We start from the raw sequence: 113,239 nt of genomic DNA, 5'->3' as shown, positions 1-113,239 counted from the left end.
CATCCGGTGTGCGTTGCGCCTGGGCCTGAAGGGCGGCATAGGTGCTGGCGGGCACTGGCTGTCGGTCCAGCGCGGTGTGTTCGATGGCCAGGATATCGGCGAGGGAGGCGACCGCCATCAGGCTTCCCCCACCACGTGGTTGCGCTGCACGCCGAGGTCGATCACGCCGTCGCTGCTGCGGATACTGGCCTCCACGACATCGCCCACCCTGAGGTACTGGCTGCGGGCTGCCTGGGCCTTTAAGAAGATTTTCCATTTCAGCGCTTCCGGCAATAGCGCGCCGATGCGCTGTTTACCCGGCGAAGGCACCGCCAGCGCGCAGCCGGCCGGCGTACCGGTGGCGATCAGGTCGCCCGCGGCGAAGTCCTGCACGCCGGACAGTTCGCTCAAGGTTTCGGCCGGTCCATGCACAAGGTTGGCGGTGCTATCGCTCTGGCGCACCTGGCCATTGACCGTCAGGCGCAGGTGCAGGTCCTTGAGGTAGCGGGTTTCGTCCGGTGCCAGCAGACACAGGTACGGCCCGACCGGGCCGAAGGTGCGAAAGCTCTTGCCCTTGTAGAATTGCATTTGTGGAATCTGGATATCGCGGGCCGAATAATCGTTGACGATGACCACGCCGGCCACGAACTCGTGCAGGTTGGCCTCGTTGACGGTAACCCTGGTCGTGATCTCACGCTTGAGCACCAGCCCCAATTCGACCTCGTAATCGAGAAAGCGCACCGTGCGCGGCTTGATCAGATCGCTGTCGGCGGCAACGATGCAACTGGTCGCCTTGGTGAATATCATATTGAAATGCTTGGCGTCCGGGTTCATGCCGGATTCGATCATATGCTGGCGGTAATTGGCGCCCTGGCATACGAACTGTTGATCGCGAGTGACCGGGCTGAGCAGCCTGACCTGTTCCAGTCGCAGGGGGTCGCCCTGGACGGCCGCGAGCATGGCCAGGCTCTGCGTGCGCACGAAATCGCCCGTACTGGCGAACGTGCCGGGAACCGGGGTGATCGACTGCCCACGCAGCACGCCCCACTGAATGGTGTTCTGGTAAGCAAAACGCACGACATGCACGGCCATGTGAGGCTCCTGGGCAACGAGGTAAAGGATGGGGTCAGTTCAACGCTCAGCCGAACAGCCTTGCCAGGGTGATCAGCTTGCGCACCGTCAGATCCGGGCTGCGGCGCAGGTGATGGAACATGGCGCGGATGACCGCCAGACGCATCCTGGGGCGGGTAAAGCTCCTGGGCATGCGCTGGCCCCATTGCGCCATGGCCTGCGCGCTGATCCTGTGTAACCCGGTGGGGTGATCGGCGGTAAACAGGTCGCCATCGCAATAGTGCTCATGTTTGTCGCCCCACGGATCCTGCCAGTAATCGAAAATCTGACTGCCCAGAATGTGCCGGCCAATGCCCCAGGCGTGGACCCAGCCGCGCTCGCGCAATACCCGCTGGCCCATGCCCACGGCATCTGCATCCACCACCTCGTAGGCGCTGTGGCTGTAGGCCGGCATCATGCCCTGGGCCAGGGCCAGGGTATGGTGGTCGGCCGGCCTGTCGCCCAGGTCCAGGCGCAGAAAAGCCACCGCCGGCGAGCCATCGGCAAATACCTGCACATCGCTGGGAATCAGACCGAAATGCCCGGTGTACCAGGCGCACGTCGCCTGATAGTCAGCGACTTCAAGTACCACATGGCCCAGGCGAATCACTTCAGGTGGTGCAGCGGGGGGCCGCTGGGTGTTGTTGATCCGGGGCGTATTGTCCGGTTGATTGACGACCAGGGCAGGGCGGTGTGGCCATTGATCGGCGGGGGTCTGGCCGTAAACGGCTTCCACGCAAAACCCTGAAGGATCGATCAGGCGCACGCGTTGGCCGGCGCCGGGGCCCTGGGCGGGTTCGATGCCGCTGGCGCCGGGCAGGCGCGCGAGCTTGTGCAGGTCGTCAAGGCTGTTCAGGGTCAGCCCGAAGCCGACGAAGCGCTGTTTTGCGGCCCGGTGGACGCGGTAGCAATAAGGGGCCGCGCCTGGGCCGCGCAGGTAGAGGGTGTCGCCATCGCACTGGCTGGTGTGCAGGCCGAAATCCTCCAGGTATCGCGCGGCTTTTTTCAGGTCCGGCCGTTCGAAAATCAAATAGGCCAGGCTGCTGGCTTTTACTGTCGGTGAAGGATGACGCGCGGGCTGTTCCGTGAGCAGGCGCGGCGCGATAGTGGTCTCTGGGCGCATCTGTTGGTACTCCTTCCCGTCGATTCGCCGGGTTGATGGGCAGCCTGTGCGTGTCCGGCCGTCAGGACTGGACAGGATGCGGCAGGGGGCTGCCGGCCAGTTTTTTGGCTTTGGCCGGGGTCGCCCCCAGGGCCTTCAACACCATTTCGGCGACCTTCACGTCATGCTCATCGACCGCGCGACCTTCGACCGCGCTGCGCATGCCGCCCAGGGCGCAGGAAAGCACCACATCCAATGCCACGCCTTCGTCTGTGAATTTCAGCGTGCCTTGCGCCGCACCGACGCGAATGTCTTGCAACACATACATCGCCAGTTTCGATTGCAGGCCCTGGTCGAAGTGCACGATGCGCACCAGGGCCCTGGCCCAGTCCGGGTCGGTCATGGCGCGCAGAATGAACATGCGCACCCCGATGGCAATCCGCTGGGCGCCGTTATCGATGCCCTGGCTCAAGCGCGTGATGATCTCGGAGAACTCGCAGGCCAAGGCAATGCCGACGGCTTCGATCACGTCCTCGCGGGTACGGAAATAGTTGTAGATGGTGCCGGTGGAGACTTCGGCCTCTTCGGCCAGGTCGCCCAGGCCGGTTTCGAATACATCCTTGCGTGCATACACGCGCAGCGCGGCTTTGAGCAGCCCCTGCCGGGTGCGTTCGCGTTTTTTATGACCCCGCGTCAGCGGTGCGTCTGCGTCAATAGGGGAAGCGGCGGTGGGTTTGATCATGGTTTCTGGCACTGCGTCGTGGAAAGTGACAGGCCTCTCAATCAGGCCTGCGTCAATTTTAAATGTTCTTTCAATCTTGCATCAGCGCCATGCAGGCATTCAGCAGCCCTGCCGCCTGAGTGGCGGGCGCGCTGTGCATAATGACGCGGTCCGGGCGCACCGCCAGCAATGATTGCGCCGGCATGCGCTTGAGCAGCTCGCCACTCAAGTCCTCGACCCACGGCGTCTGCGCGCTGCCGTGCTGGCCGCGCTGGACTATCTGCAAGAAATTACCGCCGTGGGCTTGCCAGCGCTCACGGCTGGTCGCGTCAAGGTGCTGGAGAGGGTCACAGCCAAAGCCGATCAGGGTCAGTTGAACACCGAGCGCATCATCACTGAGCACGATGTTGCGGGCGGGATCACGCACCAGGCTTTGGGGCAACAGGCTTCCGCCGGCCAGTACGCCGCGCGGGGCTTTCTGCATAAAGAGGCCCTGCTTGAACTGGTTGCCGGGTTTGATTTCCAGCTCCTCGAACAGGCGCCGTGCCGGTGGGAACAGGGTCATGGTCTTCAGCACACCGTGGATTAAAACGGCCAGCAGTGCATTGCGCGGCATCACGGCACGCCCCATCAGTTTGGCCAGGTTGATCATCTGTTTGGCGTGGGGCCTGCGCTCCTGATCGTAACTGTCGAGGATCGCGGGCGCGGCCCGGTGGTTGAGCACCCAGGCAAGCTTCCAACCCAGGTTGCACACATCGCGCAGGCCGGCCACCAGGCCTTGGCCGACGAAGGGCGGAGTGATGTGCGCCGCGTCGCCCACCAGAAATATCCGACCGTTCTGAAAACGCGTGCAGCAACGCGCATGAAAGCGGTAAACCGCCGTGCGCTCGATGCTCAGCTCGTCGGCCTTCACCCATGGGGCCAGGAGTTCGGCGATGCGCTGCGGGTGTTCCATGGTCTCGCGAGTTTCGCCGGGCATCAGCATGAACTCCCACCGTTCCCGCCCGCCGGGCGCCGGCATGTGCGGGGTAGGGCGGCGGTGATCGCAGAGGAATTCCACATGATCGATGGCCAGGTTTTCACGGCGATTGGCGTCAATGATCAACCAGTCTTCGGCAAAGGTCTTTCCCGTAAACGCCTGGCCAATCAGGGTGCGAACCCGTGAGCCGGCACCGTCGGCTCCCACCAGGTAACGGGCCTCTACGGTGAGTGGCTGCCCTTGCTCATCGGCGAGAAACGCCTGCACATGGTCGGCATGTTGCCGCACATCCAGCAATTGATAGCCCGTGCGGACGGTCACGCTGGGGTGTTCGCACAAGCGCGTGCGCAAGGCATTTTCCAGATCCGGTTGATAGAACGTCACCAATTTGGGATGACCGTCGAGACTGCCGCTGGTATTGGCGCGACTGAACTGACCCAGCACGGGGCAGTGCATTTTCACCTCGGGAATCACCACTTTGTCGAAGGCATCTTCGGCCAGGCCGATCAGTTGCAACAGGCGCAATGCTTCGTTATCCAGCGCGATGGCGCGCGGCATGCGCAGGATGTCATGGCGCATATCGATCACCAGCGCATTGACATGATAACGACCGAGCAAGGTCGCCAGGGCTGCGCCCACCGGGCCGAACCCGACGATCAGCACGTCGACCCTGGCGGGCATCTCGGTCCTGTTCTTGTTGTGCATGGCGACCCCGATTGATAGGTGTTGTTTGCCGCGGCTGGACGGCACCTTGATCGAATGCGGTGGAGAACATTCAATATTGTGAAATTATTCAATATTGGATAAGTTGTCAAAAAAAATCGCCATCGATAGCAAACCGTATGGCAGTGAGCGCCCGTGATCCGGCGCCAAGGAGCTAGCATGAGCTTCCCCGTGTTCCCCGCCCGCGTGCTGACCGATGAAGAAATTCGTCAATTCCAAGATGACGGCGTGATCATGATCAAAAACGCCATCGCGCCCAACTGGATGGCTTTGATCGAAAGCGGCCTGGAGGAGGCGCGTCAGGATAGTTCGTTGCTGGGCAAGTTCATGTCGCGCAAGGTAAAGGGCTACCAGATGGATATCTTCCTCTGGAAACGGGTGGATGCCTTGCGCGACCTGGTTTATTACGGGCCTTTTGCGCGCTGGGCCCAACAACTGATGCAAAGCGAGCAAGTACGTTTTTTCTACGATCAGATGTTCATCAAGGAGCCCGGTACGGATGCTCCAACGCCATGGCATCAGGACCTGAGTTTCTGGCCTGTTCGCGGAGAACAGCTCTGCTCTTTCTGGATTCCCTGTGACCCGGTCAATCGCGCCAACAGCGGCCTGCTCTACGTCAAGGGTTCGCATAAGTGGCCGCAACGCTTCAAAGCCATTTCACCGGATTACGTGGCAGCAATCATCGACGAAGCGATGGACGACGTCCCTGACATCAATGCCAACCTCGACCAATACGAATTGCTTGAATGGGATATGCAGCCAGGCGATATGCTCGTCTTTCATCCATTGACTCTGCATGGCTCCTACGGCAACTCATCGCGCACCCTGCGCCGCCGCGCGCTGGCGTTGCGCTGGATGGGCGACGATGTGCGCTATCACCCCTCGAGCAAACGCATGCCGGTGCATTACGCGCACACCTCCAAACCCGGTGGCCCGCTGGAAGGCGCGGCCTTTCCAATAATCCTGCCCAGCATGGACCCTGCCGAGCGCAGCGTGCGACGTCAGCCTGAACGACCGGCGCTGGGAAAATTACTCGCGTCCCTGGCCACCAATGTACGCGCGGCTGCGCGCTTGCAACTCAAGAGCAACAAAGGCAAACCAAAAGTCCAGACCTGGAAAAGATAACGCAGACGTTCGGGAGAAATGTGATGCACGCAAACGCGCGTTGGCACAAGCGAGTTGTTTTAATCACCGGCGGGACCGCCGGCATAGGCCTGGCGCTGGCCGAGGCGTTCCTGCGGGAAGGCGCGCAGGTGGCGGTTTGCGGCAGGTCCTCAGAGGCCCTGGAGGCATTTACTCGTCTGCATCCCGCCGCCCTTGCGGTCAAAGCCGACGTGACGGTCGTGGCTGAACAGGCAATGCTCTTGGACGCTGTCACGCAGCGGTTTGGCAAGCTCGACATCCTCGTCAGTAATGCGGGCCTGCTCATCGAGCGGGATTTTACCGCGGGCCTGTCCGACATGACCGATCTCTCCGATGAGATCACCCTCAACCTGACTGCGCCGATCCAATTGACCGCAGCCACGCTGGCGCGCTGGCCGGCCCTGGAGGCGCTTGTCATCGTGAGTTCCGGCTTCGCCCTGGTGTCGCCTGCGCGAGCTCCGACCTACGGCGCCGCCAAGGCGGGCCTGCATGGATTTGCCGAGGGCCTGCGCCGGCAGCTCGAGGGAAGGGGAACGCACGTATTGGAGGTTTTGCCTCCCAGTGTTGACACTCGTGCAACAAAAGATAAGCAAGGCAAGAAGATTTCGCCCTCAGAGGTCGCCAAGCAAACCCAAAAAGCACTGGCAAGCAAACGTTCAATGGTGTTGCCAGGTCAGGCGAGATTTTTACCTGTGTTATTGCGCCTCGTACCTGTAATGGCCGGTCGTATAATAGGAAGAGGTTAGTGCCCTTTGATGCCATCAGTTTAATGAACGCTTGTCCGGCTGGATACGAAAGAAGCTCAATCGCTTGGTTTGGGACCCTCCTATTGCCTTTTGATATGCGGTGAAAACAAGTCCAGAATTAAGTTCATTTCTATTTTTTTAATCACAGAAACCCCTTGGATTTCAATGGGCGGACGCCAGATGCGAATCTCGTTTCCCGCTCCAAGACTCATAAAAAAGCCACTCAGACGAGTGGCTTTTTTTGCCTAAGTGTCTGTACTCATGTTGGCGAGCTACTTTCGGCTGATTGTATTGAAAAAGTCGGTTTTCCCAAGACGCTCAAATATTAATGGATGAAAACACCTCTGTTGCACGCTGCTACGTGAAATCCGAGTCCGAACCTTCTGCCAAAAATTCAGATTTCAATCTCAGGCGCGTACTTTTCGGGCGTGGACTTCGCAGCCGACTTTTTCAACAGCATTGGCTAAAAGCTGACGCTGGATAGCGCAGGCAGAATGTCTCCGATATCGCAGTCTCCACCCGTGGCAATCAATAGCATTTTCCCCGAGTACGAAAAGCCGAAAGCTCTTACATCGCTCTCGATTGCCAGCTTGTAAAAAGTCGAGGGCTTATTGTAATCCGCGCCTTACAGCCATGAGTCGGGCTCAACGAGCAATAGAGGGTGTTCGGGCCACTCACGGTCTTTGCCACCCATCGTGGGTGATTGAAGGAAGCCCGCCGCCGTAGATATGAAGACACGAGCAAAAGTTCGGATTCACGATAAAAAACCACATCAAAAAGATTGGCCACTGTGAACTCGCCGGCAATCTCTCAAGTGGGGGAGGACCGCGCTGTCAAATTAGTGTATCGCTGGAGCGCCGACACCATCACGAAGCCATCACTCACGCCGAGCGAGCCGGAAAGCCTGCCCGCTACAATGCCAGAAACGGTGAGCGCCTATTCGCGCGGTACAGTCTGGTTAAATTTTCCGCGATTTGCGTCCAATAGACGAAGAGGTGGTTTGGATGTAACGAGTGTCTTCGACTTCGTAGATGGAGGCAGCGGTCGTTGAAATGCTCGAAACGCAACATACGTCGGCACGAAGGCAAGCATGTCACAGCGAGCAGTACCGTAGTCTGGAATAAACGAGGTATCGCCGACGCGCGCGTACCGCCACCTGTATTGAACGGCGTGCCGAACACCTCATGCACCGTCTAAATCTGACTGCTGATCCCTATCTCTTCGCCATACAAATGAAAGCCCCTGAAATCGATGGTTTCAGGGGCTTTTTGTTTTTTGGTTGTACGTAGAGTTTGTACGTAAAAAAACCGCAGATTCCCCTCCCGTTGTACCAAAAATCACGTACCTGACGGCATGTCCTGTTGCCGCTGACCGAAAACTGACCCAGGTGTTCAACTGCTTCTGCTCACTTTTTGAGCAGGAGAACACAAGGTGATCAGCATGGAAATGTTGGGGAAAATCCGCCGGATGTACTTCCGCGACAAGCTCTCGCTGCATCAGATAGCCAAGTGTACCGGGCTTTCTAGAAACACCATCCGAAAATGGGTCAGAGCGCCCGAAGCCACTCAGCCGGCGTACCAACGGTGCGCAACCTTCAACAAACTCAGCCCTTTCCACGAGACGCTGGAACAGGCGCTCAAGGCCGATTCGTTCCGGCCAAAACACAACCGCAGGAGCCTCAAAGCGCTTTTCGAGCAGATCAAGGCCGAGGTTATGACGGCGGCTACAGCCAGCTCACGGCGTTTGTGCGCTCTTGGCGAGGTGAGCAAGGCAAGTCTTTACGCGCTTTTGTACCGCTGACGTTTGCGCTCGGCGAGGCGTTTCAATTTGACTGGAGCGAAGAGAGTCTGCTGATCGGTGGCCTGTTTCGACGCATCCAGGTCTCCCACATGAAGCTGTGCGCCATTCGCGCATTCTGGTTGGTTGCGTACCCCAGCCAAGGCCACGAGATGCTGTTTGATGCCCATACCCGTTCGTTTGGAGCGTTGGGTGGCGTGCCACGTCGCGACATCTACGACAACATGAAAATGGCTGTCGACAAGGTCAACAAAGGCAAAGGCCGCACGGTCAACGCCCGGTTTTCCGTGATGTGCGCACACTGTCTGTTCGATCCGGACTTCTGCAACGTGGCCTCTGGCTGGGAGAAAGGCATCGTCGAAAAGAACGTGCAGGACAGCCGGAGACGAATCTGGCTCGATGCTCAAAACTGCATGTTCCATACCTTCGAGGAGCTGAACGTCTGGCTCGGCCAATGCTGTCGTACACTCTATGCCGAACTTGTACATCCGCAGTACAGCGGTTTGACGGTGGCAGAAGTCCTGGAGCTGGAGCCGGCTGAAATGATGCCGATGCCGACGGGCTTTGATGGCTACGTGGAACGCACTGTCCGCGTCTCTAGTACCTGCCTGATCAGCGTGGCGCGCAATCGTTATTCGGTGCCTTGCGAGCGTGATGGTCAGGGGGTCAGCAGCCGTTTGTACCCTTCGCGGATCGTGGTCATTGCCGACGAAACGGTGATCGCCAGCCATGAGCGCATCTTTGATCGAGATCAGGTCAGTTTTGACTGGCAGCACTACATCCCGCTCATCGAACGCAAGCCTGGTGCACTGCGCAATGGCGCGCCATTTGCTGATCTGCCAAAACCGTTACGGCTTCTCAAACGGGGACTGAGGCGCCACACCAACGGTGATCGAATCATGATGCAGGTACTGGCTGCTGTGCCAATTGCGGGTCTCGAACCTGTGCTGGTGGCGGTGGAACTGGTACTTGAATCGGGAAGTCTGAGCGCCGATCACATCCTCAATGTCCTTGCCCGCCTGACCTCCACCGCACCACCTCCCTGTGTAGAAACCAGCCAGCAACTCAAGGTCGCGCCTGTTGCCAATACGGCGCGCTACGACCGGCTCCGTACGACCGATGAGGAGAATCGCAATGCGTGACTTGATGACTGAACTCAAAGAACTGCGCCTGCACGGCATGGCCAGTGCTTGGGAAGAACTGGTATCTCAAGGAACAGCGTCGACGGCTTCATCGAAATGGCTGCTGGAACATCTGCTTCAGCAGGAACATGCGGATCGCACGGTGCGCTCGGTGAATCATCAGATGAACATGGCAAAACTCCTCATGCACCGTGACTTAGCTGGCTTTGACTTCAGCGCTTCCAGCGCTGATGCCCGGCTGGTCAGCGATCTATCCAGCTTAGCGTTCACTGAAACCGCGCAGAATGTCGTGTTCATCGGCGGCCCTAGAACCGGGAAAACACACCTGGCCAGTGCCTTGGCTGTATCCGGCATTACGGCCCACAACAAACGCGTGCTCTTTTTCTCCACGGTGGATCTGGTCAATCTGCTGGAGCGTGAAAAGTACGATGGTAAGGCAGGCCGAATCGCCCAGGTACTGCTACGAACAGACCTGGTGATACTCGATGAGCTGGGGTATTTGCCCTTCAGTCAAAGCGGTGGCGCCCTGTTATTTCACCTGCTGTCCAAACTGTACGAACACACCAGCGTGGTTATCACCACCAACCTGAGCTTCTCGGAATGGTCGAGTGTGTTTGGCGACGCCAAAATTACTACGGCTCTGCTGGATCGGCTGACACACCACTGCCATATCGTTGAAACAGGCAACGAGTTTTACCGCCTTCAACACAGCACCTTGGCCGCCCAGACAAAGATCAAGTCACGGGAACGAAAGCGCAAGGACGGAGATGATATCGAGGACGATGAGCCATTTTGATCCGCACCATAAATGCCCTGCTGCATGCGGTGGGGCTTGATGCGTCTTTAATCGGAACACTGCTGCTAAGCTTATCCACAATTGCTGGGACAGAAATCAGCAATCCGTCCTGGGTCAATTTTCATTCGGCAGGGTGGGTCAGTTTTCAATCAGCGCCAACATTTAGAAGAGAGAGGGTTTCGGAAAGTGGATCCATAAGGTGTGCAGGACGATCTCGACAGATAATTGGACTTTGTTGCATTCACAGTCCCAAGTCTAGTCTAGACAATGGTGGCCATGGGTTTTGCCCCTATTCCATGTCAGATTCACAAGGACACGCCATGACCAGCAAACAGTCTCCTCCACTCGGGTTGCGGAGCGGTAACCACCGCAGCAGAGGTACTTGAAGGGTGCGATCTATCCAACACCACCGCCATTGTCACCGGGGGGCATCCGGCCTGGGCCTGGAGACGACAAGAGCACTGGCCAATGCGGGCGCGCGTGTCGTTGTTGCAGCACGTGATGTTGAAGCTGCTCGCGCAAAGACTAACAGAATCCTCAATGTGGAAATCGAGCGACTTGATCTTTCCGACCTGGCCAGCGTGCATGACTTCGCACTGCGTTTCTTGGCAAGCGACCGACACGTCGACATCCTGATCGCCAGCGCGGGAATCATGGCTTGCCCGGAAATCCGTGTAGGGGCGGGTTGGGAGGCACAGTTCGCCACCAATCATCTGGGGCACTACGCCCTCGTGAATTTGCTATGGCCTGCGCTCAAGGGTCGAGCAAGGGTGGTAGTAGTGTCATCGGCGGGGCATCACCAATCGGGTATCCGCTGGAACGATGTGCAATTTACGCAGGGCTACGACAAGTGGTTGGCATATGGGCAGTCGAAGACTGCCAATGCATTGTTTGCTGTCCACCTTGATCGGCTTGGTCAACACGAGGGTTTCCGGGCTTTCTCCCTTCACCCCGGCAAGATTCTCACCCCGCTCCAGCGTCATCTGGCGCAGGATGAAATGATTGCCGCCGGCTGGCTAGACGTCAACGGCCACCTTGCCGATCCGACTTTCAAGACGACGCAGCAAGGTGCGGCAACCCAAGTTTGGGCCGCAACAGCTCCACAGTTGAATGGCATGGGAGGCTTATATTGTGAGGACTGTGAGATCGCTTCGCTGGATGCAAGCGAACCACCATCCTTTGTCGGTGTTCGGCCTTATGCCGCCGACCCTGACCAAGCCGAACGCCTATGAGCACTATCCGCTCAACTTACAGGGATTGACGCTTTTGAAAGGAAATGAGTGATCGGTACAGAACGTCCATACCTATGTTGCTCTCTGTCCGAGGCTGAAGAACTTCTTTGGCTGCGCAACCGAGAAACTGCCCATCGAGTCGCCGCCGCCGTCGCGCACGACGGAAAAACTGGGCAAAGACCCTGGGCGAACAGTTGTTCATCCGCACTGGCCGGGATAGGGAAGGCGACTTCGCTGGATGGTTACTTTCGAAGCGCGTAATGATACGGCGATTTTCCTTCAGTCAAGGGCCGAAACGCTCCGGCATGTCACGCCAGTCTGCGCCCGAGCAAAGCACCCAAAGGACACCGTTGAGCATCAGGCGATCATCCGCTCGCGGGCTTCCGCTGCAGCGGGTTTCAGTGAAGATATCGGCGGCTGCATCAGGGAGTTTATACCGCTTTGCCATCGTGGCCTCCTGGCGTTTATGGCGGCTGATTTTATCGGAGTCGATATTTCAAAGGATTTCATACAGAGCCCAAGTCCAAGGCAGGATAGGGGCGACCAGGCAGCGTAATTACCTGGCCGAAGGATGGCATCAATAGGCGATTTTACCGAATGGGCGCGCTGTAGAACCGAGATAAAATGACAGGATCGCCAATATTTGTGCAGCCGCTGCGGCGGTCACAAGGGCGATGATTGCATCGCCCGGATCTGAAAAGTTTGAGCGTATGAGGCCGAAGGACGCCGGAGCAAACGCATAGGTGGCTTGACTGATCGCCACCATTAACGCGATTACCTTGGCGGTTTGTTCGCGGCTGAACTCGGTCTGTGCGATCAGCGGTGGCAAGGAGGTGGCATTTCCGATGCCTGAACCGATCAGCAGCACCGCCATCCACGCCACTGCCGGGTGACTGTCCAGGCCAAGCAGCATAAGCGTCCCGAGCGTCTGGATGGCGTAGCCCAGGCAAGCCAGTTGACGACGGTCGATGCCCTGGGTCATCAGCCGTACGGCGAGGTAACGACCGCCCATTGCGCTGGCGGTGGCAAGGCCCATGGCGAATGAGGCGTTATGGGCGCCCATGCGTCCCACCAGGATCGAATACAGGTGCGCGATCAAGCCGATCTGCGCGAACAGCCCCAACGACATACCGGCGGCCAGGGTACGGAACTTCGCTGACTTGAGGGTCTGTGCGGCAGTCCAGGGCGCCACGCTGGCGCTGGTTGCGATGGGTTCGGGCAGTGCTGCGTTGTCGGGATGCTGGCCCAGGCTTTGCGGGCTTTTGTTGAAGACCAGAAAGGCAAAGCTGCCCATCAGTGCCACTGCGGTGATAGTGATCACCAGCGCCGCCGTGCCAAAGCCAAAACGCTCAATCAAAAACACCCACAAGGGCGAGAAGATTACCCCGCCCAGGCTGGCACCGTTGTATGCCTTGCCCAGGGCCTTGGGCCGCTCTTTGACATACCAAGGGGCGATCAATGTATTGACGGCGGCGGCACCCAGCGTGACCCAGCCGATGCCCGAGCAGATGGCGCCGGCATACAACACCCATAGCTGGTTGGCCTGGGCCCAGATATTCACCCCGACTCCCAATACGATGCTGCCGAGCAACGTAATGGCAGGCACGCCGAAGCGGGCATAAATCCGCGGCAGGTTGGCAATGACCAGTGTGCCGCTGAGAAAGTGCAGGGTGACGGCTGCCGATACCTGGGCGATCGGCCAGCCAGTACGCTCCATGACGGCCTGCATGTAAATGGGCGGCCCATAAAAACCTACGCCCCAGCCGACCACTGCCAGGATGAACGTGCAGGTCAGTACGGTTTGTCCAAAAAAACGGGTGTTCTTCATCGCCATCTCCTCCATGTTGGCTCATAGGTTATGCTTGCGATGACGGTTTCACTTCGAGGAGCATCGAACAATGGATGTTGAGCAATCGGAATTGCGCCTGGCCAATGTCGCTTCGGCGATTGCCGATCCTGCCAGGGCGCGCATGTTGTGCTGCTTGCTGGATGGCCGGGCTCGTACGGCCACCGAGTTGGCTGTGGTCGCGCAGAAGAGTCCTTCCACGGCGTCCAGCCATTTTAAGAAACTGCTGGACCAAGGGCTGGTGACGTTGGTTTCCCAAGGGAAGCATCGCTACTTCCAGCTCGCAAGTGCCGATGTCGCCAAGGCACTGGAAGGGCTGTTGTCCATTACCTCATTTGAGGTGCCGGCGTTCAAGCCTTCCACGCCTTGCCATCTGCGCCATGCCCGCACCTGCTACGACCATCTGGCCGGGGAAGTGGGTGTCATGCTGCACGATGCCTTGCTGGTGGGCGAGTGGATGTGCCAAGAGCAGGGCGACTATGAACTGACCCCCAAGGGCATTGAGCACCTGACCCGAATCGGCATGGACCTCACTTCCGACACCCGGGCGCGGCGCCGGTTTGCCTTCCCCTGTCTGGACTGGAGCCAGCGCTGCGCCCATGTAGGTGGCACCCTAGGCGCGGCGTTGCTGGGCCATATAGTGCGGGACAAGTGGCTCGTACATACCCTGGATTCGCGTGCATTGATAGTCACTGGCAAAGGCCGCAAGCGTCTGGCGAGCGAGTTTGATATCCAGTTGGTGGTGTGACTAGGTTTAGTTTTTGTCACTCGTAGGTTTAACTCAAATCGATTTGGTAGGTGACTTTGCCGGACGGTTAGTGCGCCAGTTAAAGCTGGCGGAGGATAGTCGATGAAAGTTCGATACTGGTAAGAAATGGCAAATCAACCAGACCCCGAGTCATGCATGTTGCACCGTGAGGTGCAGCGTGAAGCGTTGACAGGGGAAACCGATGGGCCAGCCATTGAGCCGCGTAATCAGGAATTCGGGATGCCGATGCTGTTAAGCGAAGCAGAAGGCAATACGGAGCATGGCGTTATACGCCAGTCATGCTCTGATCCCGCGCGGTCGGAGACCCTGTGCACGTCGGGAAGTCCTTCGCACAGAAACAGGGAGATCTCAGCACTGCCCGGTGCGCAAGCACCGGGCGGAGCAGGAAAGGCCAAAAACCGTAGCCCTGCTGTCCACGGCGCTGAGAAGTCGGATACGTCCGTAGTACCTGAGAAGCCATTGAACAAAGGGCTAAGCCCTGCGGAGATAGTGGAGGAAAGGGACGTAGCCAAGGGAAACATCAACGGGCCTCCCGCGCCCCGGACACTGAGCCGGATCAGTTGCGCGTCGATGGGACTTGAAGGTGTACGTGAAGCAGCCCGAAGGAACAAGGGCACGCAGTTCACGGCATTGCTGCACCACGTCACACCGCAGTTACTGGCGCAGAGCTTTTATGCCCTGCGCCGCGATGCCGAAGTGGGCGTGGACGGCATGTCGTGGCGAGAATATGAGGAAGGTCTTCTCCAGCGGGTGAGCGATTTGCACACAAGGCTTCACAGTGGAGCCTATCGGGCAACGCCGTCGCGGCGGGTCTATATCCCCAAAGCCGACGGCAGGCAGCGTCCGCTGGGCATTGCCTCTCTGGAGGATAAGATCGTACAGCAGGCGGTCGTTACCGTTATGAATGCGATTATGAAGAAGACTTTCTAGGATTCTCGTATGGGTTTCGGTCGGGACGTAGCCAGCACGATGCGCTGGATGCGTTGACGGTCGCGCTCAAGGGCCAGAAGGTGAACTGGATATTGGATGCGGATATCACTTCGTTCTTTGATGAGATCGACCATGAATGGATGCTGATGTTTCTAGGGCACCGGATTGCAGACCGGCGCCTGCTCGGGCTTATCTGCAAATGGCTTCAGCCGGGTGTTATGGAAGATGGCCGTAGGGTGGCTGCGACCAAGGGGACGCCCCAAGGCGCAGTGATATCGCCATTGCTGGCGAATATCTATCTTCACTACGTGCTGGATTTATGGGCAAGGCAGTGGCGCGAGCGACATGCCCGTGGTGATGTGATCGTTGTGCGCTACGCGGACGACAGCGTCGTGGGGTTCAGGACGCAATGGCAGGCTCAACAGTTCTGATGCAGTTGCAGGAACGCTTGGCCAGGTTCGGTTTATCCCTAAACGCCTCGAAGACAGGGGTGATTGAGTTTGCTCGTTTTGCTGCGAGAAATCGTAGGAAGCGAGGGTTAGGTAAACCGGAGACGTTTGACTTCCTGGGCTTCACGCACTGTTGCAGTACCAACAGAAGCGGTGGTTTTCAAATACTGCGACTGAAGGTCAAGAAGCGAATGCGTGCGACGCTGCTGGCTATTCGGGATGAGCTGAAGCGCCGACGTCATGAGCCCATCCGGGCTCAAGGGCAATGGCTTACTCGGGTGGTGAGTGGTTACTTCAACTACCACGCGGTGCCGGGAAATCTGATACGTCTGGGTGGTTTTCGTCTGGCGGTATGCCGTCTATGGCGGCAAGCCCTCAAACGTCGCAGCCAGCGTAATCGGCTTCAATGGTTACGCTACGGACGCCTTGCTGACCTCTACATACCTAGGCCCAGAAATGCACATCCTTACCCTGAGCATCGCTTCGCGTCACACACCCGAAGCAGGAGCCGTATGCGGTAGTTCCGCACGTACGGATCTGTGCGGGGGGTGGTAGGTAACTGCCATCCCTACCGCGACCCGATGGACTTGCGTAGATTGCCAATGCCGGTTGTACCAAACCTGCTTGAAAAGCCGGTGTTCGGCCTTCAATAGTTCGGATAGTTTGCGCGGCTCCTGATTGAATTCGCGCTCAAACTTCACCTTTTCCAATAGGTCTTCGACGAACTCACCTAACAACGGCCCAAGGTTCGTCGCGTATCGGGAATTGCTGGTGTTGAATACTTTGGTCAAGTCCGGATGCGACAAGCGTGTATAACCCCACGATCACTGAAATCGTGAGTATTGTGGGTCACAAAGCCGTACACGGCGTCGGCGCTGGAATTGGCGGCAAGCACATCAATGTATGTCTCAATGATGATCGCGTCGTCTAGCATCGGCACCTTCACCGCAGAGAAAGGCGGCTTCACCGGCCAGTTCCGCACCCTGACTTTGAACGTCAAGGCCAAACTGATTCCCAACGACAAGGGCGACACCGAGAACGTCCCCGACTTCCGCCTTCAGGCGGCCGGCCACGACATCGGCGCGGCGAGGAAGAAGATCAGCGAAGCCGAGCGGCCCTACGTGTCCGTATCCCTCGACGATCCTTCGTTCCCGGCGATGGTCTATGATCGACTGATCGAGAACGGCACGCACGACCTGATCTGGTCGCGCAACAAGCCCAAGGCGGCCTGACGGCCGTCCACCGCGCCCCGCACATTGCGGCGGAGCGCCGTGCCTACAGCGTGACGCGCTCCTTTAACACCACCTCAAGCTCCTGACGCAGCTGCGCCAGAAGCTGCTCGGCCTTGCGCGAGTCGCCGGCATAGGCCAGCGTCAGCAACGTGAGCGGATGCACGTCCATGACCTCCCACAGCTCGGTCAGATTGTGCATAGTCGGGCTTTTCAGGTCGCGCTCCAGCGAACTCATGTAGGTATGGTTGGACACGTCGGAGAACGCTTCCTGGCTCAAACCGCGCGCTTTTCTGGCCGTCCGTACTGCAGTCGCCAATGAGTGTTTCGCTGTCACCAACTTGGTTTCCCGGAGAAACCAAGATGACAGCCCAATGCACCCAATAGGGCTACAATCTAAAGTGTTCACTCCTGCTTGGCCGAACCGCTTCCGTGCTTTTACGGAAATCCGCATGGGCGGATTCTGACAGAATGGGGGAACCGCATCCGTGTCTTGCCTGGCCTGCGTAAATCCGCTTCGCTGGTTCCGCGCTCGGTGCAAACGTATCCGTGCATCCTCGAATGCGTGGGAATTCGGGCTAGGACCCAGCCGCTCGTCACCGCTGAACAGCAGGCGCAACTGCTTGCCGGCGGTGCGACTATTCACCCCGGCGCGTACGCAACCTGACTGCTGGCCGCGCTCTACCCGGCCGATGGCGAGACGGCATGGGGGCTGATCGACCTGGAAATAGGCATGCCCAGCCTGGAGCCATGTGAAGCTGTCCGATCTGGCGTCCATCGTCGGGCCGCGCAATCAGCCGGTGATGCGCGATCGCTACTTCCAGCCCGTGCGGCTGCTGTCGGAGTACCAACGATTGGCCGAGGAAAACGGCTCGATCCTGGCTGAGCAGTCCCAGCCAACAACGGCGCATTCTGACTATTTCAGTCTTACCCAAGACCTGATTGGCTAAATCCACACTCTTGCACCGGGTGCGCATCTGTTGCAAACAGTCATGCTCTTTGACGCGGGCTGCTGCACGGTGCTCAATGCTGCGCACCATTCTTGTGGCGGCGCAGCCGTCGCATTCAGGCGATTTCCGCAATGCCTTGGAGCGAATCAGTGTTGACACCAGCAGTTACAGCCTACCCCGATTTCGATGACGACTTAATGGCGACTCGATAGCTCTTCCTGCACGCTGGAATCCGTGGCGAAGTTCCTGCTGAATGACAGGAGGCCGCATCATGCGCTGACCCGAGCGCCGAACACTGGTATCCGATCACTGCGTATCTCTAAACGCTGCACCTCGACGGCCCCGTGCTGGCGTGGGAATCTCTGCGCCGTCACCCCGACTACCACCGCGACTGGCTGCGCAGGCGCCGCTGGCCAGAGTCCGCCGCGCGCTGGGTATTGCGCCTGCTGGAAGATCCCGCGCTGGATGCGCGCGACGCGCATCCGGTTTGGTTCCCCGATCACGATGCGGTGGTGTAGCTCTACCCGGATGCCGACTCGCCGACCGCCGCGGTGGCTTTCGCGTTCTGGCGCCTCCCCGGCCACAAGCATCTGGTCCACGATGGTAGGCGCCTGGTGCTGCTGACACGCTGGCCGGGTTGCTGCCTGCGGCTGATGATCGCTCCCGGCCTGGCCGATGGCATGGCCTACGCCTATGCCACCCGCGTCTGCGCGCGCTATCAGGCGCTGGCGTGCGAGTTGGACAAGCTGGCCACCGTTGGGGATGCCGTGCCTGGGGGAACGGCACTGCCACGGCCTACATCTGCCGCGCAGTTGGAACTGCACACGTTCCAGTCGCTCGATGCGACCTTGGTGGGCGCGTTCTTGCGCGACGCGGCCGGAGGGGGGCGGAGCCAATGCCGTCGCGGATGACTGGTATCCCGACAGCGCTTTTCGCGCTCGCGTTCGTCGGCTGGTAAGCCGGGGACATGCACTGATGCCCGACGGCTATCGCCGCCTGGCACAGCTTCCACCGTTGCCATTGCGCTAGGGCCGATCGAACGGTTTTCTATCCAGCAAACAGTCGATGAATGCACCGAGGAGGGCTGGTCTATGCTGACTGCTCGGGTAGTAGAGAAACAACCCCGGACGCGAAATTGACCAGTCCGGCAGGATCTGGACCAGCCGTCCCTGTGCCAAAAGCTCGCCCACGCCATCTCGCTCAAAGTGATAGGCAATGCCGAGCCCGTTCAGCGCAGCAGCAATGCCGATGTCGGGATGATTGGTGACGACGGGGCCGTCCACCACCACTTCTAGTCGTTGCCCTCGCTTCTTGAACTCCCAACGATATTGCCTACCATCCATCTGGAGCCGCCAATTGATGCAAGCATGGTCATGCAGCTCGGCAGGTGACTTGGGTGTTCCTCGACGCGCGAGATAGTCTGGGGACGCCACGGCAACCATATTCATGTCCGGCGTGAGGCGGACGGCAACCATGTCTTTTTCGAGCTGTCCGCCCACACGGATGCCCGCATCAAAGCGGCCAACGACAATATCCGCCAACGCGTCGTCCACCACGATGTCGAGCACCACGTCAGGGTGTGCTTGGTGGAAGCGTGAAAGCCGGGGCGCGATGATGGTTCGCGCTGCAATTCCCAGCGTGTTGATGCGAAGCGTGCCGCTCATCTGTCCTGTCGCTTCGCTGGCTTCAACGACTGCAGCAGCCAGCTCTCGAAACAACGGCGCGATGCGCCTGTAAAGCAGTTCGCCACTTGCCGATGGGGCGACGCTTCGAGTCGTGCGATTCAAGAGGCGAGCGCCGATGCGGCGTTCGAGCTTTCGGATCGTCTGGCTGAGCGCCGAAGGCGACAGACCCAGATGCTCTGCAGCTCGGGAAAAGCTCTGGCGCTCCACCACGGCTACGAAGGCTTTCAGCTCAGCGAAGTCAGATCCACGCATTCTGTATCGTTTCCTAAATAACCCATCAAGATTCTAGGGTATTCACTCACTAGACGTCGACGCGCATTCTGAGGCCTTCGTTGAATCCACGGAGCCTGAAAGATGAGCGACTTGAACCTCCCTGAGCCAATTGCCGCGTATTTTGCGGCCGGACACAACCCGGACGCCTTGGCGCGTTGCTTCACCGCGCAAGCCGTCATGAAGGACGACGGTCATACCTACACGGGCATCGACGCCATCAAGGCTTTTATGGCCGAGGCATCGGCCAGGTACAGCGCGACGAGTGTGCCGTTCGCCCTCGACCCGGAGGGCGACTTCCAGTGCGTCCGTGCCGATGTCACCGGCAACTTCCCTGGCAGTCCGGTCGTTCTGTCCTATCGCTTTCGCCTTGAACGCGGCCTGATCGCATCGCTGGAGATCACGGCATGAGCTTCGACCTTCATCTGAACGGCCTGCGGGCGTTGGTCACCGGCGGTACGCTGGGGCTTGGCGCTGCTGTGGTGGAAACCCTTGCGGAGGCCGGCGCTCGGGTGACGGCATCTGCCCGCAGCGTGCCCACGGAGCCGGTGACGGGCGTCAACTACTTGGCTGCCGATCTGTCGACGGCGGAAGGTGCGACTCACCTTGCTCAGACAGTCCTGCGGGACTGGGGCGGCGTCGATATTCTGATCAATGTGCTTGGTGGTTCGAAGACGCCCGGTGGCGGTTTCGCTGCGATCAGTGATGAGCACTGGTTCGCCGAGCTGAACCTAAACTTGATGCCTGCCGTACGCCTGGATCGTGCGTTGCTGCCGGCGATGCTGGCTCAGGGCTCCGGCGTCATCATCCACGTCAGCTCCATCCAACGTATATTGCCTCTGCCCGAGTCCACCACCGCCTACGCCGCAGCCAAAGGGGCGCTCACGACCTACAGCAAGTCGCTGGCGAGAGAGGTGACTCCGAAGGGAGTTCGCGTCCTGAGCGTTGCGCCGGGCTGGATCGAGACCGAGGCTTCCGTAGCGTTTGCGCAGCGGATGGCTGCAGAGGCCGGGACGGATTACGATGGCGGCAAGAAAATTATCATGGATTGGTTGGGAGGAATTCCAGTTGGCCGACCGGCTACACCACAAGAGGTGGCCGATTTGATCGCTTTCCTCGCATCCCCGCGGTCTGCTTCGATCGCAGGGGCCGAGTATCGAATCGACGGCGGCACTGTTCCTACCCTGTAGCCTGTAGCCGCGCTCCAGGCTAATGGGGGCCGGCAGTGTTAACTGGCCCCTGGGGGATGTTTTGCGTCCTTTGCAGATCGTCCCTTAGCAAGGAGCCTCGCACTCTTGAAAGTGCCTCTATCCGGCCGCGTGGTGTGGCCGGGCTTGATGGAGGTATATCCCATGCGACACGCTCCCTTGCGGCCTTCCGCCGATGCCGCCGCTGCGCCCGTGCAGCCCCAACGCTACCTGACAAACGACGGAGCAGCCGAGTATCTGCGCCTGTACCGCGCACGCTGGAGAAACAGCGCGTGATCGGTGGCGGCCAGAAGTTCCGCAAGTTCGGCGACCGCGTCATGTACGCGGTGGCCGACCTCGATGCCTGGGCCGACCAGCGCAGCTACGAGACCACGTCCGACCCGGAATACGCCGAGCGCCATGCAGGCGACTATCGCGATGGCTGCTGATCGTCGGTTCGCCGGCGGCCATCGTCATGTCCTGCCCATCGCGGCCTTCGGGGCAGCGATCGCAGCAGGGGGAACAGCTCAACCTGTTCCGCGCGCTGTCGGGCGACAGCCAGGATTTGATAGTTTTTCCTTTCTTCTCGCTGGCGACGTCGCGACGCACGGCGCCGATCAACTTCCGCAGCGGGAACATCACCATCCGCGTGGAAGGCACCGCCGAGCAAGGCATTGCCACGATATGGGATGCTGACGTTTTGATATGAGCCGTTTCCCAGATCGTGGAGGCGCACGACGCGGGCTTGATACGCACCACGCCCTACGAGATCCTGCGCTTCGTCGGGCTCGGCAAGTCCCTCAAAGACCACCAGCTCCTGAAAGCCGCGCTCGACCGCCTGCAATCGACCAGCGTGGCGACTTCCATCCGCGAAGCGACCGGGCGACGCCTGCACCGCTTTTCGTGGGTGAACGAATGGTGCGAGCAGGCCGACGCCAACGGCACGCCGCTGGGCATCGAACTGATCCTGCCGGACTGGTTCGATGCCGGCGTGCTCGACGCCTCCCTGGTGCTGACCATCGACCCGGCCTATTTCCGCTTGAAGGGCGGTATCGAACGCTGGCTGTACCGCCTGGTGCGCAAGTGCGGCGGGCGGCAGAAACACGGCTGGCAATTCGACTACCGGCACCTGCACCGCAAGTCCGGCAGCGCGGCGCGCCTCTCGGACTTCGCTTACGACCTACGCGTGCTGGTCGCGCGTCAGTCGCTGCCTGGCTACATCCTGGGCATCGAGCCGACGCCGGGCGAACGGCTGGAACTGCTGACCTTCCGGCCCGTGCCTTGCACCGCACGAGTATAACTGCGGGAAAAGGTGTGGACGGCCTCGTACTATCAGGAGTACGGGGTATCGTGCTATCGGGAGTACGCCTATAGTGCTATTAGGAGTACGAAAACGCCAAAAAGCCAGTAACGGCGCGGGTTTGCGTCCATTCTAACTTACCTAACTATAAATCTCTAACTTTTAGTAGAAGCACGCCGTTACGGTGGACAACCACGAAACGGTACGGCCAGGCCGGCTTTCCTGCAGAGAGGGCCGCGCCATGATCTTCGCGTTTCTCAATTAGACAGGTGGCGTCGGCAAGATCACGCTCGCCACCCACATCGCGGGCGAGCTGGCGATGCGCAGTTTGCTCGTCATCCTGCGGGATGCCGATTCGCAGGGTTTCTCGCTGGACTGGACGCAACGCAGAGGCCAGCAGGGCTTGCCACTACTGTTTAGTGCTTTGGGCCTCGCCCGCGAAACGCTGCATCAGGAAGCGCCGGAGCTGGCCCGGACCCGCCGCGCATCGCCGCCCTGGTGCGTTCCGCGCTCCTGGCGGCCGAGCGCGTGCTGATTCCTGTGCAGCCCAGCCTGTATGACCTGTGGGCCAGCGCTGAGATGGTGGAGTTGATCCGTGAGGTGCAGGTGTTACGGCCTGCTCTGCGCGCGGCCTTCGTCATCAACCGGCGCGTCGGTACCACCATCATCGGCAGGGAAGCACTGCAATCGCTGGCCGAACAGCCGCTGCCGGCGCTGCGCAGCGAAGTGCGCCAACGCATCGTCTTCGTCGACAGCGCCGCCGCACGCGAGATTGCCGTTCTCACAGATGAACTGCTGCGTTGGCCGAGATGAGTCAGCGCAACGGCAAGCGTATCGCCATCGGCGCGCGTCCGCCTGAGAATCCGCTCACCGATGCGTGGGTTCGCCAGGGCGAGACCGACGGCATTCAGAAAGGTGACCTCTACACCGCGCGCCTGACCCTCGACATCACGCCCTCGATGCGGGTGCGCATCAAGGTGTCGGCATTCACGCAGGGCGTGACCGTCTCGGAACTGTTGCGCGGTTTGCTGGAGCGAGAGTTTCCAGAACAGCGGATGGAAAACACACCATGACCGCATCCGATTCTCCTGCCGCTGGCGCGGCCACGGCTGCGCTGTCGCTGCATCCCGCAGCACTCGCCCGCTAAGCCGGCAACGTGCCGCTGACCCACGTATCGCTCGCCTACATCGAACCGCGCTTCAAGCTCTATCTGCGTTTCGGCGAACCTGCGCGCACGCTGCGGCTCGACTACTGGCGGCCCTGCGCGGTAATCCTGCCGGGCGCGATGTTCTGCCGCATCCGCTGGCAGGCCAACGACTACGGCACCGTGCGCTGGCAGCTCATGGTGATGCAGGCCGGCACGCCGCATCCTCGGCGTAGGTCTCGGCGTACGCCTGCTGCTGCACGTCGCAGGCGAAAACGCGGTGCGTGCCGTGCTGGAACGCATCGACGGCATCGAGGCGCAGGGCATCGCCGCCATCGACGTGTCGCCCGCGTACTGGCGCACGCTGGGCAACCGTCTGGCGGCCCGCCTGGCGTTGCCCGAATACACCGCCGAGCGGCCCGCCGCCTGGCTGGCCGGGAGGGCGCTGCCATGACCGCTGATTCCACCATCGCACGCGCACCCGAAATCGCGCCGCGTCCTCGCTCGCGCCTTCACTATCGCATCGTGCTGGCGCGCTTCGCCGCCGTCTGCCTGGATGCGCTGGCCTGGGCGGCTTTCGCGCAGCCTCTGTCGCGCCTGATTTACAACCCGTCCGACAGCATTCCGGTCGGCTGATATCGCGTGCAGCCGCTTGACCATCGGGCCGCCTCGCTGCCACATCCTTTGTCCGTGGGCAGCATAGTCCTGACCCGATTGCCCGCCGACGCTGCCCCGCAGAGCGGCTACCTGCCGGCAAACGTTCCACTACTTAAACTTGTGGGCGCGGTCGCGCCGAAACAAGTTTGCATCGTCGCCCGTCAGGTTAGCATCGACGGCGCGCCTGCGGCCGCCGCGCTCGATCGGCTGGACCGGCCGCTGCCATCCTTGCCGCATTGCAGTCTGCTGGCCGAGGGCGAGTTATTACTGTTGAGTGTGACCAATTCGGCGTCGTTCGACAGCCGCTATTTCGGCCCAGTCAGCGCATCCGCCGTGATCGGCGTCGCGCATCCGGTCTAGCTGGAGACATGTTCATGATGGCCGCCGATTCGCTGCACGTTGCCGTGCATCTCATTGAGCCATCGGGCATGCCGTTACGACTGCTGCCGCCGTGTCGTCGCGTGTGCAGCGCGGGCGCATCCGCGCCGCGCTTCGCGCAACGTCCGGCGCAGCCGTCACACGTGCATGCGTTTTGCCTCGAACGCGCCCGGCCCGCGGCCATTGGCGCGTTCGCCGGCGCGCTGGCTGCAAGCAGCGCCGCCGGGCCGCCGACGCCCGGAGCGACAGCGAAGGGCAAAGGCGAAAGGCAAGATAAAAGGTCGCGGCACATGGCGGCTTGAAAACCTTGTCTGCCCATGGGGGGGAGCGGCACGCGCCACGGGGCGTCGGCGTGCCGCGAAGGTGCGCAATGCCGCGTCCGCATGGGCGAAGCCGCGTGCTTCGTTCGCTGGACTGCTACGACCTTGGACGGAGCCGTGCCATGAGCCAGCGCGATGACGACCTGTTCCGCATGCGTCCTGGTGCGCCCAAGCAGCGCGGCGATGCCTTCGTCAACAAGGTGCTGCATCAGACCAACAAGGCCGGCGCGAAGCTCGGCAAGGCGGCGGACAAGGTCGGCCAGCGTCCCGCTTGGGCTGCGGCCAAGTTGCCGCGCGCTTCGCGGGCCGAGGACTTGGGGCCAACGTCCGGCGCGTCACGAGCAACGCAAAGCTGGTCAATCTGGCGCAGGCCGGGCCGGGCTCGACCGCCGCGCACCTGCGCTACATCGAGCGCGAAGGCGTTGATCGCCAAGGCGGCCCGGGCCATGCCTACTGGCCGACGACTGACGATGCCGACCTCGAAGCGTTCGAGGAACGCGGCGCCGGCGACTGGCACCAGTTCAGGTTCATCGTCTCGCTGGAGGATGCCGAACAGCTCGACGATCTGCGCACCTACACCCGTCACATGATGGCACGCATGGAAGCCGACTTGAGCACTCGGTTGGAATGGGGCGCGGTCGATCACTGGAACACCGACAACCCGTACACGCACATCGTCCTGCGCGGTAAGGACGACACCGGCAAAGACCTCATCATTTCCCGCGACTACATCATCGCCGAGGGGATGCGACGCCGAGCGTCGGAACTGACGACGGAATGGCTGGGGCCACGCACTGAACTGGAAATGCGGCGTGCCATGCAACGTGAAGTCGAACAAGAGAGGTGGACAGGGCTGAATTGCACCTTGCAGCGCGAAGCCGGCGATGATCGCCTGGTGCATGTTGAACGCTTCGCTGAACCACGGCTGCAACATCTGCGGCAAGCGCTGACCGGGCACCTGCAACACTTGCAGCGCATGGGGCTGGCGACCGAACAGCAGCCCGGCGAGTGGGCGGTCCACGCCGAGGCGAGCCGACCCTGCGAGTAACTGGCGAGCACGGTAACATCATCCTCACCATGCCGCGTGCCATGAGCGGCAAGCAACGCGAGCTGACGATGTTCCAGCCTGGCGAGGATGGCCGCTTCATCGTAGGACGCGTCGTCGGTAAGGGACTGGCCGACGAACTGTACTACAAGGGCTATATGATCCTCGATTGCACGGACGGCAAGGCGCACTACGTCGCGCTGCCGCTGCGGTCCGAACTGGAGCGGTACCTGACTCGCGCCGTGGTGGAAGTCAAAGGCGCAGCGGACGTGCGCACCGGCGATCGGAACATCGTCGCGCTGGCTGTCGATGGGGTGGACCGCAAAGATCATCACCTAGCCGTGGCGCAGGGACAGGCCACGCCCGGCCGCGACCCGCACGAGGCGTCGCCACGCATGTGCGCCGACTCGAGGCATTGAGCCGCGCCGGTATCGTAGAGCGTGAGACCGAAGGCGCCTGGCGCGTCCCCGGGGACCTTGCAGAACGAGGCCGCCAATACGACGCGCAACGGCTCGGAGGAGGCCTCACCTGCCCATCGAGCGGCAGGCGCGTGTGATCGCTGCCGCCTTGCTCGACCAGCAGTTGATCTGCGGCGGTAAGGGGCTGGGCAACCTGAGCTTTAGGGCTGAGGACAAGGATGCGCTACGCCAACGCGCGGACTTTCTGGCCGAATAAGGGCTGGCCGAGCATCGCGGGCAGCGTGTCGTCCTCGCGTGCAATCTGCTAGCGATGCTGCGCGGGCGCGAGCTGCGAAGGACATTGTCGGGGAAACGGTATGGAGCATCGGCCATTGGCCGACGGACAGCGCGTGGCCGGCATCTACCGGCGTAGCGTCATGCTCGCCAGCGGTCGCTACGCGATGCTTGATGACGGCATGGGCTTCTCGCTGTGCCGTGGAAACCAATGATCGAACAGCGGTTCGGTCAGCAGGTAGCCGCCACGGTTAGCGGGGCACGCGTGTCTTGGAAATTGCACAACAGCGAGACATATCACATTGAGACCGTCTGCGCCGATGCAATCGATACTTGTCTATTGCTTTCTATCAGTCTCACAAAGCCGACGATTGCTTCTCTCGTGAGTCGTCTTCGCTCAACAGCAGTGCATCGTACTTGAGCGACCATTCCAGCATTTTTTGGAATATAGGTATTAAGTCGATTCCGGCTTGGGAGAGTTCATATTCGACTCTCGGAGGAATTTCGGCGTAAGCACGACGTATCACTATTCCGTTGGAAGCAAGCTCCTTGAGTTGCTCCGTAAGCATGTGCTGCGTTACGCCGGGAAGTGATCGCCTCAGTACGCCGAATCTCATTGGCCCTTCGATCAGCATGCAGACGATTTCGATTTTCCACTTGCCTGTGATGGCACGGATGGCTCTCTGAAACCGAAGGATGTCAACGTCGCTCGGGCCGGCGCAGCCGTCGCAGTCCTTGTTGTCGTAGGTTCTTGGGTGAATTGGCTGGATCTTCATTTTTTCCTCGGTCTGAATTTTCTTACTAGGTAAGAAAATCCATCCTACTTGTAAAAACTGCTGTTAGTCACCAACATCATGCCATAGCGGAGAATCAACGATGAATAGAGTTCTTGTTACAGGTGGCTCCGGTTTTCTAGGCAGCCATTGCGCTCTCAAGCTGCTGCATGCCGGGTACAGCGTCAGGGCAACGGTTCGATCTCAGGCGAAGGCGGATGAGGTCAGGAAGATGCTCGTTTCTGCTGGCGCTTCGTCTGTCGGCGAGGTCGAGTTCGTTCAAGCCGATCTCACGCGCGACGACGGCTGGCAAGCAGCGATGGCAGGCTGCGAGTACGTGTTGCACGTGGCTTCGCCATTCCCGTCCGGGGTTCCAAAGGATGACAATGAAATCATCCTTCCTGCCAGAGACGGCACGTTGCGCGTGCTGCGCGCGGCGCGAGACTCGGGTGTAAAGCGCGTGGTGGTGACCTCGTCGTTTGCTGCCGTAGGCTACGGCGGCAAACCGAAGAATGGCACTACCTATACAGAATTGGATTGGACTGATCCGACGGTACCTAACTCACCCTACATCCGCTCCAAGGCGATCGCAGAACGCGCGGCATGGGATTTCGTTAGCTCGGAAGGCGGCAACTTGGAATTGGCTGTCGTCAATCCAGTCGGAATTTTCGGGCCCGTGCTGGGCGCGGACTACTCTGCCTCCATCGCCATCGTGAAGGGCATGCTTGAGGGCGCCATGCCCGGCCTGCCAGATGTCTACTTCGGTGTCGTGGACGTCCGCGACGTAGCCGACCTACATTTGAAGGCGATGGTGAGTCCCGATGCGAAGGGGGAACGCTTCATTGCTGTCGCAGGCCCGCTGATGTCTATGGCGGGCATCGCTTCCATCTTGCGGAGTCGCCTGGGCGAAGCTGCCGCGAATGTTGCGAAGAAGCGACTGCCTAGCTGGCAAATCCGACTGGCCGCGTGTTTCAGCCAGAACGCTCGTCAGATGGTTCCCAACTTGGGCAAGAGGCGTGACTCTACGAGCGAGAAGGCGCGTCGGGTACTGGAGTGGAGTCCGAGGCCGAATGATGAAGTCATCGTATCGACGGCGGAGAGCTTGATACGTCTTGGCCTTGTGGCCCGCTGAGAGGCGCAGCGTCATGTCTCGCGCTCCTCGAAAAACCATCCTGATTACCGGTGCAAGTTCGGGTATCGGGTTTGAGATGGCCCGCCAGTTCGTAGGGAAAGGACATGATCTGGCTTTTTGCGCCCGCCGAATGGACAAACTTGAACAGCTTAAAGCCGGATTTCTGCACAGCGGCGGGCGCGTCGAAGTACGGGAACTCGAAGTAAACAACCACCATCAGGTGGCATCGGTCTTTTCCGAGCTTGCCGACAAGTTCGGCGGTCTGGATCGAATCATCGTCAACGCAGGCATTGCTGGTGGTAGCAGGATTGGCACGGGCGAGTTCGACAAGAACCGACTTGTGCTCGAAACCAACCTCATATCCGCACTCGCACAGATCAAGGCGGTCCTCACGCTGTTTCGTGCTCGTGCTCACGGCTACCTTGCACTGATTTCCTCTCTGAGCGGCCGTAACTGCATTTCCAGGCTTATGGCTACCTACAGCGCAAGAAAAGCAGGTTTGAGTTATTGGGAAAGCCCCTGAACAGGGAATTGGCAGGAACTTTAATCAGTGTTTCAACTATTTTCCCTGGCTGTATCCGCACCCCGCTTAATACGCACAAAAAACACCTGCCTTTCGAGGTAGATGTTGAGTCTGGAGAAGCAGCAATAGTCCGTGCTGTCGAGCACGAGCCACGGGCCGTATATGTCCTGTCTTAGCCGTGGGAGATTTTGGGGCGGGTGCTACCATTGATCCCGACGGCCTTTATTTCGGGTAAAAGGCCGCATAGGGAGTTAGCGAGGCCAACTCCAATAGCATATCTACATGGGAGATGAGACGCGATGAGTCTTCCAATCAAGATATCTGCTTATTCCTTGCTTGCCGCAGTGATTGTTTATTTGGTCTTGGTCGGCACATTCTATTTGTCGCTCAACGACACTAAAGCCGCGAGCGTACCTAAATACATCGGGCTCATCATCGACGATGATTCCCCGTTCGACCATTCGAGCATGGCGTCGGATGTGGTTAAAGGAGTCAACTTGACCGCGAAAATCGTAGTCATCACTGGAAGCCACAGCGGAACGGGTCGAGAGGAAGTTAAAGCGCTTGCTTCGTCTGGCGCGCACGTTATTTCTCTGGCGCGAGATGTTGATCGGGCCAAGAAGAGTTTAAGCGGAATCGACAATGCCGAAGTTGAATATGTTGACCTGCTCAAGCCCGATTCCATTGATGAGTTTGCAAAAAAATCCTGTTGTCCGGTCGCCCCGTCCATATTCTCATTAATAGCTCAGGCATCATGGTGACACCCATGTAACGGGATAGTCGCGGGTACGAACGGCAATTTGCGACGAATGTATTGGGACATTACGAACTAGCGGTGACGCTAGCTCCGGCTTTGGAGCGGGCAAATGGATCACGCATCATCAATATCGCGTCGCGAGGCCATCGCGCCGCCGGCGTGCAGTTTGAAGACATAAATTTCAAGCACTCCGAATACACGGACATGCGAGCTTATGCGCAAACAAAGACGGCTTTCATCCTGCTGTTAATCAAAGAAGATGAACTGTTAAAGGACAAGAACATCAGGGCATTTGCCGTACACCCGGGGCCGTTCCGTCTACGGAACTTTTCGCCGCAGGGTCCGTTGGATACGGCGGTGACATTCAAAATGTGGCTTGGCATCCCTGGCCGCCTTGGTGCGTGCAACGCGCGTTACGGAAACTCTCAACTTCCTGCGGCGCCCCGCCAATGTGGGCGATATTTATAAAACCGTCCAACAAGGCGGTGCAACGGCTATCTGGGTGGTAACCAACAACCAACTCAACGGCCAGGGTGGACTTTATTTGGAAGACAACAACATTGCCGTAGTAGTGCCCAATGGAAGCGATGCTCCTTTCTATAGATAAAGCAACCGCAGATCGTATTTGGAACATCTGCGAACAGATGACTGGAGTGCGGCTGGAGAACTGAGAAATCAGAAAGTCATTTACTCGGCGTTCTACTCCTGGCCAGAAGTTAGATCTCGGAATATGCAGTCGTTTGACACCACGGTTTCGCAGCTTTTTGTTTTGGATAAGCATATGACTATTGAAACCATCCGGGCTCTCGTGGTGGATTCACCTGATGCCCCCTCCATTGGGCCGACCTACCCCTGCCGCTGGCGAGGTCGGGGGAAGTTGTTGTTCGCATATATGCCAGCGGAGTGAATCCGCTCGATACGAAGATTCGAACGGGTGCTGCTGCGCATCCTCGGCATCCGCTGCCGGCTGTCCTCGGGATGGACTTGGCAGGCGTCGTCGAGCACGTTGGCCCCGGCGTGACGAATTTCTTTCTTGGCGACGAGGTTTGGGCTACGGCTGGAGGCGTCGTCTGGGTGCAAGGCTCGATAGCTGAATTCGCCGCAGTCGATGTCCGTCTCCTGGCGAAGACACCGACCAATCTCTCCATGCGGCAGGCGGCTGCGCTGCCCTTGGTCGTTATCACAGCTTGGGAAGGCTTGGTGAACATTACGAACGTCGGGCCGGATGACAAGGTACTCGTGATCGGTGGCGCTGGTGGCTTAGGACACGTGGCACTACAGATCGCGCGCGCCCACGGGGCTGAAGCCTTTGGCGTCGCAGGTAGCGATGCGGCCGAATGCTTGCAGTCGATCGGTGCCATAGCAATTGACCGAACTACTCCCGTGGAAGTTTATGTAAAGGATTTCATGGAAGGTTTGGGCTTCGACATCGTCTACGACTATGTTGGTGCGCTTGATGTCGCCTTCCAAGCAATACGGAAATTCGGAAAAGTCACTAGCGCTCTTGGTTGGGGACCTATTCGCTTGCTCCGTTGTCTTTTCGCTCAGCAAGCTATGCAGGCGTGTTCACTCTCCGTCCGCTTCTCTCGGGAGGGCTACGTCAATACAATCCAAGTGTGGCCGTACAGCGACGGCGCGTTGTATCAGGTCTATGCGTCACTTGGGCGCGTCACCGTGGTTTCGCTCCAGCCCGGCGAGGAACTGGTCACCGTCGCCTCTGGCGATACTGTGCGCTGGATCGTCGGCGATATTTCCAGCGGCAGCGGCGAGGCGCTGCGCGTCAGTGTGCTGGTCAAACCCACTCGCTCAGGCCTCAAAACTAATCTGGTCATCACCACCAGCTGTCGGACAACTGCTGGAACTGACCTCGACCGAAACGACATGGATGGCCTAGCTACCAAGAAGAAGCTGTTGTGCCTCAGGACGAAGAGGAGAATGAAGAGCCAGTTGAAGTCGAATTCGAAGTCGAAGCGGAAAAGAAAAAGCTCAAGCGTGTTGAGGTATACGGGACGTTTATGCTTTTTCAATTTTAAGGAAAGGATTATCGGTAGGTATCGGTCCAGCTTCGAATAAGATTGCTGGATTTTTTAACAAATAGCCTTTGAGGGTTCCTTTTTTCCGTAGACCTTCCACCTGACAGATCCAGATGTTCAAACCATCATCGCGCTTTTGGTGGATTTTCAGTTTTTCGAATTGCTTCTGCACCCATCGCCATTCCTCACCTGCGGAATCGGTCCCCAATGAGATGGCCGGAAATTCCTGAACGTAGCGATGAAAAAGGCCAGGTGTGACCAGGAACACAGTACCTCCGACTGTATGGATTTTAGCCTTGCTGTCATTGATAATCAGCTTGTGGCTCAGAATGCCTTCCTTGACCCAATTCAGGAATGCTTGGCCTGGGTTGTCCGATTGAAGCGTTGAAGTATCGTCAGCACTTTCTGACGGTGCATCGTTCGCCCCATGCTCACCCAACTCGAACATGTCCAGCAGCGTGCTGAGATAATCGGCATCCTCTAGCGCCATGAGATCCGGCTGCGATGATGGGTTTTGAGTTGATTTTGTATTGACAGCCTTAGGAGTTACTGGTGATACCGGAGCGTTGGGCTGATTTTCATCTACTGCGATGCTAACCGTTCCGTTGAAAGCCTCTGGCCGGTCTTTGTTCCCCCAGATCAACGCCGGTTGAAAGCGCAGAAAGGTAAAGGTCTGCTCCCAGTTTCCCTGTGCGACAAGGGCGGTCCAGATGGCTTTGCCTTCCGGCGTAGACTCGACCAGACCATGCGACTGCAGTTCGTCGAACACGGCGATGTTGGATGAAGGAATGCCTTCTATGGCTTGCGACAGCAGATAGGCCCGAAGCTTGTCCGTGACCGTCTTGCTGACCAGCCAGAGCGCGTCCTGGGTCAGCCATCCCGCGGCACCCGGCTGGTTAAGTTTCAGCTCGTGCTGAACAAGGTGACGCAGTCCGCTGATCAAGTGATGTTGCAGCGAATGAATCGGCGCTTGCAGCGCCTTGTTCGGGTTGCCACCGATGTTCTGTGCGGTAGAGACTCGGTCTGCTTGAATCACCAATTCGCCCAGCACGCCGGCGCGTTCGTACTGACCCGCCAGCACATACAGCAGGCTCGCCCATAGCAGCGGAAAACCACTGAGCCAGTCCAGGATAGGTCGGTCAAGAATGTGGGTGTAGAGCAAGCCTGCGGCAGCGCCGTGCAGGTGGTAGTCGCGACCTTTGACATAGCGAAAGCGGTAGGGCTGATCCAGTGGGCCCTGCCAGGGATGCCAAGGACGGCCATCCTGACGTTCGACCTGCAGGTCCACGGCGATCTTGCCAATGTCATGCAGCAGGGCGCCATAGGCGATGCCGGCCGACCAGGCATCGGTCTGGGCGGCTTGGTCTTCGGGCGCGGCGCCGGAGGGAAGCAGATATGACTGACGCAGTTTCAAACTGCAGGCGACCAGTTCCAGCCCATGGTCGAGCATGCCTCCGAGATAGGCGTGGTGGTGCGTCTCGCTGGCTGGGAGTTGCTGGACCTGCTCGGCGTAGCGATGGATCGGATTTAAATAGAGCTGGATGAACTGCGCGTGGGAGAGGGCGGTGTACTGCCAGATGCGATCGAGCAGCTGGCGGCGGTGCTCAGCGGCTAACAAGCTGTGAGCCGACTCGATGGGCAAGTAACCTTCGGCGACGTTGACGGTCGGTGGCGGAGGTGGCCTCCGCTTTTTGTGGCGAAACAGACTGAGCATCTTGACCCCCGGAAGGTGGCTGGGGCAGTGGCCTTTTAGCCTTTTCGGATAGAGCTCTTACCCTTGAGTCCCCATTCCCTTCCAACCCTTATCCGTCCTTTTTGGCTCGTGTCCCTTTGCGCGGCAATCGGGATATCGATACTGCTACACATCGTTTTATTGGGGCTGGTACGAAAACGAAAAGAGTCGGTACACTACGGTGCCTATTTTTTGGGTCTTGCCATGAACCTTACTGACGCCACGCTGGTGCTGCTGCTCGCGGCACGTATCCATGGGACCGACGAAGCCGTCAGGGCTTCAGCGAAGAGCGTGGTCAAGAAGTTGCCGCGCAGTAAACGCGATCTGATCTACAAGGTTATCGACAGCCGGAGTCCGCTCGATCTGGTGGATTTTCTGGCGCAGAACCTGGATGCGGAATGACAGGCTGCGGGGGGATGTGCCCCTCCCTGACTCTTTGCATTAGAGCCACGCGGCATGGGGTTTTCTGGACGCAGAAAAAAGGCCCAACTCGCGCTGGGCCCTTTGATGCGATTGCGGCGGTGAGGTGATGGTCAAACTCCATCGTTCATGCATCGTGAGTCATCCATAACCATCTGCTTCCGTTGCTGCTTCAGGTTGAGCACAAACTCCGAAGCGCTTCGGGCCTGACCACTGGCGCGAAAGATCGCGCGTTTGTCAGCCTTTAGCAGGCCGAGCCAGGAGTCGATGTAGCCCTCGTGCCGCAGCTCCCCCTGTATACCGGCGTAGGCACATAAAAAAGCAGCGCCCATCTCGGCGATCAATTCCTCAAACGCGTAGCCTGGCGAGCCGAACGGACAGGCTGACCTCACGCCTTCGCGCTGCAACCGAGTGTGATGCCCGGTCCAGTGCGTCAGCTCATGAAGTGCAGTGGCGTAGTACCCGCCTTCATCGTGAAATTGTGCTTTTGTCGGCAGTTGGATGAGATCCCTGATCGGGTGGTAAAAGGCTTCGTCAGCAGGCCGATGAACGATGCGTGCACCTGAACTTAACAGCAGATCTTCCGCGGCGCTGTTGGGCTGGAAGGGATCACTCTGTTCCGTCTCGAGCAAGGTGTCATTGAGCATTTCGAGCCCCTCCGTTTGCTCGATGTTGAACAGAAAATGCGTCCTGAGAATGCCGAAGTGAGCGATCTTAGGTTGACCGTTTTCATCGAGTACGGGTTGGCCTGACTCGGTTTGTTCCTCGCGCTCCATCGGCTTGTAGAGCACCGCCAGAGTGCTGTGCTCACCCTTACGAATGTGCCCGCCAGCTTTTTTGGCTTGATTGAAAGTCAGCCAACGATCTTGAGTGAACCCCTGCAACCTGGCCTCGGCCCAGAGCAGCGGTAAATTGATGCCCGAATACGGACGTCGCGTGATGGCGTTGACGGGGTAGGGTTGATGACCGGTACAAGCGGAGTCAATTGAGGACCAGGGTTTAATCCAGGGTGCAACGCCTTGGTCTAACGCAGTAACGAGCTTGTCTGTCACGTCTTGGTAGATATCGCGCATGGCAATTTCCTCGAGAGAAAAACGGAGGAACGCCGTGCCCGTGGGGGAGGGTTCCCCCGGCTGGGTGATGGGTTGGATTGATGCAGGTCTTGCATGCCGTCCGAATGTGGCGTTGTGCGCCGCTAATTGCGCTTAGCGCTGGTGTTCTCCTGCAAGCGCTATCAGCAATGCGCCAGGCTGATCCGGTTCTTGGAGTAAGCTCAGACTCAATTGCAGCAACGGGTCGTGGCCTAATTGATCGGCTGGTTCAATATGCATTACCTCGAACAGCACGTAGGGTTTGTATGGATATGCCAGGTGGGCCTCGAAGGCTGCGCGCAATACGTGGCTCAACCGATCGACCTGCAGCTTCTCAGCGTAATCGGATTGATCGAGCAGTACTGCGCGTTGCCACGCGCCAGGAGTGAACACGACGGGCAGCCGAAGGGTGTTTATTGTTTCCGGTGTAAGTGAGTCAGGCATGGAATGTCTCCGTTGAAAGCGCGAAGAAACCTGTCCCGTGCGGAGAAAGATTTCCCCGCAGTGGGTTGAAGAAAATCAAGAGGGCTTACCTCACGAGCGAAGCTCGAAAGGCGCTCATAAGAGCAGTAGGCGTTCATTACCGTAGAAACGGTCACCGTGCGAGCCACCGAACGCTAATCGCACTTGGGGGGGAACCATCATCGAAGTGACGTAGCCTTGAAGGTTCTGGCTACCTGGGAAAGTGCTGTCGATAACAGCGATCCGCACCTTGTATTTAGCCGGACGATTTATCTGGGTCAATTGCTGTAGAGACGATGTTTCGCGGAGCTTGTCTTCTAGCTTCCAATGAGGATTTTTCGACCGGGGAAACTGATAAACGGTCAGGCATGGGCCGCTTTCGGTAGTAGGCTATTCCTCCAGGCTCAACCATGAAAACGCTCAGAAGAGGGCGAGACCATGCCGACTCAGCAACCTGTTCAGAATTCACGAGCCCACTGCTGGGCGTATGCCTGTGGTCTTTCGGTGAAGCGTGGTTACCGTAGGTTGAAAACTTTTGAATCCCATGTGGTTGAGCGTGCCGAGACCGCAGGTGTGCCCGCAGGTAAATTACTTGTTCGCGGGAGTTTTCTGATTGCCAAACTGGCATTGATCGGAGGATTGCTGTTTGTCAGTGTTTGGCTGGTTACTTTTATTGTGATGATGCTGGCTGTTATCACTTTGCTATGGCTCAGGACTTTTATTGGTGCCGATCGTGAAGATAAAAATCCAGGGCCAGACTACCTAGGTGCTGATCTCTACATCGGCGACTTCGACGACAATGGGCATTATATAGGCGACAGCAAGTCATCTAATTGAGCGCTTAGCAGCACCCAATATTTGATCCGTACCTTTGCTCGCTGAATCACTTGCAGCTTTGCTACCGTTCGCCAACATGCCTTGAATCCCGCTGCCGACTGAATATCCTGCCCAGCCCATGACGCCTAGAAACAGCATCGGTAGTACGATGAACATCGCCCCCATTACATACTCAATCACCTGCGCCGTGACGGTTCCATCCATGAGGCCTGATGTGGGCAGCGACAGCAGCACCTGATTTGACGCTGACACCTGGCTGTACAACGTATCGAGCATGCTGGAGTCGACCCAGCGCGCCAGTTCCCACCAGAAGCTCAGCATATGCAGTGTGAACAGTGCGAACGTCACCGTCATGACGGTCTTTAGCTGGTAGGTACTGACCAGCAGGATCAGCGGCAAGCTGATGATGACGCCCATGATCAGGAACGCCTGTACCATCGGCAAGGCTGCGCGTAGTGCATTCATTGCCGGGAAGTTGCTGAAGGAACCGAGGGCCAACCCGGTATTGGTGGCCAGGTTATTGAGTCCCTGATTGATCGAACCGCCACGAGCGCTGGAGCCGTAGTCCTGGTACACCTGTCCGGGCGACATGGACATCGATTGCTGGCGCGGACTGACCAGTTCGCGCAGGGTGGCATCCTCGATCTCGTTGCTCGACCGGCCAGTCAGCCAACCTTTCAGCTGAGTCAGCAGAGAGGGATCAACCTGCTGTATCAACCGCTCGCGCAAGCCAACACCGCTGTCGCTCCACCACTGCTTGCAGGTGGGGTAGCCTGCGCCATTCTCCAGCCGTGGCAAGGAAACATCGCGGCTTTCGTCATACGGCCAGCTGACTCTCGGTGTACGTGAGCGATCCGTATCGTAGTAGCCGGGCGTGTCGAGAAAATAGCTTGAACCGATCCACGCTGCGTCGTGACTTTGTGCTTTGTCCAACTGCGGACGGTTGGTGAACAGCCGAGAACGGGAATAGCTGTAGCAGTCGCGAGTGAAGTCGGCGACTTCCTGCAGCAGGACCTGACTGTCGATGCGCGAGCTGTCGATCTCCATGCGCATTTGTCGGATATCCGGAGCGCAAGGGATGGAGGCGGTGGCCGCCGCAGTCACGCCTTTGCTCAAGGCATGCACCAGAAACCACCAGATCGGCACATTGGCAGAGCGTTCGCCAATGGTATTGAAGGTTGTCCCCCAGGCGGTTTCTGCTGGTTTGGCCACACTCACGCCGCAGCGCTGGCTCGCCACATCATCGAACGTCATTGACGAGAGGCTCAACGGAAAGACCGGCGCGCAGCCGAACAACACGACGATGTAGGCCAGCCATAACCGATTCTCGATCCGCGGCACCGAGAGCAGTCCCCTGTTGCCCTCATCCGCACCTTGCTGACGGGCAGACAACCATTCCTGCAAGATGATTGCACCAAAGGGCGCGGCGAATAGCCCGGTGTCGGAAAGAACACTCCAAAGGCCGTTGTTGATGATCCAGGCGAGCAGAGAGAGGTAAAACTCCAGGTAGCTGTTTGTGCTCATGAGCATGGTGGTGACCTCACAGGCGGGTGAGTTCGACGCAGGTAAAGAGCACGAGCCCTAATGTCCCTATGCGTTTCACGCGCAGTCGATCCTGTGGTCGATGTCGGTAGCGCCGAAGCAGGTCCCACCAGAGCGCAAATAGGGCGGCGTAGAGCAGGGCGCGCCACCACTGCAGGTAAGGTCGTGCGGATTCGAATGCCTGCTGCCAGACTTCGAAACTACCCAGCGCAGCGCGGCCGATCCAGGCGACCAGTGCGGCGGTCAGGATCATCACTGTGGCAATCCCCAGACCTGAAAGCAGAGTGAATAGCGGTGAGCGTTTCATGGTTCACTTGCGCCTGGCGTCAGCATCATTAAGTCGACCTGGCTCAGGGTCGCCTTGCTCGACGATGCGCGAAGCGTCGGCGCCACCAGCATGCCGGTCGAGCACCAAGCTGGCGGTATTGGTTGTCAGCATCTGCCTGACCTGCATCTCGGTCTGCAGCAGGCGTATTTCGCGCTCCAAAGCGTCGATGTTTTTCGTCAAGGCGGTCTGGGCAGGCTCGGCGGAGGCGATGTTGGGTTCGTGACTGCCTGCCAGTAGTGTGCGCAGTAGCAGCAGTGCCTTGTCCAGGACGCTGGACAGGGCCGTTTCACTAGCCAGACGTCGTGCCAGCAGATCCTGATCGGGATCGTCGCGCAGGGCTTCGATCACACCACGGCTCACCGGCAGCATCGGGCTGGAGGCTTTCGACAGGTTGTCAGCGGTAGGCGGCAGAGAGCCCGACAGCAACCCTCGCAAGGCTTTCATTCGCTCGCTGTAGGCCTCCTGGATCAACGGCGTCAATCCGCCACCCGCGGTCGCGCGCAGGGTTTCGCAGCTGTCACAGGTCGCGACTTCGCTCTCGCCCAGTACGCGGACGGCCCATTCGGCTTCCTCTTGGGGCGAAGCCCAGGTCTGACAAATAGTCCCACCTAAGCAGTCGCTGCTATTGATGGAGGTGCTGTCATCTACTGACCGGTTATGCAGCAGGTTATAGCCCGCGCGCACCACGTCGGAAGTCACACGAATGGGAGTTTGCCCATCACCTCCGGCCTTTGAACCGCCGACCCAGGCCACTCCATTGTTGCCGTTATGGGCCTCGGTGTTTTTCACCGCGGCCACCGCATCACCGCCGGTTTGCTCTAAGTTGCCTTGCATTTCTTGGTTCTTGGCCAGTGCACCCCAACCGGCTTGACCAACCTTGTCCGCCATCTTTTCGGCCATGGCCTGGCAGGTCAGTTTGGAGCGGTCGAAGTCGATACGACCTTGCATCACTCCGTTGCTGAGCAACTCATAGAGTCCGGGATTGGCGCGCTGGATGATCAACGCCGGCAGCGACATCACCGCTTGGGTCGCGTTCTGCACGATGCTGCCCATGATCTGCTGGAAACCTTCGGTGACGCCGTTCAGTTGGTTTTGCAGTGTGTTGGTGAGGCTCATGTTTCCGCACATCATGTTCGCTCGCCAAGACCCTCCGACACCGAGACCACTGGGTCGGTAGAGTGAACTCGGTGAGCCGACTGCCGAGCCGCCACCAATGGTGTACATCACGCGGTCATCGAGCACTTCGCCTTGAGTGCCCAGGCGGTAATCGCCTTCGGCGGCGTGGGCATGCGTCGCCACAGTAAGCAGTCCACAGAACAACAGACTCAGCGCGCCCAACCATGGTCGTGCGAGAAGCCGACTCATGAAGCACCTCCTTCGAAGTCGATACTGAACAGAAAGATCTGCCCCTCACGTTTGCAGCAGCTATAGGGACGCCAAAGTGACCAGGCGTAGCCGCCATCCGCGCTCTGTACTGGATTGCTGGGGAAGACGGCGCACGTGGGCTGAGTTTGGGGGGAGAGCAATTGCCATTTGTGGGTCGAAGCGTCGTTTTCCACGATCGGGCCAGGTGGCCAGTAGCCGTCGCGTTTGGCTGGTGTGAGTGGTAAGTACACATGCGGCTGCCAGTTTCGGGTAACTACATCACCGGCCCGTTGTGCCATGACTGCGGCTGCCTTGAAATCGTCGGGCTGTACCAGAAAACCCTGCCGGGGATAAATATTACCCCACATGTTTCCTAAGACTTGACTACCGACTTCGCGGACCCCAGGCACAAGTGACTCGGGGTAGAAATTTTCCGGGATGCCATGGCGCCAGGCCAGTGAGTCCAGGGTACTCAGGTAGTAAGGTATGAATGCTGTTGCACCGCTGGCGCAGGCATAGCCGGATTGCGAAGCCAGTTGCGTTGCGATCCAGCCCCCGGGGTGGCCGATGCCATCGACGTTCTTGAAGCGGGTCAGGTTGTCGCGGTGGGTGTTAGGGGTGATCAGGTTGCCGCCACCTTCCGAACCGCTGATGGGAGAGGAGAGGGTGGCCATCTCGGTCCATGGGTTATTGCCCGTGGTGCTGTAGCTTGAGACCACCAGTTCAGGAATGAAATGACGCACCTTGGTCGAGGTTTTTACTGTGCAGCCGAACGGCGTGCAGAGCAGCCAGAAACAAATGCCGACAACCCTGTATTCCAGGCAGCTTGGAGAAAGCACGGAGGATGTGATACTGCCTGTGTTCAGCGCAATGCTTGGCGCGCACATCACCAGGACGCTCAGTGCCAAGGGTCTTAGATTTTCAGGCGATATTGACGAGCAGATGGCAGTCATAATCCAGGCTCAATGTGTATGGCCTGGGCAGGTTCGGGGATGGGCTAAAGATTATCAGCGGAAATTGTGAAGGCCGAGCTATCGGCTTTGTGATGCGTAAGACTATTATTTGACGTGAAGGGAGCTACGCAGTACCTCAGGTTCCACAAGTAACTGATCTGCGGTAATTTCGAAAACGGTTGCGAGCTTAAAAAGAACTAATAACGACGGATTGCCCGTGCATCGTTCAATTTGACTGACGTAGGTGCGATCAACCTCGGCCATGAGCGCGAGCTGCTCTTGGGAAAGGTTTTTCACGCGTCGCATCAAGCGGATATTTTCCGCCAGTTGCAGACGCAGCTGTTCGTAGTCGTGAGTCATGCGCGCAAATTGCGCCTTGAGGGACTCTCAATCCACGGGATATAGTCTGCATTAGGGCTGATCTATGCCATTTGAAGGCTTATGGCTGTTAGCGAGAGCTTAAAAGTTTTTGAAGCTGGACTTGCGTCTGAAAATAAATCAGAAATTTAGGTGTGTATGGACGAAAACTACGTTTCAATTCCTCCGGCGGATGGTTATCCAAGTCTTCAGACACCGTGGGGTAGCGAATTTTCCTCGATGATTGAGCGTGGCGTGCAATGCGCCCAGGCTTGGCTTGATGCCCCTGGCGAAATTCCGCTGTGGTGGGAGCTGGCGCAAACCCGCAAAACCTTTCCTGTCGGTGACTGCCAGGATGCTTTTGAGGCCGGATTTCTGTTGAGGATTCAGCAGCGGTTACTACGTACGTACGTTGATCCTTTGCCTGCTGCAGTATCGCCCGATTAAGAAGCCTCGGTGTCAAGTGGTCTGACACTTCGAATGGCAATAGCGTGATGCGACCCTCCTGACGACTCAAGGGAGCGACACCGTTCTGTATGTACACGCCATTCTTTCGAGATGTGACCACTAACAGCATTAGTAAATGCGTCAGGATGTATGCACCAAGCACATCAAAATTCTGATTGAACCTTTCTTGAAAATCGCCTGAACGTACCCCTCTAAAACCCCCTCCTCAAATCTTTCCTCGCTGGAAAACAACTGCCAGCCGACGGATGGTCATGCGCGGAATTGAGCTTTGCGCTGCCCTTAAGACCGGTAGGTCGGACTCTCGGCCAACAGATTGAAATCAAGACGATTTTGCCACTGAACACGTATTCATCTGGTAGAAGATGTTAACTGACTGTGTAGCTGTATTTACATTTTATCCCATTTTTGCCTGTCTATCTCGTTTGTATTGGTAGTTTAGTTTAACTATGTGCGTTCTTGAGCGTAGACATCCTCAAGTCTCCGAGCGTATGGTTTTGATCGTTGGATTCGAAAGATTCCTGCTACATACCTATGCCGCATCAGGCCCCGCTTCATAAGGAGATGAACATGCGCGAAAGGTATTCATCAGGCTCCAGTTGGGAGGAGGTGTTCGGGTTTTCCCGGGCGGTTCAAGTGGATGACACCCTGTACGTATCCAAAACGGGCGCGTTGGGGCCCGACGGAACAATCGTTGCGACCGACGTCGCCGGCCAGACCCGCGTCATCCTGGAGAAAATCACCCGGGTACTGGAGGAGGCCGGATTCGCCTTGGCGGACGTGGTGCAAAGCCGCATGTACTTGACGCAACTGACGCACTGGCGCCAGGCGGCTGAGGTCCATGGCGCGTTTTTCGGCGATATCCGCCCGGCGTTCACGCTGTTGCATGTGCTGCCTTTCGCCGAGCCGCAAATGCTGGTGGGAATCGAAGTGGTTGCCTGCCGGAATCGTTGACGGAGACCATCGAAATGAGCCTGTCTGACACACGATTCGTCACCGGTTTTGTGGCTGGCGCCGCAGGGCTATCCATCGCTAACAACTACTTGCTGCAGCCCGTGCTGCCGGCCATCGCGACGTCCTTGAACATCCCGCTGTCCGCTACCGGGCTGATTGCCGGCAGTACCCAGGTCGGTTACATGCTCGGGATAATGCTGCTGGTGCCTTTGGGGGATTCGCGTAACAAGCGCAGCGTGGTCAGCATTCAGTTCCTGATACTGGGCCTGGCACTACTGCTGGCGGCGTGCGGCACGCACCTGCTGTACATGATCAGCCTCGGCGCTGTAATCGGCGCCATGGCCACCAATGCTGTCCAGCTCAATGCCTTGGGCTTTCAGATTGACCCGAAGGGCAGTACGGTCGGCCTGGTGGGGGCCGGTATCGCGGCCGGTATTCTGCTGGCGCGGTTCATGGGGGGAGTGCTGGCTGATCAATTTGGCTGGCGCGGGATGCTGGTGGCAGTGGGGCTATTGATGCTGCTGCTGGCATTGGCCAGCCGAGCCGTGTTGCCCTTTATCGAAACCCGGCGCAGTGCCAGTTACCGGCAACTGCTGCGAGGCCTGGCGCCTCTATTCATGCGGCACGCGGCGTTACGCAGGGCGACGTTGCTGGGAGGCTGCTGGTTTTTCATCTTCAGCCTGTTGTGGGTTGCATTGATGTTGCACGTCAGTAGCGCGCCCTTGCAGTTGAGCCCTTCGCAGGCAGGCATGCTGGGCCTTGCAGGGCTGGCGGGGTTATTGATGGCACGGCCGGCCGGGAAATGGGCCGACAAGTGGGGAAGTCGGCAAGTGATTGGCGCCGGTTTTGGTATGACCGGGCTGGGCGTGCTCATATTGTTGGTGTTTCCTTATTCCCTGGTTGCGATTGTCGCGGGCGTGGTGCTGTTTGACCTCGGTTGTTTCAGTGCCCAAGTCGCCAACCAGACGACGGTGTTGAAGATTGATCCGCTACAGCGCAACAGCGTGTTTGCCCTCTATATGTTTTTTTATTATGGCTGCGGCGCAGTGGGTTCAATAGTTGCGCCGGTCATTCATGCCTATTTCGGTTGGGCTGGTATTTGCTGGACGAGTCTTCTACTGGCCGTGACGGGTGGGGCGGCCAACTACTTAATGAGTTCGCGTGCGCTGTGCGTAGGAGTTGAACTGTCGGTCGCCGATATCATTGACAAGTAGTTCACGGGTAACTCACTCAGTTTTTTGATAAACGTGTTGTTGTCCTGCCACTGACTGCCAGTCGGGTTTAAATCGTGCCTGGAGGCCGAAGGTATGCCTGTTTTTCGGCTTCTTAGTGTCTCTTTCAATTGTTTGTACTGCAGGGATACTTGATTATGTTTTTCATACAATTGGCCGTTATATTACTTGCGTGTCACCTGTTTGGCTGGCTGGCCGAACGCCTCGGGCAATGTCGCGTAGTGGGCGAGATCACGGCGGGCATCGTGCTTGGGCCGACAGTGTTCGGGCGCCTGGAATCATTCCTTGGCCAATCCGCGGGCCTGTTTGAAACCCAGCACATCGGCTGGCTGGCGCATGTTGCCGATCTGGGCCTGATCTTTCTGATGTTTCAGGTGGGCGTACACATCAATCAACGCCACCCCGAGGCATCGCCACAGGGGCGGTTCGCCGCGCTGTCGATCGCACTGCTTGGGCTAGTCGTCCCCTTTGCCCTGGGCGTCGGCGTAGCACTGGTTGCCCATGAGCACCTGGCGCCGACCTATTCGAAGTGGGGGTTTGCGTGGTTTTGCGGTGTCGCGCTGGCGGTATCGGCGGTGCCCGTGATGACCCGGATCGTCCAGAGCCTCGCCTTGCAGGACACGCTGGTGGCACACGTCACTCTGCGCGCGGCGGTGATCACGGATGTGGTGGGCTGGGTGATATTGGGCGCGATAGTGTTTTGTTCCCGAGTCGATGGCGACCCCCTCGACGCCCGCTATTTCGCTGCGCAACTGCTGGTGGCCTTCGCTGGTTTCTACGGCGTGACACGCTGCCTAGTCATCCCCTGGATCCGGCGCTGCCAGGCTCGAGGTGAGCCTGCGGCGATCATGCCCGTGGTGATCAGCTACGTATTGCTGTGTGCCTGGGTCACCGACTGGCTGGGGCTGCACTGTGCGATCGGGGCGTTGCTCGCCGGGTTGATGATGAAACAGGTGCCCGAGTTCACGGATTATTGGCGCAGCCAGGTGGAGGGGTTTCTGAACTTCGTCCTGTTGCCGGTATTTTTCGCCTGTGCCGGAATCAAAACCTCGTTCGACAGCCTTGGCAGCAACGAAAACCTGTTCTGGCTGGCTGTGTTCCTGGTGTGTGCGTTCGCGGGCAAGTTCGGCGGTGCCTACCTGGGCGCACGGGTCAGCGGTCTACAACGGACCGATTCGGCTATCGTCGGTGCCTTGATGAATACCCGAGGTCTGATGGAGCTGATCATTTTGGCCATTGGCCTGGAACTCAAACTGATCTCGATTGATGCCTACACCGTCCTCGTGTTCATGGCATTGATCATTACCGTCACTACCACGCCTTTAGTCCGGCGCCTGTTACGCCCGGACCCACATGTTTTTCTCTCAAAGGAAATGCTGCAAACCAGAAGTTCTCATTGATCTGTAACACCCGTTGTTTCCTTTCATTCAAAAGTGAGGTTTCCATGAGCGTACATACCCAGCAGGAAGTGATCGCGATTCTCAAGGATATTGTTGCAAATCGATTGGACCTGGATATACCGCAAGCGCAAATAAAAGAGGACGCCGGGTTCTCTTCGCAAGTGGGGGTGGATTCAATTGGATTTATTGAACTGCGGTATCAGTGTGAAGAGGAATTCAAAATACAAGTGAGCGAGGAGGAGTTTGGTCCTGACAACTTCTTTAGTTGCAAGACGCTGTCCGAATTTATTGTTAATAAGCTTGAGGCCCGTTGAAATGAATAACGTCGTGTCAATCGAACGAAGCAGGGTATTTTTTCCTGCCGATAAACTGTTGAATATTTCTGCCACCTCATCCGTAGGCGATCATTGCACAGCGACTGACACTTACACTGAGTACCTGCGGTTCTGGCAAAGCAGTTCGCTGCAACCCGGACATGTCGTGGTCATCGCCTTGCCGAATACGATCGATGTACTGCATATGTTCTTTGCCGTGCTTAACAGTGGCCTGGTACCGGCGCTGATCGCGCCGACTACACCGGCTGAGCGGCTTGGGCAGATCATCGAGGATTTCCAGGCGGCGGCGTTGGTGAAGTCGGCGCTGGGCTATGACGCTATTGCCCGTGGGCCCGGCGCACGTACGCAGCTGATCGGTCGTTGGAGTGCGCTGATTTTCGATGCGCCTCGGCTGCCGTCAACCCGGCCGGGTGAGGTGATCATCACCACGTCAGGCACGTCGGCGTCGTTCAGCAGTGGCTGCGTACACCGGTTCGAATCGTTGCACACCAACGCCTTGCGGCATGCCCATAGCATCGGGCTGCGCAAGGAGGATCGTGTGCTGGTGAACCTGCCGTTGTATTACTCGACGGCGTTGGTGGCACAAGCCATCGCGACCCTGGCGCTGGACGCCCAATTGGTCATCAGCGGCCCACCCTTTTTGCTAACGCAATACACCCGCGATATTGCGGCGCATGGCATCACGGTCAGTTCATTGACCCCGGTGCTGTTGCGGCAGATCAATGCCTGCGAACCGTCAGGCTTGCCTCCAGGTTTGCGGGTGCTGAGTGTGGGCGGCGACCATGTCCCGCCGGAGCAGGTGCAACGTTGCCTGCACGCCAACCCGCAATTGGAGTTGTACCTGACGTACGGCATCACCGAGGCCGGGCCTCGTGTATCGACATTGGCTGCCCACCGCGTCGAACCGGCCCGGCATGACTCGGTGGGGCTGCCGTTGGAGGGCACCGAGGTGATGCTCGACGCCTTACCCGAGAGCCCTTGGCAGGGGGAGTTGCTGGTGGCGTCCAGCACGTTGATGCTCAACAAGATCGGGCGCAGCGCGAAATCACCCTTGGTTGACATCAACGGTAAGACGTGGCTGCGCACCGGCGACATTTTTACCCTCGATGCCCAGGGGTATCTGTTCTTCAAGGGGCGCAAATCGGACTTCCTGGTGATCAACGATGAGAAGGTCAACCTCGGTGCGATCAAGCATATCTGCCGCACGCTGCCCGGGGTCATCAGTTGTCGCACGCTGGTCAAGCCAACGCAGCAGGCGCTGGCGGGGTTCGAGCTGGAAGTGACCCTCGACCGGTCCATCGTGCCGTCCTGCGACGGCCCTTCGTTCAAGCAACGCATCCTGAAACTGCTCAAGCGCTACGAGCGCCCCGGCCACATTGACCTGGTCTTTCAGGACGCCGGCTCCATCGTCAATTACAAATAGGTGACTGCTATGAATGAACAGATTACGGCTGCGGTCCGCCACGTGATCGCCCGCTACGCGCTGTCCTCGCTGGAGGATGTCATGGCCTTGATTCCTCGCTACATGTGCCATGTGCTGCAAGAGTCCGAACAGTTCGAGACCTACCCGCCCAATGTCGTCAAGTTGAAGTTCGACGCTGAACAATGGGACGTCTACATCCAGCGCTACGAGCACTACCGGGATGAGGTGATTCCCGGGATCAGCCCGTTGGACTACCTCAACGCCATGCTGGATGAAGGCCCGCGGTTGCCGTGTTTCTGCTCGGAAATGGCCAACGTCGCTGGCGTGCTCGTCAGCCAGTTGCTCGGCCAGAAGGTCTACGCGGTGAGGAATATCTTCGTCAACTATTTGTACCTGCCGCAACGCTGGCACTGCATCAACGCGTTGATACAGGACAACCGCATCCGCTACTTCGATGCCTCGGCCTACGCCCAGGTACTGGACAAGAAGCGTCGCAAGATCGTCGAGCCCTCGCAGTTGCCTGGCTTCAATGCGGCCGATATTGACGAGGTCTTCATCCACAGCGACCGCTGGCTGCAAAACGAACCGTTTGCCCGGCGCATCGAGCTGGTCTCGGGCCAGTTGCTCGACAACTACTACCCCTCGCCAGTGCGCGACAAGCCGGTTGACGAATTTCAACGGGTATTCGGCTGAGGCGCTCCCCCCGACTTTTCTACTGGAGGCACTATGAACAAGGTTGTGGTGACAGGTCTTGGATGGACCACTGCATTGGGGCATCAATTGCAGGACGTATGGGACCGACTTTTACTGGGCGACACCGGTATACGTGATCTGCCCGCCGAGTATCCGCTCAAGAACACCCTGGCAGGAAGCCTGCCGGACAGCGACACGACCGAGCCCAAGGCGCGCTTGCTGGGGATGACGCAACGCACGGTCAAGGCGGCACTGGAGGACGCGCACGTGGCCGTCAGAGGGCAAAACCCGCGGCAGTTTTTGATCGCCGGCACCAGCCTTGGGTATCGCCTGGACAGCTTGGCGTTTCATGAAGACCCGCTGGACGAATGGGTGGTGAGCACGGCGCAGCAACTCGGTTTGCAGCCGTTGGCGCTGTCCACCGCGTGCTCATCGGGCTCGGATGCACTGATGTTGGGCGCCTACCTGATTCGTGCCGGGTTGGCCGACACCTGCGTCTGCGGTGGCGCCGATATCCTCGGACGTTCAAAACGCCTGGCCCATACCGCGTTGGGCACGATGTCGGCGACGCGACTACGTGCGTTCGACCAGCGCCACGACGGCACCTTGCTGGGGGAGGGCGCAGGCTTCTTGGTGCTTGAGCGTCAAGGGCAAGAGGCGCGCAAACCCTATGCCTACCTGCTGGGTTGTGGCTCGGCCAACGATGCTGCCGGCCTCACCGCGCCAGATGAGCAAGGCACCGGCATCCGTCTGGCATTGGACCGATCGCTGGAAGAGGCGGGTATCCACCGCAACCAGATCGGCCTGGTCAATGCCCATGGCTCCGGAACCCTGACCAATGACCGCGTGGAAAGCGCGACCTATGCCGATTATTTCAGCGGTTACCAGCCCATCGTCTTTGCCACCAAAGGCGCGTTTGGCCACACGTTGGGCGCCACGGGGGCGCTGGAAGCGATTGCCTTGGTCAAGAGCCTGCAGACCGGCGTCGTGCCACCCATTCATGGGCTCGGGACGCCAATGGCAGACCTTGATTTGCGCTTGCCCGTCGGCACGGCCTTGCATGCCCAGGCAGAGATCGGCCTGAGCCTCACCATCGGCTTTGGCGGGTTCAACACCAGCCTTGTGTTCCAGCGCTACAGCTAAGTCACTTTCAAGGAGGGCCTTATGAAAATCCTGGATCGCGCTCACGCCAGCAACTTTACCTACAACGACCTTGATGAGGGCTTGCGCAAGGGCCTCAAAAGCGCTGACCCCTCGGTCTACAGCGTGCTGTCCAGCGTCAGCAAGTTGTACCTCAAGTATCACCAGCGCCTCGACCCGGTGCGTGGCCAGGTCGGCTTGATCTACTACGGCAACGCTTACCCCAAGACCATCACCGGCAGGATCGTCGAAGGCCTGGCCAGCAAGGACCGTGTTTCGCCCTCGGACTTTATCAACGCCAATGCCGGGGCGGCGACATCCATCTGCTGCACACGCTATGGCTTTCAGGGGCCGACGCTGGTCCTAACCATGCCAGGGCACAACGTTCAAGCCATTGCCCGGGGCTTGGCCGACTACTGGCTGACAACGGGCCAGGCCGACTATCTGTTTCTGGTCGAGGCCCAGACCGACAGCGCTGAAGTGCTGCACGTCAGTACCGAACTGCTACAGCGTGCAAGCGCGCAATTTCACTGAATCAATACCCACCGATCGAGGTTGTCATGGAAAACACTTACGACGTAGCCATCATTGGCAGTGGCATTGCTGGAACCATGTTGGGCGCTATCCTGGCCAAGGAGGGCGTGAAAGTTTCCATCATCGACGCCGGGACCCATCCGCGTTTTGCGGTGGGCGAGTCGATGGTGCCCGAGAGTGCCGTGCTGCTCAAAATCCTGGCCAACCGCTATGCCATTCCCGAGCTGGCTTACCCTGGCGAACTCAACTCGCTGATCAAGCATGTGGGCTCTTCGTCGGCAGGCATCAAGTTGGCGTTCAGTTTCGCCTGGAACGGCAAGCATCAGGAACACAACCCGCTGGACGTGGTGTCCACTCCGGTCATCGCCCCCGAGGCCCATCTGTTCCGCCAGGATGTGGACGCCTATTACTTGGCCTTGGCCGCCAGGCTCGGCGCGACCATCAAGCAGCAAGCACGTATTCAGGACATTGAAGAGACCGCCGATGGCCTGATCCTGAACCTGGGCCGCGAACAGCTCAGCGCACGCTACGTGGTGGACGCGGCGGGCTACCGTTCACCCATCGCCGACAAGTACCAACTGCGCCAGGGCGCGCGGGAAATGCAGGCGCGTACCCGTTCGATCTTCACGCACATGACCGGGGTCAAGCTCTACGAAGATGTCATCGCGTCGACCCAGGCCTCCGGCTCGCCCACGCCGCTGGCGCAAAGCACCTTGCACCATATGTTCAAGGGCGGGTGGTTGTGGATCATCCCGTTCAACAATCATCCTCACTCTACCAACCCCTTGTGCAGCATCGGGTTGCAACTGGATATCGACGAGCATGGTCCCGCCGGCGATCCGGAGGTGGAGTTCAAGCAGTTTCTCGACGATCACCCGTCCGTTGCCCGGCATTTCGAGGGCGCGGCCAGGGTGCGAGAGTGGACGGTAGCCCCTCGGCTCAACTACACCAGCCGCGAAAGCGTGGGTGACCGTTACTGTTTGCTCGGCCATGCGGTGGGGTTTGTCGACCCCTTGTTTTCTCGTGGCTTGGTCAACACCTTTGAGTCGATTGCGCGGGTGGCGCCGAAGATTCTCAAGGCGGTCAAGACGGATGTCTGGCGCAAGGAGGACTTCTACTCCTATCAGGACTACAGCCTGGAAGTGGTGAAGGTGAACGACCGCCTGGTGGCCAATTCCTTCACGGCCTTCGACAGCTTCCCCCTCTGGAACGCGTGGTTCAGGGTGTGGATCAGTGGCAGCTACATCGGCGTGCTGCGGTTTCGCAAGATCCTCTCGGACTACCTCAAGACCGGCGATAACGAGGCCCTTGAACAGGCGTTCGAGACCGCAACGTATGCCGGGCACTTGTCGATCGAGAGTCCGTATTACGAAGTGCTGTTCGAAGCCGCCTGCACCGCTATGGAAGCCTACGCTGCCGGCCAGCAAAGCGAAGCGCAGACCATCGAGGTGCTGCAACGCCTGTTCGAAGAGCAGCGCGAGCATTTGCCGATCGATTTTGCCGATTTCTCCAACCGCTTCATTTCCCGGGCCAGCCAGGAGTTTGCCGACTCACTGCTCAAGTGGGCCAATGATGCGCCGGGCGGGCTCAAGGCACGGTTTGATCGCGGGGATGCGCCGGTCAAGTTTGACTTCCTCGACAGCTACCGTTATGGCGACCGCTTGCAATTGGCGGCCGAGGCGGACGCTGCGTTGCACGCCTATCGGGCGCGCTGAGTTTTCCCATTGCATGCGGCTCCGGTGAAGGCTGGAGCCGTTTCGACGGTTGGCTACGAGAGGGCAATGGTATGCAAGATAAAACCCAGGCATTGGCGCAGCGACGTACTCAGGCAGTCGCCCGGGGCGTCAACCAGGCCCATGCCGTGTACGTGCAGCGTGCCGAAAATGCCTTGCTGTGGGATGTCGAAGGACGGCGCTACGTGGATTTCTGCGGCGGGATTGCAGCGCTCAACACGGGCCACCTGCACCCGCGGGTGGTCGACGCGGTGCAGGCGCAATTGCAGCGGTTTACCCATACCTGTTTTGCCGCGTTGCCCTATGAGGGCTACATCGCCGTGTGTGAAGCGATCAACGCCAGGGTGCCGGGGGATTTTGCCAAAAAGGCGCTGCTGTTGACCACGGGCTCCGAGGCCGTGGAAAGCGCGTTGAAGATCGCGCGGGTACACACGCGTCGCACCGGCGTCATCGTGTTCACCGGTGCCTATCACGGCCGAACTCTGATGACCCTGGCGATGACCGCCAAGGTCAACCCCTACGCCCAAGGTATGGGGTTGATGCCCGGTGGTGTCTACCGGGCACTGTTCCCGGATGCAGACGCCGGGGTCTCGGTGGTCGAGGCGATGAACAGCATTCACCGGATCTTCAGCAGCGACGCCGCACCGGAAGATATCGCCGCCATCGTGATCGAGCCCGTCCAGGGGGAAGGGGGCTTTGTCGTTGCCCCTGTGGCATTCATGGTTGCGCTGCGCGCCTTGTGCGACCAGCACGGCATTGTGCTGATCGCGGACGAAATACAGTGTGGCGCCGGGCGTACCGGCAGTTTTTTTGCCATGGAACAGATGGGTGTGCACGCCGATTTGATCGTGTTCGGCAAGTCGATTGCCGGCGGTTTGCCGTTAGCCGGCGTGACCGGCAAGGCTGCAATCATGGATGCGCCCGTGCCCGGCGGCCTCGGCGGGACCTATGCCGGCAACCCGCTGGCCTGTGCGGCTGCCTTGGCAGTCCTGCGGGTGTTTGATGAGCAAGGCTTGCTCGATATCGCCCGGGAACTGGGCGAGGAGTTGCGCGACAACCTCAAGGAAATCACCGGCGCCCTTGGCATTCACTGCCGCATCCGCGGGTTGGGGGCAATGGTTGCCCTGGAGCTGTTCGACGATGCTGCACGTCGCATCCCTTCCGCGCGCCTGACCCGGCAGTTGATCCAAGACGCGCGCGCGCGAGGCTTGCTGCTGCTGGCGTGCGGGCAGTACGGCAATATCATCCGTTTTCTCATGCCCCTGACCATTCCCCGGCCGGTATTGCTTGAAGGCCTGGAAATACTGGCGGCGTGCTTGACAGCAATCGACAACCATACCGTGGTTGGCCAACTCTGAAAAAGGTGGACAGGCAAATGCAGACGCTTGAAAAACAGTTGGATAAACGCGCATTGCGCAATGCCTACGGCAAGTACGCCACGGGTGTCACCGTCGTCACCACCCTGGATGACAACGGCGCGCCCGCCGGGCTGACGGTCAGTAGTTTCAATTCGGTTTCACTGGAGCCGGCGCTGGTGCTGTGGAGCCTGCGCAAGGAGTCCTATACCGCCCCCGCGTTCCAGGCGGCGCGGGGCTTTGCGATCAATGTATTGGCGCATGAGCAACAACTGCTGAGCGACCGTTTTGCAACGCCGACCGCGGATAAGTTCAGCCAGGTGCCTTATGCAATCAGCCAAAACCAACTGCCATTGATCGACGGCGCGATTGCACAGTTCGAATGCATCAAACGCAATGAATTCGATGGCGGCGACCATTGGATTTTCATCGGTGAGGTCATCAATTTCACCCTGAATGAAGGCAGCCCGTTGATCTTCCACGGGGGCAAATACGCGACGGCGGTCTAGCCGACAGCGCGGCGCTCGAGGCTGCCGGCAATCGCCTGTAGCTTGTCGACGTCGCCGTGCGCACGCTCGTGATACGGCGCGCCTGCGGCATAGGCGCGCCGAACGTCGTCCCGTTGGGCCATGCGTTGCAGGTACTGCGCAACGTTCGGCAACGCCTCAAGGCTGACGTGCAGCAGTTTGTGCAGCCGCAGCCAGGGATAAATCGCCATGTCGGCAATGGAAAAGTCGCCGCAAATGAACGGTTGCCCGGCGATTGCCTGCTCGAACACCTCAAACAACGTTTGAGTCTGGTTCAGGTAGCGCGCAGCCGAGTACGTGTCGGCTTGGGGCGCCTGATGATGGAAGTGGTAATTCTGCCCGGCCATCGGTCCCAGGCTGCTGACTTGCCAGATCAACCATTGCACCACCTGCCAGCGTTGCTCGGGCGATGTGCCGCGAAAACGTGCGTGTTTTTCCCCCAGGTACAGCAGCACCGCCGCAGACTCCACCACCACTTGCTGGTTGTGATTGTCCAGCAGCACCGGAATTTTGGCGTGCGGGTTAACCTGCAGGTACGCGGGAAGGTGTTGCTCATCGCTGGCGAGGTGAATATGGCAGATGTCATAACTGACCGCGAGGGCCTCCAGCATCAGCAGGATTTTATAGCCATTGGCGGTGGGCGAGAAAAAGACGGTGTACATAGAGGCCGTTCATGTGAGCGCAGAGCGAAGAGCCGGCGGGTGCCGGCTCTCGGTACGTTGCAGGTGACTTATTCGATGGAGTATCGCTTGAAGGCCGGGTGTTCCTCGAGTCGCCTGGCGTGGCGCTGCAGGTGCGGGAAGGCCTTGGCGTTAACCACTGAGGCGACTGTGAACTGGCTGAAAGACCAGGCCACTGCAGCGCTGATGGCACCTTGGGTCAGGGCGCCATCCGGCTCATGGGCCAGGCGTTTTTCCAGGGCCGAGTAGGCTGCCAGCAACTGGCCGGTTACGCGGTCGAGCCAGGGCTCGTGGAGTTTTTCGGCGGGGCGCAGGTTATGTTCGTACACGATCTGCACGGTTTTTTCACAGGCGGCCAGGGCGAGGCCAATCAACTGCAGGTCCTGGGCGCGCGCGCCGGCTTGCTGTGGCAACAGCTTTCTATCAGCCGGGGCCAACGCTTCGAAGTAATCGAGAATCAGGCTTGAGTCCATCAACACAGTTGAATCATCCAGCACCAGGCTGGGCGCCTTTACCACCGGGTTGATCTTGGCAAATTGTTCGTAGGTGCTGAATACCGAAAGTGGCTGATGCTCAAAGTCGACGCCGTAAAGATTCAGGGAAATTGCTACGCGGCGCACATAGGGCGAGTCCAGCATGCCGACCAGTTTCATGAAGCCTCCATTTACGTCAGGGTAATTTTCAAAGTGCAGTTGGGATGCTTGAGGTACTTGTACAGGTTAAGCAGCAGCCCGCAGGCGCGTGGGCTGGCCTCATTGCCGGCCAGGTACAGCGCAATTTCCCCTTCGCCCTCCAGCAGGATCAGGCCCGGCGCAAGGCAGGTAAAATACCCTTGTTCCAGGCAGACATCAGTGCCTTGGGACGTCATCCAATGGCGCCCCTTCAGCGCGATCACATAGGCCTGCTGCTCCAGCCAGAAAGAGAGTAGTTGATCCTTGGTCACCAGCCATTTCAGGGTATGGCGACCCAGGCCCATTTTCGTCAGCAATACCTGCGGGGCCTGGTTGAGGCGGGCTGTCGAGAGGCTCTGTTCCAAGATCGTGGTTTTCATCGAAGACGCTCCGCAGTTCGCGAGGTGACGGTGCAACGGGAAGACGCCTGTGGCTGGCAGGATTGTTAATTTGAGGTTACTTTAACGTGAGTGCCGTCCTCAAAATATCGATAAATTTTACCACGACAGGTTAGTTGAGCTTACATGAGTGCATTTCCTCCGTTGACCTGCCTGCGCAGTTTCGAAGCCACTTCCAGGTTGGGAAGCGTCACCCTTGCCGCCAAGGAATTGCACGTCACGCATTCAGCTATCAGCCAGCAGATCAAGGTACTGGAGGAGATTGTGGGGTTGACGCTATTCGTGCGCGAAGGGCGGGGCTTGCGTGTCAGCGAGGATGGGCGCCTGTATGCGCTGCAGATTCGCAAAGCCCTGGGCGACATCGCCGAGGCCACACGATTGATCCAGGCACAGCCCAAGATGGGGGAGTTGGTGGTGGCGGTTCTGCCCTCGTTCGGCCGGTCCTGGCTGTTACCGCGCCTACCGGGTTTCCAGCAGCTTTACCCGCATATCAGCATTCGCCTGCAAGCCAGCCTGACAATTTCCAACCTGCATCAGGAGTCGGTGGATATCGGCATCCGCATGGGCAAGGGGGACTGGGAGGGCGTCGAACAAAAGCTGTTGTTTCATGATGAAGTCGTGGTGGTTGCCGCTCCTCATTTCAATGGCGGGCGCCTGCCGCAGACGCCGCAAGAGGTCATCGACAGCACGATCATCTACAACACTGAATCCTGGTTGCCCTGGTGCGAGGCAGCCGGTGTCGAGTTGGGAAACGAGCGCAAGGGGTTGTGCAGCAATGACTCCAACCTGGTGTTGGAAGCCGTTCGCCTGGGGCAAGGCATCACGCTGGAGCGGCGCAGCCTGGTGCATGATGCTATCGAGCGGGGCGAGCTGGTCCAGCTGTGTGAGGTCAGTGCGCCGTATGCCTACCCCTATTGGCTGGTGTGGCCACCCCGGGAAAGTTCGGAAGACAAACAGCGCGAGTTCTCCCATTGGTTGTCCGGGGAAGTGGAGCGTTACCTCGCGCAACTGAAAAAAAACGCCTGACGAGGTACTGCCCGAATGGAGCTGTCTCTGCAAGAACGCTTGGTAGTGGTCGCGGGCGGCAGCTCGGGAATTGGCCTGGCGTGCGCCCAGGCATTCGCCTGTGAAGGCGCCCGAGTGGCGATTGTATCGAGGTCGCACGCGCGGCTGGAACAGGCGCAACGCGAGTGTGAGCAAGCGGGTCTGCAGGTGCATGCCTTTGCCTCCGACCTGACAGACGCCGACCAGGCACAGGCGGTCATTGACGCCATCATCGCGCGGCATGGCGCTATCAACGTCTTGGTCAACAGCGCAGGTGCCGCCACCAGGCATCCGGTCGGCCAACTCACCCCGACGCATTACCTGGACGCAATCAATGCCAAGTTCTGCCCATGCATCAACGCCCAGCATGCGGTGCTCGCCCACTTCCTGGGGCAGCCGCAGCCATCGCTGCGAGCGGTGGTCAATATCGTCGGCATCGGCGGCAGAGTGGCAATGCCTGAGCACATCGCCGGCGGCGCGGCCAATGCGGCGCTGATCCTGACGTCACAGGGGCTGGCGCAGGCTTATGGCCGCGAAGGCATCCGTATCAATGTGATCAACCCCGGCTTCACGCTGACCCCGCGCACCCAGGCGACCCTTGAACGTATGGCTCAGCGCAGTGGCGAGAGCCTTGAGCAAGTCCTGGCGCAACAACAGGCACTGATTCCGATGGGCCGGTTTGCTCGTGCTCAGGAAGTGGCCGACCTGGCGCTGTTCCTGGCCAGCCCCAGGGCGTCCTATTTGTCGGGGGCGGTCATCAACATGGACGGCGGAGCCTACCCCGGTGCTTAAGCTGCGGCGCCCGGGAATGCCGGCGGCTGCCCTGCGGCGCGCAGCAAACCGTTGATGAGGTGCTGCTGGTCGCGCGACTGGTGCGCCGATTGCGTCCAGACCAGCCGGTATTCGTAAGGCGAGGTGAGTTGATGGCGCTCGCCGAACACGGCGACCAGGCGTCCGTCGGCCAGTTCGTCCTGCAGCAGCGCAGAGCTGCCGATCATCACTCCGCCATTCTGCGCCACTTCATGCATGGCATAGCCCACGCCGCTGAACGATAACGCGGCGGTCGTCTGCGTAGGGTGCTTGGCAATGGCCGTGAACCAGTCGTCCCAGGTCGCGTTGCCCAAACGATCCTGGTGGTACCAGGGCGACTGGACCAACCGCGCGCCCACCAGGTCCATCGGTTCGTCGACAGGCCCAAGGCTGCTCAGGTAGGCAGGGCTGCAGACTGGAAAATAGCGGTCCTGCAGCAACAGCGCCGAATGGCTCAGTGCAAGCTGGCGAGGGCTGTAGCGAATCGCCAGGTCGGCATCGCCATTATCGAGGTTGCGCACTTCTGAACTCGGGTCGATCGCCAACGCAACGGCGCCGCCGACACAGGCAGTGATATCCGGCAGGCGTTTGCTCAGCCAATGGCTGGTGATGGAAACCGTACAGGTCAACACGATGTTGGTGCCGGCTTGCGGACGCACGTCCTGGGTAGCCTTGAGCAGCAGCGAAAAGGCCTTGGACACATCACGGGCCAGGCGCTGGCCGGGCTCATTGAGGCTCACGCCGTTGGCGGTGCGATGAAACAGGCTGAGCCCCAGGTCGTCTTCCAATTGACGGATCTGCCGGCTTACCGCGCCCACGGTCACGCATAACTCCTGCGCGGCTTCAGTGAGCGTGCGGCAGCGAGACGCGGCTTCAAAAGCACGCAACGCGCTGAGAGAGGGAAGGCGGCGAGGTTTTTCCAGGTTAAGTTTCATGCAAGCACCTTAGCAAAAAATCGATTACTTGCCAGAGGTGATGCGCATAGCCTTGAACCCATGTTTTTCACTGCCGTGGCTCAAGGTCAATGATTATGCTCGATACACGCAAATCCCTCGACGTCTTTTCCGTGTCCACGATGATGGTCCTGTGCCTGTTATGGGGCGGGCAGCAGGTGTTGATCAAGCTTGCCGCGCCGCAGCTCGACCCACTGATGCAACTGACCATTCGATACGCCATTTCTGCGCTGATCCTGGGCGGTTACCTGTGGTATCGCCAGGGCGCGGGGCTGTTCGGCGACAATACCGTTAGTGCGGGCATTGTGGTTGGAGTCCTGGTGGCCCTGGAATCGATCTTCATTGCTGAAGGCCTGCGATACAGCAGCGCCAGCCATATCACCGTGTTTTTGTATACCGGCCCATTGTTTGCGAGTTTCGGCCTGCATTTCCTGCGCGACGAAGAGCGACTCAGTGGCAGCCAATGGTGTTTCGTGGTGCTGGCGTTCCTGGGCATCGTCATTACCTTCATGGGCCGAGGTGACGCGGCTCAGGGCAACACGTTGCTCGGGGACGGGCTCGGGCTGCTGTCGGGCGCCGCATGGGGCGCCACCACCATCGCGGTACGTACGTCGGCGCTGGCCAGCGCGCGGCCGGAGAAAACTTTGTTCTACCAGGTGAGTATCGCAACGCTGCTGATATTCCCGTTGACCTTTTTCATGGGGCACTCCACCTTTGAAATCGACGGCGCAGTGGTCGCAAACCTGACATTCCAGACCCTGGTCCTGGTGCTGGGGACGTTCCTGGGCTGGTACTGGTTGTTGACCAAATACCTGGCGTCGCGCCTGTCCGTGCTGCAGCTGTTGACGCCGGTGGCGGGTGTAGCCCTGGGAGTGGTGGTGCTCAATGACGCGCTGGACCTATGGTTTGTTTGCGGGGCCTTGCTGGTACTGATCGGCATTCTCGGCGTCAGCGTGCTGGAGGTCCTGACCTTGCGCCGCGCAGGCGTGACCTCGCACCTGGCGTCCGAGGCGTGATGCCGTTTTCTCTTACCGCCAAGGGGCAAGCCGCCATGGATATGAATGACAGCAATACGCGCGCCCAGGTGCAGTCCACCCGCATCGGCATCGTCGGCTCCGGTCACCTGGGGATCGCCCTGGCCCAAGGCCTGATTGCCGCGGGCTTGCCCAGGACCAACCTGTTGCTCGGCAATCGGCATTCGAGCGCGGCCCAGGCCAGGCTCGAAAAGGCCGGGCTTGGAGACCGATATGCCGCCAACCAGCGAATCGCCGATGAGTCGCAGTTGATCCTGCTGACGGTACGGCCCCAGGACTACCGGGCGTTGAGCGGGCTGGCTCTGAAACCTGGCACGGTGCTGGTTTCGTTTATTGCCGGTTTGCCGGTTGAGCGCATCAAGTCGCTGTTCCAACCGCCACCCCAGGTCATCCGCGTAATGGTCAGTGCCCCGGACACGATCGCCGACGCCTGCGCCATCGGCGCGCGTTACGGCGCAGATTCAGGCTTGGTTGATGCGCTGCTGCGTCAACTGGGGATTGAGCTGATCAAGCTGCCGTCCGAGGCCGAATTCGACGCTTTTACCGTCTATGGACCCTGCTTGCCCATCGTATTGACCTACTGCGAAAGCCTGGCCGTGAGCGTGTCTCAGGAGGCCATCGCCAGCGGCGCCACCGCCTGCAACCTGCCGGCATGGGGCAAAGTGATTGCCTGGGCCAATGCCGTCAGGCCACGGGGGTTGGACGACCGCGCCCGGCGCGATTATCTGCTCAGCGCCACGACGCCAGGAGGCGTCACGGAAGCATTGCTGGAGGCCGTAGGAGAAGGCTTGGCGCTATCAGACTGCTTCCGGGCCGGCATTGCGCGCAGCCAACGGCTGGCGAGCTGAAACGACAACTACCCAGGCGACATCTATCGAGGAACGACAATGAAACATACGGCAACGGAAAGTGCATTGGTGACCGCTTCTCACCAGCTCAATGGTGACAAGGAAGTACTGCGCAGCTTCTACGATGAGTGGGCGCAAGGCTACGTGGAGACCGCCTTTGGTGAGGACTATGTCGGCCATTGGGTTTGCGCAAAGCTAGTGGATGGGGTTGCCCATGCGTTGGTCAAGTCGGGCAGACCGCACAGTGCGCGCATTCTGGATGCCGGGTGTGGTACTGGATTGGTGGGGGAGCAGTTGGCCGGGATCGGATACGGCGATATCGATGGGGTCGACCTGTCTGCCGGCATGATAGAACAGGCACGCAAGACTAACGCGTACGGACGGCTCATCGCCGATGTCGACTTGAACGTGAGCAATCACGCCATTGCCGACGCCGACTATGACTTGGTGGTCTGCTGCGGGGTGTTCATCGACGGGCATGTGGCCGTCACCGCACTCGATGAATTGCTGCGTGTTACGCGCAGCCCAGGCTACTTGATCGTCAGTACGCGCCAGAGCTACCTGGACCATGAACCTTTTGTCGCGCATGTCGAGCGCCTGTTAGCAGACGGCAAGGTGCGCGTGGTCATGCGTATTGAGCGGGGCAACTACATCAACGTCGACACCGCCGACTATTGGGTGATTGAAAAAACACGCTGATCGATGACATGCTTCTATGAGCTCAACGGGCGGCTTCCTCGACGGCGGCTTGGTAATACAATTTAACCTGCTCTTGAATGTTGCCTTGGGGAGATATAGCACAGACGCGGTGCAGCTTTTTTGATGGGCAGGTTTTCTAGGATCTGGTATTAGCTGGCGAACCGAATTTACAGTTCGGCCACGTGACATCGCGGCGATATGCCAAGGGCGGGCAGGAACGTATTGGCAGACCCGCGCTTGATGCATGGCACTGCGTCGTCAGGTTGGCTGCGCTCTAGTCGGATAACTTTTGTTCATGGTACTGAAGAGGGCGCGGATTGGTTTGGTGTAATCCAGCTAACAGGCCAATGCACAGCAGCAAGATCATCGCTGCCGCTATACCGGTGGGGTGCTTGAGTACGCCTGCGAGAAATGCCAGGAGCGTTTTTTGCCTTGGGTGCGCGTGCTGCCAGTGTCAATCATCTATTGATGATTGCAAAGATGTTTTGACGCTGGTTTTGGGGGCTCCATATACCGCTTTCCAACTCTATGCAGATGTAACGCTATTTGATCTTAAGTAGCGATTCCACGGGCCTTGTCAATGCGCTCTGCTACCTGGTAAGCCGCTTCCAACTCCGAGAAGCCGTTTTCCTGCATCAGCGTCCAGCGCTCGGCTTTTTCCTCGGGCTCCGTCATGGCCAGGGCGAGATAGAGGCTGGGCGGTACGGCCCGAAACAGTGTTTCAAGTTTTTTCGACAGCACGACTCCCTCAGTGTACTTCCCCGGCTCCTTACTGGCAGAGAGCAGCAAGGCTTTCTGCGCGGGCGTTAGCTTTTTAAATCGTGCGATTTCCTCAATCTCCGCGGGTGGCATATTCAAACAAATCCACCATTCGATCATGTTGAGCATGGTCTGCGCAGCCGTGGGAAAATCGGCAAGGTTTTGCGTGGCGAGCCAGAACCAAGCGCCGAGCTTGCGCCACATCTTGGTCCCCTTGACCACGAATGGCGCCAGCAGCGGGTTCTTGGTGATGATATGGCCCTCGTCGGTGACCATGATGATCGGTCGGCCTAGGTACTGGTCGCGCTCGGCAAGGTTGTTCACGGTGTTCATCAGGCTGATGTAGCTGATGGACATCTGTGCCTCGTAGCCTTCGCGAGCGTAAGTGGCGAGATCGACAATGGTCACATCGCTCTCGGGCCAAGGCGTGCCCTCGCGATCGAACAGTTCACCCTCGAAACCCTGGCAAAACAGGTCGATGGACTCGCCCATTTCCTGTGCACGCTCGCGACGCTTCTCCGGCAAGTGCGGGTCGGAGGCGACGCGCAGCAAGGCGTGGCGCACGTCGCGGGTCAGCACTTGACGGCCCGCGGTGACGCAGGTTTGCGCCGCATCGAGAATACACTCGCGAATCAAGCTACGATCAGCTCGACTCAGTCGCGCCTCTTCCTTGGCCTCGCCGCCGGTGATCATCAGGCGAGCGGTGATTTCCAACTCGCCGAGAACATCGCGCTGGTCTTCGCGACTGGCTACTGCTTCATCATCCCACTTATCAATGGAAAGACTCGCCACCTGATCTGGTTGTTCGACCAAGCGCCAGGCATCGCCGAATGGGGCGAGACTGACCGGGGCGCCAGGTTTCAATTGGACCTTGTTGATCGACAAGCCCTGTGTGGCGAAGTAGTCGCCCTGCAGGCCGAACGAGTTGCCAGCCTCTACGATAAATAGGCGAGGGCGGTATATAGCCATGATCTGCATCAACAAGGTGACTAGGGTCGCTGACTTGCCGGCGCCGGTGGGGCCGAATAACAGCAGATGGCCGTTCATAGCCCGGTCTAAACGTGACAACGGATCAAAGCTCAAAGGCGAACCACCACGATTAAACAGCGTGATACCCGGGTGGCCGGTGCCAGTGCTGCGGCCCCAGACTGGAACGAGGTTTGCCAGGTGTTGGGCGAACATCAGGCGTGTGTACCAGTTACGTGTGTCGCAGGCTGGGTTGTAAGCCATCGGTAACCAACGCAGGTAGCTGTTGCAGGCGGCGACTTCATCGCCCTCACGCACCGGTTGTAGCCCTGCACCCAGCAGCGCGTTCGTCAGGCCGACTGAGCGTTGGTGCAACTGCTGTTCATCGTGACCGCGCACATAAAATGCCAGGGTGCCGCGGTACAGCTTGTGCTGTCGGCCAATGATCGCACGAGCCTCTTCAACATCCTGACGGGCCTGAGTCGAAGCCAAGTTTTCACCAATGGCTTTGCGTGCCAAGCGGTTTAACTGATCCTCGAGTACATCCTGTGGTTTGACCACCAGGGTCAGGCTCATCACTGTGCCTTCGGGTAATTGATCGAACAGCGCATTCACCGCGTCTCCCTTGCGGATTTCGCCAGTGAGTTGACCAATCAATGGCGCCCGGCGCAGTTTATCTACCACCATGACCCGGTGGGGCTGATCATCAAAAAGCCAGAGTCCATGCTGCACGTCCGAACGCGGTTCGTTGAAGAACAACCGTTCGGCAAAGTCGTGATCGAAGGGCAGTTCCAGCGACTCGCCTTCGCCGGACTCTGGATAGGCCACGCGGCTGTAGAAATCTTCGGGCGATTCATCTGTGAGCTTGGGGGCTGGATTGAACCAGGGCAATAACCAAGCATACAAACCTCGGCCATCGACTCGCGTCGATTGCACCCCGCACGCCTGCAACGAAACAGCGATACGTTCGCAAGTTTGTTGCAGCGATTGCACTGGGTTGAGTCCCGCCTCCTCACCGTCAGACTCAAGCCAGCGATAGATCACCAATCGCACCCGACGGTTATTTCCTCGCCAGGGCAGGCGCGTGACTGCCTTATCCTCGAACAGGCCGCCGGGCTTGGAGATGGCTTTCAGATGTCGGCGAATAAGTTCCAGGTACGCTTCGGTGAAAACCGTGCCTCGGGCGCTGTCATGAATATAGTCGGTGAGCCGGGTCAGGTAGGGGGTGAAGTCGTTGTCGTCCTGGCAGAAAAACTGCGCCACCCAAGGCGCTTGATCCAGCTCATCAAAGCTATCCTGCAGGGCATCTTCGAGGGCATCGCGGGCTGCCATTAGCCAATCGGGTTCGCGCCCTTCGGTGCCTATGGGCAGTAGCTCGAAAACCGCACCCACAGAGCGATTGTCATCTAGTAGAAAACACTGCTCGGTGTCGAGGTATTCGACCCACGGTAGGTGGTCGGTGAAGCTGGGATTGTGCGCATAGAGCGCAGCTTCATCGGCCAGTGTGGCGCGGGGGCGCAATGGGGTGCGCCAGGCTTTCCAGGCATAAGTGCGGTTCCCCGCATCGTTGCTACACATTACAGATCTTCCTGACGTTCACCCGGCAGTGCGTACTGCACCCGTTGGTAGAATGGAAAGACGGTGGAGTACCCCGGTACTGGTGCCTGCTCGGTACCACTCAGATGCGGATACACGTACATCACCAAATCAGGATTGGGCAGGCGAGGGAACAGGTTGCGAATTTCATTCGCTGCTGTACGCGTATACGGTTCCTGGAGCGCAGCGGAGAGATCTGTTTGAGCCAACGGGCGACGCAACTGTTGCCGAGCATCCAACAGTTGCTGCTGAGTACCCTGTGAGCCGGCGCCGTTCCAGATGTCCAGCATGGTTTGCTCGCCATGCGGCAAAAGTGTGTCCTTGTCGGTGGAACACCCCGTCAGGACCCAGCAGAGCAAGCTAATCCAGATCAGATAGAGACGTAGGATCTTTTTCATGGCGAACGCTCCGGCCCTTAGGCTCGTAGTCGATGGTGATCTCATGGTCGAGGTGAAGGGCGACTTCTGCTGCCGGTGGTACGTACACGGCAGCAAAGGCTTCGCCATACAGTCTGTTGACCCACTCTCGAATGTCGCTGGCCCCACCACTGAGAATTGAGGTCAGTGCGCTATTACCACTGTTGTTAGTGACCCCGAAGGCACTGCCGCCCGAGCTGATCACGCTGCTGTTGTTTTGCTCATTCCCGAGCAGGGCGGCGACGCCAGCGCCGGCAGCAGTGATCAGGCTCTGACTACCGAGGTACTGTTGGGCGTTCGAGCGGCGGTCGCCGGCGATGCAGGGAATACCATACGGATCGGACAGGTAACCAAGTCCACCGCGGATCTTGTCGGTGTTTGAGCTCTGGGTGGTGGAGGCATTGCGGCTGGATACCGCTTTCGGCTGAGGCACCGTGCGGATGGTGCCATCGGTAAACACAAAAGTGATCGACTCGACCTGTCCGCGTACGCAGGACAGCGTCCAATCACCGGATGCCGTGCCGCTCATTACGGCACCTGCGATCTCTGGCAGGTCGATGCCGTTGGCCGTCAGGTTCTCCGGACCGACCAGCACCTTGAATGGATAGGGATCGTTCACGGTGCCATCCACCGGGAGTCGGCCAATCAGCGCGGTCATGGCGACCGAGCCCATCAATGTCGCATTTTCGGGAATGGTATAGACGGGCTTCGCACCTTCGGTACGATCACCGGATCGCGTCAGGTCACGCTCACCCTTGGTGACCTCGCGTAACTGCTTCTGGCTGCGGTCGATGGCATTGTCCTTCAAACCCTCCAGCGAGTTGAAGGCAGTAGGCAGGCTCGATGTGGAGGAGGTCTTGGTTTCGCCTCGGGCTTCGGTGGGGGGAGCATCCGAGGGCTCAATCCACTGCAGCGCATCATTGGCAGAATGCTGTCCTTCGAACTGAGCGCTGTCGCCCGGCTCAAGCCCCAATCCGACCGGCATGTCCTTGCCTTTGCCGGCCAGCCCCGACAACTGCTCTTGTAATTGCGTCAGCAGACCGCGAGCCTGACGACTGTCTTGTTCCGCTTTGAGGCGTGCTTCATTGGCTTGTCGGCGGCCTTCGTCTACCTGCTGGGTCACACTGCCAAGTGCCGTCTGAATACGCGAGTCGACGCTGTTTTCCCGCTCACGTAGACGGTTGTTTTCCGTTTGCAGTGAATCATTGTGTTTCTTCAAACCGAGCATGTCGCTGCGCATGGCCTTCACTTGGCCTACCAAGGTGGCGACCGTGTCGCGTGGGGTATCGCCCGCAATACCGAGCGACTTGGCTTGCTCGGCAGATAATTGAATATCGCCCTGATCAACTGGGTGCTCTGGAGAAGGCGTGCTGCCTCCCGCGACCCAGCTTTTCATGATGATCAGTACCACGCCCAGCAGCGCAGCCGGTACCAGCCATTTGAGCAAGGCGTTAGCCTTCATCGTCAGCACCTCGCGCAACGGGCGGAAGCATCAGGGCGTGTTCGAGGCCGGCACCGCGAGTGATGAGGTAGGCAATCGTGGTGTCTTCCGCACTGCCGACCGGCCCGAGGAAAGCATGCTGGAAGGTCCCGGAGAACAGTTTTGCCTGAAGCTGACGCGGATCTAGTTGCACCGTCGCTGTACCTCGATTGCGCAACTTCACGGCCGTCACCCAATAGTCACCGAGCCGCCAGGCGGCGATGGGTGTGCTGGAAATGTTTTCGCTCGGTAGCAGGGTCGGCAGTTCGGTGCGCAGCTTGAGCGGCACGCGCCGTACGCCGGGCAGGGATTCGACGGTGCGCAGCGGGCCGTACAGGCTTTGCGCGGCGTAGCGCGTCAAAGCGGCCGGGATCGGCGTACGTTCTGGAACAGGGACGGTGCTCGATTCAGACTCGATAGCTTGCATCGGAGCATTCTTGAGAATACGCACGGGCTCCAGGGGTTGATCGCCAGGCGTGGCCGCGATATCCAAGAGGATGATCTCGCCCGTCTTGACCGATTGCAGTTGCAGTCGTGTCGGTGCAATGGCTTCCGACGCGCGCAGGTACAGTGTGCCTCCGGTTGATTGCACACGCAGTTTATCCTTCAGGGTGGAAGGCACGCCGACACGAACAGCTTCGTCGACAAAGACCACTCGTTCCTGATTGATCACCAGTGGGACCGCGAGCGGTAGGCGCTCCCAGTGCATCAGTTCGACGGCCTGCGCTGCAGCGCCCGATAGCATTAGTGTGAGGGTGAGTCCCAGGGTAGAAATCTGCTTCATGGCTCACCTCCAGGCAGGAAGATTTTTTGCGGCGTACCCTGATAGCAATCCAGTGCAAGGCCCCACTTATTGCGTTCGGGGTCCAGATCGAAACGCACCACCCGTAACGGATAGCGCACGACCACCCGTTTCACCGGTTCGGCGGCGTAATACTCATCAGCGTTGAGGTCGAGTGTGACCAACCAACTGTCGCGATCGAGTTGCTTGACCCGCAGTTCCGGATCTTCACTGTAGCCTCGGCCTAGAATTTCGTAGACGCCACGCACCCGTTGACGCAGTTCGCCGGCGGCCTTGCGATACTCGTAGTCGCCGTCGAGGAAGGCCTTGCAGGCAGGTGTCAGGTAGGACTGCAAGCCATAGATGGCGCGGCGATAATCCTGCTCGCCATCCGAGGGCCAGCGGTTGAGTTGGCCAAAGATGTACAGGGCAAAGGCATACACATTCTCTGGGGGAACATCCCACCACTTGCGCGTGCTGCCCGAGCGCAGATCAGGGGGTACATGCACGGTCAGATCGGTCGGTGCTGAGCGCCAGCCATACCATAGTCCGGCGCTGAGCAGGGCGAGCATCACTATCGCCAGACGCAGGCTGCAGATATGAGCCTGTTGGGCATCGACCTTGTTTCGAAATCGACTCATGGCTGCCACCGGGACAGGGCAGGGCGCAGTCGACGCGAACGGCGAACTGTCCAGGCACCGGAGTGGAGAATCAAACTTCCACGCCCCAGGCGCCAACGGCTGGCGAGTATCCATTCGAGCTTGCGGTACAACCAGGTCTCCGGACGAGCCCGTTTGGCCCGACGCAGTAGTGTGCCCCCGATCAATAAAACCACTGTCATGCCTGCGATCATGCTGGTCGGTGCCACGGCAATCGAGGCGGTGACGATCGCCAGAGGAATGCCCACCAGTAAGCCAATGACGGCGCCGGTGCCTAGGGCTACCCACATTTCATCATTGGTTAAACCGCGCAATACAGCTGGATCACGATTGAGTCGCTCTGGCAGAAAGACCAAAGTGCCGTCGGCAAGACGTTCGATAGTGTCGTTCATGCCAACCTCACAGAATCGCGGCAGCCTTGGTGAGAAACCAGATGATGATCACCACCAACAGGGCGCCGATACCGACTACCGCGCCGAGGTCTTTCCAGGTCTTGCGCTGGTTTTGGACATCGGCGAATACAGTCAGGGAATGCCAAGCCACGCCGAGAAACGCGAGCAGGGCAATCAGCAGGCCTAGTAGAATGCCGGCGTCGTAGGCGTAGTTTTTGATCGTCTCGATCAATCCGGAACCTTCGCCTCGGGAAGGCGCCTCCATGGTCGGTAGCTCGGCAAAAGCTAGGCCTGGACCAAGGACTAGCAGCAGACCTATTAAGCGTTGGCTTGCACGATCACGCAGGTTGTTTTTAAGGGGGACAAGGCACTTGAGCATGATGGCGATCTCCGATGTTAGGACAGGGTGAAGAACATCAAAATCAGCAAGGTAAGCAGTACGCGCGCAGCGCTTCCGCCGAAGGCTCCAAAACGCACATTGCCGGTGGCCCAACCTCGGTAAGCGGTCCACATCACCCAGGCACACCACAGCAAAGCCAGGACGAGAACCAAGGACAGCCACAGTGTCAAGCTGCTCTGTGCCGAGAAGCCGGAAGCGTTTTGAAAGGCGGCGGTCTGGGCGTCAGTCATGCTCATGGCGAGGACTCTGCGTATGGTGTGTCGAGACGGTATTCTCCGACCAGCTCAGTGGCGTCGCGGGGTTGAGCGCGGGAGGGGGAGAGATAGTCCTGCACACCCTGGCGGATGCGCTGGATGTCTTCTGTTAGGCGGGGATAGTCAAAGCGGTAACGCTCCACTGATCCAGTCGAACTAGCTATCTGGGCTCGTATTGCAAGATGTTCGATCGCATCAAATTGCTGCAAAATCAGACTCAACTGATCCTGTTCATGAGCAGATGCGGCATAGCTGCCACTATTGAACGTGGTCAGTAGGAGCAGACAGCAGATTCGGCAAAATACAGTTGGCATGTGGGTAGCCCATTTGGTAATTGGGGCTAGCATCCAACTGACGGCTAGGGCTCAGCAGTAAAAAACACGAAACACGCTGCGTCATTTTATTTCGTTACAGGCGCCGATCATGTAGCGAGCTTGGTCATAGCGTTTAAGCTCGTCTCCATGCTTAAGTGCTTCCAGCTACTTGGCGGTGGCGCTACGCGCAGTCCGCGAAAGTAAGACTGCGCGTAGTACGTTTCAACATCCGTGTGGGCGGCCGCAGATGGGTTCTGGTCACGGCAATGCATGGTTGTAAAGGAGGAGGACAGGCCATAGTCGGGCCAGATCACGGTGCATGATCGGCCCTCTCACCACTACAGCTGAAACTTGCTCACTTCCTGCTGAAGGCTGGTAGCGAGCTTCTTCAAGCCACCGCTGGTCTTGAGCAGTTCTTGCACTGATACGTTGTTCATTTCCGCCATTTGCGCGGTGCGCTCAACATTGCGGGCAACGTCCTGGCTGGCCGCAGTTTGCTCACGCAGCGCGAAGGAAATCTGATCGACGACCTGCAGCACTTTTCCCGAGCTGTCACGGATCTCGACGATAGCGGCGCCGGCGGTACTTGCCGTTTCCACGCCCTGATTCACTTCCAGTACACCACCGCGCATGCTTTCGACGGTATCGCGCACGCCAGCCTGGATTTTCTCGATCATGACCGCGATCTCTTGCGTCGACTTACCCGTATTCTGTGCAAGCAGGCGCACCTCATCGGCCACCACGGCAAATCCGCGACCTTGCTCGCCCGCCCTAGCCGCCTCGATGGCGGCGTTAAGCGCCAGCAGGTTGGTTTGGTCGGCAATGCCTTGAATCACGCTGATGATTGAGGAAATCTGCTCGGAATGCTGGCCCAACCCCGCCACCTGGGTGGAGGAGTGCTGCACGGTCCTGGCAATGCCGTTCATGCTGGACAGTGTATTCTCGATGACTCGCGCACCGTTTTGGGATTGCTGGCCCGAACGGCTAGCAAGTTGGTGGGCCTCATCGGCGTTTTCGGACACGTGATGGATGCTGACGGTCAATTCTTCAATGGTGGCAGCCATCATCGACGCCGACGTCGACTGTTCCTGAATCGCGCTAGAGAGTTGCTCTGACGCTCCTGAAATTTGTTGCACGGAAACCATCAGTTCATTCGCGGCCTGGCTGATCTGTTGAATCATTTCCCGTAGGCGTTTCTGCATGCGGTCGAAGGCTTTGGGCAGCTCGTCATGGCTGCTGGTGTCGATCACTGTATCCAGTTTTCCGTTGGCAATCGCGGTAGCAGCATCAATCGCCAATTGCAACCGCCGGGTGGTACTGCGCCCCAGCGTAGCCGCTAGAATCAACGATAGGATTGCCGTCGAAGCCCCGCCCAGTATCAGAATCGTGAGGGCGAGACGTTTGGCATCGAGCATTTCCTGGCTTCTCGTCGCCAGCAATGTGTTCTCGGCGGCGGTGATTTCGGCCAGCGTCTCGCGCATGCCGTCCATCTTGGCTTTATCTGCACCGGAGGTGATGCGAGTGTCTAGCTCGTCGTCAGGCATATTGCGCGCCGTCAGGCTTCTGCGCAGAGCTATAATTGGATCGATGTTTTCAGCGAGCCAACGCTTTTGTGTGTCGCCCAAAGAAGCCAACCGCTGCTGCTGTGCCGGATTATCCGCCGTCAAACGTTTGAGCAGGTCCAATTGCTCTGAAAAGCGCTTTCCGCCCTCCACTAACGGCTCTAAAAAGGTATCTTTTGAAGTTATGACGAAACCCCGCATACCGGTTTCGATATTGATCAATTGTTCGAGCGCCGATTGGGCAGCGCTGATGACTTGATAGGTATGAAGGTTACTATTTGTAGCATCCTCCACTGCTTCGAAGCCTTTATAAGCACTCGCCACCAGCATACCGATCAGTATAACTACTGTTGTGAAGCTTAAATAAAGTTTTTGCGAGATGCTCAGTTTTTCGAACATTTTGTTCTTTCCTGAAACGCCTATCCGTGGCTCGTATGAGGGATTTTGTTCTGGACGTGAGAAAAGGGTGTGCGAACATTAGATATCGACCATCATAGTTTTAACTTTAGACATGACCTGGAAATATCTCGATGAATCGCCTCAAGCTTTTTGGACAGGCAGACGTTCGTTCAGATCCAGATCAACGTCTTTAGGAGACACCAGTGGTGTAGCTCGACGCAGAATGGGCTTTGACCGGCGTTAACGTAAACCAGGTCGGCCTAATCAATTGTTATCAACAATGAATGCCGCCATTTCCTTCCAGTGATTGGTTGCAGCAGCCATGAGTATTGTCGCCGTAATGCCTAGATTGACCGGAATGGTTTAACACTCCAACAGTGAGCTCTATCAAAGATATTTTTTGAACGTTGCCGCGGTGATAGCAGTTGCTATTCCGAGCATCACCACGCAAGGCAAAAAAATCACCATGGGGTTGAGCGAAAACGGTAGGGATAGGTAAATAACCCAGGGCACGATCAGCATTGGTAACACTGCTCGCTTAGCGCGGTGGTAGACAAAGCTGCTTTCTAGTCCCGAGCCAAATTTGCGCAGGTCACGACGCATTAACCCATCAACAAGGCCAGTGATCATGCCTAGCAAGAACAGTGGCATGGCTAAGACCAGAATGGTCAGGCGCACCACAAAAGTGAAGGTGATGTAGACCGAAGCCAGCACGAAATCCTCAATAGTCACGTAGAGCTTATTGGTCCATCCCCAGAACCCGTTGCCCTGGCTCGATACCCTGGCTTGCCGGGCAAAGTCCGCAAATCCAGTCTTGACCAACAGCCACTGATTGAGGAAGTCCAGTACCTGAAGGATCATCTGCCCAGGTTGTTTGAGAATGAGTGACGATTTGAAATGGTCGCTAAGCCAGCCCAGTTCATTGACCAGCATGACTTGGCTATGTCTCCAGCCTTGTTCCCCCCAAAATAAGAGCAGACCTGCCCACTCGATCAAGATCGAGAACAGTAATGAGGCAATCAACAAACCGATGATGCGCAGGACCAAGCCGATCGCCGAAATAATCAACCCAGGACGCTGGCTCGATTGTGGCGGCGTGTTCTGGACGGAAGTCGCCATTGATAACTCCATTGCGTGTTGCCGCGTTGATGTGGGCACGACTCTATCTGAACCATCTGCTGTTAAATCGAACAACTAGGTTGGGCTATCCGACCTGATCCAGATTGAAGTTTGTAGTTGGTCCACCGCCACCCGCACTCCACCATTGACCCGCCTGCTCGTTGTAAGCCGCTCGCATCATCTGGGTGAGCTCCTGCAAGTCCTTGGGCATGGCATCGTCGTTAGAGTGTTTTGGCAACGGCATGCGGACTTTCCAAAGCTGACCACCAGCCTGGAAGGAGAACATTTGCCCCTTGGGCAAACTGACGATGTGAGCCGGCTCGATCAGCGGCACACTGGTGCTGCTAACACGGTCCTGTGAGGATGAGGTGAAATCCGTGTTGGCCTCGGGATCGGAGGTGTCGGTGGCACCCGACACCAGCGTCCTGGTCAGCACGTTTACCTTGGGCAACTGTTGGGTGAGTAGTTCAGCGGTTGCTGTTTCGCGTACCCGCAGCATCTGCAGGGTGTTGAAGTTACCAATCACCTGGCCCGCCTTGGCGCGGTTGCCGATACGTGCTTCGATATCGCTGAGGGTTTGGGTGTAGGCCGTCACCTGGATACCTGCACCGCCGCCCTTGTTTATCAGTGGGATAAACTCATCGCCCATCAACTCGTTAAACTCATCAGCATGCAGGTTGATTGGCAGTTTTCCACCAGCGTTGCCAGATCTAGGCAGCCCATGGTCAATGCCATGTTTGTAGATATGTCCCGCGACCGAGACCAAGTCGGCGAACATTGAATTGCCCACGGCGGCGGCCACTTCGGCATCAGTCAGCGCATCCAGGCCAACGTAGACGATGCCGCGTTTTCGGATGATCTGCATCCAGTCGAAGATCGGCCGCGGGTCATCCAGGTCGGTGTAGTTGGGAGCCAGTAACTGAGCGGTCTTGCCGGTGGTGAGTTTCTCCAGCAGCGGCAGTAGCGAGGCCACGATTTTGTCGAAGTAAGTGCGGTCGTAGCGCACCGCTGAACGCAGTCCGTCCATTACCGGATCAAATACACGCTTCACCGCCAGGTATTGCTCGATGGCCACAACCCGCTTTTCGCGTCCTATCATATGCCGCGGAATGTTCTTCTCGGTGAGCTTGCCTTCGAGCTGGACGATCACTTCCCACGCCTTCGGGTCGGTCTTGGCGAAAAACTGCTGGGCGTATTCGATGAACAGCGCATCGATGTTGACCACATGCCGTTGGATCTGCAGGTAGTCCGGACGCCGGCCCAGTTCGATCAAAGCCCGGGCAATAATGTTGACGAAACGCCATGCGAACTCACGGAAGGCTGCGGAGTTACCTTCACCACTGAGCTGCCCAGCAATGCGAGATGCCACCTCAGAAATACGTCCGAAACGTCCCACCGCGTTGTAGCGGGCGGAGATTTCTGGCCAGCCCAGATGGAAGACATAAAACTCTTTCTCCCGACCGGCGCGTTTGGCTTCGACGTACATTCGCTTGAGCAAGTCGGCGTCGCCCTTCGGGTCGAAGACAATTACTACCTCATGTTCAATGCGGTGAATGTCCTGGGTGATGTACACCTCGGCGAGTCGCGTCTTACCGACGCGGGTCGTGCCCAGCACCAGCGTGTGACCGACCCGTTCGCCCAGTGGCAGACTGACTTCCGTTTCATCGGGCTCGACCCCATGCAGCAAGGGCGAGCCTCCTACCGGTGCTAAAGGGCGCAACGGATTGAAGGCGCTGTCCCAGGCGGTGACACGGGACAATATCGAGAGCGGAAACGGTGCATGCTCAAGGGACCGTTCGAGACCACGGGCTAGGCGATAACGGGCCGGTTGGTCGACATAATGGGCGACCGCTGGATCCTGAGCCTCGACCAAGCGCTGGGTATGCAGGCGGCTCCAGCGAAACCCTCGCCCCATGAACAGACGCTTACAACTGACCGGAATCTGCCGACTGGTCAGCTCGTAGCGGGATAGCCGACGGATATTACTCCGATAGCGCAACACCTCCCAGGCTTGTCGCAGGCGGATCAGGCCGAATAGGGTATAGGCCAGCGCTGCAACCAGCCCGATCTCGGGTGACAGGGCCACAGCCCAGGGCGAGTACACGCACAACACCGCGGCGGCGATGCAGATCGCTACGTTGTACAACTCCACCGCCGGCCGGAGCTTTGACTCCATCGCATGCTCTGCCATGACCTGGACTCACTGTTCCAGTGAGGTGTCGGTGATCAAGACGGGGTAGTGCTCGATCTGCAAGCGGGTGGCGATGTCGTTACCGTTGACCGGCAGGATGCTGATGCCCGGGGCGGCGGCTCGAATCCGGGCCAAAGCTTCGGTATCGGTTACTTCAACCGCTAGACCGGCTGCGCCCATTTCCTGCAGTTCAGGCGCGCGTTGACGCAACCAAGCCAGTGAGTGGGTATCCTCACCCACCAGGAAAAATGGCCGTAAGCCCGGCATGTTTAGGGCGCGAGACTTGATTTGGCCGGGACTCAAGTGAGAGCTGCGAACGGGTAATATCCAGGTTTCATCGGCAAACCTGGACAAGTCCGCATGCATGGCGCGACCAGGCTGGAGATTGTTGTTTATGGGCGCCATGGCAACTTGAAGATGGGGACGGGTGAAGCCGCCAAACTGGTCCTCTGCAACGGATTCTTTCGACTGGGCGAAAGCAGCCAAGAGAAGGGAGAAGTAATAGGCAGTAGGAATTCGTTTCATGGTGGTGTGCCTTGTTCAGCGGACGCCTGTAGTCGTGCGAGTTGCCGGGAGAATCCATCGCGGTAACGCGCGGCGGGTAAACCTCCCGCAGGGCGGTGATAACGCCCTGCGGCTGAAACCCAATCGCCGGTGACGGCGTGATGCTCTTGCAGCAGGGCGGCAGTCACAGCCAGATTGCGGTAGGGTTCGAGAGTTTCGCAGGGACCGGAAAAACGTTGTCCGTGATAACCCAGGTTGGTTTGCCCAAGTCCGGCGTCGACCCGTTTAGCGTCATATTGTGTGAGCGCCTGGAGCAAGGCGTGACATGCGGCCTGGCGAGTGGCGAAACGGTAGGGTGTTCCGGCGATATTCAGGGTCCAAGGCCACGGCAGCAGTCGATCACGGACGCGAATACCGCTCTCCTGTAAGGCAATCGCGAACAACACCGTAGAAGGAATGTTGGCGTCATGCGCCGCCAGTTGATAAGCCGGAGGGGGAAGTTCGTTAGCCCGAACCGCGTGCACCGTCAGCAGGAGGGCAATAGCAATCAATCGAGACGTTGCCATTGTCCATTCACCTGTTGAAATGTGACGGGTAATGGTCTTGGGGCGCCCAGGCTGAACCAGCGACCACGGTCATGGTTCAGGGTGATCTGTCGGCGTTGAACCTTGACTGGATCGATGTCCGCTTGCCGAGCCCAGCTGCGGACGCGTTCATCCTCGCCTTGGCTGCCCACCAGGTAGATATCGAACGCCGTATCACTGCTTTGCAGACGCTGTGCTTCGGCGGTGCACGCAGAGCAGTGGTCTTCGACAAACAGAGCTCGGCGCGGCTCTACCGGTGAGCTAGCAGAGGGCGGGGATGCCATACCCTGAACCGGCAACCGCCCCGGAAACAGCTTGGCCCAGGCCGCTGTGTAAGCGTTTTGGTAGGCCAATTCACGCTCGGCGCGCTTGGCTTCCAGTGCTACCTGTAATTCGGCATATCGCTGGCGCTCTTGGTCGGTCTGGGCCTCAACCCCTAGGGCGGTCAAGGGGTCGAGGTTCGGGCTCCAGAAACCGCGTGGGCCGGCTTGGATCTGTTCGAAACGTGTCCATTCCTGCTCGGTCACGCCCCAACTCGCCGCCTGTTCAGAGTCAGAGCGCCCCAAGGGCGCGACCTGCGTGTCCTGGTTCCTTGACGGTGTCGTGACGGGGTTGCCCATCGCAGCGCCTATGGCCAGTAGCGAAGCGAGACAGACGATGGGGAGTAGTGGGGCTCTGTTCATGATCGCTTCTCAAGGGAGTTGCACTGTCTGGTCTGGCTGAGCAGCCACTGCGAAGATGGCCGCCTTCGGCTCCAGCACTTTCAGTCGCCATGTGCCAAGCTGCTCGCCGTTGTGCAGCAACCGGATATCGTTGAGCGAGCGACTATCAGGAGGCGCGACCGCCAGAAAGCGCTCGCCACCACGGGACTCGACACTCAACACTGAGAATGGCGGCGGGAGCAGGGCAGACTTGGGGCGAGAGGTTTTCGTCGGTTTGGCCGGGGAAGATGTCGGTGGAGGAAGTGTTGGCTGTGGCTTGAGGTCCAGGAGTTGCTGCTCGACGTGCTCAAGTCGTGCGCGTAGCGCGTTCATGTCGGCTGTGGTGGCTCGGTCTGCCAGACCGTCGCGTAGCTCCTGTATCTCTTGTGCCCATTGATCCAACATCGGGTCGAGTGTGTTGGCCTGTTGTTCACCGGAATCCACCATCTGCTTCAGGTCCTTCAGTGCATGCTGCAGCTTCTCCTGCGCGTCTTTGAGATCGCTCGAATCACGTTGCAAGGTTTGCAGGATCTGTAGGTGTTGGGCGTTCGCATTTCCCAGCTCGGTCACGCGTTGATACTGGTTATACAAACCACCACTCAGTCCGGAAACCGCCAGGCAAAGTAAGCCAACAATGATGGTTTGAAACGTCGAGGCTTTCATGGCCGTGCCTCCGTCTGATGGGACGAGTCTGGTTTAGCCGGCACGATGCCGACATCAGCTTTCTGCTGTTCGAAGCAGACCGAACGGCTGACCTCATCGGTCGTGAGTTGCCAGGCGGAGCCAGCCAATACCTGTAGTGCGCTGCGTAACGGGACCGGGCCGAGCCGGTAATGGGCTGCAGGCAGAGGTTGAGTGAAAAGTGTCTTTACTGGTTCGGTGGCAGGGCAGAGCGAATAACCCGAGCGCTGCAGCACGTAGTGCATCGCCTCCTGTACCGAGGGATTAAAGTTGGACGGTATGTTCACATCAATGATTTGAGCGAGAAGATCACGTTGCTCCGTGGTGGGCTCGGTGCTCACCAGCGTATAGCGACCATAACGGATTTCCGCCGGATGGCTTGCTTCGGCTGGGCTCCTTGATAACTGGGTCCGATTGGAACCACTGTCGATCTTTGGATCAGTCGGCAATGGGGTGGGGATTTGCGCGCTGCAGGCACTCAAAAAAACCAGCAGGCAGACAGGCGTAAAAAAACGCTCCATGAAAAAAACCTCATGTCAGATTCAGTGCAGAACCTGACATGAGGTGAAGGAGCGATTCAGTGAGAAAGTCGATTCAAGGCGGGTCGTCTTAACGCTGAACGCGTTGCTATTCATCAAAAATGGCGAGCGTGTCCAAGACGGCAGCGTCGGGGTCGAAAATCAACAAGCACACATCCGCCAATGCCGCCAGATACAGCACGTTGACCAAGGCTGCCGGCGTACCGGCATCGAGTTGCTCTTGCCTCAGCGATGAGTAAGAACAGCCCTCGATTTTGATCAGGTTATTGTCGGTCCAGGGCGTGCCGATCAGCTTACACCCGACGCCATTGCAGTCCTTCAGGGCAAAGGGTTCGAACAGCAGACCGGATGGTCTGTAGTCGAAATTGCCAGCCCGGCGCTCCAAGTAACGCAATGCTTCTTCAGTGAGGTGTGTGGTACTGATCTCCCAGATTCGACTGTAGTGTCCTGTCTCGAAGCTCAAGCGACGGATCACGGCTTCGGCATCTTCCAAGGAGTACAGATCGCCGACATGATGCCGCTCGTTGAGCATTTCGCCCATCACGGCATAGATCACTTGGCGCACCAGCCCAGTGGACTGACAGCGTTCATCCAACTCATCCGGAATGGATTGACCTTCGCTGATCAAGGCGAAATCTTCATTGAAGATGCAGGGGAACAGCTGCAGTTCATCGTCGGGCAAATGGACCTGTGAGTAGTGCAGGGGGCGAAAGCAGGGAGGGTAGTTGTTTTCGTAGGTGATCAGTAGCAGCCGTTCGATATGCAAGTTGTCGTAACCGCGAGCAAACGGGTTTGAAGCTGGGAGCAGGGCTAGGGTTTGGTTCATGAGGGGTCTCCAGAATTGAAATGAACAAGGCGCCCGTAGGCGCCTGTGAGGGTTAAAGCCAGCCGTATTCGGCAAGGGAGAGCGGGCGACCTTCACCCACTATGAAGTGATCCAGTACGCACACGTCGATCAAGGCCAAGGCCTCTTTCAACCGTGCGGTCAAAACACGGTCCGCCTGGCTGGGCTCCGTGCACCTTGAGGGATGGTTGTGAACAAAAATGACGGCTGCAGCGTTATGCGCGAGGGAGCGCTTAACGACTTGGCGGGGGTAAACGCTGGCGCCATCAATGCTGCCGTGAAAGAGGATTTCGAACGCCAGCACCCGGTGCTGGGCGTCAAAAAAAACCACACCAAAGACTTCATGTTCTTGTTGTGTAAGCTGCAGTTTTAGGTATGAGGTCACGGCGTCAGGTGACGTCAGTTTAGGACCACGGTTGAACAACCGACGGTCTAGAATATGCAGCGCTTCGTCGATCAGCAGGTTTTCTTGGACAATGCGATCAGCCTCGAAATCCGAGGTCTCAATCAGTGTGAGTTGGGGGCTCATGGCGCTACCTCCGAAGGGAATAATCAGGGGGTACACGCCCATGGGGAGTGGTATCCCCAGGGTGGGTGTGGAGTTGCAGGCGTTTGCAGGTGATGTAGGGTTTACAGCCGAGTGTATCGGTGACGTTGACCGTGTAGAGGTGAACCACAACTGTCGCAAGGCAACGTAGAAAAGGCTCTTATTCCCCAGCCGGTTTCGGGGTCGAAGTCGGCACTGATGGGCATTAAGCGAACCAGCCCACGATGTATCGCGGCGATGCGTTGTGCGATCTCATTCGGCGAGTGATACAGCGATAACGTGCTGTAGTCCTCGTAAGCCGCACCGAACAGGCAGTCGTCGCAAAGCCAGAAGGATTCCATGTTGGTTCTCCTGTGCTGATTGAAGAAAAGGCGCTCGAGGGAGCGCCTTGATGTAAAACATCATGGATTGTTCAGGCGGACTGAACAGCACGTGTGGCGACACGGCGGGCCGTGCGGGGAGTGGTGGCAGATACAGGTTTAGTCCTGAGCTCTGTTGATTTACCGATATTCTCAGCTTCGACATCAGCCGACGCTGGGGATGACTCACTGTTTGGCGCTTGCTCAGCAGATGCTGTTCCTTCCTGCCTGGCGGGCGCTTTGTATTCGAACTTGCCATTGACCTTGATCCAGTCGATGAACAGCAAACGACCTTTCAGGCTGGCGCCAGGTTGGCCTTGTTTATCGCCTTTCTCATAGAGAAATGGGTCGATCCACAGGTCACCAATACGGAACGACAGCAAGACCTTTTTCTCGGCTTTGACGGCGTCCATATAGAGGCGAATCAAGCGGTCAGCTTCGCCACCAGCGACTTTGCAATCAAAGCGGGTGTACTCCACTGCATCGGAGGCACCATGCAAGGCTGCGATATCGCAGGCCATGAATGGCTGACCGCGGCGGACCTGTACTTCACGAACACGGTTGAGGTAGCCGATACCGGCGGTGTGCAGGTTGAAGTAAGAGGTCGCTTCTTGGGATTGGTTGGCGTAGGCCATGGTGGTTCTCCTGTTTCAAGGGAAAACGGCGACGCACAGCCCCTGACGGGAAAGTGAGCCCCCGTCAGGGTGGGTAAGATGAAGTCGAGCGATGAACGACTCGCCACCGGCAAGCCGATGACCATCAGAATGAAGCTTCTGGGTGAGTAGCTGTGCAGCAGAGGAGAGTCTGCAGTGGTAACCCGCAGGCATGGAGTAGTCGGCATTCATCACCGCTTAAGCGGCAACCGCGCGAGCTTCCGAACGCTGATCGCACTTGGGTAAACCACCACGAACGTGGCGTAGCCTTGAAGGTTTTGGCTACCTGGGCTGGGCTGTCAACGACAGCGAACCACGCCCTTTGTATAAGCCTGTCACCGGGGAGCGTCAAGACGCTACAACCCGATTTTTTAAGGCCGGAATACGGTGGTAGTCACTGGAATTAAGAAAATGAAAAAAAGAAGGGTGGGCCTGGTGGTGTGCCAGGCGAGGAATAGAAAAAACCACCTTTGACGGTCTTACGCAGTCGACAAGCTCCTCGCAAAACTTGGTTGAACTGCGCAATGATTCGCCAACCGACCCTTGTCGTGGCCTGGGTCCGAATATGCTGGCACGCATCCGCGCACAAAGGGTGCCCTGTGTTTCCCCGGTGGGCTCCGGGACTGAATACGATCGCCGAAGCGGATGACCGCTATTGCCGGGTAGAGGCAACAGTGGTCATCCGCCACCACAATCAGGTCGAGCACAAAACGGGAACGAGATCCCGCAGAAGAGGAGGCTCCGAACTCGAAGAGTTTGACCGAACTGCCCGGAGCTAATCGGTCTTGGGCCGCCGTTTTAGGTTTTCCAAAGCTACTACAGCAGAGAGGTCAACACGACGTCAAGCCTGCAGGCCACCTTCATAAGACGCTACGTTGAACACGATGAAAGAGGTTACTTACTGCCGAGATGTGCAGCTAATTGTTCGACGGTTGCCAAGATAAAGGCACGGTCGTTTTCTTTCAGTCCACTCAGCAGACTCGCGATCATCTGGCCCTGGTCATTGGGGCGATTGCTCGATTCCGTCAGCAGTTCATCCATCCGGCAATCGAAAATGTCCGCCAGTTGCATCAGCTTGACCACTGAAAGCTCCACTACACCCCGTTCCAGGCGCGAGATAGCTTCGCTACCGATCCCTAAACGTTCAGCCACCTCTTCCTGAGTCAAATTACGCTCGCTGCGGTGCTTCGCGATCATGCGCCCGATTTGGGCTTGGGTTGGATGTTTATGTGCCAAGTGATGAGCTCTCCAGTTCAACCCGAATGGTTGAGCAAAGACCCGTTGACATGAACATCCTTAAGGGTTGAGTATCGACTCATTGGGTTGTTATAGTGACTGAAACAGCTGAGTATCGCGACGTGGTTTCTGTCCCTTCAGGGATCAGAGTCCAGATTGGTTAGTAAGAGCGACGGTCTGAAAGGACCCTGTTGAGGGATGGTTGAACATGGAAGATGAGAGAAAGGACGTCATGGATCTGATTTGGGATCGAACACTGGAGCTGTTCATCAAGATTCATGATTACCCGGATAACCCCGAACACTTCGAACGCCTTGTTCATTGGCTCAACGAAGATCCTGCCCATCTAAAAGCCTTCAACGAACTGGGGCAGATATGGATTTCGACAGGCATCGCTTTGGCCCGTGAAGTTGGACAACCTTTGATCGACTTGGAGCGGGATCAGGCGCCGCTGATGATGCACTGAGCGGTGCACCACCCTAACTTCATGTTGATCTCAATCGAACTGTCATGGGCGGCGCGTCTCTTTTCTGAACCGCGTAGTGCCCTTGCAGTTCGGATACTGCGAGCATGACCAGAACGGCCCAGATTTGCCCTTCCGCTTGGTCATTGAGGCATTGCAAATGGGGCAGGCCGGGCCGGCTTCGACCGGTATCGACAAGTTGAGCGCTCCATAGTGTTCGACCAACTTAGCAATCCAGTTCGCCTGCTTTGCGACGAACGCCTCCAAGGTCAGGCGTCCCGCTTCGATTTCGTCAAGCGCCTGCTCCCAGATCGCGGTCATGCCAGGATCCGCAACTGCAGCGGGTACCGCCTCGATCAGGGTATGGGCCGCCGCTGTAGCTATTAACGCGCGTTTTTTCTTCAGCAAATAACCGCGATCAATCAACCCCTTGATGATGCTGGCTCGCGTGGCTTCGGTACCGATACCGGTGGTGTCCCGAAGTTTCTGTTTCAGGCGTGGATCGTTGACCAGCTTGGCCACATTTTTCATCGCCTTGATCAGATCGCCCTCAGTGAGAGGTTTGGGGGCGGCGGTGCGCATGGACTTGAGTTCGACGTCGTCCACTGCGCACTGCGTACCCTGTTGCAAGACGGGTAAGACTTGGGACTTGTGATTGGGCTCATCCTCCTCGGTGTTTTCGTAGAGCAAGCCTTTCCAGCCCTGAACCAGGATCTGTTTGCCCACAGCGGTCAATCGCTCTGCGCCACACTCCAGTTCGACCTGGGTCCGATCAAACTCATGGTGCGGAAGAAATTGTGCGAGGTAGTGGCTCCGGATCAGTTCGTAGACATTGCGCTCTTGTTCAGACATCCGCGCAAGGTCGGCCGACTCGGTGGTGGGGATGATGGCGTGGTGCGCGGTGACCTTGGCTTCGTTCCATGCCCGTGACCGCAGTGATCGATCGAGGCTTCCGAGTGCGTGCCGCAGTGCGGGATCCGTTTTGAGCAGGGCATCGAATACCGCGGGTACCTCGTCGAACATACTCGCTGGCAAATAGCGGCAATCGCTGCGCGGGTAGGTGGTGGCTTTGTGGGTTTCATACAGGGCTTGGGCGATGTTCAGGGTTTCCTGAACGCCGAGTCCCAGCTTGCGCGAGCAGACTTCTTGCAGTGTGCTCAGGTCGAAGGGCAGGGGCGGTGGTTCTCGGAAATGCTCAGTCTGCAATGAGAGTACCGTGGCGGTCTTACTGCTAGAGATTGCTTGGCCCGTCTGACGGGCAAGCGTCTGCTGCAGGCAACGACCGGCTTCATCTTGTCATGAGCTGGGTGGTAACCACGACGCGATGAATGATTGCCCCATTGCGGACAGGTGCACCTCCACTTCCCAGTAGGGCACCGAGACGAAGCTCGCAATCGCACGATCCCGATCGACCACCAGTCGTAAAGTGGGTGTCTGGACGCGTCCAACCGACAATACGCCGTCGTAGCCCGCCCGCCGACCGAGGAGGGTAAACAAACGACTGATGTTCATGCCGATCAGCCAGTCGGCGCGGCTGCGGGCGAGGGCGGAGTGGTAGAGTGGGTAGGTCTCCTGATCAGACTTTAGTGAGGACAGTGCTTTGCGAATCGACGCCTCGTTGAGTGCGGACAGCCAGAGGCGCTGAACGGGGCCTCGATACTTGCAGCGTTCCAGTAATTCGCGGGCAATCATTTCACCTTCGCGATCGGCGTCGGTGGCGATGACGACGGTGGCCGCGTCACTGAGCAGGCGCTTGATGACTTTGAACTGCGCGGCAGTCTTGGGTTTGACCTCAACCCTCCACTGCGCAGGAGTGATCGGTAAATGATCCAGCGACCAACTCTTGAATTGTTCACCATAAGCTTCGGGCGGCGCTGTCTCCAGCAGGTGGCCGATACACCAGGTGACGGTTGTCTCTGTGCCGATCAGGCAACCATCACCACGCCGAGTGGCTCCGAGAACCTTGGCGATGTCACGACCTTGGGACGGTTTCTCACAGAGGAAGAGACGCATAGAACTGCTCCGAATTGAGTTCGGAGCAGCGTTGTTGGAAACCGCAGGTGAGGGATATGAGAAACCTGAATCGAAGGATCCTCATATTAGTCAGTCAAAGCAGCCAGGAATGGGCGAGGTTGTACCCAGTCGTATCCTGACGACAGTGTGCATATTCACGAGCAGAGAGTAAAAACGGCTCAGCAACTTCGCGCAAAGGCGCAATTTTTATGCCTGAAGTCTGTCAGTCCGTCGGTGGTTGTCCTCTGCGTTTTCTGGATTTCGACGCAGGTGAACTGGCTTGCTCTGTGTTTTGCCCGACATGTGTCGCCGATGCCGCCGGTTCACTGGAGCGTTCCCGCATGACTACGCTGTGCACGCGGTGAGGTAGGATGCCGACGCGACGGGCCTCGATCTTGAAGGTCACCCGCGCGTTATCTTCGCTGTCCTCCCATTCATCGCGCACCGTACGACCTTCGACGAGCACGCGCATGCCTTTCTGGTACAGCGTGCTCCAGTGTTCAGCCTCGCGGTGCCAAAGCTCAACCGGCGCCCAATAGCCGCCTCGATCTTCATAGCTGCCCTCGCGTGGTACGGGGTTGTCGAAGTACACATTCAGCCGCAGTAAACGCCGTGGCTCGTCATTGCCTGAGGTGAACTCTTGGAACTCTGGCGCACTGCCGATATTGCCTTCGCCGACGAAAAAAGTACTCATCGTGATACCTCCACTACGGTTGTGAACTGGCGCAACAGCCGTTCGGCACTGGCCATTTTGATCGCGCAGGTCGAGGCCTGGCGGTAGAGCGAATGGACCACACTCATCTGCAGGTTCAGTGCGATGCGATTGCATTCGAAACGGTGCAATCCCTCGCGTACGACCTGCGGCAGGGCTTTGTTGCAGACCTGGTGTTCCCAGACTGCAACCCCCATACGGGCGAAGTCGCGGGTGCGCCAACGCAAAAAGGTGCTGCCCGCGCTGGTGTTCTGCTGCACCAATCGAATGTCCAGCAGTGAGTAGGGGGGCTGTCCGGCCTGCTGCACCACAGCCTCCATCAGGTGACATAATTGCGCCTCGATTTCCCTCGCCACCTGCGCCAGATGCTCCAACTCCCCCTTACCCTTAAAAGGCTTTAAAAGGCCTTTTAGAGAGGCCGCGTGTTCGAGCTGTCGATAGGCATCCGGTGTCAATGCTTCGAAGGGCATTGGTTGGGCTGAGGTCAGGGGATTCATGCTCCGTCCCTCAGCATGTCCACCGTTGTAGGTAGCTCTCCTGCTTCCTCTGCCAGCGCATCATTGTCATCCACTGGCACAGCACCACGACGAATGATCGGCGGCGCGAACTGGGAGCGGCGATGACCCTCAAGAATGTCCATGGGGGGCAAACCTAACTTCTCGATGGCCGCCAGGGCACGGGCGTTGTTCACCGCCATGTCATCACGCGTGACGCCGGCATGCCGATAGCGTTGCGCCTGACCGAACAGGCTGCGAAGCAGATGGGCGCCGTCGTCGATCCAGGCTTCCATGTCTCTGCGACCGATCAAGGCGGTGTGATGGGCCAATAGGGTACGACGCACCAAGGTGTCGTAGTCGGTCAGCAGGTAGACCGCCAGAAAACCCAGCTGGCTGCCGATGTACAACGGCAAGGTGACGGGGTGGATGTTGAGGTTGTCGCTCATGTCGATTTGTGTCGGCAGGTCCTGCCTGATCCGATCCAGCTGTTGGGTCAGTTCCAGCATCCCGGCTTTGGCCTGAAACAGTTTTTCTTCGAGTTGCACGATGGCCCAGTCGGCATAGGGATCGTCCTGGGCCGCGGTTTGTTTGATCAGGTTGGTGACACTGATGTAGCCGGCCATGCCCATGATCGAGTGGACGCCTTCGCGTGCGGTTCGACCTTGCCAGATACGGGCGGCGTGGTGAGTGTGCAGGGTCAGGGTGATGCTGCTGCGCAATGAACCCAGATTGAGTTGATAGTGGTCGGCCACGGTGTTGTCCTCGCATTGGCTTGGACGGGAACGTTGCGACAGATGAGGGTCAAGGGCAGCCAAAAAGCTGAATGCGGTCTGTTCGGTTTGAGAGGGTTAATTTCGGAGACGTTCGTGAGTGATGTCGGTGGCATCATTTCCAGGGATGGCGATGGTTGTATGGGTCGGATTGCGCAAATTCGTCCCTTTGCGATCCCACAGTAGACCTCAGTAGATTTGATGCCACTGGCATCAAATCTACTGAGGTCCAGGGCGTTTACCGCGCAGTTGGCGTAGCTCATTCAGACACGCTTGGGCGAGAGCGGAGGCGAGTTCGCCCTGTTGTCGGGACGGACGTGACGGTGCTGTGGGGGGCGGTTCTGCAACGGGTGAGGGCGCTGTCTGACCTGCCCAAGGACGAAAATCGCCGTTCAGTGCGCGCTGGATCAGACCCATCAGATACGCCGCTGGCTTGCGGATACCTCCTGCCGTACAGCGTGCACCCGCTTCGTTGAGCACCGCCTGACGATCCGCGGGTTTTAGCTTGTTCAGCGCCACGGCGACGGCCTGATGTTCGCTTGGACTCAAGTGCAGCGTATCGGGCCAGTGCAGGTTATCCACCGCCGGGGTCGCGCGCGGTACAGTACAAGTACTTTCTTTTCATACAGTACAGGCGGCGTTCGGATTCCGAACTGCGCCTGAAACACTGGCGTTCAGACCCGGTTCGGAATCCGAACGAGGGCCTGCACGATTCCGAACGAGGTGATCTTCCCCCAGTTCGGAATCGTGCATGGTGGCGTCGATTGCTTGATCCAATCCTTGCTGCATCCAGTGTTCGCCCCAACTATCGAGCCGTGTGGGTAGCTGACCTAAATCGATACGAGTGTCCTGGCGAACTTCTTCCAGAACATGCTGAGCGACAATGCGTACAGCCTTGGTCGCATGACCGAGGGCATGTCCGACCAGCTCGAGGTAATCCTGATCCAGTTCCATGGCTTCGGCGGGGGTTAGCGGCTCATCGTGCAGGACGTACAGAGAACCTTGCAGGCGTCCGCTGAGCTGATCGCGCCCGCGACTCACCAAGCTAAGCCAGCGCGTCAGCCTGAGCATGGTCAAGACGCGAGCGATGGTTTCACGTGAGGCTGACGCGCCGTAGGGCACGCTCGACAGGTAAGGCTGCAAATCCTCATAGCGCGGTGTGACCACGCCCTGGCCTTGCAGCATGAGTCGAAACACCTGTCAGGCATTACGTTCCAATGGTGTCAGCCGATGATCCAACAGCAGGCGACGCGGCACGACTTCGTGTGATTGGCCGCTGAATAGAAAGCCAGCCTGCAGAGCCTGGTTGGACGGTTGTTCAGTGGTAGGGCGTGCGGGCCAGCGTTCACTCAGCTGCTGGGTGCATTGCTGCAGGACACGCTGCCAGCGACTAGAAGGGGCAGTGTTCATGTTCCATTGCTGTACTGGCCAATCTGCTGCCAAACGATGGTCAAGCTGACCTGTTGCTCTTCGGCCAGCATCATCATGGCGTCGAGCTGATCCTCGGTACCGTCTTGAGCGCGTAGCTGGCACCATCGCTGCCAGAGGGCATGTTCCTGCGCTTCGCTCAAATGCTGAGGGCGGCCCTTGCGGGTTTCTATCTTGAGCAGACGGCGGCGCAGGGCGGTTTCCGAATGCGCCAAGCCGAAGCACTGGTACATGATGGTGCTGCTGGCGCCGAGCTTGAGCGCGCGGTTGATCAAGCGCTCGTTCTGCTCGTCGCGTTCGGCTTGCTCGATCAACCGATGCAGCACCGGCGAGTCGATCTTGACCTCGACCCAAGACACTGTGGCATGGGCCAGGCGCGACAGCGTGGTGGGCGGTAAGGATTGCAACAGGTAGATGTCGTCCTCACCCAGTCCGAGTGCTTTGCAGCGTTGCAGATTACCCAGGCGCAGCTCATGCAGTACCTGAGTCAGCATAGCCTGGTTGAGCACATTGAAGGACAGGTTCATGGCAGCTCCTTCGGTGAGTCATCTTCAGGGGTAAGCGTTAAGTCGATCAGGCGACGGGCCAGTCGGATGAGGCGATACAGCTTGATTAACAGGCTGTCGGGCAGTCGCTCCAGACCCACATCCATGGCGGGACGATCTGTGAGCGGAAGTTGGTAAACCCCCAGCAACAGCTGGCCGAACAGAGCAGAGGGCAGTTGCTTGCGATCCTCCCAGTTCACTTCGTCTTGAGCGCGCAGCAGGGCCATGAGCAGTAGGTGAACGCCGGTTGCGCGAGGCGCTGCAAGATCAACTCGCTCGATGTTGAGGACAAAGCCCAAGCCAAGCTGCTGATCGATGATGCTCTCGGGATGTCCGGCATAGGTCGCCATTTCCCGTGCCAGTCCGGCGATGGCTAAACGCAGTTGTTCCGGGCAATCCAGTGCTGGTGCAATGGTCCAGATATCGTTGGTCGTGCAGCCCTCGAGGCTCGGTGCTGTTTCGGTGGCGATCTCGCGATCGATCTGCTCGCGAATCTGTTGAACGCGTGACGGAGGACTGACCGCCGATGCGACGTTCGTTTCTGGCGGTGTGGGCGGTTCCTCTCGCGCTGTTTCGTTCTGAGTTCTGGTCTCGGTTGATTGGGGGCGTAACTCGGAGGAGGGCAATCCTACCGCAGCTTCATCCAGGCTTTTCGGATGACCATTCTCTGAGGACGCACTGGCGACAACGCCAGGCGTCGAGATTACCCGCTGGGTGTCGCTCAGTTCCAAGGCCAACATACGGTAGGACTGTCCGAGCAAGTGGCTCATGCGTTCGAGCAGTTCATCCTGGAGCTGCTCAAGGTCGAAGGACTCGGGTTCGGCATCAAAGTAGCCCAGGGTCTCGAGCCAGAAATCGGCGAACGCAACGGTGGCGGCTGGATAACGGTTCCAGGTTCGTTCAGCCTGGCTACGTAGACCGATCAGGCGCTCTATCTGAGGTTTGCCCAAACCGGCATACAGGGTTTGTGGAATGGCGGGTAATAAGTGTTCGAGGGTGTCGAGCATTCGGCTGATGTGCGACTGCGAAATCGGATAGCCTCCACCGGCAAGATGTCGTGCCAACTCACGTTGCGAGAGCACCGCTCCCTCTGCTTCGAGCATGGTTTTGAGCTTGGCTACCGCCAGAGCCCGTTCGATGAAGGTGAGTTGGCCGTGCAGATCGCTTTCAGCCAGATGGCCGAGTAGGGCGGTGATTTCATTGGTCCAAGGTCGGAACAGGCAATGAATGCGAAAGAAGCGCTCGTCGCGGGTTTCCTGCCACAGCTCGCCGAGAATCGCCAAGCGCGTATTACCGCCGTTGCGAATGATGAAATAGGTTTCACCCGGGCGGCGGGTAATTGGTGGCGGTTGATCCAGCCCGCGTTCACGGATTGAAGCCTTGATATCGTCGTACAGCGAATTACGGATGAAACGCGGGTTGTGTTCGTAGGGCCGCAACTGCTCCAGCGTGACCAATATAGGCGTGTCAGCAAGTGGATCGGACAGCCGCTCCAGTTCCGGCCCTCGAGGGAAATGGTCCCGGTGCAGCTTGTCGGTGATCTCCTCCTGACTGAGCTTCTTCATCGGAACAACCTCACTTAACGCCGGTTACGCAAATGGTCACCGACCTCGAACTTGACGATCTCGGCAGTGCCCGATCCTTCGAAATGTTGGGGAAGTTCTGCGAGGAACCAACCTATCGCCGAGCGCCCACCATGCAGGCGAAAGACCACGGTGCAGTACTCCTCGCAAGGTGGGTGGTGTGGTCGAATGGAGGGTTGAACGATGATGGGAAGCTGATCCAACATTAGAAGTCTCCTTGCCAAACACCGTTGGCCTCAAGGTCGAACAAAAAAAATGAGTTGGCGAGAAATGCGGGCTTATCGATTCGTTTCATCGAACCTCCACGTATCTGCTCACCGTATAGATCGCTTCGCGCCATTCCGGAAACAACTCGATGGCCAGCGCTTGCATGGTTTCCAGCGCTGATGGCGAGCGTCGTTCACGTGAGCGGAGCGTCTCGATTCGGTGGACCGGTAGGCCAAGGGAGGCGGCATTGAGGTACGCCACTCGGTCCGGAATTACGGTGTCTAGAACAGAGATGTTGTTAGCCCCAGCGAAGGTCTCGCGCAGGCCACGGATGATCATCCGGGTGTCCACTCGAATGGCATTCACCTGGTTGAGTAGCAGTCGTAAGGGTGGTGGTGGAATGCCCATGTGGCGGAAAGGTTCGGGTTCGCTGAGCAGCTTCAAGGTGCCGCGCTGCAGTTCGCGGGCGGCGAGCATTTCCGGCGTGATGGGAGAGAGGGCGAGGTCAGAAGCCAGGATGGCCATCTCCAGCAGCACGCTACGTGCGCCCTGAGTGTCGATCAACAGCAGGTCGTAGCTGGGACGGAAGGCGTCCAGCAGATTGCGCAGCCGTAATCGCCCGTCAGGAGCGTGCAGCAGCATGGTGCTCAGCCGGCCTTGATCATCATTGGAGAGGATCAGATCGAGCCCTGTGATCACCGTCCTGGAAACAATCTGTGCAGGAGTTGTTAGGTTGAGTGCAATGAGCTCGTACGCACCTGCATCAGCCTTCTGGTTCAAGGCGTAATAGCTGGAGAGGGTGGGTTGGCTATCCAGGTCCAGCAGCAGGACTCGCAGACCAGCATCAGCCAGCAGACCACCGAGGTTGGCGGCTACTGTGGTTTTGCCCACCCCGCCTTTGGTGGAAACCACCGATACCACACGCATAGCATCAGGCCTGCTGACCCAAGCGCTCAACGACCCATTGCTAGATCTCCAGCGAGTCCCAGCCCACTGCGCGCAGTCCAATGCGTTTGGCTTGGGGGAATTTACCTTCCCTCATCAAGTTGTAGATGTGTGCCCGTTTGAAGCCAGTTTTTCGTTCGACTTCTTCACGCCGCATGATGTGGCGTTCGACCTGTGGTTGAGGTGCTTCAACGATAGGTGAGGATTGGCTGGACATGCTGGTCACTCCTGGCGCCGATTGGCGTGTGATGGGAAGTGACCTGAATTGAATAGCAGAAAGGGGAGGGCGTCATTGCACTGCAATCGTACCTATTGCAGTGCAATGTATAGAATTACCTTCGAGAAAGGCTACGCCGCGCGGCGGCGAATTTCTTATCGAGCGAGCGTTTGCTCAAACCTGGGGTGCTCTCGTAGTGTGCAATTATTGAGTCAACGATAGCGGCTTGGCTATCGAACACGGAGTTGGGTTTCCCGGCAGGTGAAGATCCGAGCAGAGTTTCGAGTAAGGCGCCGATTACATACTGATATCCGGTTTCACTACGCTCGCTGAGCTTGCCTTGAGCTTTAACGAGCGCACGTAAACTTTCCCGTTCCAAACCGATAGCCTTGAGCTCTTCAAGCAGCTCACGAAGGGCGGTGTCACTTGCTTTTAGCTCTACTTCAAGCGCGTCTCGATCAGCTCGCAACGTCAGGTAAGTACCAATGCTGATTTGCACGTTTTCAGCGGGAAGTTTCCCAAATAGGAACGTCGGACGCTGATCCGGGTAATGATGCAACATCCACCATTTCAGATCAGTATGCCTAACCGTAAGAAGCCGATATTCGACGGGCACTCCGGGAGTAATCGTTGCACCGAAAATCCCATAAGGAAGCTCATGGTTCCGGACTGCATCGAAGATTCTATCGGTATTTATCTGAAGACATGGCCATTGGGGGAAGGTTTTTGTAATCAGTTCTGGGTGCTGCCACTCTGACTCAAGAATCAGCGCTTCATATTTCATCAGGTTACACCAGCGTATCGCCGCCTCTATCGGACGATAGAACCCTTTTGTAAGATGGTTGAAGTCTTGATTTGTGTACACAGAGCTGCCTCCTATCTAAAGGGCAGATCCGCTAGGTACTTTTTTAGTGCCGAGATGGCTGGAGCTTCCTTGCGGTGACTGTCCCTTTCAATGCGGATTACAATCCTTAGAATTGCCAATATTTTGCCTTTTTCAACGATGTTTCTTAGGGGGAGCTGTAAAAATCATTACTCGCTCATGGCCTGGCCTGCACCGACTCGGCCCTATAGATATTCATGTCGTCACCGTGAATGCAAACTCGTGATGAAGCAACATATAAGATCATGAAGTGTGTCCAGAGATGTGGTAGGGTCGAGTAAGTGCCAGTCGGCGAAATTTTCTATGATTAGTTGTGTGCATTGGCACAGTGTTTGTAAATTTTCAGCGTGTCTTTTTTCTTGATTTTTTAAGTGGTTTTTTATGATCCTCTCAAGTAATTCGTGTTGTTTGTTTTTTATTTTTTTGATGCAGTTTTGTTGATCTATTCGTAGGTGGCGGGTTTCATGTTTTGCTACTGTCGCATGTTTGCTGTGCTGGTTTAGATAAGTTAGGCCTGCCCGAATGTAGGCTCTCAATTGTCCAGGCGGCGAGCTGTTTGAGATGGCCGTTTTTAGCGTCTCCAGTAGGTCATCTTCATGATCTTCAATCAGTTCAAAAAGCAATGCATGTTTGTTTTTGATATGGCAATACAAAGAGCCCGGATGTATGCCAATTGCACCAGCCAGCTTTCGTAAACTGACCGCCTGGAATCCATATTCGGCAAACATTTCAAGTGCTTTCTCGCGGATTACTAGACAAGTTGCGAGTGGGCTGTATTCATACGTCGCTGGTATTAAATTAGTAGGCGCACTTAGCGTCGGGGTTCTCATGCACTTCCCCATTCAGGAATGGTTGGATTGTGATAGGCCTGATCTTGTGCCTCATCATAAGTTTGACTATGTATTATCGGTTCACGGCTAATGCTCATAATCCGATTTATTGGGCCCATGGTACATCCAAGCCGCCCCGCTTTTTTTGGGGACTTGCGCTGTATTGTAACTTCTCAAGTTCAACCGGTTACGATGGATCAAGGCGAACCCGGCGGAGCAGTGGAATTTAACTCTACCCGGCATAGCCAAGACCCGTTGTATTCCAGTGTCGTTAAGAACTGATTTGTTGGTCTTCTTGCTAGTAAAATAGGAGCAGCTAATCAAAATTGAGCCGTTCTCTAGCAGTCTTTTCAGCGTATGGCGTATGCCCGGAAGAATTTTAGTCACGTTTGCTCTCGCTCTGATCGCTCTCTACCATGGCCTGCATTAGCTGGCGGGTGCGCATTGATTAAAGCTTTAGCTGTTAACGAATTGTTCACGTAAAGACTTTCTCAGTACCTTGCCGACTGGGCTCTTAGGCAGCGTTTCGACAAGATGCACAACTTTGGGTGTTTTATATCCGGGCAGGTGCGCGCGAGCATGTTCGATAATCTGCTCCGGGCTACAGATAGCGCCGGGCTTAAGCACCACCGCCGCCACGAGTTTTTCCACCCAACGTGGGTCGGCAATACCAAAGACAGATGCCTCCAGCACTAATGGGTGCGCGCACAAGACTTCTTCCACTTCGAATGGAAAGATGTTCTCGCCACCGCTTATCACCATATCGTTCTTCCGGTCGACGATGTACAGGTAACCTTCATGATCGAGGTAGCCTAGGTCCCCGGTCCTGAACCAACCGTCTTCAAAACGCTCTTTAGTGGCATCATCACGTCGCCAATAGCCCAGCATCAGTTTGGGGCTCCTCACTAAAATCTCGCCCACAACGTCTGCGTCGGCAGCGTCTAATGATCGCTCGATACAGACTTCAGTATCGGCTAATGGCTTACCGCATGAGCGCAGCAACTGGCGATGAATTGTGCTCTTGATTGCGAGTCGATGGGCCTCCGGGCTTAGCGCGGTAATGCTACCGGCTTCTGTCGAGCCATAAGCCTGGGCAAATTCGCAGCCGCTTAAAGTTTCCATTGCGCGACCTAGAAGCTCACTGGGCATGGACGAGCCGGCATAGACGATAAGCCGAAGAGTGCTTGACGCCCCGATAAAAGCCGGCCGGCTCAACAAATCAGCCAACATGGTGGGTACCACGTGGATATTGCTGATCTGCTCGGTCCAGAACGCCTCGATGACCTGTTCAGGTTCGAACCGTTCGCGCAGGATGGTCGTACAGCCAGAGAACACGCTTGGGAACATGTAATACCAGATGCCCCCGACGTGAAAAAGAGGCATCACCATTAGAGAAACATCATTAGGGGTGAAACCGATCGCTTCGCGAGCGCAATCACGGCAGTTTTTTACGACACCACCATGGGTCAATATTGCGCCCTTTGGTGCACTGGTTGTCCCGCTGGTATAGATGATGCACGCGGCATCTTGAGCAAGGACCGGAATATCCAGAGCGGCAGGCCGATGCGCCGCCAGGGATGCGTAGCTGCGCATACCCGGTTCTGAATTGCCAATCGCTATAGTGAGCCGTGTGGCCGTCTCAGGTAACTGCCCCACTACACTGAGATAGCGATCTTCCACAAAGAACGCAGCCGGCTCACAGTCGAGTAGCAGCGTCGCCAAGTCTTCTGCAGGCATTCGCCAGTTAAGCGGTACAGGGACGAAACCGGCCCGGCACAACCCAAGGAGAACCGGCACTTCAATCCGATTCTGAGCCAGAATGGCAATGCGGTCTCCCGGGCGCAATCCGTAAGAGAAAAGTGCGGTAGCGACGGCGGCAATTTCATTGGCGAAACCAAGGAAGCTGAGCTCGCGTCGAGTGTCTCGAAAGGCCACCTTGTCGCCGAAAGTCTCGACGGCTAGATCCACCATGTCGCCAAAGGTGGCGGCTTTATTCCAGTCCATAGCTAGCTCCAAACCGTGATGTAGTGACTGTTTTTCTAGGTGTGTTGTTGTGCACGAAAATCAGGAGTTTGCTGGAGTGTCCAAGCGACGTGCTCGCTTCTCCAAGAAGTCCTGCAGGCCGCTTTGGGCTTCAGGGCTAGACTGTACGAGCGCCGCCATGATGGACTCCACAAAGAGCCCGTCGTCGTGGCTCATGTCCTGGATACGTGGCAGCGTATTAGTAATGGCGAAGTTGCTTACCGCAGAGTTTTCGGCAATGGAGGCGGCGAGCTCCTTGGCTTTAGCCAGCGCGTTACCAGACGCGACAACGTACTGGACGGCGTTGGCCGACATTGCATCATTCGCACTGAGAACACGCGATGTCAGCATCATGTCCATCATACGGGCCACGGAAATTAGCCGTGCTACACGTACCGAAGCGCCGCCGCCGACGTAAATGCCTCGACGTCCTTCAGGCAATGCGAAGAAGGCCGATTCATCAGCGACGCGAATGTGTGTCGATGCTGCCAGTTCGAAACCTGCGCCAATTGTTGCACCTGATAATGCGCTGATCCATGGGATCTGGCCTTGCTCGATCAGGTTCATGATGGCGCCTTGAGCCCGGGATGCATGCAAGGTATCGATTGGCGTACGTTCTTTGTGCTCGCTGAGGTCAAGCCCCGAAGAAAAGTTTTCGCCATGCCCGAAGATTATACCGACGCGTGCCTTCAGTTGCGCTTCGGCCACGTAAGCGCCGATCTGTTCAAACATGTCTTGGCGCATGGCGTTGCGTTTGTCCTGACGGTTAATGCCAATCAACGCAATATCGCCTTCGATTTGAAAGGTGATTTCCTGGGATCCACTCATGATTTAAACCCTATTTATTTTCTGCAAAAAAGATGTTTAGAGCGATTCGAACAGGGCAAGACGGGTGGCACCCATGTTCACTTCTGCGACCTGTCGTTGCGCGCGTGTTTCCACGTCCGACAGCCAGTAGCGTCCGAGTGCGATCAATCGTTGTGTGTTCGGATCGTCGCCCTGCAGAGAAGCAAGGCGAACCGCCATCCAAGCAGTGGCGGCTAATGTGGCGAGTTGAAGGAATGCGGTGGCACCGGCTTCAGCATCGCGTGGTGTTTCCTGCCAATCCTGTAGCTGCCCTGCGGCGGTTTCCAGATGTTGCAATACTAAGAAGGCGGGAGCGGCCAGCACAGGGTCGGCCTGCTGAAGCTCCTTCCGGGATACTTCCAGGAAGCTGATCAGTCCAGCACTCTTGCTGCGCCAGATGCGTCGATGCAGTAGGTCGAGTGCTTGTATGCCGGTGGCCCCCTCCGCAATCGACATCATGCGAGAATCCCGCAGCCATTGCTCGACGGGCCATTCTGTTGTGTAGCCGGCCCCTCCAAGCACTTGCATGGCATCACTCGAGACTTCAAAAGCCGCCTCGGAACAGGTGGCTTTTAGAATGGGCAATAGCCATTGAGTGAGCTCATGGCTTTGTGAGCGTTCATGTTCGTCGCTCAGGTACGGCAACAAGTCCAGGCGTATCGCCAGTTCAAGCACCAATGCGCGCAAGACCTCGACACGACTGTGCATGTTGAGCAACAGCCGCTGAATTTCCGCGTGTTCAGCGATCGCTACTGCGGGTTTTTTAGGATCGCCACCTTGACGACGTTCAAGGGCATAGGCGTGCGCAACCTGGCTCGCGCCAAAGGCAATGCCGACACCTTCGATAGCGACCAACGTACGCATGTTCTGAATCATCACGAACAGTTGGGGGAGGCCGCGATTGATCGTGCCGATCAACTCCGCGTGTGCGCCCTCAAAACCCATTACGCAGGTAGGCGACCCATGGAGGCCAAGCTTTTCCTCAATTCGGCGGACGAAGACACCGTTTGGTTTCCAGTTGCCTTGTTCATCACTCAGGGTATTGGGCACCAAAAAAAGGCTCAATCCGCCGCTCCCTGGGGGCGCATCGGGCGTGCGAGCCAGCAGTAAGCAGCCAATCCGCTCGACCAAATCATGATCACCAAAGGACGTCCACATTTTCTCGCCATCAATGCGCCACGAGCCGTCCTCCATGGGGGCGGCGCGCGTACGGATGCGCCCCACGTCCGAGCCTGCGTCGGGTTCAGAAATCCCAATGGATGCAGACCAGGTCCCTTCAACGAATTTGGTAATCCATTCCTGGCAGATCTCGTCACTGGCGTATTCAAGCAGGACAAGCGCCGCCGCGCGTTGAGGGCCCGTGACCATACCAATCGCCATGCACGCGCGATCAAACAGCTCCCGGCAAGCGACATTGACGAATGAAGGTAATCCTTGCCCGCCAAACTCCACAGGTTGGTCGATTGCGTTCCAGCCCTGAGCGACCAGTTGCTTCCAGGCACCCTTGTATCGATCAGGCGTCACCACGCGGCCGTTTTCCAAACGGCAGCCCAGTGCGTCGCCTTGACGATTCGCGGGATAAAGCACTTCCTCGGCAAACCGCGCGGCCGACTCGAGAATCATGGCAAGTGCGTCGCGCTCGAACATTTCAGGATCGGCATGGCATTCGCGTAAGTGCGCGTATGCAGGTACGGCCTCAATGTGCCGCAGGATTAACTCTGCTTGCTTGATGTAACCTGTGTCATTCATGTTGAAACTGCCTCGTCGAGGTTCCGAACGGCGATACCGAGCCCACTCAGGAGCGGTTCTTATTGTCAGATGGAAAAGGGTGTTCAGACACAAAGCGAAAGAACTCAATGAGCGTTTCGTCGCGCCAGTTGGCCCATTCGTCATTAGATTTTTCAGCGGTCAGTTCCTGCGCTCCAGCAACCAGTGCGGATCGAACCGCCGGGGTCAATTGAGTCGGCTCCAAGGCATCCCACCAACACTGAATGTCGTCTCCAAAACGATCAAGTAAACTGCTGAGCCCACCGGAACCACCCGCCAGGTTAAACGTCATCAGGCCACCCATGAGCGCCCAGCGTGGGCCCAAACCCAAGCGAATGGCTGCATCTATATCAGACGCACTGGCGACTCCGGTCGCGAGACAGTGCGCTGCCTCGCGCAACAGCGCGAACTGCAGACGGTTAGACAGGTGTCCCACCATCTCTCGTTTGAGATGGATGGGGTATTTGCCTAGGCCCCTATAGAACTGCAGAGCAAGCTCAACGGCTTCAGGCGAGCTTTGTGCACCACCGACGACTTCTACCAGTGGAATAATATGAGCGGGATGGAACGGGTGTCCCAGCACCAGGCGCTCAGGCGCCTGGCAGTAGGACTGCAGCTGTGACGGAGGAACTCCGCCGCTGCTGGAGAGAATCAGTCGATCGGCAGGCAAATGCGCGTCGATTTCACCGATGACCGCGCTTTTGATGACCGGACTCTCGGGCGCATTTTCTTGTACCAGGTCACTGTCTTTAGCCATCTGCGTCAACGACGTGGTGAACTGCAGGCGCTCAAGGGGTGGATGATCGCTGGTCGCGACACCAAGCCGACGCAAAGATGGCCAGCGTTCGATGACGGCCTGTTCCAATCGAGTTTGAGCCTCTTCGGCAGGGTCGCAGGCGATCACGTTGTAACCGCGAGCCAGGAGCAATGCAGCCCAGCCATAGCCCACCGCGCCAGCACCCGCCAGCCCTACGGTTTTGATCTTCTCCAATGGAATCAGCGTCATCGCACGAACCTCAGGCCAGTGGTGCCAAGCCGAGCATTTCTCGGGCTTCAGCTGGTGTGGCGATCTCTAGACCCAGTTCGCGAATGATACGAACCTGGCGCTCGACCTGTTGCTCGTTAGTCGAGGGTTGACCCTTGGCGAACATCAGGTTGTCTTCCAAACCGACTCGAACATGACCGCCCAGCAACAGAGCCTGCGTGGTAGCCGGCACCTGCGTTTGTCCAATGGCTGACACGCAGAAGATTGATTCCGGCGGCAAGAGATTGACCATCATCATCAGATTCTCCGGTGTATAGGGCATGGCGCCCTGAAAGCCACGCTCAGCACCCAGAACAATGTTCACGTAATAAGGCGGTTTATCGAAGCCCGCCTTGATCAAGCGCATCATGTCTTGAACGATGTGAGCGGGGTTGAAAACCTCCCATTCGGGCTTGATGCCGCGCTCTTTAAAACGTGCCGCCAAGCGATCGCACTGAGACGGTGTGGTGGGGTTGATGATCTCGCGACCACCGAATGAAGCCGTCACGGTAAAGCCGTCGAACGTAGCGGTTTCCGCACCTGCGTCCAGCCCTTTGATACGCTCTTCAAAATCGATCTCAAACATGCCATCGCTGCGTTCGATCAGAAGGTCGCCGTCAACGCCACCGCCGGTGGAGTTGTTGATCACGATGTCGCAACGCTCACGTACGAGGCGATTGATTTCCTGGTAAATTTCGGGATTGCAGGTCGCTTCGTCATCTGGGCGCCGTGCGTGAATGGCGGCAACGGAGGCGCCCGCTTGGTAGCAGCGATAAATCGACTCAGCGATTTCCTCTGGCTGGGTAGGCAGGTGTGGATTCTGCGATTTTTTGGCCATGCCGCCGGTAGGAGCAATGGTCACAATAACTTTTCTTGCCATGGTGCTGATTCCTTGTGTAATGGATTGTGTAATCAGTCAGTCAGGAGGCGGGCGATCGAACGAGCGGGTGGGTGAGTGACTCAGTACTTTCAAGCAGCGCCCTGACTGGCTCGGGCACTGCTATTGCGCGCATACCTGAAGCGTTGCTTTCGGCCCAGACACGCACCTCTTCAGCCTCGGCAAGACACTCATCTGCGCGTAAAAAGCGATGTTTGAAACTCAAAGACTTGGTGCCCAGTCGGCTAACCACAATTTCGTGTACAAGCTGGTCATGTAACTTGGCCGGGGCAAGGAACTGCATGTTGAAACCAGTCGATGGCAGTCCGCGTTGCATACCGCTTGCGGTCACTTCATTGGGATCGATGCCCATCGCGAGGAACATCAGATTCACGCCTTCAACCATCCACCGGGCGTAGTGGGGAAAGAAGATGATTCCGGCGGGATCGCACTCGCTCCATTGCAGCAGGCGTTCATAGCGAAACTCGCGCATGCTCTAGCCCTCAACCTGATCGGCGAATTGAGGTGCGACGCGAATGTCGAATGTTGCGATTTTTTCGACGTAGGCTTTGATCGTGTCGCCGGGCAGCACCGGACCTACGCCAGCAGGCGTACCAGTCATGATTACATCGCCCGGATGAAGCGTGTACAAAGCGCTGGCATAAGCAATGACGCGGCGTACATTCAATATCAGTAACTGGGTGTTGGCCTGCTGACGCACTTCACCGTTGACGTGCAAGCTGAGATCCAGGTTGTCCGGATCTGGAATTTCGTCACGAGTGACCAGCCATGGGCCAAGCACGCTGTAGGTGTCGGGAGATTTGCGATAGCAAGGTGTTTCTCCCCCTCGTACGCTCATATCCAAGCCGATGGTGTATCCGGCAACGTAATCCAGTGCTGCTTCTACAGGTACGTGACGCGCTGTTTTACCGATAACGACCGCCAGTTCGACTTCGTGATCCGTGCGGCGCCCAGCAAAAGCAGACTGTATTTCGTCGGCGGTACCGATTAGTGAGCTGTTTGCTTTAAGGAACAGCCCATAGGCTTCTAGGGTCGTGAAGGTTTTTCCGTTGTTGATTTCGGAGTCGCCGTTAGCTTCTTCAATATGAGCGTGGTAGTTCACAGGTGCGCCGATGATCTTCCCGGGGGTGGCCACCGGACTTTCTAGTCGAACGGTGCTCAGCTTCAGCGGCTGGATACAGGGCAATTTTGCGCGGACTACATCCAGAACCTTTTCCAGTTGGCCGATGACGACGTCACCCAGTGGTGCTGGCCAGTGAAGTTGGCGTTCGAATAAGTCGGTGACGTCGTAGACATTGTCCTTTTGAACAACACCGATCCGGTCGTGATTGAAGCGGCAGATTTTCATGATGGCGCTCGCGCTAGGGGGTCAGAGGAATGTGTGCAATTGGATTCCGCTCATCCTTTTAGCTCGCGCCAAAGGCCAAGCTTTTCGTGAACGGGACGATCGGAGTAAGTGAAAAACACGGCTTCTTCGCTGGCTGTCAGGCTGTATTCCGTCCAAGCTGGTATGACCAAAATGTCTTTGACATTCAGAACAAAAGAGCTTTGACCAACTTTGGCGTTGAGGCTGCCTTCCACTAGTACTAATACGGCTCCATCGGTGGAGCGGTACGGACGGCTTGTAAATCCGGCAGGAAGCAGGCGCATGCTGGTGGCAATAGTAGGGATCGCCCAGTCACCTGTAGTTGGGTTGACATAGCGTAATGCGTAGCCATGGTGGGGATCCGGAGCCCCGGTTAGCGTTAACTGATGTAAAGCTTCGCGGGTCCGGGCGTAGGGGTAATTGAAAATGGGCGAGGTATGAGTGGGCTTGCTGTCCAGCGGAAGCATGCCAGCACCATAACGTGCATCCGAATCGCCTTCTGGCCGGGTGAGGATCTGCGCCATTTCACCGTGCTCTTCCCTGAACCCAGTACCGAGGAATCGAACCAGCGGAACGTCCAGTCCATCCATCCATATCACCGGGCCGTCGGCGGCGCTTCCGTGGTCGTGCCACGTCCAGGCGGGCGTAATAATGAAGTCGCCGGGGTGCATGGTGGTGCGCTCACCATCCACAGCTGTATAGGCGCCCGTGCCCTCGATCACGAAACGCAATGCTGATTGTGAGTGGCGGTGAGCAGGTGCTATTTCACCGGGCAGAATCAGTTGAAGGCCTGCATAAATGGTGTCCGTTATTTGCGATGCACCTGGCAGCCCTGGATTCTCCAGCACCAAAACGCGTCGTTCGGCTTCCTCTGCTGTGATGAGTTCACCTGCCTCCAACAACCGAGGTCGGACCTTGGCATACTCCCATACATAGGGCACAGCTTTTGGACGCGGTTCGCTTGGTACTAGGCCTTTAAGCGAAACCCAGAGCGGTCCAAGGCTTTCGCTTTTGAGGGTGCAATAGTAGTCATCGAGCTTGCTTTGATCGGTGACGGGGGCAACTGTTTGAGCCTGGCTCATGATTTGATCTCCTGGACTTCCGGTTTAGGGCAACTCGACAGTAATGCTGCCAACGACTCGAGAAACGCAGGCACAAAGGTGCTGACCTTCTTGTTTCTGACGTTCACTAAAGAAGACATCGCGGTGGTCGAGCTCCCCATCGAGCTCAAGAACATCAACAGCGCATAGGCCGCACTCACCGCGGCGACAGCTGTAAAGAGGCTCCGCACCTGCTTCATCCAAAGCATCAAGTAACGAGCGGTTAGCTGGCACCATGAAGTCCAGCCCGCGCGCAGGTACCACGACGCGAAAGGATTGGGCGGGTTTCAAACCTGCGCCGCCGAATGTTTCGAAGCGCAGTCGCTCCGGAGGTCGTTGTTGAGCCCTCCACACAGTGCGAACGGCTTCCATCATGGGTACCGGCCCGCACATATAGGTCTCTGCAACAATGGATAGAGGCGACAGCAGGGATTGCAAATCAATAACGCCGCGTTCCTCATCAGCCCAGACCATCAGTTGCTCAGAGAACTCTTCGCTCAGCATGTTGAGAAACGGCATGGATGTACGTGAACGCCCCAAGTAAACAAAGCGGAAGGCGACGCCCAGTTCTTTCAGTTGTCGGGCCATGCCGATGATGGGGGTGACGCCAATGCCGCCAGCAATCAGCAAGACTTCCTGCGCGGTTAAACCCAGGGTGAAGTGATTGCTGGGTAGGGAGACTCCAAGACGATCACCGGACTCCAATTGATGCATGTAAAGTGAGCCGCCGCGACTCTGGGGCAAGCGCCGAACCGCGATGACAAGGCGACGCGGCGCAATGTGCTCGACCACAGAGTAAGAGCGGATCTCGGTACTTCCATCGACATAAACTTTTAGGTCCACGTGACTGCCCGGATCGAATGTGGGCAGGTTGACCGGAAACTCGATTTCAATGCGTCGAACGTCCTCGCAAAGGGACAGGACACCGGCAATAGAAGCTTCATGGAAGTGCATGATTCAGAACTCGACGGTAGGAGGAAGTCGAACAGGCGATAGGTGATCGTGTTTGAAGAGTTAGCCCGCGGCCTGCCGCAGGATAAGCTTCGTCGTTTCCGCTTCACCGTTTTCTGCAGCGAGCTTTCGGTCGATCAGGCGCCGGGCCCACATCGCGCCACCGTCGATGTTGAGGAAATAGAATTCGCGGTCCGGATACTGCTTCACAGCCTTCTGCTGCAGTTCGAGTACTGTCTTGTCTTCACCAAAAATACGCCGGGCCGCCTCGCGCCATTCCGTTGTAAGGCGTTGGTCCGCAAGCTTGTAATTGCGAAGAAATGCCCAGAAATAGCGACAGGTATTGGCATCCACTGGTGTTGCCGTGTGAATGACGAAACCGCTGAGGCCTTTGCTGCGGTCACCTTCGGGTGCACCCGTACCGGTAGGCGCAACACCGACATCGATGGTCACCGTTGAGGCGGTATGGAAAGTAATCATCTGCCAACGATCGACGTTGCCTGGCTTGCCGAGTTGTTTCTTGAAAAAGGGTGGTGGATCAATGTCCAGCATCCAGCGTGTCAGGAAGACATTGTCGTCGGTGTGCCGCACCGTGAATGGCGCTTCGGCCACCGCATCGTTGCCGATGCTCGAACCATGCACGTAGGTTTCGTGGGTCAGGTCCATGAGGTTGTCTACCAGCAAACGGTAGTCACAAGCCAGATCTGTGATTCCCCCATCCCCAGACCAATCGGGATGTTGATTCTGGAATATATTGGGAATTAAATCGGGATCTGCCTTGGCGGGTTCTCCCATCCATATCCATACAAAACGATGACGCTCAACCAGTGGATACGTTTTTACGCAGGCTGACGGGTTGAGTGTTTCCTGGGAGGGCATGAGGATGCAGCGTCCCTGTGGATTGAACACCAGGCCGTGGTACCCGCAGCGCACTTCGTCATTGACCAGAGAGCCGGCTGACAATGGGAGAAGGCGGTGCCAGCAAGCATCTTCAAGCGCCACGGGAGTGCCATCCTTGCAGCGGTAGAGAACAACGGATTGATCGCAGATTTTGCGAGCCAACAGCTTGTGTTCAAGCTCGTAGTCCCAGGCCGCGACATACCAGCTATTTAACGGAAAGGTGCGATCGGTCGCAGCGTCAGGTTTCATGGGAGGTCTCCGATTACAGCATTTTTCTTATCATTGATAAGTATCCTAGATTTCTAGTTTTGTGATGTCAAGCTTTCCGCTATCTTGATTAGGTATTTCCATAACAGGCTTCTCTACGATGGGCAGAGGCTATGTCAGCGCGTATGCTGTGAAGTCGTCGCACCGCGCTTTTTCGAGCAATGTTGATCGGCTAGACGTGATAAGCGGGCGATCGGCAGGCTGTGGAGGCGGGCTTCGGGTCAACCACTGGTGATGTAAATTGCGCAAATAGACAAAGCGCGGACTACGTCGTTTGAATGTGTCCAGACGGACAGCGGCGATGGGTGAAAAGGAGAGAAATCAGACGTGAAAAGAGTGACTAAGACTGTGCGCCGTCCACGTTCAATTGCCGCTGAGGAGCCTGATGCAGTTCCCGCCGAGGCGTGCGACCTGTCGGTGTTGACGGACACGTTCGGCTTCTTGATCAGAGCCTGTCAGGTTCAGGCATTTCGTGGTTTCTACGAGATATTGGGAGAAACGGGACTGACGCCCGGCAGCTACGCAACCTTGGCACTTATTGGCGCTAATCCAGGTGTCCGACAGGGGTTTGTCGCTTCACTCTTGGCGTTTCGTGAGCCCAATATGGTTCGGCTGGTCAAGGAATTGACAGCAGCAGGTTTAGTCATCGGTAAACGGTTGCCGCACGATCGGCGTGCGACAGGCCTGGAACTGACGGAAAAAGGCATGACCTTCATGGAGAGTATCCAGGAGCGTGTGATTGAACTGGAGAACAGCTACACCGAAGGGTTGACGAGATCCGAACGCGTCATGTTGATGGAACTTCTAAAAAAAATGTTCCGTCAAGGGTCGCAGCGTGGTGAGTCGTTCGAGTTCCATGACTGAATAACGAGCAAGGGGCATTTATTTCCGCCCCTTCTCGTACTCCAGAACCAAGTTTTGTTTTTTGCGCAGGTAGTCGAGTCTGTCAATACCTTGCATTAAGCAATAGCGCGCGAATGGATCGATTTCAAAGGTTTCTAAACAGCCTGCGTCGTCAATGATCGTTTGCGCTTCAAGATCTACGGTGATGCGCATAACTGTTTGATTGATCAGATTGGCATAGAGCCTGGTCGAGATTTCGATAGCGAGCAGGCCGTTATTAAGTGCGTTGTTGCGAAAAATGTCTGCGATACGTGGCGCCAGTACCGCCTGGAAACCGAAATCGATAATTGCCCACACGGCGTGTTCTCGTGAGGAACCGCAGCCAAAGTTACTTCCGGCGACCAGAATGCGCTGCAGATCTGGAAGGGCTGTGTCCAAAGGATGTTTCCCCCATTCCCTTTTCCGCGCGTCGGCGAACAGTGCCTCACCTAACCCAGCACTGGTTAGCGTTGTCATGAATCTCGCCGGCACAATTTGATCCGTGTCTACGTTGTCCTGATCAAGCACTACGATGCCAGTGTTCAGACTCGTGAAAGGATTAGCCATGTCGGTGAGCCTCACGGTGATCGGCGATAGTTCCAGATAATGCGCAAGCAGCAGCTGTTTCGGGGCTTGCCAGTAGCGTGCGTGAGCCGGGACCTTGCCGGCCAACAAAATTTCTGTTCGACGTTGATACGACTCGTTTTCCGGGCGGAACCAGATCCCCATTCATTCCCAGGCACATGGAGCAGCCCGAAAGGCGCCATTGAGCGCCGGCGTCGATGAAGATTCGATCAAGCCCTTCTGCTTCTGCCTCAGCGCGAACGGCCTCCGAACCTGGCACGACCAATAAGGTAACGGTCGGTGCGATTTTTCGTCCTTTCAAGACGCTAGCGGCTGCACGAAGGTCAACAAGCCTTCCGTTGGTGCAACTGCCGATGAAAACAAAGTCGATGGGCGTACCTAGCACCGTTTGGCCTGGATGAAACTGCATGTACTCCAGTGCCTGTTCATTTTTTCCGTTGATGCTGTTCCCGGGAATGACTCCTTGAACGGAAATGGCGGTGTCAGGGGTGGTTCCCCAAGTGATCACTGGTGCAATTGTGGATGCATCCAAGTTAATCTCTTGGTCGAACGGTGCGTCTGCATCAGTTGCCAGGCTCAGCCATCCCGCAATACGGTCTTTGAAATTCGCTGGTAAAGCGGGGCGGCCTCGTAACCATTCGATAGTGACCTGGTCGGGCGCGATCATTCCGGCGCGTGCACCGCATTCAATTGTCATGTTGCACAGCGTCATCCGCCCTTCCATTGATAGAGCGCGTACTGCCTCCCCGGCATACTCGATAACGTACCCAGTGCCCCCGGCGGCGCCGAGGTGAGTAATAACTGTCAAGGCGAGATCCTTTGCAGTCACCCCTGCGGGCAGTTGTCCATCAATCGTCACTCTCATTGTCTTGGGAACTGTCTGGAGCAGGCACTGTGTAGCAAGTACATGTGCCACTTCCGAGGTGCCTATGCCAAAAGCCAGTGTGCCGAAGGCTCCATGTGTCGAGGTATGACTGTCCCCGCAGACGATAGTCATTCCCGGAAGGGTGTATCCGAGTTCCGGCCCTATGACATGTACGATGCCCCGACGGGGATCGTCCCATCCAAAAAACTGAATATCATGCCGCGCAGCATTTAATTCCAGTGCATCGACCTGATCATTTGCTTGCTGTGAGACATAGGCGCGGCGACCGTTGATGTCCGGCGGAAGAGTGGGGGTAGCATGGTCGATTGTGGCGAGCGTTTGCTCGGGTCTCGCGACTCTCAGCCCTCGTGTTCCCAGAAAGGAGAACGCTTGCGGTGAAGTCACTTCGTTTATGAGATGAAAGTCGATGTACAGCACCGCGGGGAACTCGTCGGTCTGAGGCTCGACCAGATGCCTGTCCCAGATTTTTTGAAACATCGTAGACGCCATTGTTCATCCCTCTCGCATGAGCCTTGCTGGAAAATATTGACTAGTGAACCTCGGGGGTTGGCATTACTTCTTGGCGTTGCTTATCGACGTTTGCAGCGTGAGGCAACGTGCGAAGAAGCATAATTGAAAGAGCTGCGCATGCCGCCGGCACCGCTGTGAGAATGAAAATGAACTGGACGCTCAGACCTACTGACAGCAGGCCACCGGTCAACAGAGGCCCAGCGACCTGCCCGAGGCGTCCCATGCTGTAAGCCCAACCTAAGCCAGTAGCACGTACGTGGGCGGGATACCAGGACGCTGATAAGGTCAACATACCTGAGGCCGCAGCACCAAAGAAAAAGCCTGAACCGACTGCGCACGCCGAAAGCAGCATGGGGATGTTGATAAGTGCGCCCATGGGAGCCAGGCATATGGTGCCGCCGATGACGACGAGAGGGATAATCAAAAAAGGACCGAACTTGTCGATTGTACGGCCTACCCAAACATTTCCTAATGCGCTGCCCAAGTTAATCAAACCGACAACGAGCACGGACTCCGAGGCGCCGAGGCCTGATTGTTTGAGTAGGGCAGGAGTCCAGAGCACCATGACGATCAGCAACAGAAGGATCATGAAGAAAGGAAGCCAGATCAAAAAACTGCCTGTAAATCCACCTGCGGCAAAGACTTCCGAAATTGCTGTTTTCTTTTGGACGGGACGTTCCCAGGTAGCATTGAAGGTTTGAGGTAGCGCAGGTGCTAAGCGCTGAAGCAGTGCCTGAAGTTTGGCTATTTGATGGGGGGCGTTTGCCAGAAACTGTACTGATTCAGGTACCAAAAGGTGAAACATCGGGATGAGAACAAAAGGGAGGATGCCGCCGATGATGAATAGTGCTTCCCATCCCAGCGTCGGAATGACCAGTGATGCGATGCCCGCTCCCAGCATGCCTCCCACTGGAAATCCGGCATACAGTAAACCGACTACGAATCCTCGGCGATGCTCAGGAACATATTCGACGCTGTGAGAGATGATGTTGGGTATTGTGCCTCCCAATCCGATGCCCGCTAAAAAGCGCAGCAGGCATAGCGCCTCAAGTGAAGTAGCGAACACTGTGGCAAATGTAAAAAGACCAAAAATCGCCACCGTAAACTCGATGATTGGTTTGCGACCGAATCGATCAGCCAGCGGGCTTAGAATAAAAGCGCCAAGCAGTGCGCCTACCAAGCCTGCTGAAAACACAACGCCGAAGTGTCGGACAGCGATGCCGAGATCTTGGGACATGCTTGAGGCAGCAAAACCTATTGCCTGAGTATCAAAACCATCCAACAGGATGATGAGAATGCCCAAAGCAATGATCCGGCGGGCCACTGGCTTAATCTGGGGAAGGCTGATGAGGTCTTCCATCGTGGAGGGAGTTTGTCTCAAGACAGAGTGCCTTTGGCAGGGCCGAACAAAGACCCTGCAAATCGCAGAGCCTTCGTTTTGGTTGGGGTTGGTGGAAGGCTGCTTTCGCCGCCTTATGACGCCGGCCTATTTCGCCGCGCACGCAGGACTTCATTGAAGTGGAACTGTGTGGGGTTAGGGGCAAAGCCTGAGCGTCCCAAGTGGCGTGTCACGCTGCGTGGATCCTCGATGAGTTTGTCGCTTGAGGCTTGTCGCTCACGGCATCACCACAATATTGTTGAAACCGCCATGGTCACGGTGCTGCGCAGCGTCCAACGCTTCGTTAACCTCATTTAGCGCAAAACGTTGGTGCCTGAGTTTCGATAGATCTAGGGTACCGGCTCTGACCATTTTGGCCATGTCTTCGCCCTGCGCTGTCGTGAACCATGCAGAGCCTAAGTATGAGATTTGGCTGCACATGATCCAGATCGGATTGATCGGCAGATCCTTTTCCATACCGCCAATGGTCACGATACGACCACAACGACTGACTGAATGCATTGCGGCCAAGGTTGCTTCGGGCGGTGCGTCCGGACCCAGCGCCTCAATCATCACATCAGGACCGAACCCATCTGTCTCAGCTTTTGCCCACTCTGTGCATGGGCCATTCAGCGTTGAGTGCGTCACGATGCGTGTAGGAGCAAGCTCTTTGAGCTCAGCCAATAGTTTTTCATTGCGAGCGACGGCAAGAATTTTTGGCGCGCCCATGGCCAGGGCAAGTAGCGTTGCACCGACGCCAAGGGTGCCTGATGCACCGTTGATTAAAACGCTGGTGTCCGGTCCTACTTTTCCATGGCGTAGTGCTGCGTAGGATGTGCCCAGATATCCGAAGCGACCCGCTTCTTCAAAGCTTACTTCATCGGGCAACGTTACGATGCTGGAGACAGGGGCGACCATGTACTCTGCAAATCCACCGCTAGGATAGCGTTCAAACACCTTATGCGAGCCTGGCCCGAAGCCAAAATAGCCAGCAAAGGTGAAGGATGCACACGCTACAGTTTCGCCTCGCCGACATTTAGCACAGGCGCCGCAAGAGCGGGCAGGGTTAACGTAGACCCGTTGGCCAATGGCCAATCCATCAACATGGCGTCCAACGGCAACAATTTCGCCGGCAGGGTCAAGCCCATAAACTGCAGGGAGCTTTGGCAAGGGAAGGAACGGAAACCACTCTGGATAGTGGTATGCGACGTTTTTCAGGTTAGGAACCACACCGCATGCGCGAACGCGTACTAGGACGTCGTTATCGCCAGGGGGCGGAACCTCGATTTGGTCAACGGTAAACGGCTGGGCAACACTGTGCAGACGTGCGGCAAACATGTTTTTCATACTAAACCTCTAGCTGTGCTTTTTATTTTGACTGATTTTTCAGAGTGGCAGTGCGAGCTCTAACCAGAAACGCCTACCCGAGGTGCGGTTTTCGACCCCAAACTCTTTCTGGTACTTGACTAGCACAGCACCAACACCGGCGATGTCATAAGAAACCTGTGGTCCCAAACCAAAAGCCCTGCCGCGATTACCACCGGGGACATCCTCGCCAAACTGCCGATCGTCGGTGTATTGCTTCATCGCAAACCCCTGTACCGCTACCTTCAGTTTGGGGAGGGCATTGAGTGGGCGGTATGCGACATCAAAATCAAAGGTCACACTATTGCCGGAGTGGTAGTCCGTATCTTTGTTCTTGAAATTGAATTCGGGATAAAGCGTTGCTGAAAGCTCCCAGCGTGAGGTCGGTAGCCAGGTGGCGCTGACTGAGGGGGCGATCGTCCAGTAGTTCAACCCATTGTTGGCGAGACGGTCTTTGTCGTATTTGCCGATTGGCACATAGATTTCAGGGCCGCCGTAGGCGAAGAAGGTACCTGTGGAATTGACGTAGTTGAAGTAGATGGGAGAGAGAACGGGGTCGCCGAATCCGGTGCTTGTGTCTTTTCGGCCGAAAGCCTTGAGGTCGACCCGGGTCATCGGAAGGATGATCCCTGAGGATATCGAGAACGGCCCAACTGGCTCATTCCAGGTGTGAATAAGCCGAGGCACCACGGCATAAACTTCCGCTTTGAAATCGGGGTCTATTGACTTCCCGTTACGGTCGTTCAATCGCGTGCTTTCGTAGTACTGGTTGTACAGATAAAAGCCGGTCTCACCCGGTGCGGGCAAGGCAGCATTCATGATGGTATTCACCCCGACGGGGTAGTGAATTTGCCCGTTCTCAGAAGCCATCACCGGCGATGATATCAACGATGCGACAGCCAGTGAACTCAATGTCAGCGAACCATATGTGCTACTCAACGCACGTATGCTTAAGGCCATGGGGTATCTCCAGTTTTTTATTTTTGTTATGAGCTCTCAAGGAGCTGATTTCTTTGTCGACAGTCGGTCGGGTTCTGACTGGCGTCCGATGTCGTCAGCAGAATCGTCCTGCGAGCGGACCGTTCGGCTGCATAGCTCACATTGCTTATCAACGATAAGTATAAATTAAACCTAAATCAACCCCCTCTTTGGGTTAAATTGAGCGAGAGTTGCACGGCTGACGGTCGGTACGGCCATGAGGACTCCTTGCTTCATGCTGATGACCTGTTTATTCGAATCAGGCGGGTGAAAATGCAAAACTGGCCCGGTTAGAGCAGTGCCACATATTCAAAAGCCCAGATGAAACCGGCCGTGGTCATGGCTGTGCGCTAAAATTTGGCCGAGCCTGTGCAGGTGTCTGTCAATGCGCGTGAGAGTGGCGTAGGACGATAAGAGGTGCGAGTATCGGGCAGGTCGATCCAGGCACGAGGCGTGGTGCCTGAAGAGCATCGCAGCAGTGTTTAAAGCCTTGCGAGAGCGGACCTTGACTGGCTAGCTCGCTCTCGCAAAGATGACTCCATCCTTGAATTCTATTGACCATCCACTATTTGGTGGTCTCGATATGCTGACGACGAGTACCAACCAGCACGACCGACAATGTCGCTGTGTTTCCGCTTTTGTTGCGCCAGGCATGACGGGTACCATTCTGTACAACGGTATCGTGCACGCCCAGCCTGACTTCTTGGGTATCGGTTTCCAGCCAGACTTCACCATCGAGTACGGTCACGTAATCAACGGTATCGGTGGTATGAAAACCCGGTGCTTCAGGCTCGAAAAGCTCCGCCAACCCTGGTGCACGATGGGCTTGCTCCAACGCGGCCGCCGCGAAGTCAAATCCAGGATTGGCGTAAACCGCATCTGGAGGCAGCGTGAGGATCATGAACACGCTCCCGCTCGGGCTCGGATGCAACGATGCCAATGTTGGCACTGGATCAGAAAAGCCTTCGGGTATTGGCGCATTGGCCGTGGTAGCCCACAGTATTGAAGTGGACATACCCGGGATATGCTTGTACCGGTCCACCCGTGGAGCAAGGTGGTTATCGTGTAAACCAGAGCGGCCGTCCGCCCCATTTATTGTCACGACCCTTCTCATTCCCGCGTCGGCGACCAACGTATCTTCTGACTTATCAATCATGGCTTCACCACTATATTGATGAACGCCCCGCGCAGCCGCTCTTCGTTGTCACCTGGCGTTGGCACAGGCAATCGGTCCACAGCGTTGGGACTGCTAAGGTTGTGGAGCCTGGCAGCAAACGTCATCTTCATTCTATTTTCCTTTTTTTGTTTGTGTTAATAGGCGATCAGGACGGAACAGCAACCTCGAAACACAACCGGTCAGCCTGTGACCGGTCCTCTACAGAAATTATTATGGCGACTGCAGCAAGGCCTTTTCCTGAGTGGGGGCTCTAAGACTCAGGGGGGGGGCGAGCGATGCCGCCGGGCCGGGATCTGCCACTTGAGTTGCCGTAGTGCGAGTTGACAGAGGGCAGCACCGGCTCGCTGAAGCTTGTCATAGTGTCTATGGGCGCGAGTGCGTCCAAGTCCAGGCGGATAATGGGCAGTATCAGTGCCGCGGCCAGCGGCCGCCCGAGCCGCACGTAAAAAGCGCGTAACGCAGCATCAAAAATATGGCCACTCATGGTTTAGTGCACCCACTTGTTTCTTATTTTTTGGTACCGCCCAGAGTCGACATTTTTCAAGCTGTCGCAGGGGGCGGTGTCTGCCCCCTCCAGCTAAGAAAGCCCGGCGGCAAGCTGTCTTTATATTTATCAAAGATAAGTATATTGTAAAGCTGTATCCGGCTTTTTTTCGTCGTGTCCAACCACTGTTCCGAGAACCGAAGCGAAATTACTCCATCGTCACTGGCGGCGTTTTGTGGGAGCACTGGCCAGTTGGAGCGTCAACCTGGAACGAGTTCTTGCCGGTAACCGATTCCTTGGAAAGCTTATTCATGGGCAGCTTAAGTGTCCTAAAAAAACAAAAAAGATCCTTGAGGACTAACGTATGAAACCTCGCTCCCTGCAAACCTCTATCAGTTTTTTGACCAGTGGCATGCTGCTCCTGGCGGTCATCTCATTCATGCTCTTCAGCTTTTATGCCAATAAGTCGACCCAATTGCTGGTCCAAGACCGCATCCAGGCGAAACTGGAAAAAAATCTTGAAAGCTATCTACTGAGCGATGCACAGCAACAAGTCGGCAAGATCACCGCGCAATTGGATAAGGCGGCCGACCTGAGCTTGCAGCTTTCCACGCTCATAACAGCCGAGGCTGAACGCGGCGTCTCTCCAGGCCTCAGTCGAGAAGCCATTAGTGTCATGATCAAGCGATTGCTGGAATCCAATCCCGCGCTATTTAGCATCGGTGTCGGGTGGGAGCCTGGTGGAATGGATGGGCAGGACGTCAAATTTCAAGGCGCAAAGGGCCATGACGCCCAAGGCCGTTTTCTGCCAGTCTGGATCAGAACTCCTGGCGTCCCTGCACTGATTCCCATGACGGGTATGGACAGTACCCGCCAGACGCCGGAGGGTTTTCAAGAAGGTCAATATTACTTGTGTCCCAAATCCGGCCAGCGCTTATGTGCCCTTGACCCTCGTGAATACACAAACGATGGCAAACGCCTGATACTGCCCATTATTTCAGTGCCTATCATCGTCCATGGACGCTTCATGGGGATTGCCTCGAACGCCCCTTCAGTTGATTTCATTCAAAAACAGGCAGTGGATGCAAGCAAATCACTGTATGACAGCGCGGCAGAAGTAGCTTTGTTTGGCAAAAACAAACGCCTGATTGCCTATAGCAGAAACAAAGATCTGATCACTCAACCCTCTGACCGTATCCTCGATGCGACTAGCCAAGCCTTGCTTGAAAAGGTAGACAAATCCCCTATCTACAACGTAGACCGTGCCCGTAACCTAGTAGAACTGTACGTTCCCTTTGCCGTCGCTGGCAGCCAAACACTATGGACTTTAATGATCCGTCTGCCACTTAATGTTGCTGAACATGACCTCATATTACTCAAGCAAGATCTGGACAATCAAAACCAAGAAAATTTGCTAAAACAGGGAGTTATCGGTGCGCTCACTGCTTGTTTCGGCGTGGTTATCATGTGGCTGATGAGCTGCGGCATTGTCCGTCCGCTCCGCCAAATGCGTAGCATTATGCAAGAAGTAGCCAAAGGCGGCGGCGACCTGACGATTCGAATTCACAATGATCGGCGCGACGAAATTGGCGAGATTGCATCAGCATTCAATGCGTTTCTCGACAAACTACAGACGCTGATTGCGGAAGTAGTAGGCTCAGTACACGAAATCACAGAATCCGCGCGCAATAGTGATGAACGCGCCAAAAACACACGCGTGGGGATTCAAAAACAGATGCTTGAAATCGGCCAGGTGGTCACTGCCGTCACCCAAATGGCTGCAACCACCCAGGAAATCGCTCGCAGCGCCAATCAAGCTTCAGACGGTGCCCACCGGACAGATCAAGCGACCTCAATAGGAAATGCAATCGTCGAAAACAGCAAATTGGCAGTCATCGCGTTGGCCGCGGACATAGATCTTGCAGTAGAAACAGTCAAACGCCTCGCAGACGAAGGCGAAAACATCAGTTCGATTTTGAGCGTCGTGCGAGCTGTTGCGGATCAAACCAACTTGCTGGCGTTGAACGCAGCCATCGAGGCCGCCAGAGCGGGTGAACAGGGGAGAGGCTTCGCAGTGGTGGCTGATGAAGTTCGTAGCCTGGCGCAAAAAACACAGAATGCGACCGGAGAAATACAGCTGCTAATTCTACAGCTTCAGCATGGTTCTCAAGATGCCGTTGCTGCAATGAAGCGTAGTCAGGAAAAAGCAACGGACAGTGTTAACCACAGTGAGCAAGCTACCCAAGCCCTGAAATGTATTACCAAAGCAGCTTCCTTAATCACTGAGATGAACATCCAAATTGCGAGCGCGATCGAACAGCAGAAGTCAGTCGCACAGGAAATTCAGCAAAATATGATCAATATTGATAAAGCGGCAAATGCCACTCATGACGAAACCGAGCAGACCTCAAAAGCAAGTTTGCATTTGCGTAATTTGGCCGATCATCAGCACCAATTAGTCAAAATTTTTCGTGTGGGCTGATGTTGATCTGATGGCGACCCCAAAATGCATAAGCGGTATCAATATTAGCTAGGGCTGTGGATCTCCCAGTGACATCGCGTGCAGGTGAAAGGTTTGGTGTTGTTTCATGAATGGTCCTTTCTTAATTCGTATGAGTAGGACCGATAGAGATGGAGATGCGATGGACTCCCATTATTCGGACCCAGTTCGGCTAGACGATAGTTTGCATTTGTGGAACGGAGCTTGGTCGCTGGTGAACGGCGCGCTGTTCTGCCTCAGATGTGGCAACTGGCAAAAGCCCAGCGAGGCCGACCGACCTTTTGTGCATGTTCAGAACTGCGTGCTGCGCCAGAAATTCGCGCAATGGCCGTGGCAGGCCTTGACTGAGTTCTTGGGTGAACTGCCGGCCGCGACTGGGCGGTTTGCAAACCAGCGCCTCGAGGCCTACTCAGTTCTGGCTCCCCTGAATTTGCCGGGCGCCCTCCATTCCCAAGCATGCAAGCTGCTGCACGCCATCGGCAGCGCACGTAGCCTAGTCGATACCCGTCAAGCAGCGGACCGAGCTGAAGGCTTCGCACTGGGCGTGGAAACCCTACGTGCGCTGAACCCGGGCGACGTTGAAGGGCTGTATCTCGCCTTTGACCACGCAGAACAGGTACGACAGAGTACATTGAAGACCGTCTACGGGCCAATGCAGGCACTGGCTGAAGAGCAAGAGCAAGAGCAAGAGCAAGAGCAAGAGCAAGAGCAAGAGCAAGAGCAAGAGCAAGAGCAAGAGCAAGAGCAAGAGCAAGAGCAAGAGCAAGAGC

108 protein-coding genes and 15 pseudogenes (1 of these 123 cut by a window edge) are annotated in these 113,239 nt (G+C 57.4%); 51 read left to right on the top strand and 72 right to left on the bottom strand.

All coding sequences use genetic code 11. From position 1 onward, the window contains the following. The 5 genes from FBY10_RS26050 to FBY10_RS26030 all read right to left on the bottom strand — a co-directional run. Positions 1-118, bottom strand: the start of a protein-coding gene (locus tag FBY10_RS26050) for an acyl-CoA synthetase (protein WP_145338217.1). The gene continues 1,784 nt to the left of window position 1, outside the view; only the first 118 of its 1,902 coding nucleotides appear in the window; its start codon is at positions 116-118; its stop codon lies beyond the left edge, outside the window. Further along, positions 118-1,071, bottom strand: coding sequence for a fumarylacetoacetate hydrolase family protein (locus FBY10_RS26045; RefSeq protein ID WP_145338218.1), 954 nt, complete (start codon positions 1,069-1,071; stop codon positions 118-120). The genes FBY10_RS26050 and FBY10_RS26045 overlap by 1 nt, the downstream gene beginning before the upstream one ends. Positions 1,072-1,117: 46 nt before the next feature. Next, the gene (locus FBY10_RS26040; RefSeq protein ID WP_145338219.1) at positions 1,118-2,212 is read right to left on the bottom strand and encodes a VOC family protein; all 1,095 of its coding nucleotides are present in this window, start codon (positions 2,210-2,212) and stop codon (positions 1,118-1,120) included. Between the two features lie 61 nt (positions 2,213-2,273). Then, positions 2,274-2,933 carry a TetR/AcrR family transcriptional regulator gene (locus tag FBY10_RS26035; protein WP_145338220.1) on the bottom strand — a complete coding sequence of 220 codons (660 nt, stop codon included), beginning with the start codon at positions 2,931-2,933 and terminating at the stop codon, positions 2,274-2,276. A gap of 70 nt (positions 2,934-3,003) precedes the next feature. Beyond that, complete coding sequence (locus tag FBY10_RS26030; protein ID WP_145338221.1) at positions 3,004-4,596, bottom strand: bifunctional 3-(3-hydroxy-phenyl)propionate/3-hydroxycinnamic acid hydroxylase; 1,593 nt, start codon at positions 4,594-4,596, stop codon at positions 3,004-3,006. Between the two features lie 177 nt (positions 4,597-4,773). On the opposite strand from FBY10_RS26030, the gene FBY10_RS26025 reads away from it, so the two are divergent. The 5 genes and pseudogenes from FBY10_RS26025 (at position 4,774) to FBY10_RS25995 (ending at position 11,470) form a co-directional block, all read left to right on the top strand. Beyond that, a complete protein-coding gene (locus tag FBY10_RS26025; RefSeq protein ID WP_145338222.1) occupies positions 4,774-5,739 on the top strand; it encodes a phytanoyl-CoA dioxygenase family protein in 966 nt (321 codons plus the stop codon). A 23-nt stretch (positions 5,740-5,762) separates the two neighbouring features. Then, positions 5,763-6,503, top strand: coding sequence for an SDR family NAD(P)-dependent oxidoreductase (locus FBY10_RS26020; RefSeq protein ID WP_145338223.1), 741 nt, complete (start codon positions 5,763-5,765; stop codon positions 6,501-6,503). Between the two features lie 1,440 nt (positions 6,504-7,943). Then, a pseudogene (gene istA / locus FBY10_RS26005) lies at positions 7,944-9,442 on the top strand (IS21 family transposase). Then, positions 9,435-10,238 carry an IS21-like element ISPsy20 family helper ATPase IstB gene (gene istB, locus FBY10_RS26000; RefSeq protein ID WP_145338224.1) on the top strand — a complete coding sequence of 268 codons (804 nt, stop codon included), beginning with the start codon at positions 9,435-9,437 and terminating at the stop codon, positions 10,236-10,238. Before istA ends, istB begins: the two are co-directional and overlap by 8 nt. Before the next feature lie 389 nt (positions 10,239-10,627). Next, positions 10,628-11,470, top strand: a complete 843-nt coding sequence (locus tag FBY10_RS25995) for an oxidoreductase (protein WP_371921002.1) — start codon at positions 10,628-10,630, stop codon at positions 11,468-11,470. 286 nt (positions 11,471-11,756) lie between these two features. On the opposite strand, the pseudogene FBY10_RS25990 reads toward FBY10_RS25995, so the two are convergent. Both FBY10_RS25990 and FBY10_RS25985 read right to left on the bottom strand, forming a co-directional pair. After that, positions 11,757-11,918: pseudogene (locus FBY10_RS25990) on the bottom strand (transposase); the annotation flags it as partial. 129 nt (positions 11,919-12,047) lie between these two features. Continuing rightward, a complete protein-coding gene (locus FBY10_RS25985; RefSeq protein ID WP_145338225.1) occupies positions 12,048-13,298 on the bottom strand; it encodes an MFS transporter in 1,251 nt (416 codons plus the stop codon). Positions 13,299-13,368: 70 nt separating this feature from the next. Here FBY10_RS25985 and FBY10_RS25980 point away from each other — a divergent pair, with 70 nt between their 5' ends. From FBY10_RS25980 to FBY10_RS25970, 4 genes are all read left to right on the top strand, one after another. Then, positions 13,369-14,064 (top strand): helix-turn-helix transcriptional regulator, encoded by a 696-nt coding sequence (locus FBY10_RS25980; RefSeq protein ID WP_145338226.1) that lies wholly within the window; start codon positions 13,369-13,371, stop codon positions 14,062-14,064. Between the two features lie 156 nt (positions 14,065-14,220). Beyond that, on the top strand, positions 14,221-15,015 hold the full coding sequence (locus FBY10_RS32345; protein ID WP_371921001.1) for a hypothetical protein: 795 nt from the start codon (positions 14,221-14,223) through the stop codon (positions 15,013-15,015). A 44-nt stretch (positions 15,016-15,059) separates the two neighbouring features. Continuing rightward, entirely contained in the window at positions 15,060-15,446 is a 387-nt protein-coding gene (locus FBY10_RS32340; protein ID WP_371921004.1) for a reverse transcriptase domain-containing protein, read from the top strand. Between the two features lie 932 nt (positions 15,447-16,378). Further along, the gene (locus FBY10_RS25970) at positions 16,379-16,696 is read left to right on the top strand and encodes a DUF736 family protein (RefSeq protein ID WP_145338328.1); all 318 of its coding nucleotides are present in this window, start codon (positions 16,379-16,381) and stop codon (positions 16,694-16,696) included. Between the two features lie 43 nt (positions 16,697-16,739). Here the strand turns inward: FBY10_RS25970 and FBY10_RS25965 are convergent, their stop codons facing one another. Continuing rightward, positions 16,740-17,030: a helix-turn-helix domain-containing protein gene (locus FBY10_RS25965; RefSeq protein WP_145338227.1), complete on the bottom strand. Its 291-nt coding sequence runs from the start codon at positions 17,028-17,030 to the stop codon at positions 16,740-16,742. A 282-nt stretch (positions 17,031-17,312) separates the two neighbouring features. Here FBY10_RS25965 and FBY10_RS25960 point away from each other — a divergent pair. Then, positions 17,313-17,571 (top strand): annotated as a pseudogene (locus tag FBY10_RS25960) (DUF2958 domain-containing protein); the annotation flags it as partial. A gap of 398 nt (positions 17,572-17,969) precedes the next feature. Next, positions 17,970-18,672 (top strand): annotated as a pseudogene (locus tag FBY10_RS25955) (DNA -binding domain-containing protein). Here FBY10_RS25955 and FBY10_RS25950 read toward each other — a convergent pair. After that, complete coding sequence (locus FBY10_RS25950; protein WP_145338228.1) at positions 18,669-19,580, bottom strand: LysR family transcriptional regulator; 912 nt, start codon at positions 19,578-19,580, stop codon at positions 18,669-18,671. The pseudogene FBY10_RS25955 and the gene FBY10_RS25950 overlap by 4 nt on opposite strands. 102 nt (positions 19,581-19,682) lie before the next feature. Here FBY10_RS25950 and FBY10_RS25945 point away from each other — a divergent pair, with 102 nt between their 5' ends. From FBY10_RS25945 to FBY10_RS25895, 10 genes and pseudogenes are all read left to right on the top strand, one after another. Continuing rightward, entirely contained in the window at positions 19,683-20,009 is a 327-nt protein-coding gene (locus FBY10_RS25945) for a nuclear transport factor 2 family protein (RefSeq protein WP_145338229.1), read from the top strand. Then, positions 20,006-20,788, top strand: a complete 783-nt coding sequence (locus tag FBY10_RS25940) for an SDR family oxidoreductase (RefSeq protein ID WP_145338230.1) — start codon at positions 20,006-20,008, stop codon at positions 20,786-20,788. Before FBY10_RS25945 ends, FBY10_RS25940 begins: the two co-directional genes overlap by 4 nt. A gap of 162 nt (positions 20,789-20,950) precedes the next feature. Then, positions 20,951-21,234 (top strand): annotated as a pseudogene (locus tag FBY10_RS25935) (helix-turn-helix domain-containing protein). A gap of 26 nt (positions 21,235-21,260) precedes the next feature. Further along, positions 21,261-22,085: pseudogene (locus tag FBY10_RS25930) on the top strand (replication initiator protein A). A 283-nt stretch (positions 22,086-22,368) separates the two neighbouring features. Continuing rightward, positions 22,369-22,898: pseudogene (locus tag FBY10_RS25920) on the top strand (ATPase). Further along, entirely contained in the window at positions 22,895-23,158 is a 264-nt protein-coding gene (locus tag FBY10_RS25915) for a chromosome partitioning protein ParB (protein ID WP_145338329.1), read from the top strand. The pseudogene FBY10_RS25920 and the gene FBY10_RS25915 overlap by 4 nt, the downstream one beginning before the upstream one ends. Next, positions 23,155-23,683 (top strand): annotated as a pseudogene (locus FBY10_RS25910) (DUF2840 domain-containing protein). Before FBY10_RS25915 ends, FBY10_RS25910 begins: the two are co-directional and overlap by 4 nt. Continuing rightward, a pseudogene (locus FBY10_RS25905) lies at positions 23,680-24,246 on the top strand (S26 family signal peptidase). Before FBY10_RS25910 ends, FBY10_RS25905 begins: the two co-directional pseudogenes overlap by 4 nt. A gap of 14 nt (positions 24,247-24,260) precedes the next feature. Further along, on the top strand, positions 24,261-24,566 hold the full coding sequence (locus tag FBY10_RS25900) for a hypothetical protein (protein WP_256663589.1): 306 nt from the start codon (positions 24,261-24,263) through the stop codon (positions 24,564-24,566). Between the two features lie 140 nt (positions 24,567-24,706). Beyond that, positions 24,707-26,601, top strand: a pseudogene (locus FBY10_RS25895) (relaxase/mobilization nuclease domain-containing protein); the annotation flags it as partial. A 76-nt stretch (positions 26,602-26,677) separates the two neighbouring features. Here FBY10_RS25895 and FBY10_RS25890 read toward each other — a convergent pair. Next, positions 26,678-27,097 (bottom strand): helix-turn-helix domain-containing protein, encoded by a 420-nt coding sequence (locus tag FBY10_RS25890; RefSeq protein WP_145338231.1) that lies wholly within the window; start codon positions 27,095-27,097, stop codon positions 26,678-26,680. A 100-nt stretch (positions 27,098-27,197) separates the two neighbouring features. Here FBY10_RS25890 and FBY10_RS25885 point away from each other — a divergent pair, with 100 nt between their 5' ends. From FBY10_RS25885 to FBY10_RS31620, 6 genes and pseudogenes are all read left to right on the top strand, one after another. Then, entirely contained in the window at positions 27,198-28,226 is a 1,029-nt protein-coding gene (locus FBY10_RS25885; protein ID WP_145338232.1) for an aldehyde reductase, read from the top strand. 13 nt (positions 28,227-28,239) lie between these two features. Continuing rightward, positions 28,240-28,749, top strand: a complete 510-nt coding sequence (locus FBY10_RS25880) for an SDR family NAD(P)-dependent oxidoreductase (RefSeq protein ID WP_218571046.1) — start codon at positions 28,240-28,242, stop codon at positions 28,747-28,749. A gap of 299 nt (positions 28,750-29,048) precedes the next feature. After that, positions 29,049-29,510 carry an SDR family NAD(P)-dependent oxidoreductase gene (locus FBY10_RS25875; RefSeq protein WP_145338233.1) on the top strand — a complete coding sequence of 154 codons (462 nt, stop codon included), beginning with the start codon at positions 29,049-29,051 and terminating at the stop codon, positions 29,508-29,510. Positions 29,511-29,584: 74 nt separating this feature from the next. Then, entirely contained in the window at positions 29,585-29,974 is a 390-nt protein-coding gene (locus FBY10_RS31630; RefSeq protein ID WP_218571045.1) for a hypothetical protein, read from the top strand. A 384-nt stretch (positions 29,975-30,358) separates the two neighbouring features. Next, positions 30,359-30,994: pseudogene (locus tag FBY10_RS31625) on the top strand (alcohol dehydrogenase catalytic domain-containing protein); the annotation flags it as partial. 96 nt (positions 30,995-31,090) lie between these two features. Beyond that, positions 31,091-31,397 (top strand): annotated as a pseudogene (locus tag FBY10_RS31620) (TrbG/VirB9 family P-type conjugative transfer protein); the annotation flags it as partial. A gap of 122 nt (positions 31,398-31,519) precedes the next feature. Here FBY10_RS31620 and mobH read toward each other — a convergent pair. Then, complete coding sequence (mobH, locus tag FBY10_RS25860; RefSeq protein ID WP_145338236.1) at positions 31,520-33,253, bottom strand: MobH family relaxase; 1,734 nt, start codon at positions 33,251-33,253, stop codon at positions 31,520-31,522. A gap of 222 nt (positions 33,254-33,475) precedes the next feature. Between mobH and FBY10_RS25855 the strand changes: the two genes are divergently transcribed. Then, entirely contained in the window at positions 33,476-33,673 is a 198-nt protein-coding gene (locus FBY10_RS25855; RefSeq protein WP_096143053.1) for a hypothetical protein, read from the top strand. A gap of 131 nt (positions 33,674-33,804) precedes the next feature. On the opposite strand, the gene FBY10_RS25850 is transcribed toward FBY10_RS25855, so the two are convergent. After that, the gene (locus tag FBY10_RS25850; RefSeq protein WP_145338237.1) at positions 33,805-34,764 is read right to left on the bottom strand and encodes an ArdC family protein; all 960 of its coding nucleotides are present in this window, start codon (positions 34,762-34,764) and stop codon (positions 33,805-33,807) included. A gap of 132 nt (positions 34,765-34,896) precedes the next feature. Continuing rightward, positions 34,897-35,226, bottom strand: coding sequence for a hypothetical protein (locus FBY10_RS25845; protein ID WP_145338238.1), 330 nt, complete (start codon positions 35,224-35,226; stop codon positions 34,897-34,899). A 456-nt stretch (positions 35,227-35,682) separates the two neighbouring features. Here FBY10_RS25845 and FBY10_RS25840 point away from each other — a divergent pair, with 456 nt between their 5' ends. After that, positions 35,683-36,081, top strand: a complete 399-nt coding sequence (locus FBY10_RS25840) for a DUF3742 family protein (protein ID WP_145338239.1) — start codon at positions 35,683-35,685, stop codon at positions 36,079-36,081. On the opposite strand, the gene FBY10_RS25835 is transcribed toward FBY10_RS25840, so the two are convergent. The 5 genes from FBY10_RS25835 to FBY10_RS25815 all read right to left on the bottom strand — a co-directional run bounded on the left by FBY10_RS25835 (position 36,070) and on the right by FBY10_RS25815 (position 40,629). After that, entirely contained in the window at positions 36,070-37,611 is a 1,542-nt protein-coding gene (locus FBY10_RS25835) for a conjugal transfer protein TraG N-terminal domain-containing protein (protein WP_145338240.1), read from the bottom strand. The two genes, FBY10_RS25840 and FBY10_RS25835, sit on opposite strands and share 12 nt — an antisense overlap. Positions 37,612-37,621: 10 nt before the next feature. Further along, complete coding sequence (locus FBY10_RS25830) at positions 37,622-37,930, bottom strand: hypothetical protein (RefSeq protein WP_145338241.1); 309 nt, start codon at positions 37,928-37,930, stop codon at positions 37,622-37,624. Between the two features lie 3 nt (positions 37,931-37,933). After that, entirely contained in the window at positions 37,934-39,316 is a 1,383-nt protein-coding gene (locus FBY10_RS25825; RefSeq protein WP_145338242.1) for an integrating conjugative element protein, read from the bottom strand. Then, positions 39,313-40,269, bottom strand: coding sequence for a TIGR03756 family integrating conjugative element protein (locus tag FBY10_RS25820; protein WP_145338243.1), 957 nt, complete (start codon positions 40,267-40,269; stop codon positions 39,313-39,315). Before FBY10_RS25820 ends, FBY10_RS25825 begins: the two co-directional genes overlap by 4 nt. Before the next feature lie 105 nt (positions 40,270-40,374). Then, entirely contained in the window at positions 40,375-40,629 is a 255-nt protein-coding gene (locus FBY10_RS25815; RefSeq protein WP_145338244.1) for a helix-turn-helix domain-containing protein, read from the bottom strand. A 156-nt stretch (positions 40,630-40,785) separates the two neighbouring features. Between FBY10_RS25815 and FBY10_RS25810 the strand changes: the two genes are divergently transcribed. The 12 genes from FBY10_RS25810 to FBY10_RS25755 all read left to right on the top strand — a co-directional run bounded on the left by FBY10_RS25810 (position 40,786) and on the right by FBY10_RS25755 (position 52,399). Next, positions 40,786-41,073 carry a LasR-specific antiactivator QslA gene (locus FBY10_RS25810; protein WP_145338245.1) on the top strand — a complete coding sequence of 96 codons (288 nt, stop codon included), beginning with the start codon at positions 40,786-40,788 and terminating at the stop codon, positions 41,071-41,073. A gap of 588 nt (positions 41,074-41,661) precedes the next feature. After that, positions 41,662-42,045, top strand: coding sequence for a RidA family protein (locus FBY10_RS25805; RefSeq protein WP_122764111.1), 384 nt, complete (start codon positions 41,662-41,664; stop codon positions 42,043-42,045). 14 nt (positions 42,046-42,059) lie between these two features. Next, positions 42,060-43,259, top strand: a complete 1,200-nt coding sequence (locus FBY10_RS25800; RefSeq protein WP_145338246.1) for an MFS transporter — start codon at positions 42,060-42,062, stop codon at positions 43,257-43,259. 155 nt (positions 43,260-43,414) lie between these two features. Then, complete coding sequence (locus FBY10_RS25795; protein WP_145338247.1) at positions 43,415-44,677, top strand: cation:proton antiporter; 1,263 nt, start codon at positions 43,415-43,417, stop codon at positions 44,675-44,677. A 44-nt stretch (positions 44,678-44,721) separates the two neighbouring features. Beyond that, the gene (locus FBY10_RS25790; protein ID WP_145338248.1) at positions 44,722-44,991 is read left to right on the top strand and encodes an acyl carrier protein; all 270 of its coding nucleotides are present in this window, start codon (positions 44,722-44,724) and stop codon (positions 44,989-44,991) included. A 1-nt stretch (position 44,992) separates the two neighbouring features. Then, on the top strand, positions 44,993-46,435 hold the full coding sequence (locus FBY10_RS25785; protein WP_145338249.1) for a class I adenylate-forming enzyme family protein: 1,443 nt from the start codon (positions 44,993-44,995) through the stop codon (positions 46,433-46,435). Between the two features lie 9 nt (positions 46,436-46,444). Continuing rightward, positions 46,445-47,128 carry a hypothetical protein gene (locus FBY10_RS25780; RefSeq protein ID WP_145338250.1) on the top strand — a complete coding sequence of 228 codons (684 nt, stop codon included), beginning with the start codon at positions 46,445-46,447 and terminating at the stop codon, positions 47,126-47,128. A 33-nt stretch (positions 47,129-47,161) separates the two neighbouring features. Beyond that, entirely contained in the window at positions 47,162-48,271 is a 1,110-nt protein-coding gene (locus FBY10_RS25775; protein ID WP_145338251.1) for a beta-ketoacyl-[acyl-carrier-protein] synthase family protein, read from the top strand. A 21-nt stretch (positions 48,272-48,292) separates the two neighbouring features. Further along, positions 48,293-48,802 carry a hypothetical protein gene (locus tag FBY10_RS25770; protein ID WP_145338252.1) on the top strand — a complete coding sequence of 170 codons (510 nt, stop codon included), beginning with the start codon at positions 48,293-48,295 and terminating at the stop codon, positions 48,800-48,802. Between the two features lie 26 nt (positions 48,803-48,828). Next, the gene (locus tag FBY10_RS25765; RefSeq protein WP_145338253.1) at positions 48,829-50,517 is read left to right on the top strand and encodes an NAD(P)/FAD-dependent oxidoreductase; all 1,689 of its coding nucleotides are present in this window, start codon (positions 48,829-48,831) and stop codon (positions 50,515-50,517) included. Positions 50,518-50,588: 71 nt separating this feature from the next. Further along, positions 50,589-51,893: a 4-aminobutyrate--2-oxoglutarate transaminase gene (gene gabT / locus FBY10_RS25760; protein WP_145338254.1), complete on the top strand. Its 1,305-nt coding sequence runs from the start codon at positions 50,589-50,591 to the stop codon at positions 51,891-51,893. 17 nt (positions 51,894-51,910) lie between these two features. Next, the gene (locus FBY10_RS25755; RefSeq protein WP_122764121.1) at positions 51,911-52,399 is read left to right on the top strand and encodes a flavin reductase family protein; all 489 of its coding nucleotides are present in this window, start codon (positions 51,911-51,913) and stop codon (positions 52,397-52,399) included. Here the strand turns inward: FBY10_RS25755 and FBY10_RS25750 are convergent. The 3 genes from FBY10_RS25750 to FBY10_RS25740 all read right to left on the bottom strand — a co-directional run bounded on the left by FBY10_RS25750 (position 52,396) and on the right by FBY10_RS25740 (position 54,148). Beyond that, positions 52,396-53,079, bottom strand: a complete 684-nt coding sequence (locus FBY10_RS25750; RefSeq protein WP_145338255.1) for a glutathione S-transferase family protein — start codon at positions 53,077-53,079, stop codon at positions 52,396-52,398. The genes FBY10_RS25755 and FBY10_RS25750 overlap by 4 nt on opposite strands. Before the next feature lie 68 nt (positions 53,080-53,147). Further along, positions 53,148-53,750 carry a glutathione S-transferase gene (locus tag FBY10_RS25745; protein WP_145338256.1) on the bottom strand — a complete coding sequence of 201 codons (603 nt, stop codon included), beginning with the start codon at positions 53,748-53,750 and terminating at the stop codon, positions 53,148-53,150. Positions 53,751-53,761: 11 nt separating this feature from the next. Further along, positions 53,762-54,148 carry a hypothetical protein gene (locus FBY10_RS25740; protein ID WP_145338257.1) on the bottom strand — a complete coding sequence of 129 codons (387 nt, stop codon included), beginning with the start codon at positions 54,146-54,148 and terminating at the stop codon, positions 53,762-53,764. Positions 54,149-54,292: 144 nt separating this feature from the next. Here FBY10_RS25740 and FBY10_RS25735 point away from each other — a divergent pair, with 144 nt between their 5' ends. Together FBY10_RS25735 and FBY10_RS25730 are read left to right on the top strand one after the other, a co-directional pair. Next, positions 54,293-55,192, top strand: coding sequence for a LysR substrate-binding domain-containing protein (locus FBY10_RS25735; RefSeq protein WP_145338258.1), 900 nt, complete (start codon positions 54,293-54,295; stop codon positions 55,190-55,192). A gap of 15 nt (positions 55,193-55,207) precedes the next feature. Further along, entirely contained in the window at positions 55,208-56,002 is a 795-nt protein-coding gene (locus FBY10_RS25730) for an SDR family NAD(P)-dependent oxidoreductase (RefSeq protein WP_145338259.1), read from the top strand. On the opposite strand, the gene FBY10_RS25725 is transcribed toward FBY10_RS25730, so the two are convergent. Continuing rightward, complete coding sequence (locus FBY10_RS25725) at positions 55,999-56,955, bottom strand: LysR substrate-binding domain-containing protein (RefSeq protein ID WP_145338260.1); 957 nt, start codon at positions 56,953-56,955, stop codon at positions 55,999-56,001. The genes FBY10_RS25730 and FBY10_RS25725 overlap by 4 nt on opposite strands. Before the next feature lie 95 nt (positions 56,956-57,050). On the opposite strand from FBY10_RS25725, the gene FBY10_RS25720 reads away from it, so the two are divergent. From FBY10_RS25720 to FBY10_RS25710, 3 genes are all read left to right on the top strand, one after another. Further along, positions 57,051-57,989, top strand: coding sequence for a DMT family transporter (locus FBY10_RS25720; RefSeq protein ID WP_145338261.1), 939 nt, complete (start codon positions 57,051-57,053; stop codon positions 57,987-57,989). Then, positions 57,989-58,855: a pyrroline-5-carboxylate reductase gene (locus FBY10_RS25715; RefSeq protein WP_178116797.1), complete on the top strand. Its 867-nt coding sequence runs from the start codon at positions 57,989-57,991 to the stop codon at positions 58,853-58,855. The genes FBY10_RS25720 and FBY10_RS25715 overlap by 1 nt, the downstream gene beginning before the upstream one ends. Before the next feature lie 69 nt (positions 58,856-58,924). Then, positions 58,925-59,554: a class I SAM-dependent methyltransferase gene (locus tag FBY10_RS25710; protein WP_218571044.1), complete on the top strand. Its 630-nt coding sequence runs from the start codon at positions 58,925-58,927 to the stop codon at positions 59,552-59,554. 552 nt (positions 59,555-60,106) lie between these two features. Here FBY10_RS25710 and FBY10_RS25705 read toward each other — a convergent pair. The 22 genes from FBY10_RS25705 to FBY10_RS25600 all read right to left on the bottom strand — a co-directional run bounded on the left by FBY10_RS25705 (position 60,107) and on the right by FBY10_RS25600 (position 79,490). Continuing rightward, a complete protein-coding gene (locus FBY10_RS25705; protein ID WP_145338264.1) occupies positions 60,107-62,857 on the bottom strand; it encodes a conjugative transfer ATPase in 2,751 nt (916 codons plus the stop codon). After that, complete coding sequence (locus FBY10_RS25700) at positions 62,857-63,273, bottom strand: TIGR03751 family conjugal transfer lipoprotein (RefSeq protein WP_032871020.1); 417 nt, start codon at positions 63,271-63,273, stop codon at positions 62,857-62,859. Before FBY10_RS25700 ends, FBY10_RS25705 begins: the two co-directional genes overlap by 1 nt. Further along, positions 63,236-64,753: a TIGR03752 family integrating conjugative element protein gene (locus FBY10_RS25695; RefSeq protein ID WP_145338265.1), complete on the bottom strand. Its 1,518-nt coding sequence runs from the start codon at positions 64,751-64,753 to the stop codon at positions 63,236-63,238. The genes FBY10_RS25700 and FBY10_RS25695 overlap by 38 nt, the downstream gene beginning before the upstream one ends. After that, a complete protein-coding gene (locus tag FBY10_RS25690) occupies positions 64,743-65,555 on the bottom strand; it encodes a TIGR03749 family integrating conjugative element protein (RefSeq protein ID WP_145338266.1) in 813 nt (270 codons plus the stop codon). Before FBY10_RS25690 ends, FBY10_RS25695 begins: the two co-directional genes overlap by 11 nt. Next, positions 65,552-66,193: a PFL_4703 family integrating conjugative element protein gene (locus FBY10_RS25685; protein WP_145338267.1), complete on the bottom strand. Its 642-nt coding sequence runs from the start codon at positions 66,191-66,193 to the stop codon at positions 65,552-65,554. Before FBY10_RS25685 ends, FBY10_RS25690 begins: the two co-directional genes overlap by 4 nt. Then, entirely contained in the window at positions 66,190-66,603 is a 414-nt protein-coding gene (locus FBY10_RS25680) for a TIGR03750 family conjugal transfer protein (protein WP_060766747.1), read from the bottom strand. The genes FBY10_RS25685 and FBY10_RS25680 overlap by 4 nt, the downstream gene beginning before the upstream one ends. Before the next feature lie 7 nt (positions 66,604-66,610). Beyond that, a complete protein-coding gene (locus tag FBY10_RS25675; protein WP_115488893.1) occupies positions 66,611-66,982 on the bottom strand; it encodes a TIGR03745 family integrating conjugative element membrane protein in 372 nt (123 codons plus the stop codon). Between the two features lie 17 nt (positions 66,983-66,999). Then, positions 67,000-67,239 carry a TIGR03758 family integrating conjugative element protein gene (locus FBY10_RS25670; RefSeq protein WP_145338268.1) on the bottom strand — a complete coding sequence of 80 codons (240 nt, stop codon included), beginning with the start codon at positions 67,237-67,239 and terminating at the stop codon, positions 67,000-67,002. Further along, positions 67,236-67,571, bottom strand: a complete 336-nt coding sequence (locus tag FBY10_RS25665; RefSeq protein ID WP_145338269.1) for an RAQPRD family integrative conjugative element protein — start codon at positions 67,569-67,571, stop codon at positions 67,236-67,238. Before FBY10_RS25665 ends, FBY10_RS25670 begins: the two co-directional genes overlap by 4 nt. Positions 67,572-67,909: 338 nt before the next feature. Next, on the bottom strand, positions 67,910-69,532 hold the full coding sequence (locus FBY10_RS25660) for a methyl-accepting chemotaxis protein (protein WP_145338270.1): 1,623 nt from the start codon (positions 69,530-69,532) through the stop codon (positions 67,910-67,912). Between the two features lie 387 nt (positions 69,533-69,919). Further along, positions 69,920-70,651, bottom strand: a complete 732-nt coding sequence (locus FBY10_RS25655) for a TIGR03747 family integrating conjugative element membrane protein (protein WP_145338271.1) — start codon at positions 70,649-70,651, stop codon at positions 69,920-69,922. An 85-nt stretch (positions 70,652-70,736) separates the two neighbouring features. Then, entirely contained in the window at positions 70,737-72,842 is a 2,106-nt protein-coding gene (traD, locus tag FBY10_RS25650; RefSeq protein WP_145338272.1) for a type IV conjugative transfer system coupling protein TraD, read from the bottom strand. A 9-nt stretch (positions 72,843-72,851) separates the two neighbouring features. Then, complete coding sequence (locus FBY10_RS25645) at positions 72,852-73,367, bottom strand: integrating conjugative element protein (RefSeq protein ID WP_145338273.1); 516 nt, start codon at positions 73,365-73,367, stop codon at positions 72,852-72,854. Beyond that, the gene (locus FBY10_RS25640; RefSeq protein WP_145338274.1) at positions 73,364-73,912 is read right to left on the bottom strand and encodes a lytic transglycosylase domain-containing protein; all 549 of its coding nucleotides are present in this window, start codon (positions 73,910-73,912) and stop codon (positions 73,364-73,366) included. The genes FBY10_RS25645 and FBY10_RS25640 overlap by 4 nt, the downstream gene beginning before the upstream one ends. Continuing rightward, positions 73,894-74,613 carry a TIGR03759 family integrating conjugative element protein gene (locus tag FBY10_RS25635; RefSeq protein WP_145338275.1) on the bottom strand — a complete coding sequence of 240 codons (720 nt, stop codon included), beginning with the start codon at positions 74,611-74,613 and terminating at the stop codon, positions 73,894-73,896. The genes FBY10_RS25640 and FBY10_RS25635 overlap by 19 nt, the downstream gene beginning before the upstream one ends. Before the next feature lie 9 nt (positions 74,614-74,622). Continuing rightward, positions 74,623-75,294 carry a chemotaxis protein gene (locus FBY10_RS25630; protein ID WP_145338276.1) on the bottom strand — a complete coding sequence of 224 codons (672 nt, stop codon included), beginning with the start codon at positions 75,292-75,294 and terminating at the stop codon, positions 74,623-74,625. Further along, positions 75,291-75,833: a PilL N-terminal domain-containing protein gene (locus FBY10_RS25625; protein WP_145338277.1), complete on the bottom strand. Its 543-nt coding sequence runs from the start codon at positions 75,831-75,833 to the stop codon at positions 75,291-75,293. Before FBY10_RS25625 ends, FBY10_RS25630 begins: the two co-directional genes overlap by 4 nt. Before the next feature lie 106 nt (positions 75,834-75,939). After that, complete coding sequence (locus FBY10_RS25620; RefSeq protein ID WP_145338278.1) at positions 75,940-76,677, bottom strand: ABC transporter substrate-binding protein; 738 nt, start codon at positions 76,675-76,677, stop codon at positions 75,940-75,942. Positions 76,678-76,729: 52 nt separating this feature from the next. Further along, positions 76,730-77,224 (bottom strand): JAB domain-containing protein, encoded by a 495-nt coding sequence (locus FBY10_RS25615; RefSeq protein ID WP_145338279.1) that lies wholly within the window; start codon positions 77,222-77,224, stop codon positions 76,730-76,732. Positions 77,225-77,325: 101 nt separating this feature from the next. Beyond that, the gene (locus FBY10_RS25610; protein WP_145338280.1) at positions 77,326-77,583 is read right to left on the bottom strand and encodes a hypothetical protein; all 258 of its coding nucleotides are present in this window, start codon (positions 77,581-77,583) and stop codon (positions 77,326-77,328) included. Positions 77,584-77,654: 71 nt separating this feature from the next. Continuing rightward, entirely contained in the window at positions 77,655-78,236 is a 582-nt protein-coding gene (locus FBY10_RS25605) for an STY4534 family ICE replication protein (protein WP_145338281.1), read from the bottom strand. A gap of 912 nt (positions 78,237-79,148) precedes the next feature. Then, positions 79,149-79,490 (bottom strand): helix-turn-helix domain-containing protein, encoded by a 342-nt coding sequence (locus tag FBY10_RS25600; protein ID WP_145338282.1) that lies wholly within the window; start codon positions 79,488-79,490, stop codon positions 79,149-79,151. Between the two features lie 208 nt (positions 79,491-79,698). Here FBY10_RS25600 and FBY10_RS25595 point away from each other — a divergent pair, with 208 nt between their 5' ends. Then, positions 79,699-79,956 (top strand): hypothetical protein, encoded by a 258-nt coding sequence (locus FBY10_RS25595; protein WP_145338283.1) that lies wholly within the window; start codon positions 79,699-79,701, stop codon positions 79,954-79,956. Positions 79,957-79,998: 42 nt separating this feature from the next. On the opposite strand, the pseudogene FBY10_RS25590 reads toward FBY10_RS25595, so the two are convergent. From FBY10_RS25590 to FBY10_RS25485, 22 genes and pseudogenes are all read right to left on the bottom strand, one after another. Next, positions 79,999-81,966: pseudogene (locus tag FBY10_RS25590) on the bottom strand (DNA topoisomerase III). Positions 81,967-82,189: 223 nt separating this feature from the next. After that, a complete protein-coding gene (locus FBY10_RS25585; RefSeq protein ID WP_145338284.1) occupies positions 82,190-82,660 on the bottom strand; it encodes a single-stranded DNA-binding protein in 471 nt (156 codons plus the stop codon). After that, a complete protein-coding gene (locus tag FBY10_RS25580) occupies positions 82,657-83,175 on the bottom strand; it encodes a DUF3158 family protein (protein ID WP_145338285.1) in 519 nt (172 codons plus the stop codon). Before FBY10_RS25580 ends, FBY10_RS25585 begins: the two co-directional genes overlap by 4 nt. Then, a complete protein-coding gene (locus tag FBY10_RS25575; RefSeq protein WP_145338286.1) occupies positions 83,172-83,927 on the bottom strand; it encodes a PFL_4669 family integrating conjugative element protein in 756 nt (251 codons plus the stop codon). The genes FBY10_RS25580 and FBY10_RS25575 overlap by 4 nt, the downstream gene beginning before the upstream one ends. A gap of 237 nt (positions 83,928-84,164) precedes the next feature. Beyond that, positions 84,165-85,355, bottom strand: a pseudogene (locus FBY10_RS25570) (STY4528 family pathogenicity island replication protein). Beyond that, positions 85,352-85,900: a DUF2857 domain-containing protein gene (locus FBY10_RS25565; protein ID WP_145338287.1), complete on the bottom strand. Its 549-nt coding sequence runs from the start codon at positions 85,898-85,900 to the stop codon at positions 85,352-85,354. The pseudogene FBY10_RS25570 and the gene FBY10_RS25565 overlap by 4 nt, the downstream one beginning before the upstream one ends. Next, complete coding sequence (locus FBY10_RS25560) at positions 85,897-87,483, bottom strand: ParB family protein (protein ID WP_145338288.1); 1,587 nt, start codon at positions 87,481-87,483, stop codon at positions 85,897-85,899. The genes FBY10_RS25565 and FBY10_RS25560 overlap by 4 nt, the downstream gene beginning before the upstream one ends. A 14-nt stretch (positions 87,484-87,497) precedes the next feature. Continuing rightward, complete coding sequence (locus FBY10_RS32060; protein WP_145338289.1) at positions 87,498-87,707, bottom strand: hypothetical protein; 210 nt, start codon at positions 87,705-87,707, stop codon at positions 87,498-87,500. 85 nt (positions 87,708-87,792) lie between these two features. Further along, positions 87,793-88,635: a ParA family protein gene (locus tag FBY10_RS25550; RefSeq protein ID WP_145338290.1), complete on the bottom strand. Its 843-nt coding sequence runs from the start codon at positions 88,633-88,635 to the stop codon at positions 87,793-87,795. 40 nt (positions 88,636-88,675) lie between these two features. Further along, positions 88,676-88,870, bottom strand: a complete 195-nt coding sequence (locus FBY10_RS25545; protein WP_145338291.1) for an AlpA family phage regulatory protein — start codon at positions 88,868-88,870, stop codon at positions 88,676-88,678. 115 nt (positions 88,871-88,985) lie between these two features. Next, entirely contained in the window at positions 88,986-89,735 is a 750-nt protein-coding gene (locus FBY10_RS25540; RefSeq protein WP_145338292.1) for a hypothetical protein, read from the bottom strand. Positions 89,736-89,956: 221 nt separating this feature from the next. Further along, entirely contained in the window at positions 89,957-90,583 is a 627-nt protein-coding gene (locus FBY10_RS25535) for a TetR/AcrR family transcriptional regulator (RefSeq protein ID WP_178116796.1), read from the bottom strand. 456 nt (positions 90,584-91,039) lie between these two features. Further along, positions 91,040-92,587, bottom strand: coding sequence for a class I adenylate-forming enzyme family protein (locus FBY10_RS25530; RefSeq protein ID WP_145338294.1), 1,548 nt, complete (start codon positions 92,585-92,587; stop codon positions 91,040-91,042). 60 nt (positions 92,588-92,647) lie between these two features. After that, complete coding sequence (locus tag FBY10_RS25525; RefSeq protein WP_145338295.1) at positions 92,648-93,433, bottom strand: crotonase/enoyl-CoA hydratase family protein; 786 nt, start codon at positions 93,431-93,433, stop codon at positions 92,648-92,650. Positions 93,434-93,469: 36 nt separating this feature from the next. Further along, positions 93,470-95,200 (bottom strand): acyl-CoA dehydrogenase family protein, encoded by a 1,731-nt coding sequence (locus FBY10_RS25520; RefSeq protein WP_178116795.1) that lies wholly within the window; start codon positions 95,198-95,200, stop codon positions 93,470-93,472. A 46-nt stretch (positions 95,201-95,246) separates the two neighbouring features. Beyond that, positions 95,247-96,224 (bottom strand): 3-hydroxyacyl-CoA dehydrogenase NAD-binding domain-containing protein, encoded by a 978-nt coding sequence (locus FBY10_RS25515; RefSeq protein ID WP_145338297.1) that lies wholly within the window; start codon positions 96,222-96,224, stop codon positions 95,247-95,249. Between the two features lie 10 nt (positions 96,225-96,234). Continuing rightward, complete coding sequence (locus FBY10_RS25510; RefSeq protein WP_145338298.1) at positions 96,235-97,122, bottom strand: 3-keto-5-aminohexanoate cleavage protein; 888 nt, start codon at positions 97,120-97,122, stop codon at positions 96,235-96,237. Between the two features lie 40 nt (positions 97,123-97,162). Next, a complete protein-coding gene (locus FBY10_RS25505) occupies positions 97,163-97,612 on the bottom strand; it encodes a thioesterase family protein (RefSeq protein ID WP_145338299.1) in 450 nt (149 codons plus the stop codon). A 3-nt stretch (positions 97,613-97,615) separates the two neighbouring features. After that, positions 97,616-98,488 carry a fumarylacetoacetate hydrolase family protein gene (locus tag FBY10_RS25500; RefSeq protein ID WP_145338300.1) on the bottom strand — a complete coding sequence of 291 codons (873 nt, stop codon included), beginning with the start codon at positions 98,486-98,488 and terminating at the stop codon, positions 97,616-97,618. 50 nt (positions 98,489-98,538) lie between these two features. Next, entirely contained in the window at positions 98,539-99,588 is a 1,050-nt protein-coding gene (gene gtdA, locus FBY10_RS25495) for a gentisate 1,2-dioxygenase (protein ID WP_145338301.1), read from the bottom strand. A gap of 24 nt (positions 99,589-99,612) precedes the next feature. Beyond that, the gene (locus FBY10_RS25490; protein ID WP_145338302.1) at positions 99,613-100,560 is read right to left on the bottom strand and encodes a PDR/VanB family oxidoreductase; all 948 of its coding nucleotides are present in this window, start codon (positions 100,558-100,560) and stop codon (positions 99,613-99,615) included. 60 nt (positions 100,561-100,620) lie between these two features. Further along, positions 100,621-101,706, bottom strand: a complete 1,086-nt coding sequence (locus tag FBY10_RS25485) for an aromatic ring-hydroxylating dioxygenase subunit alpha (RefSeq protein WP_145338303.1) — start codon at positions 101,704-101,706, stop codon at positions 100,621-100,623. 345 nt (positions 101,707-102,051) lie between these two features. Here FBY10_RS25485 and FBY10_RS25480 point away from each other — a divergent pair, with 345 nt between their 5' ends. Beyond that, entirely contained in the window at positions 102,052-102,588 is a 537-nt protein-coding gene (locus FBY10_RS25480) for a MarR family winged helix-turn-helix transcriptional regulator (RefSeq protein WP_145338304.1), read from the top strand. 18 nt (positions 102,589-102,606) lie between these two features. On the opposite strand, the gene leuD is transcribed toward FBY10_RS25480, so the two are convergent. The 6 genes from leuD to FBY10_RS31595 all read right to left on the bottom strand — a co-directional run bounded on the left by leuD (position 102,607) and on the right by FBY10_RS31595 (position 109,209). Beyond that, complete coding sequence (gene leuD, locus FBY10_RS25475) at positions 102,607-103,173, bottom strand: 3-isopropylmalate dehydratase small subunit (protein WP_145338305.1); 567 nt, start codon at positions 103,171-103,173, stop codon at positions 102,607-102,609. Further along, a complete protein-coding gene (gene leuC / locus FBY10_RS25470; protein ID WP_145338306.1) occupies positions 103,166-104,566 on the bottom strand; it encodes a 3-isopropylmalate dehydratase large subunit in 1,401 nt (466 codons plus the stop codon). Before leuC ends, leuD begins: the two co-directional genes overlap by 8 nt. Before the next feature lie 40 nt (positions 104,567-104,606). Continuing rightward, the gene (locus tag FBY10_RS25465; RefSeq protein ID WP_145338307.1) at positions 104,607-105,947 is read right to left on the bottom strand and encodes an MFS transporter; all 1,341 of its coding nucleotides are present in this window, start codon (positions 105,945-105,947) and stop codon (positions 104,607-104,609) included. Between the two features lie 255 nt (positions 105,948-106,202). After that, complete coding sequence (locus tag FBY10_RS25460; RefSeq protein WP_145338308.1) at positions 106,203-107,312, bottom strand: alcohol dehydrogenase catalytic domain-containing protein; 1,110 nt, start codon at positions 107,310-107,312, stop codon at positions 106,203-106,205. A 39-nt stretch (positions 107,313-107,351) separates the two neighbouring features. Continuing rightward, a complete protein-coding gene (locus FBY10_RS25455) occupies positions 107,352-108,290 on the bottom strand; it encodes a transporter (protein WP_145338309.1) in 939 nt (312 codons plus the stop codon). Between the two features lie 583 nt (positions 108,291-108,873). Further along, on the bottom strand, positions 108,874-109,209 hold the full coding sequence (locus FBY10_RS31595; RefSeq protein ID WP_178116794.1) for a hypothetical protein: 336 nt from the start codon (positions 109,207-109,209) through the stop codon (positions 108,874-108,876). A gap of 1,124 nt (positions 109,210-110,333) precedes the next feature. Between FBY10_RS31595 and FBY10_RS32335 the strand changes: the two are divergent. The 3 genes and pseudogenes from FBY10_RS32335 to FBY10_RS31590 all read left to right on the top strand — a co-directional run. Beyond that, positions 110,334-111,590, top strand: a pseudogene (locus FBY10_RS32335) (HAMP domain-containing protein); the annotation flags it as partial. A gap of 114 nt (positions 111,591-111,704) precedes the next feature. Continuing rightward, on the top strand, positions 111,705-112,451 hold the full coding sequence (locus FBY10_RS32330; protein WP_371921003.1) for a methyl-accepting chemotaxis protein: 747 nt from the start codon (positions 111,705-111,707) through the stop codon (positions 112,449-112,451). Positions 112,452-112,611: 160 nt separating this feature from the next. Next, positions 112,612-113,239 (top strand): hypothetical protein (locus FBY10_RS31590; RefSeq protein ID WP_178116793.1); only part of this gene is annotated, 628 nt, incomplete at its 3' end.

Origin of the sequence: Pseudomonas sp. SJZ103 (assembly GCF_007828335.1) — a bacterium.
Lineage (GTDB): Bacteria > Pseudomonadota > Gammaproteobacteria > Pseudomonadales > Pseudomonadaceae > Aquipseudomonas.
The sequence above is the reverse complement of the archived record's forward strand: the minus strand, read 5'-3'. Positions and strand labels throughout refer to the sequence as shown.

Bases quoted from the DNA above. Each gene is read 5' to 3' on its own strand.
- FBY10_RS25625 (WP_145338277.1), bottom strand. From the start codon at position 75,833: ATGGAGCGTTTTTTTACGCCTGTCTGCCTGCTGGTTTTTTTGAGTGCC.
- FBY10_RS25745 (WP_145338256.1), bottom strand. From the start codon at position 53,750: ATGAAACTGGTCGGCATGCTGGACTCGCCCTATGTGCGCCGCGTAGCA.
- FBY10_RS25545 (WP_145338291.1), bottom strand. From the start codon at position 88,870: ATGTCCAGCCAATCCTCACCTATCGTTGAAGCACCTCAACCACAGGTC.
- FBY10_RS25780 (WP_145338250.1), top strand. From the start codon at position 46,445: ATGAATGAACAGATTACGGCTGCGGTCCGCCACGTGATCGCCCGCTAC.
- mobH (WP_145338236.1), bottom strand. From the start codon at position 33,253: ATGCTCAGTCTGTTTCGCCACAAAAAGCGGAGGCCACCTCCGCCACCG.
- gabT (WP_145338254.1), top strand. From the start codon at position 50,589: ATGCAAGATAAAACCCAGGCATTGGCGCAGCGACGTACTCAGGCAGTC.
- FBY10_RS25890 (WP_145338231.1), bottom strand. From the start codon at position 27,097: ATGAAGATCCAGCCAATTCACCCAAGAACCTACGACAACAAGGACTGC.
- FBY10_RS25630 (WP_145338276.1), bottom strand. From the start codon at position 75,294: ATGAAAGCCTCGACGTTTCAAACCATCATTGTTGGCTTACTTTGCCTG.
- leuC (WP_145338306.1), bottom strand. From the start codon at position 104,566: ATGGCGTCTACGATGTTTCAAAAAATCTGGGACAGGCATCTGGTCGAG.
- FBY10_RS25805 (WP_122764111.1), top strand. From the start codon at position 41,662: ATGCGCGAAAGGTATTCATCAGGCTCCAGTTGGGAGGAGGTGTTCGGG.
- FBY10_RS26040 (WP_145338219.1), bottom strand. From the start codon at position 2,212: ATGCGCCCAGAGACCACTATCGCGCCGCGCCTGCTCACGGAACAGCCC.
- FBY10_RS25565 (WP_145338287.1), bottom strand. From the start codon at position 85,900: ATGAACCTGTCCTTCAATGTGCTCAACCAGGCTATGCTGACTCAGGTA.
- FBY10_RS25845 (WP_145338238.1), bottom strand. From the start codon at position 35,226: ATGCCTGACTCACTTACACCGGAAACAATAAACACCCTTCGGCTGCCC.
- FBY10_RS25770 (WP_145338252.1), top strand. From the start codon at position 48,293: ATGAAAATCCTGGATCGCGCTCACGCCAGCAACTTTACCTACAACGAC.
- FBY10_RS25705 (WP_145338264.1), bottom strand. From the start codon at position 62,857: ATGTGTAGCAACGATGCGGGGAACCGCACTTATGCCTGGAAAGCCTGG.
- FBY10_RS25675 (WP_115488893.1), bottom strand. From the start codon at position 66,982: ATGCTCAAGTGCCTTGTCCCCCTTAAAAACAACCTGCGTGATCGTGCA.
- FBY10_RS25660 (WP_145338270.1), bottom strand. From the start codon at position 69,532: ATGTTCGAAAAACTGAGCATCTCGCAAAAACTTTATTTAAGCTTCACA.
- FBY10_RS25725 (WP_145338260.1), bottom strand. From the start codon at position 56,955: ATGAAACTTAACCTGGAAAAACCTCGCCGCCTTCCCTCTCTCAGCGCG.
- FBY10_RS25535 (WP_178116796.1), bottom strand. From the start codon at position 90,583: ATGAGAACCCCGACGCTAAGTGCGCCTACTAATTTAATACCAGCGACG.
- FBY10_RS25765 (WP_145338253.1), top strand. From the start codon at position 48,829: ATGGAAAACACTTACGACGTAGCCATCATTGGCAGTGGCATTGCTGGA.
- FBY10_RS25510 (WP_145338298.1), bottom strand. From the start codon at position 97,122: ATGGCAAGAAAAGTTATTGTGACCATTGCTCCTACCGGCGGCATGGCC.
- FBY10_RS25640 (WP_145338274.1), bottom strand. From the start codon at position 73,912: ATGGCAACGTCTCGATTGATTGCTATTGCCCTCCTGCTGACGGTGCAC.
- FBY10_RS26020 (WP_145338223.1), top strand. From the start codon at position 5,763: ATGCACGCAAACGCGCGTTGGCACAAGCGAGTTGTTTTAATCACCGGC.
- FBY10_RS25605 (WP_145338281.1), bottom strand. From the start codon at position 78,236: ATGGCCTACGCCAACCAATCCCAAGAAGCGACCTCTTACTTCAACCTG.
- FBY10_RS26025 (WP_145338222.1), top strand. From the start codon at position 4,774: ATGAGCTTCCCCGTGTTCCCCGCCCGCGTGCTGACCGATGAAGAAATT.
- FBY10_RS25850 (WP_145338237.1), bottom strand. From the start codon at position 34,764: ATGCGCGATATCTACCAAGACGTGACAGACAAGCTCGTTACTGCGTTA.
- FBY10_RS25830 (WP_145338241.1), bottom strand. From the start codon at position 37,930: ATGAAACGCTCACCGCTATTCACTCTGCTTTCAGGTCTGGGGATTGCC.
- FBY10_RS32345 (WP_371921001.1), top strand. From the start codon at position 14,221: ATGTTGCACCGTGAGGTGCAGCGTGAAGCGTTGACAGGGGAAACCGAT.
- FBY10_RS25580 (WP_145338285.1), bottom strand. From the start codon at position 83,175: ATGAATCCCCTGACCTCAGCCCAACCAATGCCCTTCGAAGCATTGACA.
- FBY10_RS25835 (WP_145338240.1), bottom strand. From the start codon at position 37,611: ATGCTCATGAGCACAAACAGCTACCTGGAGTTTTACCTCTCTCTGCTC.
- FBY10_RS25790 (WP_145338248.1), top strand. From the start codon at position 44,722: ATGAGCGTACATACCCAGCAGGAAGTGATCGCGATTCTCAAGGATATT.
- FBY10_RS25775 (WP_145338251.1), top strand. From the start codon at position 47,162: ATGAACAAGGTTGTGGTGACAGGTCTTGGATGGACCACTGCATTGGGG.
- leuD (WP_145338305.1), bottom strand. From the start codon at position 103,173: ATGGCTAATCCTTTCACGAGTCTGAACACTGGCATCGTAGTGCTTGAT.
- FBY10_RS25815 (WP_145338244.1), bottom strand. From the start codon at position 40,629: ATGACTCACGACTACGAACAGCTGCGTCTGCAACTGGCGGAAAATATC.
- FBY10_RS25560 (WP_145338288.1), bottom strand. From the start codon at position 87,483: ATGAAGAAGCTCAGTCAGGAGGAGATCACCGACAAGCTGCACCGGGAC.
- FBY10_RS25970 (WP_145338328.1), top strand. From the start codon at position 16,379: ATGATCGCGTCGTCTAGCATCGGCACCTTCACCGCAGAGAAAGGCGGC.
- FBY10_RS25490 (WP_145338302.1), bottom strand. From the start codon at position 100,560: ATGCACTTCCATGAAGCTTCTATTGCCGGTGTCCTGTCCCTTTGCGAG.
- FBY10_RS25585 (WP_145338284.1), bottom strand. From the start codon at position 82,660: ATGAGTACTTTTTTCGTCGGCGAAGGCAATATCGGCAGTGCGCCAGAG.
- FBY10_RS25945 (WP_145338229.1), top strand. From the start codon at position 19,683: ATGAGCGACTTGAACCTCCCTGAGCCAATTGCCGCGTATTTTGCGGCC.
- FBY10_RS25885 (WP_145338232.1), top strand. From the start codon at position 27,198: ATGAATAGAGTTCTTGTTACAGGTGGCTCCGGTTTTCTAGGCAGCCAT.
- FBY10_RS25985 (WP_145338225.1), bottom strand. From the start codon at position 13,298: ATGAAGAACACCCGTTTTTTTGGACAAACCGTACTGACCTGCACGTTC.
- FBY10_RS32060 (WP_145338289.1), bottom strand. From the start codon at position 87,707: ATGTTGGATCAGCTTCCCATCATCGTTCAACCCTCCATTCGACCACAC.
- FBY10_RS25485 (WP_145338303.1), bottom strand. From the start codon at position 101,706: ATGAAACCTGACGCTGCGACCGATCGCACCTTTCCGTTAAATAGCTGG.
- FBY10_RS25840 (WP_145338239.1), top strand. From the start codon at position 35,683: ATGCCGACTCAGCAACCTGTTCAGAATTCACGAGCCCACTGCTGGGCG.
- FBY10_RS25795 (WP_145338247.1), top strand. From the start codon at position 43,415: ATGTTTTTCATACAATTGGCCGTTATATTACTTGCGTGTCACCTGTTT.
- FBY10_RS25730 (WP_145338259.1), top strand. From the start codon at position 55,208: ATGGAGCTGTCTCTGCAAGAACGCTTGGTAGTGGTCGCGGGCGGCAGC.
- FBY10_RS26030 (WP_145338221.1), bottom strand. From the start codon at position 4,596: ATGCACAACAAGAACAGGACCGAGATGCCCGCCAGGGTCGACGTGCTG.
- FBY10_RS25855 (WP_096143053.1), top strand. From the start codon at position 33,476: ATGAACCTTACTGACGCCACGCTGGTGCTGCTGCTCGCGGCACGTATC.
- FBY10_RS25635 (WP_145338275.1), bottom strand. From the start codon at position 74,613: ATGAACAGAGCCCCACTACTCCCCATCGTCTGTCTCGCTTCGCTACTG.
- FBY10_RS25525 (WP_145338295.1), bottom strand. From the start codon at position 93,433: ATGAGTGGATCCCAGGAAATCACCTTTCAAATCGAAGGCGATATTGCG.
- FBY10_RS25460 (WP_145338308.1), bottom strand. From the start codon at position 107,312: ATGAAAAACATGTTTGCCGCACGTCTGCACAGTGTTGCCCAGCCGTTT.
- FBY10_RS25800 (WP_145338246.1), top strand. From the start codon at position 42,060: ATGAGCCTGTCTGACACACGATTCGTCACCGGTTTTGTGGCTGGCGCC.
- FBY10_RS25465 (WP_145338307.1), bottom strand. From the start codon at position 105,947: ATGGAAGACCTCATCAGCCTTCCCCAGATTAAGCCAGTGGCCCGCCGG.
- FBY10_RS25655 (WP_145338271.1), bottom strand. From the start codon at position 70,651: ATGGCGACTTCCGTCCAGAACACGCCGCCACAATCGAGCCAGCGTCCT.
- FBY10_RS25515 (WP_145338297.1), bottom strand. From the start codon at position 96,224: ATGACGCTGATTCCATTGGAGAAGATCAAAACCGTAGGGCTGGCGGGT.
- FBY10_RS25940 (WP_145338230.1), top strand. From the start codon at position 20,006: ATGAGCTTCGACCTTCATCTGAACGGCCTGCGGGCGTTGGTCACCGGC.
- FBY10_RS25595 (WP_145338283.1), top strand. From the start codon at position 79,699: ATGGAAGATGAGAGAAAGGACGTCATGGATCTGATTTGGGATCGAACA.
- FBY10_RS25500 (WP_145338300.1), bottom strand. From the start codon at position 98,488: ATGAAAATCTGCCGCTTCAATCACGACCGGATCGGTGTTGTTCAAAAG.
- FBY10_RS25900 (WP_256663589.1), top strand. From the start codon at position 24,261: ATGATGGCCGCCGATTCGCTGCACGTTGCCGTGCATCTCATTGAGCCA.
- FBY10_RS25615 (WP_145338279.1), bottom strand. From the start codon at position 77,224: ATGAGCCCCCAACTCACACTGATTGAGACCTCGGATTTCGAGGCTGAT.
- FBY10_RS25530 (WP_145338294.1), bottom strand. From the start codon at position 92,587: ATGGACTGGAATAAAGCCGCCACCTTTGGCGACATGGTGGATCTAGCC.
- FBY10_RS25875 (WP_145338233.1), top strand. From the start codon at position 29,049: ATGAGTCTTCCAATCAAGATATCTGCTTATTCCTTGCTTGCCGCAGTG.
- FBY10_RS25755 (WP_122764121.1), top strand. From the start codon at position 51,911: ATGCAGACGCTTGAAAAACAGTTGGATAAACGCGCATTGCGCAATGCC.
- FBY10_RS25680 (WP_060766747.1), bottom strand. From the start codon at position 66,603: ATGAACGACACTATCGAACGTCTTGCCGACGGCACTTTGGTCTTTCTG.
- FBY10_RS25695 (WP_145338265.1), bottom strand. From the start codon at position 64,753: ATGAAGGCTAACGCCTTGCTCAAATGGCTGGTACCGGCTGCGCTGCTG.
- FBY10_RS25670 (WP_145338268.1), bottom strand. From the start codon at position 67,239: ATGAGCATGACTGACGCCCAGACCGCCGCCTTTCAAAACGCTTCCGGC.
- gtdA (WP_145338301.1), bottom strand. From the start codon at position 99,588: ATGAGCCAGGCTCAAACAGTTGCCCCCGTCACCGATCAAAGCAAGCTC.
- FBY10_RS25520 (WP_178116795.1), bottom strand. From the start codon at position 95,200: ATGAATGACACAGGTTACATCAAGCAAGCAGAGTTAATCCTGCGGCAC.
- FBY10_RS25505 (WP_145338299.1), bottom strand. From the start codon at position 97,612: ATGCGCGAGTTTCGCTATGAACGCCTGCTGCAATGGAGCGAGTGCGAT.
- FBY10_RS25550 (WP_145338290.1), bottom strand. From the start codon at position 88,635: ATGCGTGTGGTATCGGTGGTTTCCACCAAAGGCGGGGTGGGCAAAACC.
- FBY10_RS25880 (WP_218571046.1), top strand. From the start codon at position 28,240: ATGTCTCGCGCTCCTCGAAAAACCATCCTGATTACCGGTGCAAGTTCG.
- FBY10_RS25610 (WP_145338280.1), bottom strand. From the start codon at position 77,583: ATGGAATCCTTCTGGCTTTGCGACGACTGCCTGTTCGGTGCGGCTTAC.
- FBY10_RS25690 (WP_145338266.1), bottom strand. From the start codon at position 65,555: ATGAAGCAGATTTCTACCCTGGGACTCACCCTCACACTAATGCTATCG.
- FBY10_RS26035 (WP_145338220.1), bottom strand. From the start codon at position 2,933: ATGATCAAACCCACCGCCGCTTCCCCTATTGACGCAGACGCACCGCTG.
- FBY10_RS25455 (WP_145338309.1), bottom strand. From the start codon at position 108,290: ATGGCCTTAAGCATACGTGCGTTGAGTAGCACATATGGTTCGCTGACA.
- FBY10_RS25685 (WP_145338267.1), bottom strand. From the start codon at position 66,193: ATGAGTCGATTTCGAAACAAGGTCGATGCCCAACAGGCTCATATCTGC.
- FBY10_RS25720 (WP_145338261.1), top strand. From the start codon at position 57,051: ATGCTCGATACACGCAAATCCCTCGACGTCTTTTCCGTGTCCACGATG.
- FBY10_RS25825 (WP_145338242.1), bottom strand. From the start codon at position 39,316: ATGAGTCGGCTTCTCGCACGACCATGGTTGGGCGCGCTGAGTCTGTTG.
- FBY10_RS32330 (WP_371921003.1), top strand. From the start codon at position 111,705: ATGCTTGAAATCGGCCAGGTGGTCACTGCCGTCACCCAAATGGCTGCA.
- FBY10_RS25735 (WP_145338258.1), top strand. From the start codon at position 54,293: ATGAGTGCATTTCCTCCGTTGACCTGCCTGCGCAGTTTCGAAGCCACT.
- FBY10_RS25715 (WP_178116797.1), top strand. From the start codon at position 57,989: ATGCCGTTTTCTCTTACCGCCAAGGGGCAAGCCGCCATGGATATGAAT.
- FBY10_RS25810 (WP_145338245.1), top strand. From the start codon at position 40,786: ATGGACGAAAACTACGTTTCAATTCCTCCGGCGGATGGTTATCCAAGT.
- FBY10_RS25700 (WP_032871020.1), bottom strand. From the start codon at position 63,273: ATGAAAAAGATCCTACGTCTCTATCTGATCTGGATTAGCTTGCTCTGC.
- FBY10_RS25785 (WP_145338249.1), top strand. From the start codon at position 44,993: ATGAATAACGTCGTGTCAATCGAACGAAGCAGGGTATTTTTTCCTGCC.
- FBY10_RS26045 (WP_145338218.1), bottom strand. From the start codon at position 1,071: ATGGCCGTGCATGTCGTGCGTTTTGCTTACCAGAACACCATTCAGTGG.
- istB (WP_145338224.1), top strand. From the start codon at position 9,435: ATGCGTGACTTGATGACTGAACTCAAAGAACTGCGCCTGCACGGCATG.
- FBY10_RS25620 (WP_145338278.1), bottom strand. From the start codon at position 76,677: ATGAACCAAACCCTAGCCCTGCTCCCAGCTTCAAACCCGTTTGCTCGC.
- FBY10_RS25645 (WP_145338273.1), bottom strand. From the start codon at position 73,367: ATGAAACGAATTCCTACTGCCTATTACTTCTCCCTTCTCTTGGCTGCT.
- FBY10_RS25740 (WP_145338257.1), bottom strand. From the start codon at position 54,148: ATGAAAACCACGATCTTGGAACAGAGCCTCTCGACAGCCCGCCTCAAC.
- FBY10_RS25950 (WP_145338228.1), bottom strand. From the start codon at position 19,580: ATGCGTGGATCTGACTTCGCTGAGCTGAAAGCCTTCGTAGCCGTGGTG.
- FBY10_RS25750 (WP_145338255.1), bottom strand. From the start codon at position 53,079: ATGTACACCGTCTTTTTCTCGCCCACCGCCAATGGCTATAAAATCCTG.
- FBY10_RS25915 (WP_145338329.1), top strand. From the start codon at position 22,895: ATGAGTCAGCGCAACGGCAAGCGTATCGCCATCGGCGCGCGTCCGCCT.
- FBY10_RS25980 (WP_145338226.1), top strand. From the start codon at position 13,369: ATGGATGTTGAGCAATCGGAATTGCGCCTGGCCAATGTCGCTTCGGCG.
- FBY10_RS31595 (WP_178116794.1), bottom strand. From the start codon at position 109,209: ATGATCCTCACGCTGCCTCCAGATGCGGTTTACGCCAATCCTGGATTT.
- FBY10_RS25820 (WP_145338243.1), bottom strand. From the start codon at position 40,269: ATGACTGCCATCTGCTCGTCAATATCGCCTGAAAATCTAAGACCCTTG.
- FBY10_RS25665 (WP_145338269.1), bottom strand. From the start codon at position 67,571: ATGCCAACTGTATTTTGCCGAATCTGCTGTCTGCTCCTACTGACCACG.
- traD (WP_145338272.1), bottom strand. From the start codon at position 72,842: ATGGCAGAGCATGCGATGGAGTCAAAGCTCCGGCCGGCGGTGGAGTTG.